This is a genomic window from Streptomyces sp. NPDC045998 (genome assembly GCF_056430285.1).
Window position 1 is genome coordinate 328,269 of sequence record NZ_JBWKLJ010000001.1, and the last position, 112,917, is coordinate 441,185.

The following is a 112,917-nucleotide window of genomic DNA, read 5'->3' on the forward strand; positions in this document are numbered from 1 at the left end:
CCCACAGCGCTCTTCCCCCTCCCTCCCCTTCCCCCCCATTCCCCCCTCCCCCCCCCCCCCCCCCCCCCCCCCCCCCCCCCCCCCCCCTGCGGCACGTACGGCCTACTCGGCGCTCGCGCGCAGCATGCCCTCGCGCTCGACGATCTTCACGCGCTCGCGGCCCTCGGCCTCGCCCAGCGCGCGCTCGGCGGCGTCCAGCCGGTACCAGCCCTCCCACGTCGTGTACTCGATGCCCTTGCCGCGCAGGAAGTCCACGACGGCGTCCTCGCCCGGCGCCTCCGGGGTGAGCAGGCGGCCCTCGCGGTGGTCCTCCAGCAGGTTGGCGACCGTTTCGTTGGCGTCACCCTTGGTGTGGCCGATGAGGCCGATGGGGCCGCGGCGGATCCAGCCGGTGACGTACGTCGACGGCATCGGCGCGTCGCCCTGGACGACGCGGCCGCCCTCGTCCGGGACGGTGCCGGAGACGGCGTCCCACGGCAGCTTGGGCAGCTCGTCGGAGAGGTAGCCGACCGCGCGGTAGACCGCCTGGACGTCCCAGGTGGTGAACTCGCCCGTGCCCTTCACATTGCCCGTGCCGTCCAGCTCCGTGCGCTCGGTGCGCAGGCCGGTGACCTTGCCGTCCTCGCCGACGATCTCGGTCGGTGACTCGAAGAAGTGCAGGAACAGCTTGTGCGGCCGGTCGCCGATGTCGCGGATCGCCCAGTTCTCCAGCGTCTTGGCGACCATGTCGACCTGCTTGTTGGAGCGCCGGGCCTCGATCGAGCCGCCGTCGTAGTCGATGTCCTCGGGGTTGACGATGACCTCGATGTTCGGGGAGTGGTCCAGCTCCCGCAGCTCCATGGGGCTGAACTTCGCCTGCGCCGGGCCGCGGCGCCCGAAGACGTGGATCTCCTTGGCGCGGTTGGCCTTGAGGCCGTCGTAGACGTTCGGCGGGATCTCGGTCGGGAGCAGCTCGTCGGCGGTCTTGGCGAGGATGCGCGCCACGTCCAGCGCCACGTTGCCCACGCCGAGGACCGCGACCTTCTCGGCCTCCAGCGACCAGGTGCGCGGCACGTCCGGGTGGCCGTCGTACCAGGAGACGAAGTCTGCGGCGCCGTACGAGCCGTCGAGCCCGACGCCCGGGATGGCCAGCTCGCGGTCCGCCGTGGCGCCGGTCGAGAAGACCACCGCGTCGTAGAAGGCCCGCAGGTCGTCCAGGGTGATGTCGGAGGGGTAGTCGACGTTGCCGAAGAGACGTATCTGCGGCTTGTCGAGCACCTGGTGGAGGGCGGTGATGATGCCCTTGATCCGCGGGTGGTCCGGGGCGACGCCGTACCGGATCAGGCCGAACGGCGCCGGCATCCGCTCGAAGAGGTCGATGGAGACGCCCGGATCGGTGGCGGCCTCGGACTTCAGCAGCGCGTCCGCGGCGTAGATTCCGGCGGGGCCGGCGCCGACGATCGCGACCCGCAGGGGGCGAGGCATGAGGATTCCCTTCGAGCGGTGGGTGGTCTGAGCTGTGGCTTTCGTGACACCACTGCTCACCGCACTCTAAGTAAGGCTCACCTCACCTCGGTACCCGCCCCCCGCCTATGACCCCATAAGGCGGCCTTATGGGGTCTCTCGCCTCCGTGCATGAATCGCGCCACGCTGGAGGTATGAACGGTGGAGCGGGCTGGGGCGCCAGGCTGATGAACAGCTCCATCACCGGGATGTCCCCGTGGATGCTCTTCTCGCTGCTGGCGGGCCCCGGCCGGTACGTCCTGGCCGCCGCGCTCGCCGCCGCGGTGGCGCTCGCGCTCGTCCTCGTACGGCAACGGCCCGCCTTTCTCGAAGTGGCCGGGCTCGTCCTCTTCGCCGCCCTCACGGTCATCGGCATGATCGTCCTGCCGCCCACGCTGCGCTGGCTGGAGACGTACGCGGACGAGCTCGCCAACCTCACCCTCGTCGCCCTCGCGGCCGGCTCGCTCGCGGTGCGGGCGCCGCTGACGACTCCGTACGCGCGCCGGAAGGTGCCCCGGGAGTTCTGGCGCACACCGGACTTCCTGCGCACCAACGTCGTCATCACGGCGGCGTGGGGCCTCGCCTTCCTCGCCGCGGCCCTCGCGGGCGGGGTCGGCGACCTGCTGCTGCGCAACCCCGAGAACCTGTGGACCGGCTGGATCGTCCAGGTCTCGGCGCTCGTCACCGCCGCGCGCTTCACCGAGTGGTACCCCGCGGTGGTGCGCGCCCGCCTCGCCCCCGCGACCGAGCCGAGGCCGCGCGTGTCCAGCCTGCTGATGCCCTTCGTGGGGCTGCTGATCCCGATGGGCGTGCTCGTGCTGGTCTTCGGCGCGGCGCCGAGGTGGTTCGCGGTCGCGCTGATGGTGATCGGGGTGGTGCTGGCGCGGGCGCTCAGGGCGGAGGTCGTGATCGAGGAGCGGGAGGGCGAGCGGCACGAGCTGAAGTAGCGCGGGCGAACGCGCGCGCGGCGAGCGCGGTCAGGCCGAGAGCGCCTGCCGCTCGTCGCCCTCGCCCTCGTCGCCGTACGCGCACGCCACCACCAGCTCGTCCAGGGACAGCCCGAGCGCTTCCGCAAGCGCCGCCACCGTGAAGAAGGAGGGTGTCGGCGCCCGGCCCGTCTCGATCTTCCGCAGCGTCTCCGCGGACACCCCGGCCGCCGCCGCGATCTCCACCATGCTGCGGTCGCCGCGCGCTTCGCGCAGCAGCGCGCCGAACCGCTCTCCGCGCTGCCGTTCCCACGGGGTCAAGGGAGTTCTCACCATGTCCGTGATACTAATACCGGTATAAGAATGGGGAGAGGGGACACCGGAACATGGTCGAGATCAAGAGCGACGCGGCCCTGGACGCGATGCGGGAGGCCGGGCGCGTCGTGGCGCACGCCCTCGCCGCCGTACGGGAAGCGGCGGACATCGGGGTGTCCCTGCGGGAACTGGACGAGGCGGCCCGCGCGGTCCTCGCCGAGGCCGGCGCCCGCTCGCCCTTCCTCGGCTACCAGCCGTCCTTCGCGCCCACGCCGTTCCCGGCGGTCATCTGTACGTCGGTCAACGACGCCGTCGTCCACGGCGTGCCCACCGACTACCGCCTGCGCGACGGCGACCTCGTCAGCGTCGACTGCGGCGCGGTCCTCGACGGCTGGACCGGCGACGCCGCGATCAGCTTCACCGTCGGCACGCCCCGCCCCGCCGACGTGGCCCTCATCGACGCCACCCGGCGCGCCCTCGACGCCGGCATCGCCGCGGCCGTCCCGGGCAACCGCGTCGGCGACATCGGCCACGCCATCGGCGCCGTCGCCCGCGCGGCCCGCTGCGGCATGCCCGCGGACTTCGGCGGCCACGGCATCGGCCGCACCATGCACGAGGACCCGCACGTCCCCAACCGGGGCCGCCCGGGCCGCGGCTTCCCGCTGCGCCACGGCCTGGTCCTCGCCATCGAGCCGATGCTCATGGCCGGAGGCGGCGACGACTACCGCACCGGCGAGGACGGCTGGACCCTCCACACGACGGACGGCAGCCGCGCGGCGCACATCGAACACACGGTCGCCATCACGGACGCGGGACCGCGTGTCCTGACCCTGCCCTAGGGAGTGTCCGCAAAGTAGCGTCGTCCGCCCGCCGCGCAGGCGGGACTTTGCGGACATTCCCCAGGTCGCGTACTGCCGCGAACTACTCGATCAAAGCGGTGAAGGTCCCGGTTCGGGCAGCCAGTCGCGCGCCGGGTCGTACTCCAGCCATCGGCTTCGTCCGGCTTGCGCCGCGCAGGCGGCGGTGAGGTCGCGCAGCCCCGGGTGCCCGTCGCCGGTGCGCCACAGTAGCGACCAGGCGTACAGCGGCGTGGGGCTCACCAGGGGGACGGAGCGCACCCCGGGGACGTCCGGCAGGGGCACGTCGGCGGGCAGCAGCGAGAAGCGCCGCGGCCCTTCCGCCACCTCGGCGAGGAAGTGGGCGAGGCCCAGGTTGACGCTCGTGGCGCTGGTCCGGATGCCGAACCGGTTGGCGAACCGGCGGAGGAAGTCGAGCCGGTCCAGCTCCCCGGGTGCCCACAGCACGCTGCCGCTCAGCTGGTCGGGCCGCAGCGCTGGTTCGGCCGCGAGCGGATGGTCCGCGCCGAGTACGGCGTCCACCGGCTCGAGGCGGACGAGGCGGTGCGCCAGTCCGGGGTGCAGCGGGGGGTGGACCCGGCCGAAGGCCGCGTCGATGTCGCCGTGCAGCAGTGCCGCCGTCACCGACCGCAGATCCCGCCCGTGCCCCAACACCAGCTCTCCGGCCCGTCCGGCGACCTGGGCCAGCGTCCGCATCGGCGCGTAGAGGTGCCCCCAGACGTCCACATGCAGCGGACGGTCCGTCCCGACCGCCGCCGCGACCGCGGCGTCGGCCGCGGCCAAGGCCTGCCGGGCCGGTGAGAGGAAACGCCGTCCGGCATCGGTGAGGCGTACCCCGGTGCCGCCGCGCAGGAACAGCGCGGTGCCGAGCAGGGACTCCAGGCGCGCGACCCTCTTGGACAGCGCCTGCTGCGAGAGGGCGAGCGTCCCCGCCGCCCGCCCGAAATGCAGTTCCTCGGCGGCGCGCACGAAGGCACGTACCTGCGCCAGGTCGAGATCCATGGCCCTCACCATAGGCGACAACCGGAAGTTGTCGGCCTCGCCTGGTCGTTGTTGGATCGCGGGGCAGCCGCGGAGGTTGCATGCTCGGCATGCAGAGACTGATTGCCACGGGGGAAGCGGCGCGTCCGGTCGCCTTCGCCCAGGTCCCCCAGCCCATCCCGGAGCCCGGTGAGGCACTGGTCAAGGTGGAGGCGTTCGCACCGAACCGGGGCGAGACGTTCCTCCTCGAACGCCCTCGGCCGGGGCTGCTGCCCGGCAAGGACATCGCGGGACTCGTCGTCCAGGCGGCAGCCGACGGCTCGGGCCCCGGCATCGGCACCCGCGTGGTCGGGCATCCGGCGCAGGGCGGCTGGGCCGAGTACGCGGCCGTGCCCACGCACTCCCTCGCGGTGCTCCCGGACGGCATCGAAAGCTCGCGCGCGGCAGCCCTGCCCCTCGCCGGGATCACCGCTCTGCGGCTGCTGCGTACGGCCGGTTCGCTGGCCGGCAAGCGCGTGCTGCTGACCGGCGCCTCGGGCGGGGTCGGCCACTACGTCACCGAACTGGCCGTCGGGGCCGGAGCCGAGCTGACCGCGGTGACGGCCACGCCGGTGCGCGGCGAACGACTCGTGGAGCTGGGCGCGGAGGTGGTGCACGGGGTGGCGGCGGCACAAGGGCCGTTCGACGTGGTGCTGGAGTCCACGGGCGGGCCGGATCTCCCGGTGGCCCTCGCGAAGGTGCGCCCGGGCGGCACGCTCGTCTGGTTCGGCCAGGCGAGCCGTACCCCGGTGACCCTCGACTTCTTCCAGCTGCTCGGCGGGCCCGAACGCGTCACGATCCAGCACTTCCACTACGCCGGCGCTCCCTACGCCCCCGACCTCGCGGCACTGGTGCGCCTGGTGGAGCGCGACCGGCTGCACCCGGAGATCGGCCGGATCGCGGACTGGACGGAGACCGCCGACGTCCTGGTCGACCTGCGGGAGCGCCGGATACGCGGCAAGGCCGTCCTGCTGACGGGAGGAACACGGTGAAGGCCCCCGAGTTCGCCGCCGCCCAGTGGTCACGTGCCACCGGCGCGGGCGTCGACCCCCACGAGTACCGGCGCGTCACCGACGGCCTCGGCTCCGTCGCCGACTGGGGGCCGGCCTTCGTCCGCACCGGACACGCCTACCTCCGGCGCGCCGAGAACGCCGGATCACCCGCCTCCGCGGGGGAGCACCTCCTGACGGCGGCCCGCTGGTTCCACCTGGCCACGCTGGCACCGTACGCGGAGGCGGGCCGTGCCGCCGCCGAGGCGGACCGGGCCCTGAGCCGGGCGCTCGACGCGCTGGAGCCCACCGCGCGGCGCGTGAGCGGTGAGGGGTTCACCGGGTGGTTGCGCGGGCCCTCCGACGCCCCCGGCACCGTGGTCGTCGTCCCCGGCCTGGACTCGGCCAAGGAGGAGTTCCTCGGGCTGGTGTCCGCGCTGCTGGCCAGGGGCCTGGCGGTGTTCGCGATGGACGGCCCCGGGCAGGGCGTGCTCGCGGCCACCACCACCCTCAGGCCGGACTACGAGCAGGTCGTCGGCCGGGTCATCGACGCCCTCGGCGTCGCACGCATCGGACTCGTCGGCCTCAGCCTGGGCGGCTACTTCGCGGCCCGGACCTCGGCGCTGGAGCCGCGCGTTGCGGCGGTCGCGACCGTCAGCGGCCCCTTCCGGCTGGACTGGGAGCAACTGCCCCCGCCGGTGCGGGACATCATGGCCCGGCGCGCCGGAGGAGCCGATGCCGCCCGCGACTTCGCCCGCCAGGTCGCCCTCGCCGCCCTGGCGCCGCGCATCGCGGCCCCGCTCCTCGTCGTGGACGGAGGCGAGGATGTCATTCCCGGCGTGACGAACGGCGAGGCCCTGGCCCGCCTGGCGCCGCGCGGTAGATACCTGTCCGTCCCCCACGGTGACCACCTCCTCGGCAACGCACGGCCCGACTGGCTGCCGCGCCTCACGGACCACCTCGCCGACCACCTCACGCACACCCTGAGGGGAGCACCGGCATGAACCGCTTCACCGGGAAGACCGTCCTCATCACCGGTGGCACCAGCGGCATGGGCCTGGCGACCGCACACCGCCTCCTCGCCGAAGGCGCCCACGTCGTCGTCACCGGCCGCACCCGCGCCCGGGTGGACGCCGCCGTCCGGCAGCTCGGCCCCCGCGCCTCGGGGGTCGTCGCCGACACTGCGGACCTGGGCGCGGTGGACGCGCTGATGGAGACGGTCCGCGCCGGTCCCGGCCGCCTGGACTGCCTCTTCGCGAACGCGGGAACCGGCACCTTCCTGCCGTTCGAGGACATCACCGAGCCGGACTTCGACCACGGCGTCGACGTCAACCTCAAAGGGGTGTTCTTCACCGTCCAGAAGGCGCTGCCGCTCCTGGCGGACGGAGGCTCCATCGTCCTCAACGCCTCCTGGACCCTCCACCGGGGCAATGGCGTCCTCACCCTGTACTCGGCGACCAAGGCCGCCGTGCACAACCTGGCCCGGACCCTCGCCGCCGCGCTCGCCCCACGCGGCATCCGCGTCAACTCCATCAGCCCCGGGTACATCGACACCCCGATGTACCCCTACGCCGCACTGAGCGCGACGGAGGCAGCGGCGCTGACGGGCAGGATCGTCGCGGGCCGCTTCGGACGTCCGGAGGAGGTCGCGGCGGCCGTGGCCTTCCTCGCCTCGACCGACGCGTCCTACGTCAACGGCCAGGACCTGGTCGTCGACGGCGGCCTGGTCGGCGCCGTACCCGCCTGACGCCCTGGCGTTGGCCATGGATTAACTCCCTTGGAGTGGTGGGCCTTTGCCTCGGGGCCGCTTCTGCCGATGTAACGGATGGGCTGTCACCGCGAGGGCAGGAAGCGGGAAATAGACGGGGAAAGGACGGGGTTGGCGATGGAAGAAGTGAAGCGGCCGTCGATGGCGGGAACCGAGACCGCCGGGGCCATGGGACCGGCCATGGAAACGGCCATGGAAGCGGTGGTCGAATCGCGCGCGGCGCGAGGCGGCGCGTCGGCGGACCGCCGCGACGTCGGGGGAAGGGATCCGGGAATGAGCGTGCCCGTGGGGTCGTACGTCGTCGAGATCAGTACGGGGCGTGTGGGGCGCGTGATGGGGCACGAGGGCCCGTGCCTCCAGCTGAGACCGTACGGGGGCGGACGGGAGTGGGAGTGTCCCCCGGAGGAGGTGCGGCCCGCGACGGACGCGGAGCGGCTCAGCGCCGCGACCGCGTACGCGAACGCCCGCAGCCGCGGCGAGGTGCCGTGACCCCGCCGGTGTGACCGGCCGCCCATGAGACCCGGCCCCCGGGCCCCGGCCCGGGTCCGGCCCCGGGCCCGGCGCCCCGCCGCGTACGGGACAATGGCTCCATGACCCTGTTCCGCGACGACGGCATCGTGCTGCGCACCCAGAAGCTGGGCGAGGCGGATCGCATCATCACGATCCTCACGCGCGGCCACGGGCGCGTGCGCGCCGTCGCGCGCGGCGTACGGCGGACGAAGTCCAAGTTCGGGGCGCGGCTGGAGCCCTTCAGCCACGTGGACGTGCAGTTCTTCTCGCGAGGTAGCGAGCTCGTCGGGCGCGGGCTGCCGCTGTGCACGCAGAGCGAGACGATCGCCCCGTACGGCAGCGGCATCGTCACCGACTACGCCCGCTACACCGCCGGGACGGCCATGCTGGAGACCGCCGAGCGGTTCACGGACCACGAGGGCGAGCCCGCCGTGCAGCAGTACCTGCTGCTCATCGGCGGGCTGCGGACCCTCTCGCGCGGCGAGCACGCGCCGAACCTGATCCTCGACGCCTTCCTGCTCCGCTCCCTCGCCGTCAACGGCTACGCGCCGTCGTTCGAGGACTGCGCCCGGTGCGGACTCCCCGGGCCGAACCGATTCTTCTCGGTCGCCGCGGGCGGGGTCATCTGCGGCGACTGCCGGGTCCCCGGCAGCGTCGTACCCTCTGCGGAGGCCGTGGGCCTGCTCAGCGCGCTGCTGACCGGCGACTGGGAGACGGCGGACGCGTGCGAGCCGCGCCACGTCAGGGAGGGGAGCGGACTGGTGTCCGCGTATCTGCACTGGCATCTGGAGCGGGGGCTGCGCTCCCTCCGGTACGTGGAGAAGTGACAAGAGGAAGTAGGAGATGGAGCGCATGGCACGACGCGGATTCCTGGGCCGGTCCCGCCGCGACTACAAGGACCCCGAGCCGCACCCGTCGGGCGCGCGCCCGCCGAAGTTCCCCGGCGAGCTGGTGCCCAAGCACGTGGCGATCGTCATGGACGGCAACGGGCGCTGGGCGAAGGACCGCGGCCTGCCGCGCACCGAGGGCCACAAGGTCGGGGCCGAGCGGGTGCTGGACGTGCTCCAGGGGGCCATCGAGATGGGCGTCGACGCCATCTCCCTGTACGCCTTCTCCACCGAGAACTGGAAGCGCTCCCCGGACGAGGTGCGCTTCCTGATGAACTTCAACCGGGACTTCATCCGCAAGACCCGCGACCAGCTCGACGAGCTCGGCATCCGGGTCCGCTGGGTGGGCCGGATGCCCAAGCTGTGGAAGTCGGTGGCCCATGAGCTCCAGATCGCCCAGGAGCAGACCAAGGGCAACGACCGCCTCACGCTGTACTTCTGCATGAACTACGGCGGCCGCGCCGAGATCGCGGACGCGGCGCAGCGGATCGCCGAGGACGTCAAGGCGGGCAGGCTCGACCCGTCGAAGGTCAGCGAGAAGACGATCCAGAAGTACCTGTACTACCCGGACATGCCGGACGTGGACCTGTTCCTGCGGCCCAGCGGCGAGCAGCGCACCTCCAACTACCTGATCTGGCAGAGCGCGTACGCCGAGATGGTCTTCCAGGACGTGCTGTGGCCCGACTTCGACCGCCGCGACCTGTGGCGGGCCTGCCTGGAGTACGCCCAGCGCGACCGCCGCTTCGGCGGGGCCATCCCCAACGAGGAGCTGCTGGCGATGCAGGGCCGGCAGGACGAGGGCGACGAGCGGGGCCCGCAGGCGTGACCTGGGTGCACAGGATCGTCGCGCTCGCGCTGTACCTGTTCGCCCTGGTGGTGATGAGCTTCAGCTTCATGGGGACCGTCGAGATGGAGTCGTTCCCCGGGCTGCGGCAGAACGACACGTTCGCCGTGATCATCATGGGCGTCTTCGCGGTCGTGGTGGCCGGCGCCGCACTGGTGCTGGCGGGGTACCGCTCCCGCCTGGCCCAGGCCGCGACCGCCTGCGTGGTCCTGCTGCTGGCGTGGCGGGTGTACACGCTGGGGCCGGTGCTGCACTGCTGGAACCACAACAGCGTGGGACGCGGTGACGACGGGACGTACACCTGCTACGACCTCTGACCGGAACACGGCTGTGGCCCGCACCCCCGACTCGCGGGGTGCGGGCCACAGCCGTGTGCCTGGTCGTGTGCCGTGCTCAGTCGTTCTTCAGCGACGCCGCGCACTCCGTGCACGTGCCGAAGATCTCCACCGTGTGCGCCACGTTCACGAAGCCGTGCTCCGCCGCGATCGTCTCCGCCCACTGCTCGACCGCCGGGCCCTCGACCTCGACCGCCTTGCCGCAGACGCGGCACACCAGGTGGTGGTGGTGCTCGCCCGAGGAGCAGCGGCGGTAGACGGCCTCGCCGTCGCTGGTGCGCAGCACGTCCACCTCCCCCGCGTCGGCGAGTGACTGCAGGGTGCGGTAGACCGTCGTCAGGCCCACGGAGTCGCCGCGGTGCTTGAGCATGTCGTGCAGCTCCTGCGCGCTGCGGAACTCGTCCACCTCGTTCAGCGCCGCCGAAACGGCGGCTCGCTGTCGGGTCGACCGGCCGCGTACGCCGGTAGGTCCAGCCGTCGCCACAGGTGCCTCCTTAGCCTCGGCCCGCTCGGAAAGTCGTGAAGTCCGTCGGGCCATTCTGCCAGGCCGTCCCGCGGGGCCCGGCAGACCGTACTCAGCCCTTCGCCGCCTTGACGTCGTCCGCGGCGTCCGCGGGGGCGACGTCGAGGTCGCAGACCTCCGGCTCGGGGCGCTCCGCCGCCCGGGCGCGGCGCCTGGCCAGCGGGGCGGCCAGGGCGGTCAGGACCACGAACACCGCGATGGCCATCAGGACGATGGTCGCTCCCGGCGGCACGTCGTTGTAGTACGTCGTGACCGTGCCGGCCAGCGTCACGCCCGTACCGATGAGCACCGCCACCGCGAACGTCGTACGGAAGCTGCGCGACAGCTGCTGCGCCGCCGCCACGGGGACCACCATCAGCGCGCTGACCAGCAGCAGGCCGACCACCCGCATGGCGACCGTCACGGTCACGGCGGCGGTGATCGCGACCAGCAGGTTCAGCGTGCGCACCGGCAGGCCGGTGACCCGCGCGAACTCCTCGTCCTGGCTGATCGCGAACAGCTGGCGCCGCAGGCCCAGCGTGACCAGCAGCACGAAGGCCGCCAGCACGCACATCGCGACGACGTCCTCGTCCGAGACGGTCGACAGGGAGCCGAAGAGGTACGAGACGAGGTTGGCGTTCGAGCCGGTCGGGGAGAGGTTGATCAGCATGACGCCGCCGGCCATGCCGCCGTAGAAGAGCAGCGCCAGCGCGATGTCGCCGCGCGTGCGCCCGTACGTCCGGATCAGCTCCATCGTGACGGCGCCGGCGACCGCCACCAGCGTGGCCATCCACACCGGGTTCGCGGACATCAGGAAGCCGAGGCCGACGCCGGTCATGGCGACGTGGCCGATGCCGTCGCCCATCAGGGCCTGGCGGCGCTGCACCAGGTGGATGCCGACGGCGGGCGCGGTGATGCCGACCAGGACGGCCGCGAGGAGCGCCCGTTGCATGAAGGTGTCGTGCAGGAGGTCCATGATCAGGTCAGCAGTCCCGTGCGGAGCGGCTCGTCGGCCGCGTGCGGATGTACGTGGTCGTGGCCGGGCAGCGCGTGCTGGCCGACGGCCCGCGGCGGCGGTCCGTCGTGGACGACGCACCCGTCGCGCAGCACGACCGCGCGGTCGATCAGCGGCTCCAGCGGGCCCAGCTCGTGCAGCACGAGCAGCACGGTCGTACCGGCCGCGACCTGCTCGCGCAGGGTCGAGGCGAGCACCTCCTGGCTGGTCAGGTCGACGCCCGCCATCGGCTCGTCCATGATCAGCAGGTCGGGCTCGGAGGCGAGCGCCCGGGCGATCAGCACCCGCTGGTGCTGGCCGCCGGAGAGGGCGCCGACGGAGTCCTTGGCGCGGTCGGCGAGGCCCACGAGCGCGATGGCCCGCTCCACGGCCGCCTTGTCGGCCCTGGACGGCCACCTCAGCCTCGTACGCGACAGGCGGCCGGAGGAGACCACCTCGCGGACGGTGGCGGGCACACCGCTCGCGGCGGTCGTGCGCTGCGGTACGTAGCCGACGCGCGCCCAGTCGCGGAAGCGCTTCAGCTCCGTACCGAAGAGGGCGACGGACCCGCCGGTGAGCGGGACCTGGCCGATGACCGAGCGGACGGCGGTCGACTTGCCGGAGCCGTTCGCGCCGAGCAGGGCGACGACCTCACCGCGGTGGACGGTGAGGTCGACGCCGCGCAGCACGGGGCGGGCGCCCAGCGTGGCGGTGGCCGCGCGGACGGATATGACGGGCTCGGATATGACGGGCTCGGATATGACCGGGTCTACGACCGGCTCGGATACGGCGGGCTCGCTGCTCACGTCGCTGCCTCCGTTGCGTGCTTGACGTGCGGGGATGTCACTTGCTGCCGAGGGCCTTCCGCAGCGCGGCGAGGTTGGACTCCATCACCTCGATGTAGTCAGCGCCCTTGGACTTGTCCGTGATTCCCTCCAGCGGGTCCAGGACGTCCGTCGTGAGGCCGGCGTCCTTCGCGAGGGTCTTCGCGGTCTTGTCGCTGGCGAGCGTCTCGAAGAAGACGGTCGTGACCTTCTCCGCCTTCGCGACCTCGCGCAGCTCCTTGATCCGGGCGGGGCTCGGCTCGGACTCGGGGTCCATGCCGGAGATGCCCTCCTGGTCCAGCTTGTACCGCTCGGCGAGGTAGCCGAAGGCGGAGTGGGTGGTGATGAAGGTGCGGGTGGAGGTGTTCTTCAGGCCCTCGTCGAACTTCTTGTGCAGGGCGTCGAGCTTCTTCACCAGCTCGGCGGTGTTCTTCTTGTAGTCGGCGGCGTGAGCCGGGTCGGCCTTCTCCAGGGAGGCGCCGACGCCCTTGGCGACCTCGGCGTACTTCACCGGGTCCAGCCAGATGTGCGGGTCGGCTCCGGCCTCCTCGCCGTGGTGCTCTTCCTCGCCGTGGTGCTCTTCTTCGCCTTCGTGGCCGTGGTCGTGGCCGCCGGTGGAGGTGGAGTGCTCCTCCAGCTTGGTGAGGGTGGCCGCGTCGACCGTGTTCTCGACGCCCGCCTGCTGGATCGCGTCGTCGACCGCGGGCTGGATGCCCTTGAGGTACAGGATGTAGTCGGCCTGGCCGAGCTCGCGGACCTGGCTCGCCTTGAGCTCCAGGTCGTGCGGCTCGACGCCCGGCTTGGTGAGCGTGTTGACGGTGACGTGGTCGCCGCCTATCTGCTCGGCCAGGAACTGCATGGGGTAGAAGGACGCCACCACGTCCAGCTTGCCGCCCTTCTCCTTGCCCGCGGCGCCCGACGCGTCCGAGCAGGCGGACAGCGTGACCAGGCCCAGGATCACGGCTCCGGTGACGGCGGTGGTGGGTATGAGGCGGCGTCGTACGTTCATGGGATTCATTTTCATCAAAAGTGGAAACGATTGTCAACAAACGTGGTATGTGGCCCAGCCCACCCCCGATTTGATCCAAGGCCCCCGCGCGCCGCTAATCTGAAGCATTCGCCCTTCCTCATCGTCGTACTGAAGAGAGCACCGTGGCCGCCGACAAGATCGACACCATCGTCAGCCTGAGCAAGCGCCGTGGCTTCGTATACCCCTGCAGCGAGATCTACGGCGGTCAGCGGGCCGCCTGGGACTACGGGCCGCTGGGTGTCGAGCTGAAGGAGAACATCAAGCGCCAGTGGTGGCGTTACATGGTCACCTCGCGTGAGGACGTCGTCGGTCTCGACTCGTCGGTGATCCTGGCCCCCGAGGTCTGGGAGGCCTCCGGCCACGTCGCCACCTTCACCGACCCGCTCACCGAGTGCACCTCCTGCCACAAGCGCTTCCGCGCCGACCACCTGGAGGAGGCGTACGAGGAGAAGCACGGCCGCCTCCCCGAGAACGGCCTCGCCGGCCTCAACTGCCCCAACTGCGGCAACAAGGGCACCTTCACCGAGCCCAAGCAGTTCTCCGGCCTGCTCTCCACGCACCTCGGCCCGACCCAGGACTCCGGCTCCGTCGCCTACCTGCGCCCCGAGACGGCGCAGGGCATCTTCACCAACTTCGGGCAGGTGCTGCAGACCTCGCGCAAGAAGCCGCCGTTCGGCATCGCGCAGATGGGCAAGTCCTTCCGGAACGAGATCACTCCGGGCAACTTCATCTTCCGCACCCGCGAGTTCGAGCAGATGGAGATGGAGTTCTTCGTCAAGCCGGGCGAGGACGAGCAGTGGCACGAGTACTGGATGGAGCAGCGCTGGAACTGGTACACGGGCCTGGGTCTCCGTGAGGAGAACATGCGCTGGTACGAGCACCCCAAGGAGAAGCTCTCCCACTACTCCAAGCGCACCGCCGACATCGAGTACCGCTTCCAGTTCGGCGGCAGCGAGTGGGGCGAGCTGGAGGGCGTCGCCAACCGCACCGACTACGACCTGAAGGCCCACTCCAAGGCGTCCGGCAACGACCTGCTCTACTTCGACCAGGAGGCCCAGGAGCGCTGGACCCCGTACGTCATCGAGCCCGCCGCCGGTGTCGGCCGCACCATGCTGGCCTTCCTGCTCGACGCGTACATCGAGGACGAGGCCCCGAACGCCAAGGGCGTCATGGAGAAGCGCACCGTGATGCGCCTCGACCACCGCATCGCGCCGGTCAAGGTCGCCGTGCTGCCGCTGTCCCGCAACGCGCAGCTCTCCCCGAAGGCCAAGGGCCTCGCGGCGGACCTGCGCCAGAACTGGAACATCGACTTCGACGACGCCGGCGCCATCGGCCGCCGTTACCGCCGCCAGGACGAGATCGGCACCCCGTTCTGCGTCACCGTCGACTTCGACACCCTCGACGACAACGCGGTGACCGTGCGCGAGCGCGACACGATGAAGCAGGAGCGCGTCTCCCTGGACCAGATCCAGGGCTACCTCGCGAGCCGCCTCATCGGCTGCTGACGCACCCGCCGTACACGGCCTCGGGCGTCCGCTCCCTCACGGGGGCGGGCGCCCGTCGCGTACGCAGGCGTCAGCGGGACCGGTTCACGGATGGATCTTGCCGTCACCTAAGCTCGGGACACAGGGCGGCAGCAGGGCTGTGCAGGGGGGAGCGGAACACGTGACCAACATTCCGGAGACCGGGCGCACTCCGCGCGTGCGGATACGACTCGTCGTCCTCCAGGTGCTGGTGTTCTCCCTGCTCCTGACCCTCGGCGGCCGCCTCTGGTACATGCAGATCCGCAACGGCCAGGAGTACGCCGAGGAGGCGTCCCGCAACCGCGTGCAGCAGGTCGTCCAGCCCGCCGTGCGCGGCTCGATACTCGACGCGCGCGGCGTACCGCTCGCCGACAACGAGACGCGGCTGGTGGTGTCGGCCTCGCGTACCGAGCTGATGAAGATGAAGGACGACGGCAAGGGCGTCCTCACGCGGCTCGCGGGGGTGCTGGGCATGGCACCGAAGGACGTCATGGACAAGGTCCGCCTCTGTGACGCCGACACCCCGCAGCCGTGCTGGAACGGCTCCCCGTACCAGCCGATCCCCGTCACCGACGAGGCCACCCCGAAGCAGGCGCTGCAGATCCGCGAGCGCGCCGAGGACTTCCCGGGCATCACCGCCGAGCCCACCGCCGTACGCCGCTACACCGCGCCCGGCGGAGCCCGTACCGCCCAGGTCCTCGGCTACCTCTCGCCCGTCACGGACGCGGAGATCGAGAAGGCGAAGCACACCGACTCGCCGTTCCTCCGCTCCGACCAGGTCGGCCGCTCCGGCCTGGAGCGCACGTACGACGAGGCGCTGCGCGGCAAGGCCGGCATCACCCGGTACGAGGTCGACCACCTGGGCCGCGTCCTCGGCGAGGCCCGGCGCGACCCGGCCCGCCCCGGCTCCAACGTCGTCACCTCCATCGACGCGCGCGTGCAGGCGGTCGCCGAGTACGAGCTGAACGAGGCGATGAAGGCGGCCCGCAAGGAGTTCGACCGCAACACCAAGCGGAAGTACGAGGCCGACTCCGGCGCCGTCGTCGTCATGGAGGCCAAGACCGGCCGCATCGTGGCCATGGCCTCCCTTCCGGACTACGACCCCAACGCCTGGGTCGGCGGCATATCCGCGAAGGACTACGCCAAGCTCACCGGCGAGAAGTCCAACTTCCCGCTGCTCAACCGGGCCATCCAGGGCCAGTCGGCGCCCGGCTCCGTCTTCAAGGTCATCCCGACCACCGCCGCCGTCAACGCCGGATACCCGTTCAACGGCCGCTACGACTGCTCCAGTTCGTACTCCATCGGCGACCGGTCCTTCTCGAACTTCGAGTCCAAGGGCTACGGGATGATCGACCTCGGCCGCGCCCTCGAAGTCTCCTGCGACACCGTGTACTACCGGCTGGCGCACGAGGAGTGGCGCAAGGACGGCGGCACCAAGCCGAAGAAGAACGCCAAGGACATCCTCTACACCACCGCCCGCCAGTACGGGCTCGGCAAGGAGACCGGCATCGACCTGCCCAACGAGGTCAAGGGCCGGGTCCCGGACCGCCGGTGGAAGCAGGACTACTGGGAGGCCAACAAGGACGCCTGGTGCAAGCAGGGCAAGAGGAACGGCTCGTACACGCAGCGGATCGCGTACGAGAACTGCGTCTCCTTCAAGGACCTGCGCGCCGGCGACTCCGTGAACTACTCCATCGGACAGGGCGACACCCTCGTCACGCCGATCCAGATGGCCACCATCTACGCCGCACTCTCCAACGGCGGCACCCTCTACACCCCGAGCGTCGGCAAGGCGATCGTCAGCCCCGACGGCCGCGCGGTCCAGGAGATCAAGCCCAAGGCGCACGGCAGGCTGCCCGTCGACAAGAAGCTGCTGGAGCAGATGGGCGACGCCCTCGCCGGAGTCGCCACGCGCGGCACCGCCGCCTGGCGGTTCGGCGGCTGGCCGCAGGACAAGATCCCGATGCACGCCAAGACGGGTACGGCCGAGGTCTACGGCAAGCAGACGACGTCGTGGTTCGCCACGTACACCAAGGACTACTCGATCGTCATGACGATCTCCCAGGGCGGTACGGGCTCCGGCGCGTCCGGACCCGCCGTGCGCAACATCTACGACGCGCTGTACGGCCTCGACAAGCAGGGCAACCAGGACCTCAAGCGTGCCCTGCTGCCCCAGCCGCAGACGACGCTGCCGAAGATCCAGCCGGACGGCACGATCGACGCGCCGCCCGTCCAGCCGTACAGGCCGGCCCGGCCGTCCGGGGCGGCGGCCACGCCGAAAAGCTGATGCGCGGCGGGGTGCCGGGGGCTACCGTCGACGGCATGTGGTTCTTCCAGATCTACGAGTGAGATCCCCCAGGTACGACGTTCCGATCACTTCTCACCACGTTGGGAGACACCGTGGCCAAGAGCCGTAACAACCTTCTCGGCGTCGGCGGACAGCGCAAGAAGCTGTCCCGTGCCGACCAGCAGGGCTCCGCGCCGGCGCGCGCCGCCGACCGCAGGGCGGCCGCCGACCAGAAGCAGGAGCTGCTGCGCAAGATGCGCGAGCGGGCGGAGGGCAAGCCGCAGCAGGAGAGCTGACGCCCGCGGCCCCGCGCGTACGGGGGACTGAGCGTCCGGGGGACGGAAGGGCTCGGGCGGATCGTCGCCCGGGCCCTTCCGTGTGCCGCCCTCCAGGGGGCCGGGCTCCGGGCGTCCGGCGGGGCGTGTGCGCGGGTGGGTGACAATGGGGGGCATGACCGCGTTCAGTCCTCTCTCCATCGGGCCGCACGTCGTGCAGCCGCCGGTGGTGCTCGCGCCGATGGCCGGCATCACGAATGCTCCGTTCCGCACCCTGTGCCGCGAGTTCAGCGGCGGGAAGGGGCTGTTCGTGAGCGAGATGATCACCACGCGGGCGCTGGTCGAGCGCAACGAGAAGACCATGCAGCTGATCCACTTCGACGCGAGCGAGACGCCCCGGTCGATCCAGCTGTACGGAGTCGACCCGGTGACGGTCGGCAAGGCGGTCCGGATGATCGTCGACGAGGACCTCGCCGATCACATCGACCTGAACTTCGGCTGCCCGGTCCCGAAGGTCACCCGCAAGGGCGGCGGCTCCGCCCTCCCCTACAAGCGCCCGCTGCTGCGGGCGATCCTGAACGAGGCCGTCTCCAACGCCGGAGACCTGCCGGTCACCATGAAGATGCGCAAGGGCATCGACGACGACCACATCACGTACCTGGACGCGGGGCGCATAGCCGTCGAGGAGGGCGTCACCGCGATCGCCCTGCACGGCCGCACGGCCGCCCAGCACTACGGCGGCACGGCGGACTGGGACGCCATCGCCCGGCTGAAGGAGCACGTGCCGGAGATCCCCGTGCTCGGCAACGGCGACATCTGGTGCGCCGAGGACGCGCTGCGCATGATGCGCGAGACCGGCTGCGACGGCGTCGTGGTCGGGCGCGGCTGCCTGGGCCGCCCGTGGCTCTTCGGCGACCTGGTCGGCGCCTTCGAGGGTACGGGGGCCTCGGCGGCGCCCACGCTGCGCGAGGTCGCGGACGTCATGGTGCGGCACGCGCAGCTGCTGGGTGAGTGGATCGGGGACGAGACGCGGGGCGTCATCGACTTCCGCAAGCACGTGGCCTGGTACCTGAAGGGCTTCGCGGTGGGCTCGGAGATGCGCAAGCGGCTGGCGGTGACGTCGTCGCTGGACGAGCTGCGCGCTCAGTTGAGCGAGCTGGACCTGGAGCAGGCGTGGCCGCTGGGCGCGGACGGGCCGCGCGGGCGGACGTCCGGCAACAACCGGGTCGTCCTGCCGGACGGCTGGCTCAAGGACCCGTACGACTGCTCGGCGGTCGTGGGCGCGGAAGCCGAACTGGACACCTCGGGGGGCTGAGCGGCCGTCGACGCCGCCGTCGCCGCTCTGGCGCCGCTGTCGCCGGCCGTATCCCAGCCCTGCCTGCGCTGTCGCCGGCCGTACCCCCGCCCACCTGCGCTGTTCGGCTGCGGGCCGGGCGGGGTGCGCCCGGCCCGCAGCCGGGCCTGTGTTTCCCGCCGGTGCCAACCGGCCCCACCCCGCTCCCCACCCGCGCCCACCCCGCACCCCCGTGCCAGCCGTGCCGGCGGCGCCGCGTGCGCCGGGACGCTCCCGCGCGAGGAGGTGCCTGCGCCGGGAGGCGCCTCCACCTGTCCTACCGCGGTCCGGATGCTGGAATTTTCGGTGATCAGCGCGCGTGATTCTCGCCACCCCTGATAGGGGTTGCGCTCAGATGAGCGCACGCGATGCGACTGTACTTTTCAAAGGGTGGCACCCAGTGCCACCCTTCTTGTGTTCAAGAGTTGAACTCACTTGGCTCACTGCTCGCTCATGTGAGCACTTGAGCTCAGCTTTTGGTCAACCGGCATTCAGGTGTTGAAGGAATAGCTGCCCGCTTTGTTACTGGCGAGTTGCCTGCGATCTGGTGGCGGACGGGTGGTTAAGGCCGCATGACGGGTAAGTGGACGTACCCAGAAGCCTTCGATCTGGGTATGTTCCTCGCCGTCAGGGCAGCCACCGAGTCCTCGAGGAGTCGAGACCCGTGTCGGAAATCAAAGATCAGAAGTTCGTGTACGACTTCACCGAGGGCAACAAGGACCTCAAGGACCTGCTCGGCGGAAAAGGTGCCAACCTCGCCGAGATGACCAACCTTGGTCTCCCCGTCCCTCCCGGCTTCACCATCACCACCGAAGCCTGCAAGGTGTACCTCGAGAGCGGCGACGAGCCGGTCGAGCTGAGGGACGAGGTCACCGCGCACCTCGACGCGCTCGAGAAGAAGATGGGCAAGAAGCTCGGCCAGGCCGACAACCCCCTCCTCGTCTCGGTCCGCTCGGGCGCGAAGTTCTCGATGCCCGGCATGATGGACACCGTCCTCAACATCGGACTCTCCGACAAGTCCGTCGAGGGCCTCGCCAAGCAGGCCGGCGACGAGCGCTTCGCGTGGGACTCGTACCGCCGTCTGATCCAGATGTTCGGCAAGACCGTCCTCGGCGTGGACGGCGAGCTCTTCGAGGAGGCCCTCGAAGAGGCCAAGGCCGCCAAGAAGATCACCGTCGACACCGACCTCGACGCGGGCGACCTGAAGAAGCTGGTCAAGCAGTTCAAGAAGATCGTCAAGGCCGAGGCCGGGCGCGACTTCCCGCAGGACCCGCGCGAGCAGATGGACCTCGCCATCAAGGCCGTCTTCGACTCCTGGAACGGCGACCGCGCGAAGCTGTACCGCCGCCAGGAGCGCATCCCGCACGACCTCGGCACCGCGGTCAACGTCTGCTCCATGGTCTTCGGCAACCTCGGCCCCGACTCCGGCACCGGCGTCGCCTTCACCCGCGACCCCGCCTCCGGCCACCAGGGCGTCTACGGCGACTACCTCCAGAACGCCCAGGGCGAGGACGTCGTCGCCGGCATCCGCAACACCGTGCCGCTGGCCGACCTCGAGTCGATCGACAAGAAGTCGTACGACCAGCTGATGCAGATCATGGAGACGCTGGAGAACCACTACAAGGATCTCTGCGACATCGAGTTCACCATCGAGCGCGGCCAGCTGTGGATGCTCCAGACCCGTGTCGGCAAGCGCACCGCCGGTGCCGCCTTCCGCATCGCGACGCAGCTCGTCGACCAGGGCCTCATCGACGAGGCCGAGGCGCTCCAGCGCGTCAACGGCGCCCAGCTCGCGCAGCTGATGTTCCCGCGCTTCGACGAGAAGGCCGAGGTCCAGCAGGTCGGCCGCGGCATCGCCGCCTCCCCGGGCGCGGCCGTCGGCAAGGCCGTCTTCGACTCGTACACCGCCGTCAAGTGGTCCCGGTCCGGCGAGAAGGTCATCCTGATCCGCCGTGAGACCAACCCGGACGACCTGGACGGCATGATCGCCGCCGAGGGCATCCTCACCTCGCGCGGCGGCAAGACCTCCCACGCGGCCGTCGTCGCGCGCGGCATGGGCAAGACCTGTGTCTGCGGCGCCGAGGAGCTCGAGGTCGACACCAAGCGCCGCCGCATGACCGTGCCCGGCGGGCACGTCGTCGAGGAGGGCGACGTCGTCTCCATCGACGGCTCCACCGGCAAGGTGTACCTCGGTGAGGTCCCGGTCGTGCCGTCGCCGGTCGTCGAGTACTTCGAGGGCCGCATGCACGCGGGCGCCGACGACGCCGACGAGCTGGTCCAGGCCGTCCACCGGATCATGGCCTACGCGGACCGGGTACGCCGGCTGCGCGTACGCGCCAACGCCGACAACGCCGAGGACGCGCTGCGCGCCCGCCGCTTCGGTGCGCAGGGCATCGGCCTGTGCCGCACCGAGCACATGTTCCTCGGCGAGCGCCGCGAGTACGTCGAGCGCCTGATCCTCGCCGACACGGACGCCGAGCGCGACGACGCCCTCAAGGCCCTGCTGCCGCTGCAGAAGCAGGACTTCGTCGAGCTGTTCGAGGCGATGGACGGCCTGCCGGTCACGGTCCGCCTCCTCGACCCGCCGCTGCACGAGTTCCTGCCCGACATCACCGAGCTGTCGGTGCGCGTCGCCCTCGCCGAGGCCCGCAAGGAGCCGCACGAGAACGAGCTGCGCCTGCTCCAGGCCGTGCACCGGCTGCACGAGCAGAACCCGATGCTGGGTCTGCGCGGCGTACGCCTCGGCCTGGTCATCCCCGGTCTGTTCACCATGCAGGTGCGGGCCATCGCCGAGGCCGCGGCCCAGCGCATCGAGGCGAAGGGCGACCCGCGCGCGGAGATCATGATCCCGCTCGTCGGCACCGTGCAGGAGCTGGAGCTCGTCCGCGACGAGGCCGAGCAGGTCATCGCCGAGGTGCAGGCCCAGACCGGCGTCGAGCTGAAGCTCGCGCTCGGCACGATGATCGAGCTGCCGCGCGCCGCGGTGACCGCCGGTCAGATCGCCGAGTGCGCGGAGTTCTTCTCCTTCGGTACGAACGACCTCACCCAGACCGTGTGGGGCTTCTCCCGCGACGACGTGGAAGCGAGCTTCTTCACGGCGTACCTGGAGAAGGGCATCTTCGGCGTCAGCCCGTTCGAGACCATCGACAAGGACGGCGTCGGCGCGCTCGTGCGCAGCGCGGTCGAGTCGGGCCGGGCCACCCGCCCCGACATCAAGCTCGGTGTCTGCGGTGAGCACGGCGGCGACCCCGAGTCGGTGCACTTCTTCCACGAGGTGGGTCTCGACTACGTCTCCTGCTCGCCCTTCCGGATCCCGGTGGCGCGCCTGGAGGCGGGCCGCGCGGCAGCGCAGTCGTCGGGCAGCGACAGCCGCTGAGCCGAGCCGTGCCCGGCCACTGAGGCCGGGCCCAGCCCGGCCCTGGCGCCGGGTCCGGTCCGGCCCTGACGCCGGGCCTCGCCCGGCCGCTGACGCCGGGTCCTGTCCGACCGTCCCCTGGCCCCGCCCGGCCCGGACGGTCGGGCTCCGAGTCACCGGAGCCGCCGTTGGTCCCCGACCCTCACCGATCGGCGGCGGCTCCGGGTCGCAAGAGAGACGGGGCGGACACCTTGTGCGGAGGTGTCCGCCCCGTCATATTTCGTCCGGGTATTTCGTTCGAGTGCCGCTGCCTATTCCCGCGGCGTTACGGGCGGTTGAATTCCGGGCTGTTGAAGAGCGGACTTCAGGTGCCCGCTCGAATTGCGCCATTCGCCCCGCAAACAATGGGCGGAGCGCGGCCACCGGATCCCCACCCGCCGACCGCGCCCCATTACCCCTGCCGGACAGGAGAGCCGCAACCTGTCAGGACCGCCGCCGGACGTGAGAAGCCCCCCACGGTCTTCACCACGTCACCTCGGTCCTGACGGTTTCCCGTCCGACGGCGTACAGCTTTTCGGTTTACACCCTGCCTCCGCGATGCGTTTCAACTGTGGCTGAAATGCCGTGGTGACGTCCTGTGATGGCGTGCATACTCAGTGGTGGGGGGTGATTGCGGATGCAACAGGTGGGGGTTCAGTGCTGCGTATACATTTCACCGGGGCCGACCTTGCCGGGGTTCGGATGGCGGCCCGGCCGGATGTGTTGTGGGAAACCGTCCTCAGCTTTCACCGATTGCGGGACCGGCGCGGTGCCCTCGTCTACGGAGAATGGCGCTCGGAAACCCGCACGCGGTTGAACGGTGAAACACGGTTGCTGGGGGCACTCGTCCCGCAGCGGGGCTATTTCCCGGACTTCCTGACGCCCCCCGAGGGGCTCGGCGGCCTCGACACGGCTCTGGAGGCCGTACGGGAGACCCCGCCCGCCCGGATCGGCACCGAGCTGGCCCTGCTCGCCGCCTCGCGGCCCGGCGCGGCGCCGCTGCCCGGTTGGGCCGCCGGACTCCGGGAGGGCCGTCCCGAGCCGTTCAGCCGGCTGCTGGGGGCGCTGCGCGGCTACCACCGCGCGGCCATCGAGCCCTACTGGACGTACATCCAGTCCCGTGTGGAGGCCGACCGCGCCGTGCGCGGCCGGGCGCTGCTCGACGGCGGCGCCGACGAACTGCTGGCCTCCCTGCCGCCGACGCTGCGCTGGCGCTCGCCCGTGCTGGAGGCGGACTACCCGGTCGACCGGGACCTGTACCTCGACGGGCGGGGACTGCTGCTGCAGCCGTCGTTCTTCTGCCGGGGCACCCCGGTCGTCTACCGCGACCCGGAGCTGCCGCCCGTGCTGGTGTACCCGGTGACGCACTCCGACGCCCCGGCGGCCGGCGAGCCGGCCGGCGGCGGCGCCGCGTCGTCCTCACTCGGCCGGCTCGTCGGGCACACCCGCTCCGCCGTCCTCAAGGCCATCGGCCACGGCGGCACGACCAGCGAACTGGCCCGCCGGGCCGGGGTGTCGCTCGCCTCCGCCAGCCAGCACGCGGGCGTGCTCCGCGAGGCGGGCCTGGTGGTCACGCTGCGCCAGGGCAGCTCCGTCCTGCACACGCTGACGCCGCTGGGCGCCGCCCTCCTGCACGGCGGCGCCCAGTACGGCCGGATCCCGCAGCAGCAGCGGCGGCGGAGTTACGCCCGGAACGGGCCCGTCACCTCGTAGGTGATGCCGCCCGACGAGCTGCCCGTCGTACCGCGCTGGCTGGAGAAGTACAGCCGCTTGCCGTCCGGCGAGAAGGCCGGCCCGCAGATCTCCGAACCGGACTGGCCCTCGATGCGCAGGAACGGCGCCACGACGTCGTCCGGCGTGACGATGCAGATGTCCATCGAGCCGCCGTCCTCCGCGATGTACAGGTCGCCGGAGGACGCGCCGGTGACGTTGTCCACGCCGGTCAGCGGGGCGGTGCCGCTGGTGACGAGCGAGTCGTCGTAGGCCAGCTCGTAGGTGCTGGTGGCGAGGTTCAGCTGCCAGAGGCGGCCGTCGCCCTTGGTGGTGAACCAGACGGTGTCGTTGGCGTAGTAGCAGCCCTCGCCGCCGTTGAACTTCTTCGCGCCGGAGACCTGGCTGCGGGTGGCGGTGGGGGAGCCGTCCGGGTCGGGGACGGTGGCCCAGGTGAAGCCGCCGGACGTGGCGGTGCCCGCCTTGAGCACCTGGAGCGTGCCCGTGGACAGGTCGCCCCAGGTGGAGGGGACGAAGCGGTAGAAGCAGCCGTCCGACTTGTCCTCGGTCAGGTAGATCACCCTGCGGACCGGGTCGGCGGCCGCGGCCTCGTGGTTGAAGCGGCCCATGGCGGGGTGGCGGACGGCCGCCTTCACGCCCCAGGGGTCGGTCTCGTAGACGTACCCCGTGTCCACCTCCTCGCAGGACAGCCAGGTGTTCCACGGCGTCGCGCCGCCCGCGCAGTTGCGGTTGGTGTTGGAGAGGATGCGGTAGGCGCCGGTGATGGCGCCGGTCGCGGAGAACTTGATCGCGCTCGCGCCGCCCGTGGAGGAGATCTCGGAGTTGGAGACGTAGATCCAGCCCGTGCCGTCCGCGAAACAGGCGCCGCCGTCCGGCGCGTTGTGCCAGGTGTACGAGGTGGAGCCGACCTTCTGGCCGGACCGGGCTATCACCCGGCTGGTGAAGCCGCTGGGCAGCCGGATGCCGTTGGCGTCCGCCGCGCCGAGCGCCCCGTACGGGCCCGGGCCCGGCTGTGCGGGCGCCGCGTAGGCCGCGCCGCGCATCAGGGTGAAGCCGAAGGCGGCGGCCGAGCCGCCGATGACCGCTCCGCGCAGGAAACTGCGACGTTCCACTTGTCACTCCAGGAGGGGGTGTGAGCCTGCCGCGCGGCCGGACGGCCGGCGGGGTCGCGCGCTTGGAGGAACCTAGAACTCCGGCATGGGTCCTGCATTGACGGTGCATCAACAACCGGTGAAGGGGAAGCGGCGAGAGGCCGGGCCGGTGGTCGAGTTCCGGCCTTTTGTGGTCGGGCTCGGTCCTGCTCGTGCGAACTCGATCGAAGTCGGTCGGACTTGGTCGGGGGAGGGGGGCGGTGGGGGCGAGACTCGGTCGGGGCTCGGCAGGTGCGCCCGGCCTCAGCCCTCCAGGAGTCGCTTCAGCTCCGTCAGCCGCTCCCGCCAGAAGCTCCGGTACGCGGCGACCGCGTCCGCGTCCGGCAGCTTCGTGTGGCCCAGGCCGATCTGCGTCCCGCCCTCGCCCTTCGGGGTCAGGCGGACCGCGACACGGCTCGTCGCGCCGCCCCAGTCGGCGGTCAGCGACCGGCCCGGGCGGTGCGTCCGCAGCGCGAAGTCCCCCTCCGGGACGTCCGGAAGCCAGCGCCGGCGCAGCTCCGGGTCGGCGAACGCCTCGGAGACCAGCTCCGGCGGGACGCTCACCGCCTTGCTGACGGACACCTGCCAGTCGCCCGCGCTGGACTGGCCGACCTGCCGCAGGCCCCGCTCCTGCTCGTACCCGACGGTGATCGACTGGGCGTGCCAGCCCGGCACCCCGTACGCCTCGACGAGGTGGCGGGCGATCTCGGTGTGGGAGCGCCCGGTCGCGGCGCCCCAGGCGTCGAGCAGGGCGAACCAGCCGTCCCAGTCCTTGCCGGTGGCGGCGGCCAGGGCGTCGCCCGACAGCTTCTGTGTGATCCGCCGGCCCGGGGAGCTCGCGGGGCTCATGAGGCCGACGCTAGGTGGGGGTGCGCGGGCCCGCAAGGTGAGGGAGATTTTTTTCGAGAGGTGTTCCGAGGGAGCGATGAGTTTCCGAAGAGTGCCGGGTCTACCCCTTCGACAGCACACGGCGCCACGGCACACGGCGCCACGGCACACGGCGCCACGCCACACGCCGCACGGCAACCGCACCGAACGGATGGATGACATGCCTCAGATGATCTTCGTGAACCTGCCCGTCAAGGACCTGGAGGTCTCCAAGGCCTTCTGGGGCAAGCTCGGCTACTCCTTCAACGAGCAGTTCACCGACGAGAACGCCGCCTGCCTGGTGTTCAGCGACACCATCTTCGCGATGCTCCTCACCGAGCAGCGCTTCAAGGACTTCACGAAGAAGGAGATCGCCGACGCGCGGACGTCGACGGAGGCGATCATCGCGCTGAGTGCCGACAGCCGGGAGAAGGTGGACGAGCTGGCCGACGCCGCCCTGGCGGCCGGTGGCTCCCCGGCCAACGACCCCCAGGACTACGGCATGATGTACGGCCGCTCCTTCCAGGACCCCGACCACCACCTGTGGGAGGTCATGTGGATGGACCCGTCGGCCGTCCAGGGCTGAGACCCGGGTCGGCCCCTTACGCCGCGGCGCCGCCGTCCACCACCAGATCGGTTCCGACGACCGCCCCGGCCGCCGGGGACGCCAGGTACAGCACGGCGGCGGCGACCTCTTCGGCGGAGGTCAGGCGCCCGAGGGGTGTGGTCAGCCGGGCCGCCCGCTCCTCATGGGTCTCGCCGGGCAGCAGCGACATCGGGGCCTCGGAGGCGCCGGGGCTGACCGCGTTGATCCGGATGCCGTCCGCGATGTGGTCGAGAGCGGCGATACGGGTCAGTACGGAGACGGCGGCCTTGCCGACCGCGTAGCCGGCGAGGCCCGGCACGCGGACGTGCGCACCGAGGTTGGAGCCGACGTTGACGATCGCGCCGCCGCCGTTCGCCCGCATGTGGGCGATCTCGGCCTGGAGCGCGTACAGCACTCCGGTGACGTTGATGTCGAGCATCGCCTGCCAGTCCGCCGGGTCGAGGTCGCCGACCGGGCTGCCCCCGCCGCGCAGTACGGCGGCGTTGTTGACCGCCACGTCCAGCCCGCCGAAGCGGTCGACGGTGCGCCGCACCAGGGCGTGTACGTCGTCGGCGCGGCTCACGTCGGCGGTGAAGGCGGCCGCCGTGCCGCCCTCCTTCTCGATCAGGGCGACGGTCTCGTCGAGGGTCGCGGCGGTGCGCCCGGCCACGGCGACCGAGGCGCCCTCGGCGGCGAAGGCGAGCGCGATGGCCCGGCCGAGGCCGGAGCCCGCGCCGGTGACGAGAGCGGTGGTGCCGGTGAAGCGTGCGGACATGATCGTCTCCTCCATTAATTTTTGACCGAACGTTCCAATTTGAGGGCGGAAAGCAGGGGTGCCCGTGCCTCGGGCACCCCTTGTCGAGCCGTTGTGGTCGGTCTGTTGTGGTCTGTTGTGGTCGGTGTGTCGTGGTCGGTGTGTGGTCAGTCCAGCAGTGCCAGGGCCTGCTCGGCCGCGTCCCGCACCCGTGCCGGATCGCCGGACGCCTTGCCCACGACGCGCAGACCCTGCATCAGCACCAGCAGCATCCGGGCCAGCGCGCGCGGATCGCGGTCGGCCGCCAGCTCCCCCTGGGCCCGTGCCCGCACCAGGGCGGAGTGCAGCATCGTCTCGATGTGCTCCCAGGCGATCTCCACGCGGCGGGTCGCGGCCCGGTCGCGCGGCGCCAGCTCGGCGGCGGTGTTGGTGAAGAAGCAGCCGGTCAGCCGCTCGTCGTCGTCGGACGCCTCGGCGGCGAACCGCCGCACCACCGCCCGTACGGCCGGAAGGGCCGGACCGGGCCGGGACAGCTCGTCCATCAGGTGCGGCTCGCGGGTCTCCGCGTACCGGTCCATGGCCTTCAGGTACAGCTCGTGCTTGTTGCCGAAGGTCGCGTAGATGCTGGCGCGGCCGATGCCGAGGCGGTCCACGAGGTCCGCCATCGACGTCGCCTCGTAGCCGCGCTCCCAGAACAGCTCGAGGGCCGACTGGAGCGCGGCGTCCGGATCGAATTCCTTGGTCCTGGCCACGGACAGGACTCTAGATCAAACTGGAACGTACGGTCAAGAAACCGTGGCCAGCTCCCGCGTACGCACCGGGAAGACCGCCACCGCGACCTCCTCGTCGTCCAGGCACCGTCCCGTCTCCAGGTCGAAGCGCTGCTTCAGCAGCGGCGACGCCACGAACGGCCGCCCGCCCGCCGAGCCGAGGAGCCCGCGCGCCAGCACCTGGGCGCCGGTGAAGGGGTCGCGGTTGTCGATCGCGTACCAGCGGCCCGCCCGGTCCTGGAACAGCGCCACCTGGCGTCCGTCGGGCAGCAGCGCCGCCATGCCGCGCCCCGGGGTCAGCGCCGAGGCCTCGCAGATCGGCAGCCAGGCGTCGTCGTGGGAGAGTTCGAGCATCATCGGGCGGAAGCTCCTTCCAGGGGTTCCAGCGTCAGGATCGTCAGGTCGGGCTTGATCTGGCCGCGCTCCGGTACGAACTTCACCGACGGGTCCGGCGCGTCCGGGGCGTTGACGAAGGAGACGAACCGGCGCAGCCGCTCGGGGTCGTTCAGGGTCTCGGCCCACTCGTCGTGGTAGCTCGCGACGTGCGCGGCCATCTGCGCCTCCAGCTCGTCGCAGAGGCCGAGCCTGTCGTGCACGATCACGTCGCGGAGGTGGTCGAGGCCGCCCTCCAGCCGCTCCAGCCAGGTCGCGGTGCGCTCCAGCCGGTCGGCGGTGCGGATGTAGAACATCAGGAACCGGTCGATCAGCCGGATCAGCTCCGCGTCCGACAGGTCCTGGGCGAGCAGGTCCGCGTGGCGGGGCGTGGCGCCGCCGTTGCCGCCGACGTACAGGTTCCAGCCGTTGGCGGTGGCGATCACGCCGAAGTCCTTCGACTGGGCCTCGGCGCACTCGCGCGCGCAGCCGGACACGGCGGACTTGAGCTTGTGCGGGGCGCGCAGGCCCCGGTAGCGCAGCTCCAGGTCGATGGCCATCTTCACCGAGTCCTGCACGCCGTAGCGGCACCAGGTCTGGCCCACGCACGACTTCACCGTGCGCAGCGACTTGCCGTACGCGTGCCCCGACTCGAAGCCCGCGTCCACCAGCCGCGCCCAGATCTGCGGCAGCTGGTCGACCCGGGCGCCGAACAGGTCGATCCGCTGACCACCCGTGATCTTGGTGTAGAGGCCGAAGTCGCGGGCCACCTCGCCGATCACGATCAGCTTCTCCGGGGTGATCTCCCCGCCGGGGATGCGCGGCACGATCGAGTACGAGCCGTTGCGCTGCATGTTCGCCAGGAAGTGGTCGTTGGTGTCCTGCAGCGCGGCCCGCTCGCCGTCGAGGATGTACTCGTTGTGCAGGCTCGCCAGGATCGACGCCACGGCCGGCTTGCAGATCTCGCAGCCCTCGCCGCCGCGCGCCTCCTCCCGCCCGTGCGAGTCGAGCAGCTGCCCGTACGACGTGAAGCGCATGGTCCGGACGATCTCGAACAGCTCGCTGCGGGTGTACGAGAAGCAGCCGCACATGCCGCTGTCGGCGGGCTTCGGCAGCAGCTGCTGGATCACCTTCACGCAGCTGCCGCAGCCCGTGCCCGCCTTGGTGCACTTCTTCACCTCGGGCAGCGAGGAACAGGCGCAGATGGCGCCCTTGGTGACGTTGTGGCAGGAGCAGATGATCGCGTCGTCGGGGAGGGCGGACGGGCCGAGCGTCACCGGCGCCCCCGCGCCCGCCGGCAGCACCAGCTGCTCGGGCGCGACGGGCGGCTTGGTGCCGGTCATCGGCCGCAGCATGCCGTACGACTCGGCGTCGCCGACGAGCACGCCGCCGAGGAGCACGCCGTCCGCGTCCACGACGAGCTTCTTGTAGACGCCGGCGCGCGAGTCGGAGTAGACGACGTCGAGGCAGCCCTCGGCCGTGCCGTGCGCGTCACCGAAGGAGGCCACGTCCACGCCGAGCAGCTTCAGCTTGGTGGAGGTGTCGGCGCCCGTGAAGGCCGCCTCGGCGGACTCGTCGGCGATCGCCGCGGCCGCCGTCAGCGCCATCTCGTAACCGGGCGCCACCAGCCCGTACACCCGGCCGTCGGCCGCGAGGGCGCACTCGCCGATCGCGTACACCGCCGGGTCCGACGTGCGGCACCGCTCGTCGACGGCGATGCCGCCGCGCTCGCCGACCGCCAGGCCGCAGTCGCGCGCCAGCTGGTCCCGGGGGCGTACGCCCGCCGAGAAGACCACCAGGTCGGTGCCGATCGTGGAGCCGTCCGACAGCGCCATGCCGGTCACCGAGCCGTCCTCCGTGAGGACCTCCTGCGTACCGGTTCCGGTGTGGACGATGAGGCCCATGTTCTCGATGGTGCGCAGCAGGGCCGCGCCGCCGCCCTCGTCCACCTGCACTGGCATCAGGCGCGGCGCGAACTCCACGATGTGCGTCTCCAGGCCCAGGCCCTTGAGCGCGCCCGCCGCCTCCAGGCCGAGCAGCCCGCCGCCGACCACCGCGCCGGTCCGTGCCGTTTTCGCGTACTCCTCGATGGCGAGGAGGTCCTCGATCGTGCGGTAGACGAAGCAGCCGGTCGCGTCCTTGCCCGGAACGGGCGGCACGAAGGGGTACGAGCCCGTCGCCAGGACCAGCGTGTCGTACGCGATCACGCGGCCGGCGCGGGAGGTGACCGTGCGCGCCTCGCGGTCGATGGTCTCGGCCGGGTCGTCCAGGTGCAGCTCGATGCCGTGCCGCGCCATGAAGCCGTCCTCGACCATGGAGAGGTCGTCGGGCGTCCTGCCGTCGAAGTACGAGGTGAGCCGGACCCGGTCGTACGCGGGGCGCGGCTCCTCGCAGAAGACGACGATCCGGGCCCGCTCGGTGACGCCCCGCTCGGCGAGGGCCTCCAGGAAGCGCTGGCCGACCATGCCGTGGCCGATGAGGACGATGGTGGGCTGGTGGGCCATGTTATGAGCCTCCGTCATGGGTGAGCAGGTGGAGCAGGGGCGCTTCCGGAAGGGCCTCATCGCCCTCCCAGGCCCGGGCGAGCGCCCCGACCGCGCCGAGATCGCCGAGCAGGACCCCGCCGACGAGCCGGTCGCCGCGGACGACGACCTTCCGGTACGCGCCGCTGGTCGCGTCGGCCAGCCGCACGGTGTCGTCACCGGGCAGCGGCGTCGCCTCGCCGAACGCCGCCAGTTCGAGGGCGTCCATGCTGAGCCGGGTCAGCGCGCGGGTGCCGCGATAGGCGCCGGTGCCGTGCAGGAGGACGTCCGCGAGGACGTCGGCCTGCTCCAGCGCGGCGCCGGCCAGGCCGTAGAGCCGGCCGTCGTGCTCGGCGCAGTCCCCGACGGCGTGGATGTACGGGTCGGAGGTGCGCAGCTGGTCGTCCACGACGATGCCGCGCCGCACGTCGAGACCCGCCTCCACGGCGAGCCCGACGCGCGGCCGTACGCCGCAGGCGATGACGACGACGTCCGCGTCGAGCACGAAGCCGTCGGCGAGTTCGACGGCCTCCACGGCGCCGTCCTCGCACCGCAGGCCGCGAACGCGGCACTCGGTGTGGACCTCCACGCCCAGGTCCGCCTCCAGATGGCGGCGCAGCAGCCGCGCCGCCTCCGCGTCCAGCTGGCGCTCCATCAGGTGCTCGCCCTGCTGGGCCAGCACCACCTCGGCGCCCCGGGCGGCCAGCGCGCGGGCCGCCGACACGCCCAGCAGGCCGCCGCCGATCACCACCGCCCGGACCCCGGGGCCGACCACCGCGTCCAGCGCCATGCAGTCGTCGAGGGTGCGGAAGGCGTGCACCCCGGAAGGCAGCCGGTCGCCGCCGAGGCCGCGCAGCGGCGGGAGCACCGGGTTCGAGCCGGTGGCCAGCACCAGCCGGTCGTACGCGAACGCCTCGCCGCCCGCGCAGTGCACCACCCGCGCGGCGCGGTCGATGGCGGTCACCCGCACTTCGTGCCGCGACCCCTCGTCGTGCGGCGTGGGCAGGGCGATGACCTCGGGCCCGTACCGCCCAGCGAGGACGTCCGCGAGCAGCACCCTGTTGTACGGGGCGTGCGGCTCCTCGCCGAGCAGGGTGACGGGCAGCCGCTCGGCGAGGCGTGCGCCCGCCGTGCCTCCGCCGACCACCACGATCCGTGAACTCATGCTCAGCAGCGTGCGTCGGCGGTGTTTCCCGGCCGCATCCCGTTTGTTTCGCGCGCGGAAAGCTGACCTCAGCGGGTGGGGGCGGGGGCGGTGAGGGGGTGCGCGCGGGGGCGGGGGCGGTGAGGGGGCGCGCGGGCGAGGGGGCGAGGGGGCGACCTCAGAGGTTCCTCAAGTCTCACCGGTTTCATGGGCGGTGCACCTATCCCGTCCCCTAGGGTCATGGTCATGCCCGACATATCGCTGACCACCCTGGTCTTTCTCTGTGCGGCCGCTCTCGTGGCGGGCTGGATCGACGCCGTGGTGGGCGGTGGTGGTCTGCTGCTCCTGCCCGCGCTGCTCCTCGGAGTCCCGCACGTACCGGCCCCCCAGGTCCTCGGCACGAACAAGGCGGTGGCCATCGTCGGCACGACGGGTGCGGCCGTGACGTACGTCCGCCGCGCGCCGGTGCGGGTGTCGGTACGGACGGCGGCGCGGGTCGGGCTGGCGGCCCTCGCCGGCTCCATGGTCGGGGCGTTCTTCGCGGACAGGATCGACGATGAGGCCCTGCGGCCGGTGATCATGGTGGTGCTGCTGGGGGTGGCGGCGTTTGTGATGCTGCGGCCGTCGTTCGGGACCGTCGGGGACAGGGGCCCGGTGACCCGCGCCCGCGTCGTGACGGCGATCGTGCTCGTCGGCGGCGGGATCGGCTTCTACGACGGGCTGTTCGGTCCGGGGACGGGGACGTTCCTGGTGCTGGCCCTCACCGCCGTGCTCCATCTGGACCTGGTGACCGCGTCCGCGACCGCGAAGATCGTCAACGTGTGCACCAACGCGGGCGCGCTGGCGATGTTCGCGTACCAGGGGAACGTGCTGTGGCGGCTGGCCGCCGTCATGGCGGTGTTCAACCTGGCGGGCGGCATGCTGGGCGCGCGGACGGCGCTGAGCAAGGGCGCGGGCTTCGTGCGCGGGGTGCTGCTGGTCGTCGTCTTCTCGTTGGTGGCCAAGCTCGCGTTCGATCAGTGGTACTGAGCCGGACGCTGGAGTTAAATTTACTTCCGTAGCAAATTTATATTGACGGGCCGTGTGCGGCTGATCTAAGTTTACGTCCGTCGCAATTTTGCGGCGGCGGGGGCGCGGCTCGCTCCTCCGTCCGCTTCGAGCAAAGGACCCACGTGCAGATCACCGCATCCACCGTCTCGCTCACCGTCGACGACGTCGCCGCATCCTCCGCCTTCTTCACCGCACACCTCGGATACGAGGAGCGGATGGCCGCCGACGGCTTCGCCTCGCTCGGCCGCCCCGACGCCGCGGCCGACGTCGTCCTGCTGCGTCGCGGCACCGAGGTCCTGCCGGCCGACCAGCGCGACCGGCACGCCGACGGGCTGATCCTCGCGTTCACCCTTGAGGGCGGCATCGCGGAGGAGGAGGCCAGGCTCCGGGCCGAGGGCGTCGAGATCACCATGCCGCTGCGCGAAGAACCGTGGGGCGAGCGGCTCTTCCAGATCACCGACCCCAACGGCGTGGTCGTCCAGTTCGTGGAGTGGGCCGCGGCAACTGAGGAAGGTGGCGTATGGGCAACTGAGGAAGGTGGCGTATGAGAGTGCTCCAGACCGTCGCCCTGACGACGTCCACGCTCGCGGCCGGGCTGATGGCAGGACTGTTCGCGGCTTTCGCCTACGCCGTGATGCCCGGTCTGGCGCGCTCGGACGACCACGCGTTCGTCCAGGGCATGCAGAACATCAACCGGGCCATCATCAACGTCTGGTTCCTGATCCCCTTCCTGCTGCCGCTGCCCCTGCTGCTCCTCGCGACCTTCCTCGCCGGGGGCGGGCCGAACGCCGGCGCCGTCCGCCTCTGGGTCATCGTGGCGCTCGTGCTGTACGCCGCCGCCTTCTTCGTCACCGGGACGCGGAACGTCCCGCTCAACGAGGCGCTCGACAAGGTGGCCGCCCTCGCCGCCGACCACGACCGACTCGCCGCCGCCCGCGCCGCGTTCGAGGAGGCGTGGGTCAGGTGGAACACCGTACGGGCCCTCCTGCACACGGCGGCCTTCGGCTGCACGGCCTGGGCCCTGCACCTGCACGGCTGACCGCACCGCCTCCTGCCGCCCCGGGCCCCGCGGCCGTCATCCGCTCCCCACCGCCGCCCGCACCGTCATCCGCTCCGCCGCTATCTGTTTCGTCGGCATCTGTTTCCTCGGCTCCTGCTTCGCCGGCTTCCGTTTCAGCGTCATCCGCTCCACCGCCGTCCGCTCCACGAAGGGTCTCCATGCGCAAGCTCGTCTACTACATCGCCTCCACCCTCGACGGCTTCATCGCCGGCCCCGACGGCACCGACCCCACGGGCCCCGACGGTTTCTGGCCGATCACGCCGGACTACATCCAGCACATGTCCGCCACCTACCCCGAGACCCTCCCCGGCCCGGCCCGCGAGGCGCTGGGCATCACGGACGAGGGCACGCACTTCGACACCGTCCTCGAAGGCCGCAAGAGTTACGAGATCGGCCTGGCGGCCGGAGTCCCGGACGCCTACCCGCACCTGCGCCACCTCGTCTTCTCCACCACCCTCACCGAGGTGCCGGCCCCGGCCGTGGAACTCGTCGCCGGCGACCCCGCCGCGAAGGTCCGGGAGCTGAAGCAGGAGAGCGGCGGCAAGGACATCTGGCTGATCGGCGGCGCGGGGTTGGCCGGTGCCCTCTACTCCGAGATCGACCGGCTGATCGTCAAGCTCAGCCCCCTCACCATCGGCAACGGCGTCCCGCTCTTCTCCCGCGACACCGCCTTCGACCCGCGGGGCTGGACGCTCACCGACCACACCGCACTGGAGAACGGCGCCTTCTTCCTCACCTACGACCGGTGAGGTGGGCGTACGCGACGACGTTGCCCTGGTAGCCGGTCCTCGCGTCGAACTCGCCCCCGCAGGTGATCAGGCGGAGTTCGGCGCGATGGGCGGCGCCGTAGACCTTGTGGTCGGGGAAGTCGTCGTTGTCGTACACCTCGACCGCGTCGACCGCGAAGACGGCGGTGCGGCCGTCGAGGCGGGTGACCTCCACGCGGTGGCCCTTCCTGAGCGCGCCCAGGGCGTAGAAGACGGCGGGGCCGTCGGCGTTGTCGACGTGACCGGCGATGATCGCGGTGCCCTTGGCCCCGGGCGGGGTGCCGTGCTGGAACCAGCCGGCGATGTTCGGGTCGCCGACGGGCGGGACCTCCAGGCCGCGGTCGGGGGCGAGGCCCAGGCGCATGACGGGTGCGTCGACGCCGATGTCGGGGATGCGGACGCGGACGGGTGCGGAGGGCGGCAGGGGCCCGGCGGCCGCCTCGGTGTGCTGGCGCGGGCCGCCGGCGGCGAAGGCTTCGGCGGCGGAGGGCGCGGGCGGCGTGACGTCGGCGGAGCCGTTCTGGACGAGCCACACGCCGACGACGGCGGCGATCACCACGGCCCATCCCTTGCCGCTGCGGCTCGCGCTGCCGGAGCCGTAGCCGTAGCCGTAGCCGGAGCCATAACTGCTGCCGCCGCCGCTGCCGCTGCCGCCTGCGCTCATGGGGCTTTCCCGCCTCCTGTGCCGTGCGTGCCCGTGGTGCTCCCCGCCCGCACCGCGGCCTCGGGGCGCGCGCGGCGGGGGCGGGGAGCGGAGCGGCGGGTCAGCGGCCCTGCGCGCCGCTCGCCCGGCGGCGCAGGAGCCAGACCCCGCCGACGGCGGCCGCGGCCAGGACGGCCGCACCCGCCGCGATCTGGGCGGTGTCGGGGCCGACGCTGCCCCCGACACCGGTCTTGACGGGTCCGCTCGGAACGTGGCCGACACCGCTGGCGTGCCCTTGTTCCTGCGCCTGCTCCCGCGGCTGTTCCGGCAGCTGCTGCAGCGGTTGCTCCTGCGCGTGGCCGCCGGTCTCCTTGCCACCGATGTCGGTCCCGCCCGTGCCGCCGGTGCCGCCGGTGGCGTGCGTGACGGTCAGGTCGCCGGTGGCCGTCTTGCCGTTCTGGCACGCCACGCTGATGGCGTACGTGCCCGGCTTGGCGTGCGCGGGCACCCGGAACTGCCCGATCACCACCTCTTGGTGGGTGCCGGGCGCCAGCTTGAACTCGCCTGCGCCCAGGGAGCCCGCGTCACCGACGCCCTTGCCGTTCTTGCCGCAGGCGGTGGTGTTGACGGTGACGGTCTGGCCCGGTGCGGCGCTCGACGGATAGACCTCCAGCCGCCCGAGGTCCCCGGCGTACGCGGTCGGCGAGGCCACGGCGATGCCGCCGAGCGAGGCGACCGCCAGCACGGTACCGGTCAGCGAGCGGATGGTGGTGCGCATGAGGGGTCCTCCGAGCGCGAGGGGCGGTGTCCTAGTCCCATGGGTAAGGCCGCGACCCCCGCGCCCGCATGCCGATGACCGCTCGGTTACCGGTCGCCGCGCCGACTTCGTACGGGCGTTTCCGCAGGTCGGGACGGCACCGGGGGGTCGGGAGGCGCGGCCCGCGCCGCGCGCACCGAACGGGTGACCCCGACCGGCGAAAGAGGGGCTTGACCTCAAGTTTGGTTGAGGTAGGAGGCTCCTCGGCATGGACATCACCAACGCCACGCCGCTGAAGCTCGCCGTCATCATCGCCAGCAACCGCGAGGGCCGCTTCGGGCCCGTCATCGCCGACTGGTTCCTCTCCCGGACCGCCGAGCGCGACGACTTCACCGTCGACGTCGTCGACCTCGCCGCCACCGACCTGCCCACCGCCCTCTCCCGCGAACCCGGCCCGGCGGCCCGCGCCGCACTCGCCGAGGTCAGCCCCAAGCTCGCCGACGCCGACGCGTTCGTCGTCCTCACCCCCGAGTACAACCACTCCTTCCCCGCCGCCCTCAAGAGCCTCATCGACTGGCACTTCACCGAGTGGCAGGCCAAGCCCGTCGGCTTCATCTCCTACGGCGGCATGTCCGGCGGCCTGCGCGCCGTCGAGCAACTGCGCCAGGTCTTCGCCGAGATGCACGCCGTCACCATCCGCGACACCGTCTCCTTCCACAACGCCCACGGCCACTTCGACGAGACCGGCCGGCACAAGGACCCCACCGGCCCCGACGCCGCCGCGAAGACGATGCTCGACCAGCTCGCCTGGTGGGCCCACGCCCTGCGCGACGCCAAGTCCGTCCGCCCGTACGCCGGCTGAGGCGCGACGCCCCCATGGTGCTGACCCGACTGCTGCGCGCCCGCCTGCGCCCGTACTGGCGCACGATCGCGCTGCTCGTCCTCCTCCAGCTGGCCCAGTCCCTCGCCGCCCTCTACCTGCCCACCCTCAACGCCGACATCGTCAACAACGGCGTCCTGCGCGGCGAGACCGACCGCATCCTGTCCACCGGCGGCGTCATGCTCGCCGTCACCCTGCTCCAGGTCGCGGCCGCGGCCGCCGCCGTGTACTGCGCCGCCCGCGTCGCCATGGGCGTCGGCCGCGACCTGCGGTCCGCCGTCTTCCGCCGCGTGCAGGACTTCTCCGTACGGGAGGTGGGGCGCTTCGGCGCCTCGTCCCTGATCACCCGCACCACCAACGACGTCACGCAGGTGCAGACGTTCACCGTCCTCGCCCTCACCCTGCTCGTCGCCGCGCCCCTGATGTGCCTCGGCGGCATCGCGATGGCCGTCGGCCAGGACGTACCGCTCGCGCTGCTCCTGCTCCTCTTCGTACCGCTGCTCGCCGGCACCGTCGGCCTCATCGTCCGCCGCCTGCCGCCGCTGTTCCGCACCCTGCAGGAACGGCTGGACACGGTGAACCGGGTGTTGCGCGAGCAGATCACCGGCATCCGCGTCATCCGCGCCTTCGTCCGCGACCGGCACGAGCAGTACCGCTTCGCCGGTGCCAACGCCGAGCTGATGAACGTCGCGCTGCGCGCCGGGCGGCTCATGGCGCTGATGTTCCCGACGGTGCTGCTGGTCTGGGAGGCGGCCACCGTGGCCGTCATCTGGTTCGGCGGGCTGCGGCTCGACTCCGGCTCGCTGCAGGCCGGTTCGCTGATCGCCTTCCTCGGCTATCTGATGCAGATCCTGATGGCCGTGATGATGACGATGTTCCTGATGATGCAGCTGCCGCGCGCCGAGGTCAGTGCCGAACGCATCCAGGAGGTGCTCGCCACCGCCCCGTCCGTCGCCCCGCCCCTCGCACCCGTCCACGCGCTGCGCGGCCCCGCCCATCTCGACATCCGCGCGGCCGACTTCAGCTACCCGGGCGCCGAGGAACCGGTGCTGCGCGGCGTGGACCTGGTCGCCCGGCCGGGCCGTACCACCGCCGTCATCGGCTCCACCGGCAGCGGCAAGAGCACCCTGCTCAACCTGGTGCCCCGGCTCTTCGACGCGACCGGCGGCGAAGTCCGCGTCGGCGGCGTCGACGTCCGCGACCTGGATCCCGAGGCGCTGGCGCGGACGGTCGGGCTCGTACCGCAGAAGCCGTACCTCTTCTCGGGGACGATCGCGACGAACCTGCGCTACGGCGATCCGGACGCGACGGACGAGGAGCTGTGGCACGCGCTGGAGGTGGCGCAGGCCGCCGACTTCGTACGGGAGCTGGGGGGAGGGCTGGACGCCCCGGTCTCCCAGGGCGGCACCAACCTCTCCGGCGGACAGCGCCAGCGCCTCGCCATCGCCCGCGTGCTGGTCGCCCGACCGGCCGTCTACCTCTTCGACGACTCGTTCTCGGCGCTGGACTACGCCACGGACGCGCGGCTGCGGGCGGCCCTAGCGGCCGAGACGGCGGACGCGACGGTGGTGATCGTCGCCCAGCGGGTGTCGACCATCCGCGACGCCGACCGGATCGTCGTCCTCGACGAGGGCCGCGTCGTCGGCACCGGCACGCACGAGGCGCTGTTCCGGGACAACCACACGTACCGGGAGATCGTGCTCTCCCAGCTGACCGAGGAGGAAGCCGCGTGAACGCGGAGGAGAAGCCGACCCCCGAGGGGCGGGCTGTGCGCGCGGGGCGGGCCGAGGGCACAAACCGCGGCACCGGGCGACGGTCTGTGCCCGAGGGGCGGGCCGCACCCGAGCGGCGGGGCCCCGTCGTGCAGCGGGGGCCCGGCATGGTGGCCACGCCGTCCCTCGAACGCTCGCTGGACTTCCGCCGCTCCGGGCTCCGGCTGCTGCGCACCCTCGCCCCCGAGCGCCGCCTCGTCCTCGGCGTCCTCGCCGCCGGCACCGCCGCCGTCGCGCTCGCCGTCACGGCGCCCAGGATCCTGGGCCACGCCACCGACCTGGTCGTGGCCGGCGCGGCGAGCCCCGCCGGGGTGGACTTCCGGGCTGTGGGCGAGGTCCTCGCCCTCGCCGTCGGCGTCATCGCCGCCTCCTCCGCCCTCACCTGGGTGCAGATGCGCCTCGCCATGACCGCCGTCCAGCGGACCGGCCACCGGCTGCGCGAGCTGGCCCAGGCGAAGCTGGCGCGGCTGCCGCTCGCGTACTTCGACAAGCAGCCGCGCGGCGAGATCCTCAGCCGGGCCACCAACGACATCGACAACATCACCCAGACCATGCAGCAGGCCTTCAGCCAGATGGTCCGCGCGCTGCTCACCCTCGTCGGCGTGCTGGCGATGATGTTCTGGATCTCGCCCCTGCTCGCGCTCATCGCACTCGCGACCGTTCCCGTCTCCGTGGTGGTCGCCACCCTCATCGGCAAGCGCGCCCAGCCGCAGTTCGTCCGCCAGTGGGCCGTCACCGGCAAGCTCAACGCCCACGTCGAGGAGGCGTACACCGGCCACGCCGAGGTGCTGCTCTTCGGCCGCAGACGGCAGGCCGTCGAGGCCTTCGACGAGCTCGGCGAGCAGCTGTACGCGTCGAGCTTCCGCGCCCAGTTCATGTCGGGGCTCATCCAGCCCGCCACCGCCTTCGTCGGCAACCTCAACTACGTCCTCATCGCGGTCGTCGGCGGACTGCGCGTGGCGTCCGGGACGCTCTCGATCGGCGACGTACAGGCCTTCGTGCAGTACTCGTACGAGTTCAACGGCCCGATCTCGCAGGTCGCGGCCATGGCCAACCTCCTCCAGTCCGGGGTGGCGTCGGCCGAGCGGGTCTTCGACCTGCTGGACGCGGAGGAGGAGCGCGACGACGAGGCGAGCGCGAGCGCCCCGACGTCGGCGGCCCCCACCCGCGAGCGCGGCAAGGCCGGGAGGGTCTCCTTCGAGAAGGTCGCCTTCCGGTACGAGCCGGGCAAGCCGCTCATCGAGGACCTGTCGCTGACCGTGGAGCCCGGCCAGACCGTCGCCATCGTCGGCCCGACCGGTGCCGGGAAGACCACGCTCGTCAACCTGCTCATGCGCTTCTACGAGACGACCGCCGGCCGCATCCTGCTCGACGGTGTCGACGTATCGACGACGTCCCGGCGCGAACTGCGGTCCGGTATCGGCATGGTGCTCCAGGACACCTGGCTCTTCGGCGGCACGATCGCCGACAACATCGCGTACGGCGTGCCGGGCGAGGTGCCGCGCGAGCGGATCGTCGAGGCGGCCATGGCCACCCACGCGGACCGCTTCATCCGGACCCTCCCCGACGGCTACGACACCGTCGTCGACGAGGAGGGCGCGAACCTCAGCGCCGGCGAGAAGCAGCTCCTCACCATCGCCCGGGCGTTCCTCACCGAGCCGTCCATCCTCGTCCTCGACGAGGCCACCAGCTCCGTCGACACCCGCACGGAGCTCCTCATCCAGCGCGCGATGGCGTCGCTGCGGGAGGGCCGGACGTCGTTCGTGATCGCGCACCGGCTCTCCACCATCCGGGACGCGGACGTGATCCTGGTGATGGAGGCGGGCCGCATCGTGGAGCAGGGCACGCACGAGGAGCTCCTCGCGTCCGGGGGTGCGTACGCTCGGCTGTACGCGGCGCAGTTCGCCGCCGCCGTATGACCACCGTGGAGGAGAGACGACCGTGACCCTGGCCCTGACCGTGCTCACCACGACCGACAGCGCCGAGAAGGCCGAGGAACTGGCCCGTGGCGCGGTGGAGGCGCGGCTCGCCGCCTGCGCGCAGATCTCCGGCCCGGTCACCTCCGTCTACCACTGGAAGAACGCCATCGAGACCAGCCAGGAGTGGCAGGTGCTCTTCAAGACGACGGAGGCGTCCTACGACGCGCTGGAGGCGCACCTCGTCGCGGCGCACGACTACGAGACGCCCGAGATCATCGCCATGCCGGTGGTCCAGGGCAGCACGGGCTACCTGGCGTGGCTGCGGCAGGAGACGTCGGCGCGATGACGAGGAACGAGCTGCCGTTCTTCGTGTACGGGACGCTGCGGCCGGGCGAGTACAACCACGACCTGTTCCTCCGCGGCCGCACGGCGGCCGAGGAGCCGGCCCGGCTGCCCGACGCGGTCCTGTACGACGGCCCCGGCTACCCGTACCTGGCGCGCGCCGAAGGGCGGAGCGAAGTGGCCGGCGAGATCGCGGGCGAGGTCACGGGCGAGGTCGCGGGCGAGCTGATCAGCGCGGCGCCCGGCGAGTACGACGCCCTGCTCTCCGTACTGGACGGCCTGGAGGAGTACCTGGGCCCCGGCCACCCGCTGAACCTGTACGAGCGCGAGGTCTGCGACGTACGGCGGACGCGGGACGGGCGGACGGTGCGGGCGTGGGTGTACGTCGCGGCACCGGCGGCGCGGCTCGGCCCGCCGATCGCGGGCGGCGACTGGCTCAGCCGTCCGCGGACGGAAGACCGTTCGGGGTGGCAGGGCCGGCCGCGGACGGAGGGGCAGCCGCGGACGGAGGGGTGGCCGCCGGTTCGAGACGTACCGCGCACACCTTGAACTCCGGCATGCGGGAGGTCGGGTCGAGGGCGGGGTTGGTGAGGGTGTTGGCCCGGCCCTCGCCCGCCCAGTGGAACGGCATGAAGACCGTGTCCGGCCGGATGCCGGTGGTGATGCGGGCCGGGGCCACCGCCCGCCCGCGCCGCGACACGACGGCCACCGGATCGCCCTCGGCGACGCCCAGCCGCTCGGCCAGCCGGGGGTGCAGCTCGACGAACGGGCCGGGCGCGGCGGCGTTCAGCTCCGCGACCCGCCGGGTCTGGGCGCCCGACTGGTACTGCGAGACCACACGCCCGGTCGTCAGCACCACCGGATACTCGTCGTCCGTCTCCTCACCGGCCGGGCGGTGCGTGACGGGTACGAAGCGGGCCCGCCCGTCCGGGGTGGCGAACCGCTCCAGGAAGAGGCGCGGCGTGCCGGGGTGCGCGGGCTCGGGGCAGGGCCAGAAGACCCCGTCCTCCTCGGCGATGCGGCGGTAGCTGATGCCCGCGTAGTCGGCGGGGCCGCCGGCCGAGGCGCGGCGCAGCTCCTCGAAGACCTCCTCGGGGTCGGCGGGGAAGCCCTTCTCCCAGCCGAGCAGCTCGGCGAGGGCGTTCATGACCTCCAGATCACTGCGTACGCCCTCCGGGGGGTCGATGGCCCGCCGACGGAGGATGACGCGGCCTTCGAGGTTGGTGAGGGTGCCGGTCTCCTCGGCCCACTGGGTGACGGGCAGGACGACGTCGGCGAGCGCGGCGGTCTCCGACAGCACCACATCAGCGACGGCGAGGAAGTCGAGGGACTCGAGCCGCTCCTGGATGTGCGCGGCACGCGGCGCGGAGACGACGGGGTTGGACCCCATGAGGAGGAGGGCCTTGATGTCGGTGCCGAGCGCGTCGAGGAGTTCGTAGGCGCTGCGGCCGGGACCGGGGAGGCTGTCGGGGTCGACACCCCAGACGCCGGCGACGTGGGCGCGGGCGGCGGGGTCGTCGAGCTTGCGGTAGCCGGGCAACTGGTCGGCCTTCTGACCGTGCTCGCGGCCGCCCTGCCCGTTGCCCTGCCCGGTCAAGCACCCGTAACCGGACAGGGGCCGGCCGGCGCGGCCGGTGGCCAGGCACAGGTTGATCCAGGCGCCGACGGTGTCGGTGCCCTTGGACTGCTGCTCGGGCCCGCGGGCGGTGAGGACCATGGAACTGTCGGCGTCGCAGAACATCGCGACGGCCTCCCGCAGCTGCGGCACCGGCACGCCGGTGATGCGCTCCACGAGCGCGGGCCAGTGGGACATCGCGGCGGCGCGGGCGTCGGCCCAGCCGGTCGTACGCTCCCGGATGAAGTCCTCGTCCGTGCGGCCCTCGGCCACGACGAGGTGCAGCAGCCCGAGCGCGAGCGCGAGATCGGTACCGGGGCGGGGAGCCAGGTGCAGGTCGGCCTGCTCGGCGGTACGGGTGCGGCGCGGGTCGACGACGATGAGACGGCCGCCGTTCTCCTTCAGTTCGGTGAGGTAGCGGAGGGCCGGCGGCATCGTCTCGGCGAGGTTCGACCCGACGAGGACCACGCAGCCGGTGCGCGGGATGTCCTCCAGGGGGAAGGGGAGTCCCCGGTCGAGCCCGAAGGCCCGCTGGTGCGCCGCGGCGGCGGAGGACATGCAGAAGCGGCCGTTGTAGTCGATCTGCGAGGTCCCGAGGACGAGGCGGGCGAACTTGCCGAGCGCGTACGCCTTCTCGTTGGTGAGCCCGCCGCCCCCGAAGACCCCGACGGCGTCGGCCCCGTGGCTCTCCCTGGTGCCGCGCAGCCCGTCGGCGACGGCACGCAGAGCCTCCTCCCAGGTGGCCGGCTCGAGCCTGCCTGTGGCGGGGCGTCGGACCAGCGGCCCGACCAGCCTGGCCTGGGAGGAGAGCACCGCGGGCGCGGTACGTCCCTTACCGCACAGGGCCCCCCGGTTCACGGGGAAGTCCGCGCGCTCCACCACCTCGACGCCTTGTCCGGCGCCCTGCCCGGTGGGCCGCAGGTTCATCCCGCACTGCAGGGAGCAGTACGGACAGTGCGTGGGGGTGGTGGCGGTGAGCATGCCCCCGAGCATGCGACGCCCGTGTTACGCCCACGCACCCGCCGCATTACGCCCCCGGTACGTCCCTCTCCATGTGGTGGGATCCGGCCGGTGAGCCGGGGGCTTCGGGGATCGTCGGGGGGAGGTCTCCGGGGGCGCTCCCGTGAGGGAAGGGGCGTGGCGGGGGAGACCCGGGGAGGGCCGGGGAGGGCCGGGGAGGGCCGGGGCGGGGGGAGGGGCCGCCGTCAAGGAGACGCCAACGCCTCCGCCACGCCCGGCTCCTCACGCCCCAAGAACCTCGGCTCCGGCTCGAACACCGCGTCCACCGCCGCCTTCCCGGCCGCCGCCAGCTCCCTCACCTCGCCGTAGTACCAGACCGAGTCGTGCGGCTCGGCCACGCCGACCCCGTACGAGTCGACGCCCGCCTCCCGGCACAGCGTCACGGCCCGCTGGATGTGGAAGCCCTGCGTCACCAGGACCGCGCGGTCGACGCCGAAGACCTTCTTCGCGCGCACGCACGAGTCCCAGGTGTCGAAACCGGCGTAGTCGCTGACGATCCGCCCGTCCGGAACGCCCCGCTCCCTCAGGTACGCGCGCATGGCGTCGGGCTCGTCGTACTCGACGCGGCTGTTGTCCCCGGTGACGAGGAGCACCTTCACCTTGCCGTCCCGGTACAGCTTGGCGGCCGTGTCGAGGCGATGGGCCAGGTACGGGGTCGGCCGGCCGTTCCACAGGCCCGCGCCGAAGACGACGGCGACGTCGTGGGCGGGGACGTCGTCGGCGGTGCGCAGCCGGCTGTCGGCGACGGCGTGCATCCAGGTCATGGGCGCGAGCGCGAGGACGCACCCGAGCATGACGGCCTGCACCACCCGCCGCTGTCCCCGCCGGCTCCGTGGCAGCAGCGGCAGCCGCGTGCGTCGCATGTACGAACCTCCGTCTGGTGTTCCCGCCCTGTCCACTCCGACGCGAAAGGCCCCGGCGCGGTTCACCCAACGCGGGGTTCACCCGACAACCGGCGCGCCTGCGCCCGGCTGGGCGACCGGCTCGCCCTACGCGTGGCTGGGTGGGCAACCGGCCCGTCGCACGCCGGGTTCAGCGGGCACACGGCTCGCCGTATGCCCGGCTCAGCAGGCAACCGCCCCGCCGGTGTACGGCTGGTCAGGCGACCGGCCCGCCGCGCGCCCAACCGGGCAGGTAACCGGCCGGGCGTAATGCCGGCCTCAGCCCGCGGCCGGCTCGGCCCCGGGCGGCCGCCTCCCGTACAGCAGGCTCGCCAGCCCCGCGCCGAGGAGCCCGCCGACGAGCTGCGCCGCGATGAAGCCCGGGAGCGAGGCCGGGGCGATCCCGGTGAACGAGTCGGTCAGAGACCGGCCGACCGTCGCCGCCGGGTTGGCGAACGACCCGGACGACGTGAACCAGATCGCCGCCGCGATGTACGCCGCCACCGCCACCGGCGCCAACCCGGCACGCCCGATCCGGTCCAAGCCCTGGATCAGCAGGACGAGGCCGGCCGTGGCGACCGTCTCGCCGAGCAGCAGGTGTCCGTCCGACCGCATCTGGGTGGACCAGCTGCCGGGCGCCCGCCCGAACATCGCCTCGGCGAGCAGCGCCCCGGCGACCGCTCCGGCCAGCTGCGCGCCGATGTACAGCGCCACCTCGCGCCCGAGCAGCCCGTCCCCGTCGCGTCGCCGGGTCCACCAGACGCAGAGGGTGACGACGGGGTTGAGATGTGCCCCGGAGACCGGCGCGAACAGTGCGATGAGCAGGCCGAGCCCGATCGCCGACGCCAGCGAGTTGGCGAGCAGCCGCACGCCGACGTCGTCGCTGAGCGCACTGGCCTGCAGGCCGGAGCCGATGATGACGGCGACCAGTGCCGCGCTGCCGACCAGCTCGGCGACTGCGCGGCGGGGCAGAGCCCGGTCCGTAGCCATGAGTACCCCCAAGTCCCGATTCAACGGAAAATATATTCCGTGTTTCGGAAAGTTCGATAGGGGGCAGGGTAGCGTCACCACACCTGTCACGATCGCCACATGAATCGCGAAGCAGCCGCCCGCAACAACGCCGAGTGGTGCGATGCGATGTGCAGGGCCCATGGACTCCCAGGTGGGACGTTCGGTGACCGCGTCTGGACGCACCCGCGCCGCACTCCGCCGTACTACCCGGACGCCGTCACCCTCGCCCCCGGCGCATCGGACACCGAGATACGCGCCATGTTGGACGCCGTCGACCGGAGCACGCCCGGCTGCTCGGTCAAGGACAGCTTCGCGGAGCTGGACCTGACGCCACACGGCTTCGAGGTGCTCTTCGAAGGACAGTGGATCCACCGTCCCTCTGCGCTCGCCGCCCCGGGACCGGTCACCAGAGCCTGGGAACCGGTCGAGACCGCCGCCGAGCTCGCCGCCTGGGAGAGGGCCTGGAACGGCGGCGACCGCATGGACCTCTTCCGCCCGGCGCTGCTCGCCGACCCGGCGACCACGGTCCTCGCCGGCCGCGCGAGGGACGGCCGTATCGTCGCGGGAGCCGTCGTCAGCCGCACCGCCACCGCCGCCGCGGCCCCCACCACCGCGGCCCCCACCGCCGCCGCAGCGGCCGCCACCGGCGTGGTCGGCGTCTCCAATCTGTTCGGCCCCGACGCTTGGCCCGGCTGCCTCGCCGCGATCGCCGACCGCTGGCCGGGCACGCCGGTCGTCGGGTACGAGCACGGCGACGACCTCGCAGCCGCCCTGCGTCACGGCTTCACGGCCACCGGCCCCCTACGGGTCTGGCTCTCGTCGTCAGCCATCTCCGTCCCCGTCCCCGGCCCCGGCCCCGTCTCAGACCCGTGCCCCGGCATCAGCCCCGATGCCGACCACGCCGCCGACACCAGCGAACGCGACGCTGCCGACGCGTAGACGGCCGCGGCCAGCCAGGCCCGGGCGAACGCGCCCGAGTCCGCGGGCAGCAGGCGCCCCAGTGCGTCCAGGCTCCGTGCCGTGGCCGCGTCCTCGAGCTCCTGCGCACACCGCGCCCCGGTCATGAGGCCCACGGCGCGCAGCCTGCGCGGCAGGTCACCGTCGGCCGCGGCCGCCGCTACGGGGCGGCCGCCCGCCACCGCACGGTCCACCGCGCGGCGCAGCAGGTCCAGCTCCAGCGGCAAGGTCTCCGGCGACGTCCCGGGCGGCGCTTCGGGCAACGCCTCCTGCTCCGGCGGCCCGGCGGCCGCGAGCGCCCCCGCGGCGGGTACGTCCGTACGGTTCAGCCTCCGCAGGCCCAGGTCCGCGCGGACCGGCTCACCGTCGTGACCTGCCCAGGCCGCCGCGAGCGCCCGCACCGCGCCGGCCGGATCAGCGGCGGCCCGGGCGATCAGCCTCAGCCGCAGGCCCGGGCGCGCGGCGAGCAGCCGCAGGTTCTCGGCGTACGGCAACTCGGTCCGTTCGTCCGGCGCGTACAGCGTGACGACCGGCCCGCCGTCGACGGCGAACCGGACGCGGCCGCCGTCGCCGGCGACCGCACCCGTGAGGAACAGCAGGTCGCCGCCCGCCGGACGTTCGTCGGCGGGCTGCGCCAGCCAGTCCAGGGCGGCATCCAGCTGGGCGGACGGCGGACGCCCCCAGAGCGTGGCGAGCGGCGGCTCGTGCCAGGCGCACCCCGCCGCCCGTACGGAACGCACCGACCCGCCGCCGCCGATCCGGCCGTCCGCCGAGACGGCCGGCGAGGTGAGGATGACCCCGCCGCCGTCGCCCAGCTCCCGCAGCGGCAGCGCGGAGCCACCCGGTACCAGAGCCGTGGCGGACGCTTGGACCGCCCGTTCCGGGCCGCCGGGCGCCACGTCCGACACGGTGTGGAAGGAACCGTCCGGCGTGACCGCGTACACCGTCGCGCCCGCGTACCCCGACGCCGTGACGACCGGCTCGGTGAACAGCCCGTACAGCCGCAGCGGCTGGGACGGCCGGTACTCGCGCCGCACCGGGCCGCCCAGCACCGCCGCATCCGGACGCTGTACGGAGTCGAGGAGCGCGGCCAGGTCGGCGGACAACTCGGGCAACTGGAAGGCCGGGTCCTCCGACCGCGCCTCTCCGAGGCGCCGCGCGACGCGTACGGCGACGGCGGCGGGCCGGTGCAGCCCGGCGAGCCGCGCGGAGTGCGCCGCCCGCAGTAGCTCGGCCCGCACCACGGCCCCCGCCCCGGCCACGCCCGCGACGAGGACCGCCACCGCGGCGTCCCCGAGCGCGTGCAGCGCCACCGCCTGCGCGGCGGTGAGCCCGCCGTCTCCGCAAGCCGTCCCCGGGCCGTCGCTCGCGCTCTCGCCCGTACCCGGCTCCGGCCCCTCCCCCCGCCCCCGCGCCTGCCGGGGACCGGGCTGCTCTGCCGGCACGGCCGCCGCCTCGGCGGGGCCCTCCTCCGCGACCGGCGCACGGGACAGGACCGCCGCACGGTGCAGGCAGGCCGGGGCCAGCAGACAACTGCACACCGCCGCCTCCGCCGACGCCACGACACCGGCGGCCGCCGTCGTCAGCGTCACCACCGTGTCGTCACCGGCGCGGACCAGCACACCGTCGGCCGTGCGCTCCAGCGGCCAGCCGGCCGCCTTCGCCACCGCGCCGTCCACGCGCTTGCGCAGCCGTGCGGGCAGCAGGTCGAGCGCGGTCGCCACCACCTCCGCGGCCACCGGAGGCAGACCAGGGGAAAGTTCCGTCACCGCTGCGTACCTCCTACGCGTTCGCCGACCCAGCGGGCCAGTTCCAAGGGGCTGAGCGCGGCGACCGGCATGCCCGCCGCCACCAACAGCCCCGCCACGCCCGCCGAATACCGCGGCCGCCCCTGGTCGTCGAGCGAGGCGCAGCCGAGGACGTGGCAGCCCGCGTCCACCAGCGCCCGCACCTCCGACAGGAGGGGACCGACCGGGCCGCCCTCCTCGAAGTCGCTGACCAGCACGACGAGCGTGCGCGACGGCACCGTGACCAGCTCGCGGGCGTGCCGCAGGCCCCGCGCGATGCTGGTGCCGCCGCCGACCCTGACTTCCAGCAGGAGGCTCAGCGGGTCGTCGACGTGGCCCGTCAGGTCCAGCACCTCGGTGGAGAAGGCGACGAAGTGCGTACTGAGCGCGGGCACTCCCGCGAGGACGGACGCGGTCAGCGCGGACCAGATGGTGGACGCCTCCATCGACCCGGACACGTCCACGACGAGCACCAGCCGCCAATCCGCCTGCCTGCGTGCCCGGCTACGGAACACGGGCCGCTCGGGCAGCACGGTCACCGCGCCCGTCACCGGGTCGCGGCGGGCCGACGCGAGGTTCGCGCGCAGGGTGCGCGGCAGATCCAGCGGCCCTCCGGGGCGGCGCGTGGGACGCGGATGCGCGAGCCCGGTCAGTGCGGGGCGCAGCCGGTTGGCGAGCGCCTGCGTCAACTCCCGTACGAGTCGGGCGACCAGCGGCCGCAAGCGGGCGAGCCGCTGTTCCGACAGGCCACCCGCGTACGACAGGACCGTACGCAGCAACTCCACCGAGGGGCGGGCCGCCTCGGGGTTGAGCTCCAGCGCGGCATCCAGCCGCCCCGCGTCGGCCGCAGCGGCCAGGACCTCCTCGCGTACGCCGGGCCCGAACAGCGCGGCCAGCTCCTCCGACCAGGACCGTACGTCCGGGAACGGCGCCCCGTCGCCGGCTCCGGCCCCGTAACCGGCGGCCTCTTCGCCTCGCGAGCCCTCTCCGCGGCCCCGCCCGTACAGTTCGTCGAGCGCCCGGGCCAGCCGCCCGGCGACCCCGGTCAACTCCCGCGCCCGCCCGAGCAGCAGGCGCCACCGCTCTCCGGCGGTGAGCGCCCGCGCCTCGGGCATGCCCGAGCGCACCCCGACGGGCGCAGCCGGGCCCATACCGGCCGGACCCACGCCGGCCGAGGCGACCCGGTCGGCGGGGGCCGCCCTGCCAGGGGCCGCGCGGTCGGGGATCGCGCCGAAGCCCCGTGCCGCCAGCGCCTCCCGGCCCGCCAGGTCCGCCCGGGCAAGGAGCGCGAGCGTCGCCGGATCGCGTATCTCGGCCGGCAGGGAGCCGGATGAGGCGCAACCTGTGCGGTCCTCGACTACGGTCAGCAGCCGTGAACGGGCCGCGGGCGACAGCGTGTCGGACCCGGCTCGCAGCGCGGGCAGGCGGTCCAGGAAGGCGCGGTCCGGCCAAGTCTCCACCCGTTCGAGCAACGGGTCGAGGGCGCGGCCCGCCTCCAGGAGCGGGCCCGCCGCCAGCAGGGCGCCGCGGAGCAGACCGGTCAGTTCCGCCCGTAGCTCGGGCGTCGTGGCGCTGTCCGCCCGCGAGGCCAGCCGCATCCCGAACTCCCCGGCGTCCCGCTGCGTCAGCAGCACGCGCGCCGCGCCGGCCGCCCCCCGGATCAGGGGCGTGGCTCCGGCGTCGAGCCGGGCGAGGGCGTCGGCCAGCCGCAGGCCGCCGCCCGACGCGGTGTCGGCCTGCGCCGCGAGGGCGACGAGCGCGCGGGCGTCCTCCGGGTCTGCGGAGCCGGTCAGCCCGTCCAGCGCACGGACCCCGGCCGCCGCAAGCTCCTCGTACGCCGCGTCCACCGCGTCCCGCTGCCACCCCTGGGGCAGGCCCGGCACATGACCGGACCGGATGCGGTCCAGCAGTGCAAGGCCGTCGAGGAGTTGCGGCAGCGTGCCCGATGCGGGCAGCGCGACGGCCACCTCCGCGAGCCGCTCGGCCGCCAGACCGGACAGCGCGCACCGTGCCGCTTCCCGCAGGCTGTCCAGGACCTCGACCGCCGTCGGACCGCCTTCCCGCGCCTGCACCGCGTGCCGCTGCCGCAGCATCCCGGTGGCCGCCTGCTCAAGGGTCACTCCATGCACACCCGCCACATCGAGCATCGCCGCGGTGGACGGCGACCAGGCGACCGTCCACCGCGTGGTGAGCGCGTCGGCCCCGCCTACGCCCGCGACCTCGGCCTCATGCCCGTACGGCACTCCGCACACCGCGAGCCGCCGCAGGCAGACCTCCCGATCCCGGTCCAGCTCCCCGCGCAAGGCATCCAGCCGCAGCTCACGCGCGGCGGGCGCGTCCGGCGTCGGCAGCGACAACCGCGACAACAGCGCCTCCACCGCCGGTCCCAGACCGGAGCGCGGCGTGCCGGGCGCGAGCCGCCCGCGCCGGTCGCCGACCAGGACCTTCTCCATCGCCGCGGCCACGACCCGGCCTCGCCCGAAGAGCCGGCCCTGCGTCAGCACGGACTGCGCGGCCTCCGCGAGCTCCCCGCGCCCGGCGGCGGGCAGTCCCCGCAGTGTGGCCAGATCCCTGGCCAGTCGCACTACTTCACGCGCGTCGGCAGGCCCGCACGGGTGGCCCGCGTCTCGTACTGCGGCACAGATCCGCACCGCCGTCGACAGCAGGAGTTCGTCCATCAGCGCCGGGTCGCCCGCGGCGGCGTGGACGCCGTGCTGCCACTCCGGGTCACGGATCCCGGCGGGATAGCCGGAGCGCTCGTCCAGCAGCCCGTACGCGTACGGCACGAGCGACGTGACGACCCCATCGGGAGCCACCCCGCCGGGAGCCACCTCACCGGGAGCCACCTCACCGGGAGCCACCTCACCGGGAGCCACCCCACCGGGAGCCGAGTCGCCTGGTGCCGCCTCACCGGAGCGGGTCTCCTCGGAGGCACCCTCCCGCGTGACCGCCGGCAGCAGCGCAGGCGCGTGGAACGCGCCGACGACGGCCGCCGTGCGCCGGCCCGCGTATGCGGCCAGCCGACGGCGCATGTGCGCTTCCCTCCGGAGGTCGTACGGATCGACCGCCTCCTGGTCCGCCCTCAGCGCCCAGCCCACCACCAGCGCCGCCCGCCGCAATGCCTCGGGCGTCGCACCCGGAGCGGCGGCCTCGACGAGCCGGTCCCACAGGTCGTCCCCGGCCCGGCCCCCGACCCGCGCCCGCAGAGCACCAACGATTCCCCGCTCGCCAGAAGGGAGAACGAGAGCGGGTGCGGAAGCGGAAGCCGCAACGGACGCCAACGCCGGCGTCGCCGACGGCCGAGCCGGCCCCGGCACCTGCACCGGCCCCGGCGCCGAAGCCCCCCGGCCCTGACCCCGAGCCCCCAACGGCAGATCGAACGGCACCACCTCGACACCCGCCTCCCGCGCCCAGCGGATCGCCGCCAGCTCCGGCGAGAACTCCGCGAACGGCAGGAACACCAGTCCACCGTCACTACCACCGCTGCCGGCCAGCGCCACCGGCGGCACCGTCGCCGGGTCCGCCAGCCACACCAGCCACGGCGCGAACTCCTCCGGCAGCTCCACCAGCAGCACCTCCGGTGCCGCCTCGGCCAACATCGCCGGCACAGACGCCGCCAGCGCGGGGGAGTGGTGCCGTACCCCGATCAGGAACGGGTCACGGCACCCAGCCAGCTCCTCCACCGCCTCCGCAGGCCCGTCAGGTGAGCTCATCGCGCAGCTCCCACAGCGTCCGCCACAGCGGAGCCCCGCCCTCCGCACGGCGCCGCACCGGCCCGTCCCAGTACCCCAGCAGCCGCCCGTGGTCCGCCGGGTCGTCCTTGCGGACCGTGCCGAGGAGATGGCCGGGCAGCGTACGCACCACATCGCGGCCGTTGCCCAGGTACGCCGCGCCGAGCCCCATGGAGGTGGCGACCTGTACGGCCTCCGCCGTCGACATCACCGTGGACGGCCGCTCCACCTCCCAGCCCTCCGCGCTGCGCCCGGTGCGCAGGTCCCGGAACGCCGTGACCAGCGCCTCCAGCACCGCCTCATCCAGCGCGAACGCCGCCCCGCCGCGTGCGAGCGCCGCCGTGGCCTGCGCCCGCACCAGCTCCGTCTCGGCCGCCACGTCGTCGATGGGGCCGACGGTCTCGAAGTTGAAGCGCCGCTTGAGCGCGGCGGACATCTCCGAAACGCCCCTGTCGCGCAGGTTGGCCGTGGCGATCAGGGTGAAGCCGGGCGCCGCGTGCACCGTCCCGTCCTCGCCCTCCCGGCCCGCCTCACCCGTCCCCGCCAGCTCCGGCACGGACATGCGCCGCTCCGACAGGAGCGACACCAACGAGTCCTGCACCTCCGGCAGACAACGGGTCACCTCCTCGACCCGGGCGACCGCACCCCGCACCATCGCCGTCAGCACCGGCGAGGGCACCAGAGCCTCCCGGCTGGGCCCCTTGGCCAGCAGCATCGCGTAGTTCCAGCCGTACCGCAGCTGGTCCTCCGTCGTACCGGCGGTGCCCTGCACCGTGAGGGTGCTGGTGCCGCACACGGCGGCGGCCAGCAGCTCCGACAGCATCGACTTCGCGGTGCCCGGCTCGCCGACGAGCAGCAGTCCGCGCTCGCCGGCCAGTGTCACCACGCACCGCTCCACCAGCGCCCGGTCACCCACGAACTTCCGCGACACGACCAGACGCCGGCCGTCACCCGACTCCAGCGCCTCCCCACCGGAACCGCACACGAAGACCACCACCGCGCGCGGGGTCAACCGCCACCCCGGCGGCCGCGGGCCGTCGTCGTACGCCGCCAGGAACGCCAGCTCCTCGGCGTACCGGTCCTCCGGCAGCTCCACCTGCCGTCGAACCCCCTGGGTCCCGCCTGATCCCTCAGCCCGCACGCTCACACTCATCGCCTTCCTCCCCGGCCGTCGCCCGTGCCACGGCCCGTGCCGCGCCCACGGGCCCGGCTCTCGAACTCCTCGTATCCGGGCACGTCACCGTCGACGACCCGGCGCCACGCCGCCGTGTACACCTCGGCCACCGGGCGGTCCGGTACCAGGAAGGCGTATCCCTCCACCGAGAACAGCTCAGCCTTCCAGCTCTCCAGCGGCAGTCGCGGCGCCGTCCGCTCCAGCCAGCCGCCGGGCAGGAACAACGACCGTCCCGCGCGGGGCCGCTTGGCCTCCACCACCAGGTCGGTAGCGGCCAGTTCGGCCCGGGCCTTCTTCAGCCGGGCCGGCTTCCACCCCGTCCACTCCGCCTGCTTGCGGTCCGTCGGGTCCGGAAGCGCGAGCAGCATCAGGTACAGCGCGGCCGCGTCCTGCGACAGCCCGTAGAGCTCCGCCGCCTGCTCCACCAGCTCGGGCACGCTGTTCACCGGGTGCTGCGGCGCGCCCGCCGTGCCGCCCGCCGGACAGTCCGCCGTCACCAGCGCCTCGAACTCGTCGCTCAGCAGCGTGCGGAACGCATCCAGCAGTCCCGACGGCCTGGACACGGCCGCCAGCAGCGTCAGTGCCGGGTGGTCGGGGCCACCGTGCTCGCCCGCGCCCGGCAGTACCGCCGCCGACCGGAGCCACGCCTCCTCCCACTCCGGCCTGTACTGCATCGGCGTGAGCACCAGGGCGTCCCCCACTTCTACGAGGCCCTGCCGGTCACCCCCGCCCTGAGCGGGCAGCCCGTACGCCTCCCGGATACGCGGCGCGCTGCAGCTGCCCTCGGTGTCCCAGCTGACACCCAGGTCCAGCAGCAGCCCCGGGTCCGCCAGCCGCTCGCGCAGCAACCGCAGCGTGACGGGCAGCACCGCGCGCAGCGGGTCACCGAACGGCAGCCGGTACGCCAGCCAGCGCAGCATGTCCACGTACAACCTGATGCGGTTCCCCGTGAGCAGCTGCTCCGGCTCGGTGGCGGCGAGTCGGCCCGAGTCGGATTCGACGCGCTGTTCGGTACGGCCCGTCAGCTCCGGCTGCGCATCGGGATTGAGCACGGCGTCGAGCATGCCGTTCTGCCGGGTCTCGGTGACGGCGCGGGCGACCAGCTCGGGCGGTAGCACGCGCCGCCTGCCCCGCGCGCGTACCCAAGCGTCGGTCAACGGCTCCAGGTCGAAGCCGGAGTCCCACAGACCGGTGACGGCATCGGCGTCACGGGGAAGCAACAGGGCGGTGTAGCGCTGCCGGTCGATGTTGGCCAGTGTCCTGAGGGTCGTCCTGGCCGCCTCCGCCTGTGCGGTCTTGGCCCCCAGCGGAGCCAGGATCTCCGTGGGCAGCAGGCTCTGCCGGTCCCAGTCGTCCACGCCCGGCATGCCGAGCAGCACCAGGGCCGCCGTAGGAGCGCTGATCCCCACCTGCTCCGCGAAGTGGAGCACCTGATCCGGCCGGTACGGCAGCGGGCCCCGCTCCCGCACCAGTTCCACCACGCGCCGCAGCGCCGCGGCCTGCGGTGCGTCGTCCCGCTCCCCGAGCACCGTGGAATCGACCAGGGCGAAACCGTCCCACGCCCCGAACGCGCCCGACGGGTCGTACTCGACCCCGGTGTAGAAGGAGTGCTGTTCGTCCTGCCGCGTCATGGCGAACAGCACCATGCGCCGGGCCGCCGACCGGTGCACCTCACCCAGTCGCTGCGTGCCGCCCGGCCGGGCGACCTTCAGCCCCACGAGCCGCAACCGCCCCCGCGGGTCCACCAGTACCGGCTCGCCGTCCACCATCACGGCACCCGCCAACTCCAGGAACTCCAGGAGCGCGGCCCGATGCGCCTCCTCGGTCACCGGCGACGCGGCGCGCATCGCCAGCGCCGCGAGACCGCGCCCCGCGAACGACAGCCACGGCACCCCCGACGCGGGCAGCTTCACCTTCTTCGCTCCACCGTCCTCCGGAGCGCCGTCCGCCGGTCCGCCATCCTCAGGCGCGCCGAAAACGGCCGCCACCTGCCGCAGTTGGTCGACGGCGGTGTGCGTGCCGGGGCCGCGACCCCAGTAGCCGTACATGTTCGCCCCGGGGCCCAGGCCGACCATCGCACCGGCCAACGCCTCATCCCGCGCGAACCGCACCAACGGCTCCGCCTCAACAGGCGCCCGACGCCCCTGCTTCGCCTTCTCGGCGAGCTCCGTCAGCCGCTTGCCGCACCGGGCCGCCTCCTCCACGAGCCCGGCGACACCGGCGACCAGCCCCGGGTGCGTCACCTCGGGCAGCACCCGTGCCACCGCCTCGGCGGGAGCCGCTTCCCCGGCCACGGCCGCCAGCAGCGCGGCGGCGTCCGCGTCCGTCACGGTACGCAGGCGGGCCGATCCGCGCTCGTCGCGCGGCCGCAGCGCGTGCCAGTACGCCAGCGGCGGCACCAGCGGCGTACCGGCCGCGTACCTGCCACCCCGGTCGCACAGCTGGACCTGCGCGATCCGCACGCCTTCCGCGTCGTACAGGTCGACGACGGTGTCGAAGCGCTGGGTCTCCCGCGGATGCAGCACCGCCCCGCCCGGCAGGCGCAGCGGCGGCAGCGGAACACCCCCGGCGATCTGCTCGCCGTACGCCCCCGGCAGCGCCGGGACCGCCGGACTGCGGCTGCCGTCCACCGAACACGCCGTCATCGTCCGCGTCTTCGGGTTGTACAGCACCCACCAGCCCAGCAGCCCGTCCTTGCTGCCGAACGGCGACGCCTCCAGGCCGGGCTGCACGGGCATGAGCCGGCAGTACCCCTCCAGCAGCCGCTCGCCATCGGCCGCCCCGGCCAGGGCCGAGTCGAAGAAGGCGGGGGCCGCCGCACGGCCGCGCCGCGCGGTCACCGGGTCGTACTCCCACCAGCCGTCGTCGTGCAGCACCCACACCGAGACGCCGTCGGAAGCGACGTTCCTCCGCTCCTCGGCGAACGACGTGTCTCCCGCGTGTACCGGCCGCCCGCCGTAGCAGCGTCCTCCTCCGGGCAGCGGCAAGGACGCCATGTGTGCCGTCAGCCAGTGGTCGTCCAGTCGGCCGGCCGGCACGAAGACGTCGGCGGGTCTCCCGGACCACACCGCGCGCCGGTCAGGGCCATGGCCGTTCGCCACCAGCCACTGCCCGTCCACATACCGCACGGTGGGCTGGTCCCAGCCGCTGGTCTTCGCCGCGGGCAGTGTCAGCGGGCGTACGTCGAGAGCCTCGTCCGGGCCCACCACCGCGGCCTCGTTGCCGTTGCGCACGATCAGCGCCGGCCAGGCGTCCGCGAGCCGGTACCACTGCTCGGCGAGGAACGCGCGCCGCTGCCCCGCCGCCATCGGGTTGACCTTGCCGAGCTTCGGCAGCGTCTCCTCCAGGGCGGGCCAGCCCAGCTCGTCCAGCACACCCGCGCGCAGGGTCCGCGCCAGCGCGGCGGTCGGCGTGACGGCGGCGATCCGCTCCATCGCGGCGGGCGCCGCGGCCAGCACGGAGGGGCTCGAGAACTTCGCCAGCCGGCTCAGCTGCTCGCGCAGCTCCGGCAGGCCGCCCGCCCGCGACAGGTCGTCCGCGCGGTCCGCGATCCAGCCCGCCAGCACCCCGCGCAGCGCGGGGTGTTCCACCACCCGGCGCAGCCGAGCCGGGGCCTCGCCGTCACCGGCCAGCTGCTCCACGGAACGGCGCAACATCCCCGTGAAACGCTCGTCCGCGGCCAGGGCCACCAGATCCCGGCGCCCCTCCGCCTCATCCCGCAGCCAGCCCGCCAGATCCAGGTAGCCGGTGGTGCTTTCCGCAGGCGGTTCCACCGGAACACCCAGCGACAGGCACAGGTCCAGCAGATCCAGGTCGGCGTCCACGCGCCAACTGCCGCCCGAGATCAGCCGTACCGGCACGCCATCCCGTACGAGCCGGTCCGCGAGCCGTTCCACCAGGGCCAGCTCGGCCGCCAGCCGCGTCGCCCGCCCGTACCCGCGTCGGCGGTACGCCGCCCAGGCCGACAGCCATCCGGCGGCCGGTACCGTCCCGTCCAGCAGCATGTCCGTCGCGCCGCAGTCGTCCAGCAGCGCCAGCCAGGACGTCTCGAACTCCGCCCGGTGGTCGCCGCTCCCCGTCGGCATCAGCTGCAGCAGCCGCTCCCGCACCACCCGGTCCTCGGCCGCGACCGCCTCCAGGGCAGGCAGCGCCGACTTCCAGAAGCCCGCCGCCGCCCGGCTCACCGCGCCGGTGTGGATGATCTCCGCCAGCAGCGACCGCTCCTCGGCGGCCACGTCGAGCCGCGCCGCCTTCGCCAGGCGCCGCAGGTCCTCCAGCATGCCCGCGTACGGTGCGAGACCGGCCGCGCACCGCTCCAGCGACACCGCCCTGAACTGCTCGTACGCCGTCGGCGCGGGCAGCCTGGCGGCCAGGCCCTTGGCGTGCTCGCGCAGCGCCTTGCCGCTCAGCGCGCCCGCCCCCGCGAACTCCAGGAACACCTCGCGCAGCCGCTCCTCGTCCACGGCGAGCGCGTGCCGCTGCTCGGCTGCCCGCGCCTTGCCGAAGAACAGCGACGCGTACGAGCGCGACTCGGCGGCCAGGAAGAGCCGCGCCACCTGTTCGTAGTAGGTGGGAAGGAAATGCGGTACGGAACGGTCGAGGCGCTCTCCGATGCCCTCGAAGCCCTCCTTCGCCAACCCGGGCTTGGTGGCGACGAGCCGGGACAGGCGCTCCATCTCCTTGACGACCGCCAGGGCGTGGTGGCCGTTGTCCGGGTCGTGCACCAGTGCCCAGGCCGGGAAGCCGAGCGCCTTCCGCCGCACGCGCCCCACCGGCTCGGGGTCCTGCTCACCGGTGAACCCCAGGTACTCCAGGGACAGGTCCTCGGCGGGCCCGATCGCCTGCGGCACCAGCCGCACCACCGTGCGTCCCTCCAGCGCCGGGTGCGCGTACGCCCGCGCGGTCAGTACGTCCACATCCCCGGCAACGCCTCGGCCCACTCCTTGCGGGTCGGCGCCTGCCTGCCCGGCGCCTGCCTGCCCGGAGCCGGCCCGGCCGGCGCCCGTCAGGTCCGCACCCGCACCTGCGGGGGATGCACCCGTTCCGAGCGTGCCGGTCGACCCCGGACCGGTCTCCGTAGCCGATGCTGCGCCGGCCCCTATGACTCCGCCGACTGCACTACCGGTGACCGTGTCACCGCCGGCGGCGACACCGTCGCTCACACCAGCCGGGCCGCCGGCCAGCGGCAGCACCGCGCCCGCGTCCAACAGGCCGTCCAGCAGCCGGTTCAGCATCGCGTCCGACAGGGCCGCCAGGCCGGCCAGGAGCCCTTGCGGCGCCCTCCCGTCGGCAGCCGCCGCCGACACTCCGTCAGCCGCCTCCTCCGACACCCCGTTCAGCACCCCGCTCATCGCGCGTCCCCCTCTTCGTCCACCAGACGCCCCGCGTACACCAGCGCGGCCATCCGCTCGCCCTCCGACCAGGCGACCGGCCCCACCTCCGCGAGCGGCAGCCGCCGCCCCGCCCGGTCGCGCCACTCCAGCGCGCCGGTCTCCGTCTCCGCCTCCGGGTATTCGTCACCGAGCCAATACGCCGCCTCCAGTGGTCGGCCGCCCTCGACCAGCGGGCACACCGCGAACCCGCCGCGCACCCGGTATCCCAGCGTGGCCGCCCGCGCCGTGGCGTGCCGCAGCTCCGCGAACCGCCCCCGCGCGTACGCGTCCCAGGACGTCTTCGGGCCCGCGCTCGCGCCTGCGTCCGGGAACTCGTCCGGCCGCCTCCACACCTCGCGGAACAACTGCTCGGTACCCTGCTCGACCCCCAGCTCGACCGCGAACTCCCGCAACTCCTCCAGGTCCTCCAGCAGCACCGGGTGGGGTATCAGCACCGCCTCGACGCCCTGCTCCGAGCCAAGCCGCACCGAGTCGCCGTCCAGGTCGACTATGCCCAGTCCACGCGCCGGATCCGGATCCGCGTCCCGGAGGAACCCGGCCCGCTCCACCTCGGCCGACCCGTCAGCGCCCACCGGCGCCACCACCAGGTCCCGCAGCACCCCCTGCCACGCCGCGTCCTGCCACACCCGGGCGAGCAACGGCACCGGAACCGGCAGCGAACGCACCAGCCAGGCGTCCACCTGCGCGCGGCACTCCGACTCGTGCCGCTCCAACCACTCCGCCAGCTGCCGCAGCCGCACCACCTCGGCGTCGTCCCGCAGCTTCGCCGGCACCTGCTTCAGCGTGCGCCCCGCGGCGTTGCGGCACACCACCCGTGTGCCGTCCAGCGTGACGGCGTACCCGCCACTCTTCGTATCGATCCAGCCCATGGCGCGACCGCCTCCCCGACCTTCCGGTTCCGATGCCGATCACAGTAGGTGACGGGTCTGACAGCGCCCCTGCGAGCCCGTGAGCCTGTGGAAAACTTCCGTCACGCCCGCGCAACGGCCCCGCAACGTCCGCCCGTGACCATCGGTTCATGACGGAGCCGACAGATCCCCGCACCTGCAGCGCATGCACCTTCGACTCCACCGCCCACCTGCTCAGCCGCATCACCGAGCAACTCGGTGCGCAGCTGAACCACCCGCAGCTGCGGCACCACCTCCACCGCAACGGAACGCGCAGGCCCATGACCACACCCGACCGCCCCACCCTCGTCGCCGTCGCGCACGGCAGCCGCGACCCGCGAGCGCTGCCGGCCGTGTCGGCCCTGCTCGACCGGGTGCGCGAGCTGCGGCCCGGCCTGCGCGTCCGCCTCGGGCACATCGAACTGAACGCGCCGCTGCTCAGCGACACCCTGCGCGACCTGGGCGGTGGTGACGCCGTCCTCGTACCGCTGCTGCTCAGCCGGGGCTATCACGTCAAGCACGACCTCCCCGGCGCGGCAGCCGCCGCCGAGCCGGGCCTGCGCGTACGCGTCGCCGGCCCCCTCGGGCCGCACCCGCTGCTCGTCGAGGCGCTCTATGCCCGGCTCACTGACGCGGGGTGGCGCTCCGACCACGGCATCAGCCGCAGCACCGGCGTGGTGCTCGCCGCCGCCGGCTCGCGCGACCCCGAATCGGCTGCGGACACCCGCCGCACGGCCCGGCTGCTCAGCGAACGGCTCGGCGGCGTGCCCGTCGTCCCCGCGTACGCCTCCGCCGCCTCGCCGACCGTCCCGCAGGCGATCCGCGCGCTCACCGCCCGTGGCCGCCACCGCATAGCCGTCGCGTCCTGCTTCACCGCTCCCGGCCTGTTCGCGACGCGCGCGGCCGACGCCGCGCCCTGGATCGCCTCCGCCCCGCTCGGCCCACATCCGGCCATGGCCCGTCTCGTCCTGCACCGCTATGACCAGGCCGTCGAGCGGGCCGAGACCACCCGCGGGGCCACCGACTTCCCGCTCTCTCTGGAACTCGCTTCCGCTTGACGGGTTCGCTGTCAGTGCCTGCGGTTACCTTCAGTGCATGGAAGGTCCTGACGAGAAGGCTGGCGAGACGGCGTACAACACGACGCACCACGGCAACGCGGCGAAGCACCATGACAGCGCGGCGATCCACCACGACGACGCGGCGACGTACCACGACGCCTACGACGCCTACGACACCTATGACGCCGCGGCGACCGAGCGCTGGGCCGCCGAGCCCGACAAGCGGCCCGGCCGCACCGCCTTCCAGCGCGACCGCGCGCGCGTGCTGCACTCCTCGGCGCTACGCCGTCTGGCCGGCAAGACGCAGGTCGTCACCCCCGGTACCCGCAGCCCGGCCTGGGACGCCAGCCCCCGCACGCGGCTCACCCACTCCCTGGAGTGCGCCCAGGTCGGCCGGGAGCTGGGCGCCGCACTCGGCTGCGACCCCGACCTCGTCGAGGCCGCCTGCCTCGCCCACGACATGGGGCACCCGCCCTTCGGGCACAACGGCGAACAGGCGCTCAACGACTTCGCCAAGGACTGCGGCGGCTTCGAGGGCAACGCCCAGTCGCTGCGCCTGCTCACCCGCATCGAACCCAAGCGGTTCGTGCCCAGCGCGGCGACCGGAGACCTCGTCAGCGTTGGCCTCAACCTCACGCGCGCCACCCTGGACGCCGCCACCAAGTACCCGTGGCCGCGCGGCGCCCACCCCACCGAGCCGGGCTCCCCGAAGTTCGGCGTGTACGAGGACGACCTGCCGGTCTTCGAGTGGGTGAGGCAGGGCGCGCCACGCCACCGCAAGTGCTTCGAGGCCCAGGTCATGGACTGGTCCGACGACGTCGCGTACTCGGTGCACGACTTCGAGGACGGCCTGCACGCGGGCCACATCGACCCCAACATGCTGCTCGCCGAGCCGGAGCGTGCCGACATCTGGCGGGTGGCCATCGGCAGGTACGTACAGGAGGACACCGATCCGCAGGAGCTCGCCGACGCCCTCGACCGGCTCATCGAGCAGGAGTGGTGGCCGCACGGCTACGACGGGACGGCCGTCGCCCAGGCCCGCCTCAAGGACGCCACCAGCCAGCTGATCGGCCGCTTCTGCCTGGCCGCCGAGGGCGCCACGCGGCAGGCGTACGGTTCGGGCCGCCTCACCCGGTACGGCGCCGCGCTCGTCGTGCCCCGGGAGACCCGCAACGAGTGCGCGGTGCTCAAGGCCGTCGCCGACCGTTACGTCATGCAACGCGCCGAGCAGGAGGCGCTGCGCGCCGACCAGCGCATCGTGCTCGCCGAGCTCGCCGAGGCGCTGACCATACGGGCGCCCGAGGGCCTGGACCCGCAGTTTCGCGCGCTGTTCGACGCGGCGCCGGACGACCGCGCCCGCAAGCGGGTCATCGTCGACCAGATCGCCTCGCTCACCGACGCCTCGGCCCGTACCCTGCACGCCCGCCTGGCGACGCATCGCTGAGCGGCCGTGGCCCCACCGCCGCGGCCGAGCCGCCATGCCTCGGACGCCCATGCCCGGGCCGCCGCCGCCGAGCGGCTGGAGTCGACCGGCCGCACCCGATCGCCGTAGCCAAGCGGGAGCATCACGGCGGCGTAGCGTGGAAAACGCCCTGAACCGCAAGGAGGTACCCAGTGGTCGACGCACCGCGCACCTTCGTCATCGTCGGGGGGGGACTGGCCGGCGCCAAGGCGGCGGAGACTCTCCGTTCCGAAGGCTTCACCGGCCGCGTCATCCTCGTCGGTGGCGAGCACGACCACCCCTACGAACGCCCGCCGCTCTCCAAGGGCTACCTCACCGGCAAGGAGGAGCGCGACAGCGCCTTCGTCCACGAACCGAGCTGGTACACCGGCGCCGGGATCGAGCTCCACCTCGGGCAGCCCGTCACAGCGATCGACCGCGCCCAGAAAGCCGTGCACCTCAGTGACGGCACCACGATCCGGTACGACAAGCTGCTCCTCGCCACCGGTGCGGAGCCGCGCCGTCTCGACATCCCCGGTACCGGCCTGGCGGACGTGCACCAGCTGCGCCGGCTCGTCGACGCGGACCGCCTGCGGTCCACCCTCGCCTCGCTCGGCCGCGACAACGGCCATCTGGTCATCGCCGGGGCCGGCTGGATCGGCCTGGAGGTCGCCGCCGCGGCCCGCGGGTACGGCGCGGAGGTCACCGTCGTCGAACCGGAACCGACGCCGCTCCACCGGGTCATCGGCCCCGAGCTCGGCCAGTTCTTCAGGGAACTCCACGCCGACCGGGGCGTCCGCTTCCGCTTCGGTACCCGCCTTACCGAGATCACCGGGCAGGACGGCCTGGTGCTGGCCGCCCGCACCGACGACGGCGACGAGCACCCGGCGCACGCCGTCCTCATCGCCATCGGCGCCGCCCCGAACACCGCCCTCGCCGAGGCCGCCGGACTCGACCTGGCGGACCGATCCGAGGGCGGAGGCATCGCCGTCGACGCCTCCCTGCGCACCTCCGACCCCGACATCCACGCCGTCGGCGACGTGGCCGGCGCCCTGCATCCCCTGCTCGGCTTCCGGCTGCGCGTCGAGCACTGGGCCAACGCCCTCAACGGCGGCCCCGCCGCCGCCCGCGCCATGCTCGGCCAGGACGTCTCCTACGACCGGATCCCGTACTTCTACTCCGACCAGTACGACCTGGGCATGGAGTACTCGGGCTGGGCCCCGCCCGGCTCGTACGACCAGGTCGTCCTGCGCGGCGACGCGGGCAAGCGGCAGTTCATCGCCTTCTGGCTGAAGGAGCGCCGCGTGCTGGCGGGGATGAACGTCAATGTGTGGGACGTCACAGAGACCGTTCAGCAGCTCGTCCGTTCCGGCGCCCCCGTGGACCCCGAGGCCCTCGCGGACCCCGCGACGCCGCTCGACGCCGTCGTGCCAGGCCCGTAGGCCGTCGTGCGCCACCCGTGGAACCGTAGAATTCGTGCGTGGCAGGCGGCAGGATCAACGATGACGACGTGAAGGCGGTACGGGACGCGGTCCCGATCGACGCCGTCGTGTCCGAGTACCTCCAGCTGCGCAACGCCGGCGGCGGCAACCTCAAGGGCCTGTGCCCCTTCCACGACGAGAAGTCCCCCTCCTTCCAGGTCAGCCCCAGCAAGGGCCTCTTCCACTGCTTCGGCTGCCAGGAGGGCGGCGACACCATCGCCTTCGTGATGAAGATCGACCACCTCTCCTTCTCGGAGACGGTCGAGCGCCTCGCCGCCAAGGCGGGCATCACCCTGCGGTACGAGGAGGGCGGGTACACCCCCGGCCACCAGCGCGGCGAGCGGATCCGCCTGATCGAGGCCCACAAGGCCGCCGCCCAGTTCTACGTCGAGCAGCTCGACAGCGCCGAGGCCGAGATCGGCCGGAAGTTCCTCGCCGAGCGCGGATTCGACCAGGCTGCCGCCCAGCACTTCGCCGTCGGCTACAGCCCCGCCGGCTGGGACCACCTCACCCGCTATCTGCGCGGCAGGGGCTTCTCCGACAAGGAGCTCATCCTCTCCGGCCTCTCGCAGGACGGCCGCCGCGGCCCCATCGACCGCTTCCGCGGACGCCTGATGTGGCCGATCAGGGACGTCGGCGGCGACGTCGTCGGCTTCGGCGCGCGCAAGCTCCGCGACGACGACAACGGACCCAAGTACCTCAACACCCCCGAGACGCCGATCTACAAGAAGTCCCAGGTCCTGTACGGCATCGACCTGGCCAAGAAGGACATCGCCAAGTCCAGCCGGGCCGTGGTCGTCGAGGGGTACACCGACGTGATGGCCTGCCACCTCGCCGGAGTCACCACCGCCATCGCCACCTGCGGCACCGCCTTCGGCGGCGACCACATCAAGATCCTTCGCCGGCTGCTGATGGACAACGGCTCCGCCCGCGTGATCTTCACCTTCGACGGCGACGCCGCGGGCCAGAAGGCCGCCCTGCGCGCCTTCGAGGACGACCAGAAGTTCGCCGCCGAGACCTACATCGCCATCGCCCCCGACGGCATGGACCCCTGCGAGCTGCGTCTCGCCAAGGGCGACGAGGCCGTCCAGGAGCTCGTCGAGCCGCGCACCCCGCTCTTCGAGTTCGCGCTGCGCCAGATCGTCGGCCGGTACGACCTGGAGACCCCGGCCGGCCGCGCCGCCGCGCTCGACGAGGCCGCGCCGATCGTCGCCCGCATCAAGAACGTCGCCTCGCAGCACGAGGTCGCCGTGCAACTCGCCGGCATGCTCGGCATCCTCGACACCCAGTTCGTCGTCCGGCGCGTCGCCCAGCTGGCCCGCTGGGCCCGGGACCGCGGCGGCCGGGGCCCGGCGCCCGCGAACCGCCCGGCACCCGCACCCCAGGCGCACACCCACGCCCCCACCGCTCCCTCTGGGCCCGCGCTCAACCTGCGCAACCCCGTCCATCAGACCGAGCGCGAGCTGCTCAAGCTCGCCCTCCAGTACCCGGCCCTGGTCTCGCCGGCCTTCGACGCGTACGGCGTCGACGAGTTCACCGCCCCGCCGTACGCCGCCGTGCGCCAGACCATCGCCGACGCGGGCGGCGCCGAGCAGGGCATCGACGGCAGCACCGACTACCTGACGCGAGTCCGGGACGCCGCACCCAACGACACGGTGCGCGCTCTGGTCACGGAGCTCGCCGTGGAGGCGATCCACGGGCGCGTGGTCGACGAGACGTACGCGGGTATGCAGCTCGTCGCCGTCCGCCTCCGTGCCGTGGACCGCCGCATCCGCGACGTCCAGGGCACCCTCACCCGCCTCGGCGCCCACGGCGAGCCGGAGCGTCTGGCGGCCGTTCAGAACGAGCTGTGGGTGCTCCAGCAGTACGCCCAGTCGCTCCGCAACCGCGGTTCCGACGCGCTCTGACCGCGTAACCGCCCGGTCACGCACCGCCCGCAAAAAGTGCTCGCACGCCCCTCGTGGCGGCGATGTGTCGTACCCCACACTAAGGGGCGGTGCCTGAGTCCTCGGAGCGCGGCCGGTCCATAGACGGTGGACCACTCATCCCCGCGGATCCGCTCATCGTGTACGGGACGGAACAAAGCGGCACGGCCGCCGCAGCCGTCCCGCTGCCGCACGCCCCCGAACCGGCAGCGATCACCCTGGAGGTCGCCCCCGTGCAGACCCAGACCCTGACCGACATCGACTCCGCCACGGCCGCAGCCACGGGTCCCTCCGCAGCAGCAGCAGCCGCAGCCGCTGCCACTGCCCTGGCCGTACCCGTGCAGGCCCTGTCGCCCCACCATCCGGAAGCACTCCTCGACGTCGCGGCCACGGAGGACGCCTCCGACCTCCCGGAGATCACCGACATCGCCGACGTACCCCACATCGCCGAAGCCGCCGAAGCCGCCGACGCCGCCGAAGCCGCCGACGCCGCCGACGTGGTCGAAGCCGTCGAGCCACCCGCGGGCCGCCCCGCCGCCACGGCCGGGACCGGCGGCAGCGGGCCCTCCGCCGACCTCTTCCGCCAGTACCTGCGCGAGATAGGCCGGATACCGCTCCTCACCGCCGCCGAGGAGGTGGAACTGGCCCGCCGCGTCGAAGCCGGCCTCTTCGCCGAGGAGAAGCTCGCCGGCACTCCGGACCTGGACTCACAGCTCGCCCTCGACCTCGACCGGCTCGTCGTCATGGGCCGCATGGCCAAGCGCCGCCTCATCGAGGCGAACCTGCGCCTCGTCGTCTCCGTGGCCAAGCGCTACGTCGGCCGCGGCCTGACCATGCTCGACCTCGTCCAGGAGGGAAACCTGGGCCTGATCAGGGCCGTGGAGAAGTTCGACTACGCGCGCGGCTACAAGTTCTCGACGTACGCGACCTGGTGGATACGCCAGGCCATGTCCCGCGCCCTCGCCGATCAAGCCCGCACCATCCGGGTCCCGGTCCATGTCGTCGAGCTGATCAACCGGGTCGTACGGGTCCAGCGCCGCATGCTCCAGGAGCGCGGCTACGAACCGACCCACGACGAGGTCGCCGCCCACCTGGATCTGCCGCCCGAGCGGGTCGGCGAGGTGCTGCGCCTCGCCCAGGAGCCGGTCTCTCTGCACGCACCGGTCGGTGAGGAGGACGACGTCGCGCTCGGCGACCTCATCGAGGACGGCGACGCCACGTCCCCCGTCGAGTCCGCGGCCTTCATGCTGCTGCGCGAGCACCTGGACGCGGTGCTCTCCACCCTCGGCGAACGCGAGCGCAAGGTCGTCCAGCTCCGTTACGGACTGGTCGACGGCAGGCCCCGCACCCTGGAGGAGATCGGACAGATCTTCGGCGTGACGCGCGAACGCATCCGCCAGATCGAGTCCAAGACCCTCGGCAAGCTACGGGACCACGCCTTCGCGGACCAGCTGCGCGGCTACCTCGACTGACCGGTCAGAAACCCGCCAGAAAGAGGCAGGCTTCAGGCGCAGGCGATCAGAAGTGACCGCACCTAGTCACGAGTGGTCGGCGGAGCCTTGCTTGCGGCGTGAGGCGTCCACCCCGGCGCCGACCGCCGCCCCCAGGCTCAGCCCCAAGGCGATGCCCAGCCCCAGGTTGTCGCTCAGCTGGCCCAGGCTGATTCCCAGCGCCACCCCGATCGGCATCCACAGCGCCAGCCCCGTCCCCGCCCGGCTGCCGTCCGGCCGCGCGCCCTCGCCCGTTTCCGCCGTGTCCCCTGTTTCCCCCACGTCCCCCATGTCCCCCATCTCCCGTTGCTGTGCTTCGCCGTCACGCGGCCGGTCAGTCCACCTCGGCGACCGCTTGCGCGAACTGCGCCGCGTACAGGCGTGCGTACGCGCCCTCCGCCGCCAATAGCTCCGCATGCGTCCCCTGTTCGACGATCGCACCATTCTCCATCACCAAGATCACGTCCGCGTCGCGGATCGTCGACAGCCGGTGAGCGATCACGAAACTCGTCCGCCCGTGCGCCAGCCGCGCCATCGCCTTCTGGATCAGCACCTCGGTCCGCGTGTCCACGGAGCTCGTCGCCTCGTCCAGGATCAGGATGACCGGGTCCGACAGGAACGCCCGCGCGATCGTGATCAGCTGCTTCTCACCCGCGCTCACCCCCGCGCCCTCGTCGTCGATGACGGTGTCGTACCCGTCCGGGAGCGTCCGGATGAACCGGTCCGCGTGCGCCGCCCGCGCCGCCGCCTCGATCTCCTCCCGCGAGACCTCGCGCGAGCGCGGCGCGCCGTACGCGATGTTGTCGGCGATCGTGCCGCCGAACAGCCAGGTGTCCTGGAGCACCATGCCGATGCGCGACCGCAACTCCTCGCGCGACAGCGTGGTCGCGTCCACCCCGTCGAAGAGGATCCGGCCGCCCGTCACCTCGTAGAACCGCATCAGCAGGTTCACGAGCGTCGTCTTGCCCGCGCCCGTCGGGCCGACGATGGCGACCGTCTGCCCCGGCTCGACCGTCAGCGACAGGTCCTCGATGAGCGGCTTGTCCGGCTCGTAGCGGAACGACACCTTCTCCAGTGACACCCGCCCCGCCGGCTCGAAGACCCGCCCGGCCACCGGCGCGGCGTCCGGAGCCTGCTCCTCCGCATCCAGCAGCTCGAAGATCCGCTCGGCGGACGCGACCCCCGACTGCACCAGGTTCGCCATCGACGCCACCTGCGTCAGCGGCATCGAGAACTGCCGCGAGTACTGGATGAACGCCTGCACGTCCCCGATGGACAGCGTCCCCGACGCGACCCGCAGCCCGCCCACCACGGCCACCAGCACGTAGTTGAGGTTCGACACGAAGAACATCAGCGGCTGCATGAGCCCGCTGTTGAACTGCGCCTTGAACCCGGCCTCGTACAGCGCCTCGTTCTGCTCCCGGAAGCCCTCGGCAGCCTCCTCCTGCCGCCCGAAGACCTTCACCAGCGCGTGCCCGCTGTACATCTCCTCGATATGGGCGTTGAGCCGGCCCGTCGACTGCCACTGCCGTACGAAATGCGGCTGCGACCGCTTGCCCACCCTCGTCGCCACCACCACCGACAACGGCACGGTCACCAGCGCGACCAGAGCCAGCAGCGGCGAGATCCAGAACATCATCGCCAGCACACCCACGATGGTCAGCGCCGAGTTGATCAGCTGGCCCATGGTCTGCTGCATGGTCTGCGAGATGTTGTCGATGTCGTTCGTTACACGGCTCAGCACCTCGCCGCGCTTGGCCCTGTCGAAGTACGACAGCGGCAACCGCTCCAGCTTCGCCTGGACGTCCTCGCGCATCCGGTACACGGTCCGGTTGATGACCTTGATCGACAGGCGTGTCGACACCAGCATCGTCACACCGGCGCCCACGTACACCCCCAGCACCACCAGCAACACCGCACCCACGGCGCCGAAGTCGATCCCGTGCCCGGGCGTGAAGGCCACCCCGGACAGCATGTCCGCGAGCCCGTCGTCACCCTTCGCCCGCAGCGCCTCCAGCGTCTGCTCCTTGGAGGCGCCCTCCGGCATCCCGCGCCCCACCACCCCCGCGAAGATCAGGTCCGTGGCCTTGCCGAGGATCATCGGCCCGACCACCGACAGCGCCACGCTCACCACACCGGCCACCAGCATCAGCCACAGCGTGGCCTTCTCCGGCGCCAGCTGCCGCAGCAGCCGCCTGCCCGACCCCTTGAAGTCCATCGACCTCTGGTCGGGGCCGCCGCCGGCCATCATCCGTCCCGCCGGCCCCGCCATCAGGCTGCCTCCGCTTCCGTCAGCTGGGAGAGCACGATCTCCCGGTACGTCTCATTCGCCGCCATCAGCTCCTGATGGCGTCCCGCCCCCACGACCCGGCCCTCGTCGAGGACCACGATCCGGTCGGCGTCGCGGATGGTCGACACCCGCTGCGCCACGATCACCACCGTCGCGTCCGCCGTCTCGGCCGCCAGCGCCGCGCGCAGCCGCGCGTCCGTGGCGTAGTCCAGCGCCGAGAAGGAGTCGTCGAAGAGGTAGATCTCCGGCCGCTGCACCAGCGTCCGCGCGATCGCCAGCCGCTGCCGCTGCCCGCCCGACACGTTCGTCCCGCCCTGCGCGATCGGCGCCTCGAGACCGTGTTCCAGCTCCCGTACGAAGTCGGCGGCCTGCGCCACCTCCAGCGCGTGCCACAGTTCCTCGTCCGTGGCGTCGGGGTTCCCGTACCGCAGGTTCGTCGCGATCGTCCCGGAGAAGAGGTACGGCTTCTGCGGTACGAGCCCGACCGTGCGCGCCATCAGCGCCGGGTGGAGCGCGCGCACGTCGACCCCGTCGACCAGCACCTCCCCGCCCGTCGCGTCGAACAGCCGCGGCACCAGCCCCAGCAGCGTCGACTTGCCGCTGCCCGTCGAGCCGATGACCGCCGTCACCTCGCCGGGCCGGGCGACCAGATCCACCCCACGCAGCACCGGCTCCTCGGCGCCCGGATAGCGGAAGTCTGCGTTCCGTATCTCCAAGTGCCCGTGGCGGACCAGCTCCCGTACCGGCGATGCCGGCGGCACGACGCTCGACTCGGTCCGCAGCACCTCCTCGATGCGCTCCGCGCACACCTCGGCGCGCGGCACCATCATGAACATGAAGGTGGCCATCATCACAGCCATCACGATCTGCATCAGGTACGCGAGGAAGGCCGTCAGCGCCCCGATCCGCATCTCGTCACCGTCGATCCGGTGCGCGCCGAACCACACCACCGCGACGCTCGACACGTTCACCACGGTCATCACCGTCGGGAACATCAGCGCCATCAGCCGCCCTGTAGCCATGGACACGTCGGTCAGAGCGCCGTTCGCCGCCCCGAACCGCTCCCGCTCGTAGGCGTCCCGCACGAAGGCCCGGATGACCCGGTTGCCGGTGATCTGCTCGCGCAGCACCCGGTTCACGGCGTCGAGCCGCTCCTGCATCGTGCGGAACAGCGGCCGCATCCGCTTCACGATGAGCGAGACGGAGACGCCGAGCACCGGCACCACGGCCAGCAACACCGCCGACAGCGGCACGTCCTGCCCGAGCGCCATGACGATGCCGCCCACGCACATGATCGGCGCCGACACCATCAGCGTGAACGACATCAGCACCAGCATCTGGACCTGCTGGACGTCATTGGTGGTACGCGTGATGAGCGACGGCGCCCCGAACTGCCCGACCTCCCGGGCCGAGAACGACTGCACCCGGTCGAAGACCGCCGCCCGCACGTCCCGGCCGAGCGCGGCCGCCGTGCGCGCCCCGTAGTAGACGGCGCCGATGTTGCAGACCACCTGCACCACCGAGACGGCGATCATCACGGCGCCGAACCGCAGGATGTAGCCCGTGTCGCCGGTGACGACACCGTTGTCGATGATGTCGGCGTTCAGGCTGGGGAGGTAGAGGGAAGCGCAGGTTTGCAGGAACTGAAGGACCACCAACACGACGATGGGCCGCTTGTACGGCCCTAGGTGGCGTCGAAGAAGTTGTCTGAGCACACCATCAACTATCCCCACCGCCCGGGCCGGTTACGAGCCGATTTCCCAGAACAAGGGGCGGCGACGAGCCCCGGGCCGCCCGTGCCGCGAAAACCCGGGCCGCCCGTGCCGCGAAAACCCGGGCGGGCGCTCAGGCGTCGAACGCGCCCGGGTGCAGCTGGTCCCGCGTCGCCCCGTACTGCTGCCGCACCGCCTGCCCCACGGCCAGCTCCTCGCCCGGCTCGAAGACCTGCATCGCGGCCGCCTGCCAGGCCGGCGGCGCCTGCGGGGACAGCACGCCGTGCGACGCCCCCAGCGCCCACGCCGCCTGCCGCGCCGCGCCGAGCGCCGCGTAATCCGCCGGCTGCGGTACGACGACCTGGGCGCCGAAGATCGCCGGCGCGGCGGCCTGCACGGCGGGCAGCTCGGCGGCCGCCCCCAGCAGGAACACCCGCCGCACCTCCACACCGCGTCCGCGCAGTACGTCCATCGCGTCCGCGAGCGAGCACAGCATGCCCTCGAAGGCGGCCCGCGCCAGGTGCTCCGGCTTCATCGACTCGCGCCGCAGGCCGCTCAGGGTCCCCGCCGTGTGGGGCAGCTGCGGCGTCCGCTCGCCTTCCAGATACGGCAGGAGTACGAGCCCGGACGCGCCCGGCGTCGACTTCAGCGCCAGCGCCGACAGCTCCTCCAGGCTGTCCACGCCCAGCATCTCCGCGGTGCCGCGCAGCGCCCGTACGGCGTTCGAGGTGTGCACGACCGGCAGGTGCATCCCCGCCGCGTCCGCGAACGCCGTGATCATGCCGCGCGGATCGGCCAGTGCCTCGTGGTGCACGGCCATCACCGACCCCGACGCGCCGAGGGACACCACGGCGTCACCGAGCCCGAGTCCGAGCCCCAGCGCGGCGGCCATGGTCTCGCCCGTCCCGGCGGAGATCAGCAGCCCCTCGGGCGTGATCCCCGCGGCCTCGGCGGGCCCCAGCACCTCCGGCAGCGCGGCCTGGTGCCCCAGCGCCAGCTCCACCAGATCGGGCCGGTACGCACCGGTGCCGGCCGACCAGTAACCCGTACCGGAAGCCGCCCCCCGGTCCGTCGTACGGCGCGCCGGCCGCCCCAGCAGCTGCCACACCAGCCAGTCGTGCGGCTGCATCACCATCGCCACACGCGCCGCCGCCTCCGGCTCGGTACGCGCCAGCCAGCGCAGCTTCGCCACCGGCTGCGCCGCCTGCGGTACGCAACCGACGGCCTCGGCCCATGCCTGACGGCCGCCGAACGCCTCGATCAGGTCCGCGGCGGCCACCTGCGCGCGCTTGTCATTGCCGACCAGGGCCGGCCGTACCAGCGCCCCCTGCGGGTCCAGCGGCAGCAGCCCGTGCTGCTGCGCGGAGACGCCGATGGCCTGCACGCCCTCGAGCAGGCCGCCGGAAGCGGCCTCTCCGAGGGAGAGAAGCCACGCCTGCGGGTCCACCTCGGTGGCCTTCGGCTCGACGGGATGCGGCGCGTAGCCCTGTCGCAGTACGGCGCCCGTGTCCGTGTCACAGACGACGATGCGCGTGAAACCCGACGAACTGTCCAACCCGGCGACTATCCCCATGGGCATAGATTCTGCCGCACTCGGGACACACGCCGACCCGCCAGGCACCGCGGCCGGTCGCCACCCGTCGGGGTGCCACCGACCGGGGTGTTACCGACCGGGGTGTCACCGGTCCGTCGATCCACTGGCGCAACGGCCCAACGGCCCAACGGCCCAACGGCTGAGCGGCCCAACGGCACCACGGCCGAGCGGCCCGCCGGGCTCACGGGCCACCCGGACAGGCCGCCGGCTCAGGTGTTAGTGGTCCCCCACTCGTCCTCACCACCCTGGCCGCGCTCCCGCAACGATCGCACCCGCTCGGCGACCGACTCGGGCACCCGGTCCCCGACCTTGTCGCTCACGGCGTGGAGCGCTTTCTCGGCCACCTCCCGCCCGGTGTGCGCGGCGGACTCGGCGGCGTTGCGCACAGCCGGGTTCTGGGAGATGTCTCGCGCGGACTTCCGCAACTGTTCGTACCGCTCCCGGCCTGCCCGGGTGCCGAGCACGTACCCGACGGCCAGTCCAACGACGAACGCGAGCTTGTACCGCATGGCTGCCACCCTTCCGAAGGCGTTGGTGCTGGCCGCCTACCCGCGTGGCCGGAGATCACCCCGGGAACCGATTGGCGGAGCACCCCCCTGCTTGCGCTAATGTATGTGTCGCAGCGAGCGAGCGCCGCCCGGGAAGCCCCGGGTGGGTGCGTTCGGTGCAACGCAGCAATCCCCTGTAGCTCAATTGGCAGAGCAGCCGGCTGTTAACCGGCAGGTTACTGGTTCGAGTCCAGTCGGGGGAGCGCGATCCCCTGTAGCTCAATTGGCAGAGCATTCGGCTGTTAACCGGAGGGTTACTGGTTCGAGTCCAGTCGGGGGAGCGGTGCTGGAAGAGGACCCCTGGGAGGGGGTCCTCTTTCGCGTTTCCGGTGGGGAGCGAGGCTTCCCGGGCTGATCCGGCCGCGACGGGAACCACGCAGCGCCCAGCGCAGTCTTCATGGACGTGCGTATGCCGACCATCCGGAGCAGGAGATCGTATGAGCGGCTATGCTGCGGCAGACGGCGCGCACAAATGTGCGCGACGCGCCGTAAGGGGCGGTAGCTCAGCCGGTTAGAGCAGCGGACTCATAATCCGTCGGCCGTGGGTTCGAGTCCCACCCGCCCCACCACAGCAGTGGTCAGCAGAAACGTTTCTGTCCACGGAGACGTACGAGCGGGCACCGCCGCTCCCGGCGGTGCCGCCGCTGAACCGTCACGCGTCCGCCATGACCCCTCGTATGCCCCTCGCATGCCCCGCTACGAATGTGCACGGGGCGTACGGGCACGGTGCGGCTGCCGCGCGGTGAGGCTACGCCGCCGAGGCGACGTCCCCCTGCTGCGCGGCAGCCCACAGGACGACGAGGCGCTGATAGATCCGGTGCTCATCCGGGGACAGCTGCCCGCCGGCGCGCGCCCACAGCTCTCGGATCGCCGAATTCAGGGCTTCGGCATCCGGCTGGACAGGAGAACGCAGGGTCTGGGACATGCCATCCAGCGTAGGGCGAGGATCCGATAATCCGGGCACTCGGCGGACGTGCGATCCGCCACGAATGCCGGCATACCGGTGACGCAGGCCACTCTACTGTTCGCGGCCCACCCTCCTCCCGCGCACCGGTCGTTCCGCTCCGGCCGGCTGCGCCGTGACCACACCGCGCCAGGCGTACGCGACGAGGAGCGCGAGCAGGGTGAGGAGGCCGCTCGCCCAGAGCGGCCCGAGGGTTCGGGCGCCGGTGGTGAGGGTGGCCGCGGCGAAAAGGGGCCCGGCGGCGGCGCCGATGTTGAGGGCCGCGGTCGCGTAGGAGCCGGCCATGGTGGGGGCTCCCGCCGCCTCGTAGAGGACGCGCGTGATCAGTGTGCCGCCCAGCGCGAAGGACAGCGCGCCCTGAGTGAAGACGAGGACGAACAGGGCGATCGGCCTGTCCGCCAGCAGCGCCAGAGCCGGCCAGCCGGCGAGTAGGAGCGGCCCCCCGGAGGCGATCACCAGGCCGGGCCGCCGGTCGGACAGGCGTCCGGCGAGAGTGACACCGGCGAAGGAGCCGGCGCCGAAGAGCATCAGGGCGACGGGGACCCACAGCTCGCCGAGCCCCGCGACGTCGGTCACGACGGGGGTTAGGAAGGTGAAGCCGGCGAAGGTCGCCGCATTGACCAGCGCGCCGACTGCCATGACGAGGACCAGCCGCGGCCTTCGGAGCTCTGCCAGTTCCGAACGCAGGGCCGGGCCGCCGGTGAGGTGCTCCATCGGGGCCCGCGCCGGGAGGCCCATGAGGATGCCGAACGCCGCCGGAAGGCAGAGCACGGCGACGGCCCAGAAGGTGGCACGCCAGCCGAGCAGTGTGCCGAGTGCCGATCCCGCCGGGACACCGGCGACGGTGGCCACCGTCGTGCCGGACAGCAGCACGGCCAACGCGCGTCCCTTCTTACGGGGCGGGACGAGTGCGGCGGCGGTGGTCAGAGCTACGGCGAGGAACCCGGCATTCGCGAGGGCCGCGACCACCCGCGTCGCGCACAGCACCGTGAAGTTCGTGGTGGCGGCGCCCACGACATGGGCTGCCAGGAACACGAGGACGAACCCGAGGTGACTCCGCCGCCCTGGCCAGGTGCGGGCGAGCGCCGCCATGAGCGGGGCGCCGACGGCCATGCCGAAGGCGAAGGCCGAGGTGAGCGTTCCGGTCGCCGCGACGGTGACGCCGAAGTCCGAGGCGATGTACGGCACCAGGCCGACGAGCATGAACTCGGAGGTGCCCATGGCGAAGACCGCCATGGCGAGCAGATACAGGGAGAGGGGCATCGAGGGGCTCCGGGTGAGGAGAAGCGGGGGAAGGGCATCTCGTCACCGCGGTCAGCACCCGAAGGCACGCGCGTCCGACCCGGCCGCGCACGCGCGCGGGAGGCACGCGGCGGGAGGGCAGGGGCGGCAGGGCTCAGTGGTTCAGGGGCTGACGGCGTGACCGAAAGCCCCCACCTCGTCCGACTCGGGGCTCGACATGGCCCACACGTTATGCGCCCACGCGCCTCGTCGCACCCCGGTTTTCCGGCTGACCGCGGGGAGTAGGCGAAGGCGGGAGCTGCGAGAGTGCGAGTCGGCATATCGACATGTCTGGATGTTCACCCTTGCTCTGTGTCGATATATGTGATGAACCCTCAGAGGTGTTGTGCTACTGGAATTCTATTAATCCCAAAGGGTGGCTCGAATTAAGATTTTCGGCGGCAGCGCACCAGAATGGCGGAACCCCCCGCCGCTGGAGGTCCCGTTGTCCCGTGCATCCTCGTCCCCGTCGACCATCACGACCATCGGCCTGGCCCTGTTCGCCACCCGCTGGCTCCAAGCCCCGCTGTACTTCGGCCTCGTGGCCGCACAGGGGGTGTACGTCTACAAGTTCTTCAACGAGCTCTGGCACCTCGTCGACCACGTCGTCAGCGGCCAGGCGGACGAGACCTACGTCATGCTCGCGGTCCTCAAGCTGGTCGATGTCGTGATGATCGCCAACCTGCTGATCATGGTCATCGTGGGCGGGTACGAGACGTTCGTCTCGCGTATCGGACTTCAAGGGCACCGCGATCAGCCGGAGTGGCTGTCGCACGTCAATTCCAATGTGCTGAAGGTGAAGCTGGCGACGGCGATCGTCGGAATTTCGTCCGTGCACCTGCTCCAAATGTTCGTGGACGTCCATCACACGCCCCGGCACGACCTGTTGTGGGGCACCGTCATCCACATGGCGTTCATCGTCTCCGCGGCGATCCTCGCGTACATGTCCGGGCCGATGGCCGCGCACGACCCCAAAGGCCATGGGGTGAAGGAGTCGCCGCACTTCGTCGTCCTGCCGCGCCAGCGTGACGGGCGGAAGGCGGACGAGAGGGACGTGAGTGACGGAAGCGACGACCTGGGTAGCCGTGGTGACGGAGTCGCCCGAGCCGACGCGCCGGGGCGCGGAGGCGGCGGCGGGCGTGAGCGCGACGATGAGCGCTCCAAGGCGGAGGAGCTGATCCAGGCCGCCGGCTTTCCGGCCCGCAAGCTCCTGGAGATGTTCGACGACGGGCACCTCCGGGCGCCCGACCCGCAGACGCTCGTTCGGCTCGGGAAGGTCGACTTCGTCACGCGCCGGGCCAACGTGGTACTCCTCGGCCCGCCCGGTACCGGCAAGACGCATCTCGCCATCGCGCTGGGGGTGCGGGCCTGCCAGGCGGGTCACCGGGTGCTGTTCGCCACCGCAGCCGACTGGGCCGACCGGCTCCGGGAGGCCAAGGCCGCGGGCCGACTCGGAAAGCTGCTCGCGGAGCTCGACACGTATCCGCTGCTGATCGTGGACGAGGTCGGGTACGTGCCGTTCGAGGACGACGTCGCCCATCTCTTCTTCCGGCTGGTGTCGCACCGCTACGAGCGCGCCTCGCTGATCGTCACCAGCGACCGGCCCTTCGGTCGCTGGGACGAGGTCTTCGGCGACAGCGGTATCGCCTCGGCGACGGTCGACCGCCTCGTCCACCACGCGGACGTCCTCACCCTCGACGGCGAGAGCTACCGTTCGCGACGGCTGGAGCCGACGGCGGTCAAGGGGTGGGGCGGGCAGGGCTACTGACCGCTCCCGCCCGCGCCCCCGTCCCAGCTGCCGCCGCCGTGGTCGCCGTTGTGGTCGTTGTCGTGGTCGGAGTCGTGGTCGTACGGGTCACTCGATGACGAGCTCCACCGGGATGTTGCCGCGCGTCGCCTTGGAGTACGGGCAGTACGCGTGCGTCTTCTCCAGCAGCTCGCGGCCCGCCTCGCCCTGGAGGTGGTCCGGGAGCTCGACGCGCATCACCACGGCGAGCCCGAAGCCGCCGTCGCCGTCCTTGCCGATGCTCACCTCGGCGGTGACCGAGGCGTCCTTGACGTCGATCTTCTCCTGGCGCCCGATCGCGCCCATCGCGCTGGCGAAGCACGCGGCGTAACCGGCGGCGAAGAGCTGCTCCGGGTTGGTGCCCTGTCCGTTGCCGCCCAGCGGCTTGGGGTGGGCGAGCGGCAGGTCTATGTGGCCGTCGGAGCTGATGGTGCGGCCTTCGCGGCCGTTGGCGGTGGCGACGGCGGTGTACAGGGCGTTCATGGAGGGGGTCGTCCTCTCGTGTGCGGGACTGATGAGACTGATGACAGACCTCTTTGTAGCGCACTATTTAGTTGTGCACAACTCAATGGTGCGCGGAGTATCATGGCTCCATGGACATGCCCGGGACCGTGCGCGACGAGGACTTCCTCCGCCTCGACCACCAGATCTGCTTCTCGCTCCACGCCGCCACCCGCGCCTTCAACGGCGTGTACCGCACCGCGCTGAAGGACCTCGGCCTCACCTACCCCCAGTACCTCGTCATGCTGGTGCTCTGGGAACACGGCGAACTGCCCGTGAAGCGCATCGGCGCACACCTGCGCCTCGACTCCGGCACCCTCTCGCCTCTGCTCAAGCGCCTGGAGGGTGCCGGCTACGTCGAGCGCCGCCGCAGCCCCGAGGACGAGCGGTCCGTGACCGTGCGTCCCACCGAGGCCGGGACGGCCCTGCGTGAGCGCGCCCTCGGGGTGCCGCGACGGATCGCCGCCGCGACCGGCATGTCACTGGACGAAGTCCGCGCCCTGCGTGCCCGCCTCAATGAACTGACCGCCGCGCTCGACCTCGCCGAGGTGGACCTGGCACAGGGCGACTGCCTGGAGGAGACGCCCTGATGCGCGGCGGCGTCACGTCACACGGTGCCGCCCACGATGCCGCGCACGATGCCCAGCTCCACGAGGTCCTGCGGGCGCAGCCGTAGCTGCTCGGCCGTCCGCGGGGCTTCCTCGGGAGGTCGTTTGAGTATCGCGGCCGCCAGCTCCGGTGCGATCACCGAGAAGTAGCTGTCGGGCGTCGCCCAGGTGTGGCCCGGGGCCGCGAGGGCCAGCGCCCCGCCCGAGCCGCCCTCGCCGATCAGCAGCGTCGTCACCGGCACCCTCGCCCCGGCGACCGCCGCGAACGCGTCCGCGATCGCCGCGCCCGCGCCCGTATGCTCCGCCTCGGCGTCGTTCGCGGCGCCCGGCGTGTCGACGAGGGTCAGTACGGGCAGGCCGAGCCGGTCCGCGAGGCGGATCACGCGGGCGGCCGTGCGGTACCCGGCCGGCCGGGTCGCGGTGCCGCACTGGGCGACGTACGCGACCGCCCGCCCGTCGGGGCGTATCCCCACGCCGGACAGCAGCCCCGGGTCCGTACCGCCGCAGCGGTCGCCCACCAACGGCAGCCGGTACGTGAAGTACCCGTCCAGGTATGCCGCGGCGCGCGGCCTGGCCGGGTCGCGCGCTTGGCGCACCGCGTCCCAGCCGCTGGCGGGGAGGGCGGCCGCATCCGACAGGGCGGAGGGCGGCTCCACGGGCCCCGGTGCAGGAGTCGTCAGCGCCGTCAGCCAGCGCGTGACCGTCTCGCGGAGTTCCTCCGGGCGCACGACGGCGTCGATGTGCCCGGCCGCCAGCTGGCCCTCGGCCGTGTACGCCGACGGGTCCGCGTCCGGCGGCCGTACGCGCGAGCCGGCGAAACCGATCTGCGCACCGGGCAGGGCCAGGATCACATCGGCGCCGGCACCGACCGTCGCCCAGCCGCCGCCGGTGGACGGATCCCGCAACACGGTGATGTGGGGCACCCCCGCCTCCCGGAGCAGCACCGTCGCACGCGCCACCCGCTGGAGCTGGGTCAGCGCGACCATGCCCTCCTGCATACGGCTGCCGCCCGTCGCAACGAGCGAGACCAGCGGAACGCGCTGCTCGCGTGCCAGGCGGTAAGCGTCCTCCAGGCGGTCGCCGGCCCGTTGGCCCAGGGAGCCGCCGAGGAAGCCGAACTCGAAGGCGAGCAGCGCGCAGTGGCGGCCGCCGATGGTCGCCGTGCCGTACAGGATGGACTCGTCCTCGCCCGTACGGTCGGCGGCACGCGCGCGTGAGGCGTCGTAACCCTGCCAGGACAGTGGCCCGTCGGGGACGGTGTGCCGGGCGGGGGGCTTGTGCTCGACGAAGTCGTCGGTGAGGAGGGCGATCGCGCGGCGGGCCGGCAGGCGCGAGTCCTCAGGCCGGCAGTCCTCAGGCTGGGAGTTCTCAGGCTGGGAGTTCTCAGGCCGGGAGTTCACAGGCCCAGGGTTCTCAGACATGGAGGGCCCGCTTCATGACCTTGCCCATGTCGTTGCGGGGCAGCGCGTCGAGGTAGTGGACGGTACGGGGACGCTTGTGGGGGGCGAGCTGGGCCGCCACATGGTCGGTCAGCTCGCGCGCGGCGGGTGGGTTTCCGGGGTCCGCGGGGACGATCCAGGCCACGATCCGTTCCCCCAGGTCGGCGTCCGGTTCGCCGGTGACGGCGGCTTCGCGTACGCCCGGGTGGTCCAGGAGCGTGTTCTCGATCTCACCAGCGCCGATCTTGTAGCCACCGCTCTTGATGAGGTCGGTGGTCTTGCGCCCCACCAGCCGTACCGAACCGTCCGCGTCCCGTACCGCCATGTCGCCGGTACGGAACCACGGGCCGTCGAAAGCCGCGGCGGTGGCGTCCGGGCGGTTGAGGTACTCCGTGAACAGGTTCGGCCCGCGCACCTGGATCTCGCCGACCGTCTCCCCGTCGTACGCGGTGATCTCCGAGCCGTCCTCCTCGACCAGGCGCAGCTCGACGCCGCGCAGGGGCACGCCGACCGAGCCGGGGCGGGGCTCGCCGTCGACGCGGATGCCGGTGTTCATCAGAGTCTCGGTCATGCCGTACCGCTCGATGACGCGCCGTCCCGTCGCGGCGGCGATCCGTTCGTGGTCGTGGACGGGTAGTGCCGCCGAGCCGGAGACCAGCAGACGTGCGCCGGCCAGTGCCTTGGTCAGCTCCGGGTCGGAGGGGAGGGCCTCGGCGAGGCGGTGGTACATCGTCGGTACGCCGAACAGCATGGTTCCGCCCGACGCCAGCTCGCGCGTGACCCCGTCCGTGGTGAACGAGCCGAGGTGGCGTACGGACCCGCCGCGCCGGAGGGGGCCGAGGATTCCGAGGATCAGCCCGTGGACGTGGAAGAGGGGCAGGGCGTGTACGAGGACGTCGTCGGACGTCCACGCCCACGCCTCCTCCAACGCGTCCAGCGACGCCGCGATCGCGCGGCGGGGGAGGACCGCGCCCTTGGGCGGGCCCGTCGTGCCGGAGGTGTAGACGATGAGGGCGGGGGCTTCGGGGTCCTGCGGCTCGGACGGAAGCAGGCCCTCCGGGAGCCCGGCCCCGTCCGTGGCGAGGGTGGCGAGGGTGACGTCCACGCGCGCCACGTCTGCGAGCGGTGCCGGCAGATCGTCGCCAGGCGCGGCGAGCACCAGGTCGGGCGCGCTGTCGGTGACGATGTGCGTCAGCTCGCGCTCGCCTGTCTTCGGGTTGAGCGGTACGGCCGGTACGCCGGCGAGCAGGGCGGCGACCACCGCGACGGCGGTCTCCGCGGTGGGCGTGGCCCACACGGCGATCCGCCCCGGTTGCCGGGTTTCCGGCCGGTGAGCGCCCGCCTCCTGAGTGCCCGGCTGGTGGGTGCCCGCCTTGTGGGTGCCCGGCTGGTGGGTCGACGGGCGGAGTCGCGCGGCCAAAGCGCCTGCCGCCGCGCTCAGTTCGCCGTACGTGAGCGTGTTCCGCTCGCCGAAACGCAGCGCGGGCCGGTCCGGCCGGGTGGCCAGTGCCGGAAACAGGGTGGTCACTCGTCGTCTCCTCGCTGTCGGTGGCCCCACCATTCTCTCCGCGCGGCGCCGCGGGGGAAGCGGGGTCAGGGCAGCGGCAGGGCCAGTTTCACCGCGTACGCCGCCACCAGGCCGTACCCGATGCGGAAGGTCCATGTCCGTACGCGGGCGGAGGCACGGGCTCCGGCGGCGCCGCTCCCCGCCACGAGCACCTGCTGCCACGCCAGCGACGCGACGAACACCCCGGCCACGAACACCGTCCCGGCCGCCGCGCCGCGCAGCGCGGTGCCCTGGGCCGTGGTGAGCGCCGCGAAGTAGAGGGCGGTGGTGGGGTTGATGAAGGTCAGCGCCGTGAACCGCAGAAACGTCCGCCCCGCGGTCTGGGGCGGCTGCGGAAGGGCGGCGGACTCCGCTGATCCGGTCGGCTCCGCTGATCCGGCCGGCTCCGCCGTGTGCCACGAGGCCCGCAGGCCGTGTGCGGCGATGCCCAGCAGCACGGCGGCGGAGACGAGCCGCACCCACGCCTCGACGCCGGACAGCGCCGCTGCGACGAGCGGCCCCAGCGCGGTGGCCACCGCCGCGTAGACCATGTCGACGACGGCGACCGCCGACGCGGCGGCCCTGGCTCCGCGCCGGTCGCGCATGGCCTGCTGAACGAGCAGTACGCCGACGGCGCCCAGAGGCATGGCGACCCCGAGCCCGGCGGCCGCGCCCGCGAGGGCAGGGGTCCACATCTCGGTCATCGCGTCACTGTGGCGGCGTGGGCGGTGAGGGCGCGAGCGATTTTCGGCGGTCCCTGCCGTGGCGAGTTGTCGCCAAGGTGCCAGGTGCCCCGCATAGGTGGTGAATACGCAGCGTAACAATGATGTCGCGGCGTGCTCCTGCGCCGACGCTCGACCGGAGGTGTACATGCGGTATTTCGCCACCAAGCTGGCCACGCTCATCTCAGTTCTGATGCTGGCCCTCACCCTGGCTCAGCCGGCCCAGGGGGCCGGGGCCGTGAGCGCTCCGTCACGGGCCGCGGCGGCCGAGGCGGCGTACTTCGAATTCGACTATCCGCCCATGCGGGAGAAGTTCGTCTTCCAGCTCACCGACCCCGCGAGGATCCAGGAGGCCAGGGACATCCTGAGCGGCAAGGAGAAGGAGAAGGTCCATGTCTTGGGCCGGATCATCAAGCGACCGGCGCCGTACAACCCCGGCTGGAGCTTCCACCTCGACCCCGGCACCATCAACTTCTTCGAGGTCGCCATCGAGGTGTGCGACGCGTCCGTGATGTATGTCGAGGATCACCTCGACGAGGCGGGCGGCGCCTTCCTGCCCGGCCTGTACTGGTGCCCCTGGGGTTCGCGCCTGCTGAGGGAGGTTCCCGCCGCGTAACGGCCGTCAGCGGGGCGACTGCCACGTCAAGGCGGCACTCCGACTGCCGTCGTCCGCCGTGCCGTCGTCCCTGACCACCAGGCGGACACCCGGGCGGCCGTCCGGCAGGACGGCCGTCGCGTCCACCTCGACGTCCACGGACGACACGTCGGTGCGGCGGTGGGCCTCGGCGAGCGCGGTGCGCAGGGTGGAGAGGAGCTCATCGGCCACCGGACCGCTGACCAGCGTGTCCACCGCGCCGGTGAAGTGGACCGAGGGCTGGAAGCCGAGGAGCGCGGCCGCGCCGCCCGTCTCGCGCAGCACGCGGCCGCGGAAGGAGCGGGGGACCTCAGCCGGGGGCTGCTGGAGCGCGAAGATGGCGGTCCTGACCTCCTGGATCGTCGAGTCCAGCTCGTCCACGGCCCGGTCCAGCAGGTCGGCATCCGGTGACCCGGGCTCCGCCCGCCGCCGGGTGGACTCCAGCATCATCTCGGTGGCGAACAGCCGCTGGACCACCAGATCGTGCAGGTCGCGGGCGATGCGGTCGCGGTCCTCGTACACCGCCAAGCGCTCCCGGTTCCGCCGAGCGTCCGCGAGTACGAGCGCGAGGGCGGCCTGGGAGGCGAACTGCGAGGCGAGTAGCCGCTCCAGCGCCGTGTAGGGGCGGCCGCCGCGGCGGCGCGGTAGCGCGAGGGTGCCGATCAGCTTCCCGCCGCTCTGCAACGGCAGCATCATCGAGGGCCCGAAGCGCGTGCGTACGTGGGTCGTCATGCGGGGGTCGGTCGCGGAGTCCTCGACGAAGACCGGTTCGCCGCCCAGCAGGTGCGCCAGCACGGGCGAGCCCGGCGCGATCGTCGTACCGATCAGGTCACCCGGGTCGTGCGGGGTGGACGCGGCGACGATCTCCATGCCGCCCTCCTCGGTCGGCTGGAGGACGACACCCGCCGACGCGTCGGCCAGCACACGGGCCCGCTCGGCGACCGTCGTCAGCGCGTCTCCCGTGGAGTCGCCCATGGGGTCAACCGCGGAGTCGCCTGCGGAGTCGTCTGTGGCGCCGCCCGTGGGGTGGCCCGCCGGCTCGCCCGTCAGCAGCGCGGTCGTCACGGCGGCAGCGCCCTCGATCCAGCGTTCGCGCTGCCGTGCCGTCTCGTACAGCCGGGCGTTGCCGATCGCGATGCCGGCCTGCGAGGCCAGCACGCGCAGCATGGCGAGGTCCTCTTCGGTGAAGGTGCCGGCACGCTTCTCGGTGAGGTAGAGGTTGCCGAACACCTCGGTGTCGACGCGGATCGGTACGCCGAGGAAGGTCCGCATCCGCGGATGGCCGGGCGGTACGCCGCACGAGCGCGGATCGGCCGTCAGGTCGTCCAGCCTCAGCGGCTCGCCGTCCCGGATCAGCGCGCCCAGCACCCCGCGACGCCCGTCGGGCAGCGGGCCGACGCGCTGCCGCTCGTCCTCCGTCATCCCGTACGTGTAGAGGTCGGTGATCCGTCCCCGCTCCGGGTCGACGACGCCGAGCGCGCCGTACCGCGCGCCGGTCAGCTCGGCGGCGGAGTCCACGATCCGCTGGAGCGTGGTGCGCAGGTCGAGGTCGGTGCCGAGGCTCAGTACCGCCTGGAGCAATGACGGAAGCCTGCTCCCGCTTCCAGCCCCAGTCCCGGTTTCGCGCCCGCCCCCAGTCCCGGTCCCGCTCCCGGTTCCGCCGCCAGTCCCGCTTCCGGTCACTCCGCTTCGGTGAGCGGGTTCATCGTCAGCGGCTGGATGCGGCCCTCCAGCATCGCGCCGAGTCCCAGAACGGCGCAGATGTCGGGCCGTTCCGCGATGTGCACCGGCATGCCGGTCGCGTCGCGCAGCATCTGGTCCAGGCCCGGCAGCAGCGCGCTGCCGCCGACCATCATGATGCCGCGGTCGACGAGGTCGGCCACGAGGTCGGGCGGGCAGTCGCGCAGCACCTTGCCGATGCCGTCGAGTACGGCCGTCAGCGGGGTGTGCAGAGCCTGGCGTACGGCGGCGGTGTCGACGAGCACCGAACGGGCCAGGCCCGTGGCCACGTCACGCCCGTGGATCTCGGTGGACGCGGGCCCTGCGGGGGTCAGGCCGTTGCCGTGCAGGGCGAGCTGGAGGGGGCGTACGGACTGGCTCGGCAGCATCAGCTCGTGCTGGTGGCGCAGGTACTGGATGACCGCGTGGTCGATGGCGTTCCCGCCGACCGGGATGCGCTCGGCGGTGACGATCGCGCCGAGCGAGAGCACCGCCACCTGGGTGGTGGCCGCCCCGCACACCAGGATCATCGTGGCGGTGGGTTCCTCCACTGGCAGGCCGCAGCCGACGGCCGCCGCGATGAGGGTGTCGACGAGTTCGACGCGCCGGGCGCCGAGGCCGACGAGCGTCTCGACGGTGGCGCGCTGCGCGAGCGGATCGCTGTCGTGCGGCGTACAGGCGGCGGCGCGCAGCAGCGGCTTGCGGCGCAGCTGGCGGCGGAGCTTCTCGCCCAGCAGGTGACGCAGCATCCGCTGGGCCATCTCGATGTCGACGACGGTGCCGCCGGAGACGGGGCGGACGACCCGGATGTAGTCGGGGGTACGGCCGGTCATCTTCTCCGCGAACTCGCCGACGGCGATCAGCGCTCCGGTGCGGGTGTTGACGGCGGCGACGCTCGGCTCGTCGACGACGAGCCCGACGCCCTTGACGAAGACCCGGGTCCTGGCGGCTCCCAGATCGACGGCGACATGGCAGCGGCGCAACTGCTCAAGACTGACGGTCACGGTGACGATCCTCCCGAGAGCGGTACGTCTTCGCATCGTCCGGTCACCGGGCGCGCGGCGCGCGCTGGGGGAGCTGACGGGGTGACAGGACCCGGGACCGTACGGGGCGCGCCTCAGGTGCCGGGACGGCGGACTGCTCCGGGACCCCCCGTCACAGGAGCCGCTGCAGCAACCCCCACGTGAACTCCGCCACGCACGCCTCTCCCTCCGGCAGCGTGAACGCCAGTCGCCACCTGGTCGGCGCGCTGCCCTCCTGTGGGCGCGCCGGTGGGAAGGCGCGGGCCACCTCGTCGACCGTGCAGCTCCACGGGCGCAGGTCGGCGGCCGTGCGCAGCTCCGGGCCGCGCGCGCCGGGGGCGCGTACGAGCCACTCGTTCCACACGCCCCGGCCTCCCGGTGCGGTCAGCACCTCGAAGCGCAGGTCCGGCCAGAGCGGCAGGCGCCACAGCAGCGCGTCGCACTCCAGGTCGCCGATGCCGCGCCGGGCCCGCGACTCCGGCTCGCCCAGTACGGAGCGGTAGCGGGAAAGGGCGCCGCGCCCGCCGGGCGCCCGCACCATGGCCTGCCAGCGGCGGTTCGCCTCGCGCATGTCGGCGATCGAGGCCCCGAGCTCCCGCCTGGCCTCCTCCACGAGCCCCGGCTGGAAGTCGGCCATCCGGCGCAGGAGCACCAGCTGGAAATGGACCGGCCCGAACGAGTCGGCGGAGGGTACGGAATCGGAGGGTCCCTTGTCCACCATGCGGACATCCTGCCCTGTTCCGTCCCCTAAAGGGTGAACGGAACGGACACGCCGAGACTTGGCCGGTTCCTCACAGGATCCTCACAACACCGGCTATCTCCGGTGTTGTGTCCCCGCATACTCTGCGGGCGCCATGGATTTCTGCCACCAGTGTCAGCGGCACCTCAACGGCGCCCTGGCCTGTGCCGGCTGCGGGACGCCCGCCGAGGAGCTCCGGCACGACGACCCGCACATGCCCGCGGCGGACGACCTCGTCATCGAGCTGAGCCGTGACGAGGAACCGCCCGCGGGCCCTCGCCGTGCGCGTACCCAGGCCAACCGCCGCCGGGGCCGCACGGCCGGCCGCCGCGCCCGCAAGCGGCGAGGCCGCAAGGTCCTGATCGGCCTCGGCGCCCTGCTGCTGGCGGCCGGCGCGCTGAGCCTGGCCGAGCTGGCGATCGAGCATCCCGGCGAGGACGGCGCCGCCACCGCCGTACGGCAGGACGACATGGCCGAAACGGCACAGCCGGCGCCGAACGAGCCGTCCGGTGACAGCGAGCGCCCCGACGGCCCCAGCCCGATCACCGCGTCGGCCTCCACGGTCTCCGACGGGCCGTCCGGCGACGCCGAACCCGGCGAGGGCGACGGGGAGGGCGAGGGAGCCCAGGCGTCCGGCGCACCCGGCGCCTCGGCGTCTCCCGGGGCCCCGAGCCCCGGAGCGTCTGCTTCCGGCGCGCCCGACGACCCGGCGGCGTCCGAGGCTCCGGGGGAGCCCGGCGCTCCCGCGCCGCAGGACCCGGCTCCGGGCGAGCCCGACCCCGGTACCGACCCGGACCCCGGCCCCGGCCCGGGCGACGATGACCCGCCCTCCGACCCGGCCCCGGAGCAGCCCCCGTCCCAGCCGTCCCCGGACCCGACGCCGACGGAGAGCTGTGACTGGTTCCTCTGGTGGTGCGTGTAGGGACCCTGAGCGGAGACCCCTGAGCCGGGGCCGCGCCCCCTGAGTCAGGGCCCCGAGTCGGACCCTGCGTCGGGATCGCCCATTGAGTGGGCCCCCGAGTCGGGGTCGCCCACAGGGCCCCTGGCTCTACGCGGGACCGAGCCCCGCCCCCGGCCCGGGCTGCGTGCCCGGCCCCGGCCCCGCCCCCGGCCATGGCTCGCCCAGCATCCGCCGCAGCAGGTCCCGCAGCACCGTGCGCTCCTCCTCCGAGAGCGCCGCCAGCGGCTCGTTCGCGAAGTCCAGCGCGTCCCGCAGGCGCCGCGCCGTCGCGCGGCCCTCCTCCGTCGCGGCGGCCACCTTCACCCGGCGGTCCGCCGGATCGGGCCGGCGCTCCACCAGCCCGCGTGACTCCAGGCGGTCCACGATGCCGGTGACGTTCGACGGCTCGCACCGCAGGGACGTCGCGATACGGCGCATGGGGAGCGGCTGGAGCGTCAGCAGCCTCAGGACCCGCGCCTGCGCGCCGGTCAGGGAGTGCTGCGCCGCGGCCTGCTCGTACTCCTCGTGGTAGCGGGCCACGATCGTGCCGATGAGCTCCACCACCTCGAGGGTGAGCGGATCCGTACGCGGACTGTGCGTGGGTCTGTCCGTGCGCGGTCTGTCCGGACTACCGGTGCTGCTGCTGGCCATGGACATCAGAATACCCATTTACTTGACAACCTGAAATATCCGGTCGCATGGTTGTTTCAGGTAGTGAAGCAATTTGAAGGATTGCTGAAGCACGTCTCAGGAGGCAACGCAGATGTCCGCTCTTCCCGCGTCCGGCCGTGAATGGCACCTCGTCGCCCGCCCGCACGGCTGGCCGAAGCCGGAGGACTTCGCGCTGCGCGAGGCGCCGGTCACCGAGCCCGGTGAGGGCCGCATCCTCGTCCGCAACCTGCACTTCTCGGTCGACCCGTACATGCGCGGCCGCATGAACGACGTGAAGTCGTACGTCCCGCCCTTCCAGCTGGACCGGCCCATGGACGGCGGCGCGGTCGGTGAGGTCATCGCCTCCCGTGTCGAGGGCTTCGCCGTCGGTGACCACGTCCTCCACGGCCTCGGCTGGCGCGAGTACGCCGAGCTCGACCCCAAGCACGCCACCAAGGTCGACGGCTCGATCGCCCCGCTCTCCGCGTACCTCGGCGTCCTCGGCATGACGGGCCTCACCGCGTACGCCGGCCTCTTCGAGACCGCCTCCTTCAAGGAGGGCGACGCCGTCTTCGTCTCCGGCGCGGCCGGCGCCGTCGGCAGCCAGGTCGGCCAGCTGGCCAAGCTCCGGGGCGCCTCGCGCGTCATCGGCTCGGCGGGCTCCGACGAGAAGGTCAAGCTCCTCGTCGAGGAGTACGGCTTCGACGCCGCCTTCAACTACAAGAACGGCCCCGTCGCCGAGCAGCTCAAGGCGGCAGCCCCCGACGGCATCGACGTCTACTTCGACAACGTCGGCGGTGACCACCTGGAAGCCGCCATAGCCCGGCTCAACGTCCACGGGCGCGTCACCATCTGCGGCATGATCGCCGGCTACAACGACACCGAGCCGACCCCCGGCCCGCGCAACATGGCCATGGTCATCGGCAAGCGGCTGCGCCTCCAGGGCATGCTGGTCAGCGACCACGCCAAGCTCCAGCCGCAGTTCGTGAAGGACGTCGCCGGCTGGCTGGCGTCCGGCGAGCTCAAGTACAAGGAGACCGTCGTCGAGGGCATGGAGAACGGCGTCGAGGCCTTCCTCGGCATGCTTCGGGGCGAGAACACCGGGAAGATGATCGTTTCGCTCACCCGTTAGGCTCACCCCAGGCCGCCGCGATCGTGGGCGCGAGTCGCGGCGCAACACAGGAGGAAACCTCTTACATGTCCATCACGCAGTCCGACGTTCTGTACACCGCTGTCGCCACCGCCGAGAACGGCCGTGACGGTCGCGTCGCCACCAACGACGGCAAGCTCGACGTGGTCGTCAACCCGCCGAAGGAGATGGGCGGCTCCGGCGAGGGCACCAACCCGGAGCAGCTGTTCGCCGCCGGTTACAGCGCCTGCTTCCAGGGCGCGCTCGGCGTGGTCGCCCGCCAGGAGGGCGCCGACATCTCCGGCTCGACGGTCACCGCGGAGGTCGGCATCGGCAAGAACGCCGAGGGCTTCGGGATCATCGTCAAGATCTCGGCGAACATCCCGAACGTGAGCGAGGCCACCGCCAAGGACCTCATCGAGAAGGCCCACCAGGTCTGCCCGTACTCCAAGGCGACCCGCGGCAACATCACGGTCGAGCTCGCGGTCTGATCGCACCCCGTGCCAAGGGCCGCACCCCACACGAGGGGTGCGGCCCTTCACGTTGCCCGCCCGGACCCCGGGCCCCCCCCGGACCCCGGCCCCGTGACACGGCCGCCTCGCGCCCCGATCGGGTGACGCCATAGGGTGACCCCATGCGTGATCTCGGGGCGGGCTTCGGCTACGTGATGAAGGGCCAGCGATGGGTCGGCCGGCACGGCCGGTGGTTCGGGTTCGGGCTGCTGCCCGGCCTGGTCACCCTCGTGCTGTACGCGGGGGCGATGATCGGTCTGGTGTACGGCGCCGACGACCTGACCGCGTGGGTGACGCCCTTCGCGGACGACTGGTCCTCGCCCTGGCAGGGCCTGCTGCGCGGCTTCCTGACCGCGCTGGTCTTCGCCTTCGGCCTGTTCCTCGCCGTCATCACCTTCACCGCCGTGACGCTCCTCGTGGGCCAGCCCTTCTACGAGTCGCTCTCCGAGCAGGTCGACCGCACCGAGGGCGGCGACGTACCGGAATCCGGTCTGCCGCTCTGGCGTGAGCTGTGGATCTCCGCCCGCGACAGCCTGCGCGTCCTCGTGCGGGTCGCGCTGTACGGCATCCTCCTCTTCGCTCTCGGCTTCGTCCCGGTCGTCGGCCAGACCGTCGTCCCGGTGCTGGGCTTCTGCGTCTCCGGTTACTTCCTCGCCGAGGAGCTCACGGCGGTGGCGCTCCAGCGCCGCGGCGTCGAGCTCAAGGAGCGCCTCGCCCTCCTGCGCGGACGCCGCATGCTCACCCTCGGCTTCGGCGTGCCGCTGGCGCTCGCGTTCCTGGTCCCCTTCGTCGCGGTGTTCCTGATGCCCGGCGCGGTGGCGGGCGCGACGCTGATGGCCCGCGACCTGAGGGGCGAGACGAACCCGGACCAGACGAACCCGGACCAGCCGAACGCGGACCAGGCGAACACGGCGTACCCGGGCGAGGCGCACCCGCACGGCGCGTACCCGGGCCAGGCGAGCCCGTACGCGGCGTACCCGGGCCAGGCGCACCCGCATGCCACGCACCCGGATCAGGCGAACCCGTACGCGGCCCACCCGCCCGCGGGCCCCGACCCGCGGACCGCGACGCCGCCCAACCCGGACCCGCTCCGCAAGGGCTGACGCCATGGCCGAGCTGATCGCCGTCGCCGTCATCACGGTCCTCGCCGTCATCAGCCCGGGCGCCGACTTCGCCATGGTCGTCCGCAACAGCTACCTGTACGGCCGCACGACGGGCCTCTTAGCCGCGGTGGGTGTCGCGGCGGGCGTCCTCGTCCACGTCACGTACACGATGCTGGGCGTCGGCCTGCTGATCGCCGCCAACGCCGCGCTGTTCACGGTCATCAAGCTCGTGGGCGCCGCGTATCTCGTCTACATCGGCCTGCGCACCTTCTTCGCCCGCGCCGACCTGGAGGTCGACCTCGGGAACAAGGCGTCCCTGTCCCGCTGGGGCGCCCTGCGCACCGGCTTCCTGACGAACGTCCTGAACCCGAAGACCACGCTCTTCGTGGTGTCGACCTTCACCCAGGTCGTCGGCCCGGACACGCCGCTGTGGCGGCAGGCGGGCTACGGCCTCTTCATGTCGCTGGCCCACCTGGCCTGGTTCGCCCTGGTCGCGCTGTTCTTCTCCCACACCCGCCTGCGCACCGCCATGCTGCGGGCGCAGAAGGTCCTGAACCGCACCATCGGCGGCACGCTGGTGGGCCTCGGCATCGCCTTGGGCGTCACCAGTTCGCCTTGACCGCGCGTCCGGTCAGCCCTTCGCCCCCGCGCCGGCCCCTGCCGCCACCGCGATGATCGACCGCACCTGGGCGGTGATGTCCGCGCGATCGCGCAGGAACTCCGGGTCCGTCACCGCGTCCGTGTTGCCCGCGCCGAACCGCAGCACCGGCGTGTGGACGTGGCCGCCCGGCAGGGCGGACAGCCCCAGCCGGTCGCGCAGCAGGGTCGCGCGGTAGGCGATCTCGTTCGAGAGGTAGTCGCCGCCCCCGCCCGCGCGGGCCGTGGAGCCGGGTGTCGGACCGCCGGGGCGGACCACCGGGTCCGTCGCGCCGGCGGGGACCTCGGTCACCGAGGTGTTGTCGTACACCGGGAAGCGACCGGTGTCCGCCGCCGTGATGGCCCCGTACGGCAGGGTCGTCGTGGTCCACTGCGGCTGGAAGGCCGGGTCGGCGACGGGCACGGTCCCCGTCGACGAGGCGTTCTCGTTGTCGGGGAAACCGCCCCGCCATGCTCCGTTGAAGCGTTCGATGTCGAAGCGGCCGACCCGCCCCTGGCTCACCGTCGTGAAGAGGTCCACGCGCGGCAGGTGCGGGCGCAGGGCGCGCTCGACCGTGCCGTCGGCGAAGTCGCGCCAGCGTACGGGGAAGACCGCCGTCTCGACGCGGGCCCAGGAGCCGTCCGCCGTGCGGATCAGCGTGCCGTCCAGGGCGAGGGCGGCCGCGCCCGACGGGTTGCCGATGCGGATGTCGCGGTCCAGCGTGAACGGGTCGAAGCCCGTCATCAGGACGCGCTTCACGCCCCTCGCGGCCGGGAAGCGGATCGTGTCCTGCCCGCGCGAGGCGACCTCCAGCCGGTCCAGCAGCCGGGCCCGCCGCGCGTCGGAGAGCGCGAAGTCCGCCTCCCAGGTGCGCAGCTCGCGGACCATGCCCAACCGCGCCCAGTACAGCGGCCGGTCGTCGTCCCGGCTCAGATCGCCGCCTGCGGGACCGCGCCCCTGTGCCCGGTCCACCGCGCGCCGCCACAACCGCGCCCCGTGCCGTACGACGGCACGCTCGGCCGCCTCGTACGAACCGGCCTCCTCGAGCGCGGAGGCGAAGTCCCCGGCCGCGGTGTCGAACCCGCTCCGCCGCAGGATCTCCCGCGGTACGGCCCTGTCGAGGCGCGCCTCCTCGGCGGTGGGAACAGCGGCGGCCGGTTCCGCCGCCTGCACGGGCGCGGAGGACACGGCGAGGCCGAGGGCCAGCAGCGACGCCAACAGGACCGTACGTAAACGGGGCACAGGGGACACGGGACGCCTTCCTTCCGTCGGGTCCCGGAACGCTACCGCGCCCCCAACAGCCTCAGGAAGTCCCGGAAGGCGGTCGGCATGTCCACCGACTCCGGGTCCAGCAGCCACTGGTACTGCAGCCCGTCCATCACCGCCGTGAGCAGCGGCGCCGCCTGTTCCGGCGTCAGCCCGCCCGGCAGGCGGTCCCCGTACTCGGCGCGCAGCACCTTCGCCATCTCCCCGCGCACCTGGGCGTAGCGCCGGGTGAAGAAGTCCCGCGCCGGGTGATCCTCCGTCACGCTCTCGCCGAGCAGCGCCGAGAACGTCTGCACGATGCCGGGCCGCATCGCGTTGTACTCGACGAGGGAGCCGAGCAGGTCGAGCCGCCAGCCCTCCCGGGCGGCGCCGCCGGTGTCCCACTGGTCGCGCTCCTCCAGGACCGCGACGAGCAGGGCCTCCTTGGTGGGGAAGTAGTGCAGGAGTCCCTGCTGGGTGAGGCCGACGCGCTCGGCGACCGCGCCGAGGGTCGCGCCCCGGTAGCCGCGCTCGGCGATCACTTCGAGGGCCGCGCGCACGATCTCCGCCCGCCGTTCCTCGCTCTTGGCCCTCGCCGCTGCCATCGCCCGTGGCCCTTCCCTTCGTCGTGTCGCATGTCCCCGCGGGACCGACCGTACCGGCCCACGAAATATCACGGAGCCATAACGAAACCTACCGATCTACAAGTAGGTGACTCACCATGGGCAGCACACGTCCATGGCGGTACGCCACCGCGCCAACGAGGAGGTACGACGGTGACGAGAGACCACACCCCGGAGCAAGCCGCCGCGCAGGCCGCCGTGCAGGCCGCCGCGCAAGCCGCCGAGCAAGCCGCGCAGGCCGCCGAGCAAGCCCGCGAACAAGTGGTGGAAGCCGCGCTCCGCAAGCTCGGCCTGGAGGCCAAGACCCGGCTGCTGGCCGGCCAGGACATGTGGTCGCTCCCGGCCCTCCCCGAGGTCGGCCTCGCCTCCCTCGTCATGTCCGACGGCCCCATCGGCGTACGCGGCGTCCGCTGGACCGCCGACGACCCCTCCGTCGCCCTGCCGTCCCCCACCGCCCTGGCGGCCACCTGGGACCCGGCCCTCGCCCGCCGCGCCGGGCGCCTCCTCGCCCAGGAGGCCCGCCGCAAGGGCGTCCACGTCCTCCTCGCGCCCACCGTCAACCTGCACCGCTCGCCGCTCGGCGGCCGCCACTTCGAGGCGTACAGCGAGGACCCGTACCTCACCGGCGAGATCGGCACCGGCTACGTCCTCGGCGTCCAGGACGGCGGCGTCGGCACCACCGTCAAGCACTTCGTCGCCAACGACGCAGAGACCGACCGCTTCACCGTCGACAACATCGTGGCCGCGCGCCCGCTCCGCGAGCTCTACCTCGCCCCCTTCGAAGCGATCGTCAAGAACGCCCGCCCCTGGGGCGTCATGGCCGCCTACAACCGGGTCAACGGCGTCACCATGACCGAGCACGCCCACCTCCAGAACGACGTCCTGCGCGGCGAGTGGGGCTTCGACGGCTTCATCGTCTCCGACTGGATGGCCGCCCGCTCCACCAAGGGCGCCATCGAGGGCGGCCTCGACGTCGCCATGCCCGGTCCCCACACCGTCTACGGCGAGGCGCTGGCCGCCGCCGTCCGCGCCGGCGAGGTCGCGGAGGAGACGGTCGACCACGCCGTACGCCGCGTACTGCGCCTCGCCGCCCGCGTCGGCGCGCTGGACGGCGCGGAACCGGCCGTTCCGGTGACGGAGCTGCCGGAGCCCGTCGACGGCGACGCCCTCGCCCGCGAGATCGCCCACCGCTCCTTCGTCCTCGTACGCAACGAACGCGGCGCGCTGCCCCTCCCCGGAGGCGGCACCGTCGCCCTCATCGGCGCCGCCGCCCGCGACGCCCGCGTCCTCGGCGGCGGCTCCGCGCAGGTGTTCCCCGAACACACCGTCTCCCCGCTCGACGGCCTCACCGCCGCGCTCCCGCCGGACACCCTCACGTACGCGATCGGCGCCGACCCCAGCGACGAACTCGCCCCCGCCGGCACCGGCTTCACCCTGCGCGCCGTCTGCCGGGACGCCGACGGCCGCGTCCTCGGCGAGGGCTCGCTGCCCAGCGGCCAGGTGCAGTGGATCGGCGACGACCTGCCCGACGGCGTCACCTACGACACCCTCCACAGCGTCGAGGTCACCGGCACCTTCACGCCCCGCGAGAGCGGCGAACACGCCTTCGGCACGCGTGGCCTCGGCGCCTTCACGCTCACCGTCGCGGGCCAGACGCTCTACGACGGCGTCCAGGAGATGGGCGACGAGTCCGACCCCTTCGAGGCGTTCTTCGGCGCGCCCACCGAGCGCGGCCGCGTCACCCTCACCGAGGGCGTCCCGGTCGAGGTGTCCCTCCTCCATCCGCTCGACCGCGAGCACGCGGCCCCGCTGCCGGGCGTGCTGTTCTCCTTCGTCCACCTCGGTCCGCGCCGCGACCCCGACGAGCTGATCGCGGAGGCCGCCCGGGCCGCCCGCGCCGCCGACACCGCGGTCGTCGTGGTCGCCACCACCGAACGCGTCGAGTCCGAGGGCTTCGACCGCCGCGACCTGAAGCTGCCGGGCCGTCAGGACGACCTCGTACGCGCCGTGGCCGCCGCCAATCCGAACACCGTCGTGGTCGTCAACGCCGGCTCCCCGGTGGAGATGGAGTGGCGCGACGACGTCGCCGCGATCCTGCTCAGCTGGTTCCCCGGCCAGGAGGGCGGCGCCGCGCTCGCCGACGTCCTCCTCGGCGCCGAGGAACCGGGCGGCCGTCTGCCCACCACCTGGCCGGCCCGCCTCACCGACGCACCCGTCACCGAGGTCACCCCGACCGACGGCCGCCTGCCTTACGCCGAGGGCGTCTTCATCGGCTACCGCGCCTGGGAGCGGTCGGGCACCACGCCCGCGTACCCCTTCGGGCACGGCCTCGGCTACACCACCTGGGAGTACGAGTCCCTCGACGTGACCCCGGGCCCCGCCGCCGCCCGGGCCACGGTCAGGATCCGCAACACCGGCACCCGCCCCGGCCGCGAGGTCGTCCAGGTCTACGCGGCCGCCGCCGCCCCGGCGACCGGGGGCGCCGAGGGCCCGGCGCGCCGGCTGGCGGGCTTCGGATGCGTCGAGGCGGCCCCCGGCGAGGCCGTCGACGTGGACGTCCCGCTGCCGCGCCGCATCTTCGAGATCTGGGACGAGGCGGCGGGGAGGTGGACCGTGGTCCCGGGGACGTACGCGATCGAGGCCGGCCGCTCGGTCACGGACCGGCGCCTGACCGCCTCACTGGTGGTGTGACGGAGGACGCTCGGCCGTGACCGTGCGGTACGCGATCTCGGCCAGCAGCCGCTGCCCGTCCCTGTTGGGGTGGAACCAGTCCGGGCTCAGCTGCTCGGCGGAGAAGCGGTACGCGAACACCGCACCGCCGTCGTACCGGCAGCGCGGGTCCTCGGCACAGACGTCCCGCAGGACCGTGTTGTACGCCACCACCCGCTCGTGCACCCGGGCCCGCCGCTGCTCGGCCGCCGCCGACAGGTCGTGTGCGTCGCCGAGCATCGAGCGGCACAGGCCCAGCTCCCAGACGCGGGCGCCGATCGCGTTGCCGCGCCCGGTCGACCAGAGGCGCTTGAGGTCGGGCACGCTCGACACGTACACCCGTGCCGTGGGCGCGGTCGCCCGCAGCCGCCGCATCGCCTCCTCGAAGGAGGCACGGAAGTCGGCGACCGGGGTCATCAGATCGGTGGTGTCCCGGCAGGCGTCGTTGGCGCCCGCCATCACCGCCACCAGCTCCGGCCGCTGCGCCGCGGCCCGGGCCATCTGCTCGGGCAGGTCCGCCATCCGGGAGCCCGAGCGGGCGAAGTTCCAGCGGTGGGTGACGCCGAACCGCGAGGCGAGGCTGTTCACCCGCTCGTCGGTACCGGTCGCCCAGGAGGCCTCGGGGCAGTCGGCGAGGAGGGCGCAGGCGTCGAAACCGCGCGTGATCGAGTCGCCCACGGCGGCGAGGGACGCCGGGCTGCGGTCCCACGCGTCCGGCCGGGACGGGGACGGGAAGGCGGACGAGGAGGCGGACGGGGAACCGGAGGGGGAGGAGCGCGGGGCCGCCGTCCCCGTACCGGCCGGGGCGGGCGGGCCGCCGCACCCGGCGAGGGCGCACGCGGCCATCACGAGGACCGCCGCCCCCCAGCGGGCGGCGGCGGAACGCTTGTTCACGGCGGGCATCCCCCTGGCCCTTTCGTCGGCGTCCTGGCGAGTGAAAGCTTGGTGTCGACGGCCACCGGGACCGACCGTACGTCATACCGAGCCGCCCGGCGCACGGTAGCTTTTCCCCGTCGAACCTGAGGCGCCTTTGCCGACCGGCTCCGGTAAATTACATCACGTCACATGCTGTCCCTTTTGCGGAGTTTCGCTCCCGATGCTGTTTACTGAGGCCGCTGGGAAAGGCGAACCTCGTCCCACACTGGAGGTCCCGGTGACGACACGTGGAGTCCTGTACGTACACTCCGCACCGCGCGCGCTGTGCCCGCACGTCGAATGGGCGGTCGCGGGTGTGCTCGGCGGGCGGGTCCAGCTGGACTGGATCCGGCAGCCGGCCTCTCCGGGCACCTGGCGGGCCGAATTCTCCTGGCGCGGCGAACCGGGCACCGCCTCCAAGCTGGCCTCCGCGCTGCGCGGCTGGCAGATGCTCCGCTTCGAGGTCACCGCCGAGCCGTGTCCGACGGCGGAGGGCGAGCGGTACAGCGCCACGCCCGAGCTGGGCATCTTCCACGCCGTCACCGGCATCCACGGCGACATCCTCGTCCCCGAGGACCGGCTCCGCGCCGCCCTGGCCCGCTCCGCCCAGGGCGAGACCCAGCTGGAGGCGGAGATCGCCAAGCTGCTCGGCAAGCCGTGGGACGACGAGCTCGAACCCTTCCGCTACGCGGGCGAGGGCGCCCCGGTCCGCTGGCTCCACCAGGTGGTCTGACCTCCCGCACTCCCATACGGCTGTACGCGGTACGCGACCGGGCCCGCCCCCTCGCAGGGGACGGGCCCGGTCGCGTACCGCTGTTGTTGTCAGACCGTGTCAGACGTGTCAGACCGTGCGGAAGGCGAGCACCACGTTGTGGCCGCCGAAGCCGAAGGAGTTGTTGATCGCGGCGATCGTGCCCTCCGGCAGCGTGCGCGGCTCGTCGCGGACGATGTCGGCGTCGACCTCCTCGTCCAGCTCGTCGACGTTGATCGTCGGCGGGGCGACGCGGTGGTGCAGCGCCAGGACCGTCGCGACGGTCTCGATACCGCCCGCGCCACCCAGCAGGTGGCCGGTCATCGACTTGGTGGCGGAGATCGCCACGTGGCTCAGGTCGTCGCCCAGAACCTTGCGCAGCGCCTTCACCTCGGCGACGTCACCCTGCGGGGTGGACGTCGCGTGCGCGTTCAGGTGCACGACCTCGGCCGGCTTCAGGTCCGTCGTGTCCAGGAGGTTCTGCAGCGCGGCGGCGATGCCGCGGCCCGTCGGCTCGGGCTGCGCGATGTGGTGGCTGTCGGCCGACAGGCCCTGCCCCAGCACCTCGCAGTAGACCCGGGCGCCGCGCGCGGCGGCGTGCTCGGCGGACTCGAGGATGACGACACCCGCGCCCTCGCCGAGGACGAAGCCGTCACGGCCCTTGTCGTACGGGCGCGACGCCTTCTCGGGCTCGTCGTTGTTCTTGGACATCGCCATCATGTTGGCGAACGCGGCGACCGGCAGCGGGTGGATCGCCGCCTCGGTGCCGCCCGCGACGACCACGTCGGCGCGGCCGGTGCGGATCATCTCGACCGCGTAGCCGATCGCCTCGGCACCCGACGCGCAGGCCGAGACCGGGGTGTGGACGCCCGCCTGGGCGTTCACCTCCAGGCCGACGTTGGCGGAGGGGCTGTTGGGCATCAGCATCGGCACGGTGTGCGGGGAGACGCGGCGTACGCCCTTCTCCTTCAGCACGTCGTACTGGTCGAGCAGGGTGGTCACACCGCCGATGCCGGAGGCGATGACGGAGCCCAGCCGCTCGGGCCGGACCTTCTCGTCCTCGCCGGCGGGTGCGGTGTAACCGGCGTCCGCCCACGCCTCGCGGGCCGCGATCAGCGCGAACTGCGCCGAGCGGTCCAGCTTGCGGGCGAGCGGACGGGGCAGGACCTCGCCCGGGTCGACGGCCGCGGGGGCCGCGATACGGACGGGCATGTCGGCGAAGCGGTCGCCCTCCAGGGGCTTCACGCCGGAGCGACCCGCCAGCAGACCTTCCCAGGTCGAGGCGGCGTCGCCACCCAGCGGTGTGGTTGCGCCGATACCGGTGACGACCACGGTGCGATTGGTCGGGCTCACAGGAATTCTTTCTCCACGTGTATGAGGTATGCGTGAATACGGCGCCACCGCCGGGTGGCGGACCGATCAGCCCTGGTGCTTCAGGATGTAGTCGGCAGCATCGCCGACCGTCTTGAGGTTCTTGACGTCCTCGTCCGGGATCTTGACGTCGAAGCGCTCTTCGGCGGCGACGACGACCTCGACCATGGACAGCGAGTCGACGTCCAGGTCGTCGGTGAAGGACTTGTCCAGCTGGACGTCCTCGACCGGGATGCCGGCGATCTCGTTCACGATTTCGGCGAGACCGGCGACGATCTCTTCCTGAGTGGCGGCCATGTGGCGCTCCTTCGGTGTGTTCCTCAGAGGGTGTTTCTCAGAGGGTGTTTCTCAGAGGGGGTGGGCTGTTCGTCCGAGTTCGTCCGGATGTCTCCGGGGAAAGCTCCGAACAGTGCCTAGGGGAGGGTAACGACCGTCGCGGCGTACACGAGACCCGCCCCGAAGCCGATGACGAGCGCGGTGTCGCCGCTCTTCGCCTGACCGGTCGCCAGGAGCCGCTCCATCGCGAGCGGGATCGAGGCGGCCGAGGTGTTGCCGGTGGTCTCCACGTCACGGGCGACCGTGACGTGCTCCGGCAGCTTCAGGGTCTTCACCATCGAGTCGATGATCCGCATGTTGGCCTGGTGCGGGATGAAGACGTCCAGGTCGGCCGCCGTGATGCCGGCGGCGTCCAGCGCCTGCTGGGCGACCTTCGCCATCTCGAAGACGGCCCAGCGGAACACCGCCTGGCCCTCCTGCGTGATGGCCGGGAACTTCTCGACCGTGCCGTCGCGGTAGTCGGTCCAGGCGACGGTCTGCTTGATGGTCTCGGACTTGTCGCCCTCGGAACCCCACACGGTCGGGCCGATCGCGGGCTCCTTGGCGGGGCCGACGACGACCGCGCCCGCGCCGTCACCGAAGAGGAAGGCCGTCGCGCGGTCCTCCAGGTCGGTCAGGTCGCTGAGCCGCTCCACGCCGATGACCAGCACGTACTCGGCGGAACCTTCCACCACCATGCCCTTGGCGAGGGTCAGGGCGTAGCCGAAGCCGGCGCAGCCGGCCGAGATGTCGAACGCAGCCGGCTTCACCGCGCCGATCTTGTCGGCGATCTCGGTGGCGACGGCCGGCGTCTGCTTGAAGTGCGAGACGGTGGAGACGATGACGCCGCCGATCTGCTCCGGGGTGACCCCGGCGTCCGCGATGGCCTTGCCGGCCGCCTCGACCGACATCGCCGTCACGGTCTCCTCCGGGGAGGCCCAGTGGCGGGTGGTGATGCCGGAGCGCGAGCGGATCCACTCGTCGGACGAGTCGATCGTCTCGAGGATCACCTCGTTGGGCACGACCCGGGTCGGGCGGTAGCCGCCGACGCCCATGATCCGTGCGTACGGGGCGCCCTGGCTGGGCTTGATCTTCGCCATGCTCTATGGCTCCTTGTCAGGCGGGCGTCGTCGTCGGGGCGTGCGTCACGCGGCCGGGCGTCACGCGGCCGGGCCGGCGTGCTCGGCGATGAGCGCGCGCGCCGCGTCGAGGTCGTCCGGCGTCTTCAGCGCGAGGGTCGCGACACCCGGCAGGGCGCGCTTGGCGATGCCGGTCAGGGTGCCACCGGGGCACACCTCCACCAGCGCGGTCGCGCCGAGCTGCTGGAACGTTTCCATGCACAGGTCCCAGCGGACCGGGTTGGCGACCTGCCCCACCAGGCGGGCGACGACGTCGGCGCCCGTGGCAACGGTACGCCCGTCCTTGTTCGACACGTACGGCACCACCGGGTCGGCCGGGTCGAGACCGTCCGCCGCCTGCTGGAGCGCCGTGACCGCGGGCGCCATGTGGTGCGTGTGGAACGCGCCGGCGACCTTGAGCGCCACCACGCGGCGTACGCCCTCGGGCTTGTCCGCCTCCAGCGCCGCGAGCTGCTCCATCGTGCCGGCGGCGACGATCTGGCCCGCGCCGTTGACGTTCGCCGGGGTCAGACCCAGCTTCTCCAGGTGCGGAACGGTGACCTCCGGGTCGCCGCCGAGCAGCGCCGACATGCCCGTCTCGGTGACGGCGGCGGCCTCGGCCATCGCCAGGCCACGCGTCCGGACGAAGCGGAGCGCGGCGGTCTCGTCGAGGACCCGCGCGAACGCCGCCGCGGTGATCTCGCCGACGCTGTGGCCGGCCACGGCGCCCGGCGTCATGTCACCGAGGGCGGAGGCCGACAGCAGACCGGCCGCCACCAGCAGCGGCTGGGCCACGGCCGTGTCGCGGATCTCGTCCGCGTCCGCCTTCGTGCCGTAGTGGACGAGGTCGAGCCCGATGGCCTCGGACCACGCGCCGACACGGTCGGTGGCGCCGGGGAGGTCGAGCCAGGGAGTCAGGAAGCCGGGCGTCTGAGCGCCTTGGCCGGGAGCGACGAGTACGAGCACCCTCACACTCTCTCTTGTGGACGGCTCCCACCGCCCGTGGGGACTGGGACGAAGAACCGTCGGGTGAATTGTTGGTGTTCGACAAAGTCTAGGTGCGGTTCACGCCTGCGTGTCCGCCTCGGCAAGCCGCCCGAGGATCAGGGCGATCCGCAGGGTGAACGCCGAGCGGACATCGGACGGTGACCAGCCGGTGACGTCCGTCACACGTCGGAGCCGGTAGCGCACGGTGTTGGGGTGCACGAACAGCATCCTGGCCGCGCCCTCCAGACTGCTCGCCTGCTCCAGATAGACACTGAGCGTCTCCAGGAGCGCGGAGCCCGCCTCCTCCAGCGGTCTGTAGATCTCCTCCACCAGCTGCTCGCGCGCCGACGGGTCGCCGGCCATCGCGCGCTCCGGCAGCAGGTCGTCCGCCAGCACCGGCCGCGGCGCGTCCTGCCACGCCGAGCAGGCCTTCAGTCCGGCCGCCGCGGCCTGCGCGGACCGGGTCGCCGCCAGCAGGTCGGGCACGATCGGCCCCGCGACGACCGGGCCCGCGGCGTACGGGCCGATCAGCGCCTTCGCCACGTGGAGCGGGTTGTCGCTGCCGCCCGCGATGACCACGAGCCGGGTGCCGAGCACCCCGGTGAGGACCTGGAGCTTGGCGTGGCGGGCCGCCCGGCGGATCGCCTCCACCGTCAGCTCGCTGTCGCCGTCCGGCGCGGTGCCGAGGATCACGCACACGTGCTCCGGCGAGTTCCAGCCGAGGGCGGCCGCCCGCGACACCGCGCCCTCGTCCGCCTCGCCCGACAGCACGGCGTTGACGACCAGCGACTCCAGCCGCGCGTCCCACGCACCCCGCGCCTCCGCCGCCTGTGCGTACACCTGCGCCGTCGCGAAGGCGATCTCCCGGGCGTAGACGAGCAGCGCCTCGCGCAGCACCGACTCGTCACCGGGGGCGGCGACCTCCTCGATCGCCGACTCCATGACCTCGATCGTCGTACGCACCATCTCGACGGTCTGGCGCAGCGTGATCGCCCGGGTCAGCTCGCGCGGCGCCGTGCCGAAGACGTCGGTGGAGATGGCCTGCGGGGTCTCCGGGTGCCGGAACCACTCCGTGAACGCGGCGATACCCGCCTGGGCGACCAGCCCGATCCAGGACCGGTTCTCCGGCGGCATCGCCCGGTACCACGGCAGCGTCTCGTCCATACGGGCGATGGCGTTCGCCGCGAGCCGCCCGGAGGACTGCTCCAGGCGCTTGAGGGTCGCGGAGTGCGGGTGGGCGTCGTTCGCAGCGGGTTCAGGCACGGGACAAGACTGCCTTATCGGGACGGGGGAGTGACCAGCCGGTCTACCGTTGGCCTTGTGATTTCCGTTCAGCGCGCTGACGAGAGGTACGCCGGCGGCGACCCGGCGGCCGGCATAGCCACCCTGCACGCCTTCTCCTTCGGGCGCTTCTACGACCCCGACAACCTGCGCTTCGGCGCCCTCCTCGCCTGCAACGAGGAGCGGCTCGCCCCCGGCGCCGGATTCGCCGAGCACCCGCACAGCCACACCGAGATCGTCACCTGGGTCGTCGAGGGCGAGCTGACGCACCGCGACTCCGCCGGGCACGCGTCGGTGGTGCGCCCCGGCGACGTCCAGCACCTCAGTGCGGCGAGCGGGGTGCGGCACGAGGAGCGCAACGACGGTGACGTACCCCTCACCTTCGTACAGATGTGGCTCGCGCCACTCGAGCCCGGCGGGGAACCGTCGTACGAGACGGTGCCCGGCATCGCCGACTCGACGCCGTACGCGGTGCCGGCGGCCGGCGCCCTGCTGCACGTGCGGCGCCTGGGCGCGGAGGGCGAGCTTACGGCGGTCCCGGACGCGCCCTTCGTGTACGCGCATGTCGTACGGGGACGGGTACGGCTGGCCGGCGAGGAACTCGGCCCCGGCGACGCCGCCCGGGTCACCGGCGCGGAGGGCCTGGAGCTGGTGGCGCTGGAGGCGTGCGAGGTGCTGGTGTGGGAGATGTCGGGCTGAGGGACGGCGCGGGGCGCGTGAGACGCCCGGTGCGTGAGGGCACGCGCGGGGCGCTCAGACCGAGGCGCCCGCAGCATGAGGACGCGGGGCGCTCAGGTCGGCGCGCTCGGAGCGTGAGGAGGCGGGGTGCTCAGGCCGGGGCGCCCGGCTCGGGAGGACGCGTGGCGCTCAGGCCGAGGCGCGCAGCTCCGCCAGCACCGCGTCCGTGAACGGGGGCCAGGCCTCGATCGCCCACGGCCCGAAGGCCCGATCGGTCAGCGCCACGCACGCCGCGCCTGTGCCGTTCCCGCCCGCCCACCCGGCGTCCGGGTCGATCCACAGGAAGGTCCCCGACTGCCCGAAGTGCCCGAAGGTCCGCGGCGACGACGAAGCCCCCGTCCAGTGCGGCGACTTGGCGCCCCGGATCTCGAAGCCGAGGCCCCAGTCGTTGGGCTTCTGGTGGCCGTACCCCGGCAGGATGCCGGTCAGCCCCGGGTGGACGACCGACATCGCCTCCAGCACGGTCCGCGGGTCCAGCAGCCGCGGCGCCTGCACCTCGGCGGCGAACCGCACCAGGTCGTCGACGGTCGAGACGCCGTCCTTCGCGGGCGAGCCCTCCAGGGCCGTGTCCTTCATGCCGAGCGGCTCCAGCACCGCCTGGCGCAGGTACTCCGCGAACGGGATGTCCGTGGCCTTGGCCACATGGTCGCCCAGCACCTCGAACCCGGCGTTCGAGTAGATCCGCCGTGTGCCCGGCGCCGCCATCACGCGGTGCTCGTCGAACGCCAGCCCCGACGTGTGCGCGAGCAGGTGCCGCACCGTGGACCCCTCGGGCCCCGCCGGCTCGTCGAGTTCGACGGCCCCCTCCTCGTACGCGACGAGCACGGCGTACGCGGCGAGCGGCTTGGTGACCGAGGCCAGGGGGAAGCGCCGCCCCGTGGGGCCGTGCGCTCCGGCCGTCGTGCCGTCGGCGCGTACGACGGCGGCGGCAGCGGTGGGGACGGGCCAGTTCTCGATCATCGCCAGGCTCTGCATGCGTACGAGCGTATCGTCGGCGCCGCCTCGTTCGAATGCGCCCGCGGTTCCGTCTTGGATCTTGCCCGGGAATCTCCTTGCTTCGAGTGCACTCCAACCTCCTAGCGTGGGGGCATGACGGTGATCGCAAGCACCCCCGTACGGACGCCGAACATCGAGGTCTGCGTCTCCGCGCCGCCGCCGCCGCACCCGCGCCCCGACGGCCGGGACCGCTACACGATCAGCGAAGTCGCGGAGTGGACCGGGCTCACCGCCCACACGCTGCGTTGGTACGAGCGGATCGGGTTGATGCCGCACATCGATCGTTCGCACACCGGACAGCGCCGGTTCACCAACCGGGACCTGGACTGGCTCACGTTCGTCGGCAAGCTGCGGCTGACCGGCATGCCGGTCGCCGACATGGTGCGGTACGCCGAGCTGGTGCGCGAGGGCGAGCACACCGTCGAGCAGCGGCAGGAGCTGCTGGAGCGGACGCGCCGGGACGTGCGGGCGCGGATCGCGGAGCTCCGGGACACCCTCGCCGTACTCGACCACAAGATCAACTATTACGCGGGCGTCCACGACAGGACGCCGGAGAGGGCCTGACAGCCTGATGAGCAGCACCGGTAGCACCAACAACAGCGCCAGCAAGAGCAATAGCGACAGCAGCATCGAGAAGATCGCCACCGTACGGTTGGGTGGCGCGGACGGCCCCGAGATCGGTGTCCAGGGGTTCGGTGCCATGGGCATCAGCGAGTTCTACGGCGCCACCGACGAGGCGGCCGCCCGTGACACCCTGGACGCCGCGCTGGAGGCGGGCGTCACCCTCATCGACACCGCCGACGTCTACGGGCGGGGTGCGAACGAGGAGTTCCTCGCGCCGTTCGTCGCCGCGCACCGCGACGAGATCACGCTGGCCACGAAGTTCGGCATCGTACGCACCGACGACCCGACGTACCGGGGCATCCGCAACGACCCCGCGTACATCAGGTCGTCCGTCGAGGGCAGCCTGCGCCGCCTGGGCGTCGACGTCATCGACCTCTACTACATGCACCGCCGCGACCCCGCCGTGCCGCTCGCCGAGACCGTCGGCGCCATGGCCGAACTGGTCAAGGAGGGCAAGGTCAAGTACCTGGGCCTGAGCGAGGTGACCGGCGCCGAGCTGCGCGAGGCGCACGCCGTGCACCCGATCGCCGCGGTGCAGTCGGAGTGGTCGCTGTTCAGCCGCGACGTGGAGCGCAGCGCGGTGGGCGCGGCCGCCGAGCTGGGCGTGGCGTTCGTGCCGTACTCGCCGCTCGGCCGGGGCTTCCTGGCCGGGGTGTTCGTCGACGCGGTCAAGGACCTGTCGAGCGACGACTTCCGCAAGAGCCACCCGCGCTTCTCCGGCGAGAACGCCCAGCGGAACGCCGATCTGCTGGCCCCGGTACGGAAGGTGGCCGAGGCGCACGGGGTGACGCCGGCTCAGGTCGCGCTCGCGTGGGTGCAGCACCGGGCGTCCGTGCACGGCCTCACCGTCGTGCCCATCCCCGGCACGCGCAAGCGGGCCCGCCTGCTGGAGAACGCCGCGGCCACCCGGATCACACTCGGCGCCGAGGAGCTGGAGCTGCTGGAGCCGATCGCCGAGCGGGTGGCGGGGGACCGCTACGCCGACATGACGTTCACGTCGGCCGCCCGCGAGGGCTAGCCGTCCGAGGGCGCTGGTCGGCCGAGAGGGCTGGTCGGCCGAGAGGACCGATCGGCTGAGAGGGCTGGTCGGCCGGGGCAGGCGGCCGGGGCGCGCGGTCAGTTCAGTGCGAACACCGCGAACCCGGCCGCGAGCAGCGCCGCCGCCGTACGGAGGGTTGTGCCGGCCCTCGTCCACGGCGACTCGAAGCCGCGCGCGTACCGCCCGATGACGACGAGCAGCCCGGCGAAGAGCGGCAGCCAGGCGAGCCGCGCCCCGACCCAGCCGAGGGTGTCGGGCGCGGCCGTCAGGCCCGGCAGCGTGCCCGCGGTGAGGGACACCGGTACGGCCGCGGCGAGCATCGCCGTCTGGTGCCAGCACAGGATCGTCATCGCCGAGAGGTTGACGACCACGACCGGCGCCCACAGGGCGGGCCGCCGCAGAAACCCGTCCAGCCGGTCGCGCAGCAGGATCGCCGCGCCGCTCTGCGCGGCGGCGAGGGCGAGGACGAGCAGCGACGGCGGGTGCGAGTTGGTACGGGCCTCGCCCGGCACGCCGACCATCGAGGCCGGGTAGTCGAAGAAGGCGAGCAGCACCGCGAAGAGCCCCGCCCCGCCGAGGAGCAGCCCCCACGCGTGCCGCCGGACGAGCCGCTGCTCGCCCCACGAGACGCCCAGTTGATACGCGAAGAGCCAGCCGGGGAGGATCGTGAGCATGCCGAGCCAGGACGCCACGGCGTCGGCGTCGGCATCGGCGTACGGCCCGTAGCGCAGGAGGTCGACGGCGGCGACCCAGCCGAGCAGCGGCGCCGCCGCCCAGGCGCCGAGGCGGCGCGCGGCCCGCACGCAGAAGGGCGTGAGGGCGGTGACGACCGCGTACACCCCCACGAACCACAGCGGCTGGACGACCAGCGTCGATGCCGTGCGCAGCGTGGCGGCGGGCACGCCGACGGAGTACAGCACCGGCAGCAGCACCGCCCACACGGCGGCGACCCCGAGCACCGGCCGGCCGAGCCGGGCGAGCCGCCCCCGCAGCCACGCGGCCGCCGAGCCGGTGCGCCTGCGGTACGACAGGACGGACGCGTAGCCGCCCACCAGGAAGAAGATGCCGAGCATCTGCAGCACCCAGCTAACGGGCGCGAAGAACCCGAAGGCGGTGAGGGGACTGGCGTTGTGCAGGCCCCCGTCACCGTCGAGGGTGAAGCCGCCGAGGAGCCAGTGCCCGAGGGGTACGGCGAGGAGGGCGAGGGCGCGCAACCCGTCGATGGCGCGGTCGCGATGCGCGGGCGTGCGCGCTTCGATGCGCGCGGCGAGGTCGAGGAGCCTGCTCATCGCGCGCGCCCCCCGTCCCCTTTCACGTCCGCGTCCGTGATGGCGTCCGTGTCCGTGTTGGTGTCCGCGTCCGCGTCCGCTTCGGCGATGGCGGCGAAGGCCTGCAGCGACCGCGTCCCGGGCGCGAAGTAACCGGTGTGGCCGTCCGCGTCGGCGGCGGGCACGGCTCGGGCGCCGAAGGCGGGGTCGGCCGGATCGGGGCCGTGGCCGACCCCGAGGACCTGGACGTTCGGGACGTCGTCGATCCAGTCCGACGGATCCTTGGCGGCCCAGACGCGGGCCGTGGTGTGGAGGTCGGCGACGTTCTCGGCGCGCATGCCGGGGGAGCCGAGCACGACGAGGTCCTTCGCCGTGAGCCGCTCGGCGGCCAGGCCGCACGCGACGGAGCCGTAACTGTGGCAGAACACGGCGGGCTCGGGAGCGCCGATGGCCGCGAGTCCGTCGGTCAGCCGGACCAGCCGCTCGGCCCCGGCCTCGGCGAGGTCGCCGGTGGCGGCGTCCAGCCCGACGCCGACGGGCGTGGTGTACCCGGTCCAGGCGATGACGGCCGTGTCCGTGGTCGCCCCGCGCAGCTGCTTGCCCATCCCGGCGGGCGTGCCGTACGGGTCGGTGGCCCGGTCGTACGTCCCCGCGTCGATGTCCGAGCCGGGCACGATGACCGCGACGTGCCGGCTGCGCGCCAGGTCCCCGTACACCTCGGCGACCTGGCCGCGGCCGCGCGGGTCGAACGCCAGGATCTGCCGCCCGGCGAGGCGGGCGTACCTCGCGTCACGGCGTACGGAGAGGGCGTTCGCCTCGTACCGCAGGGCCACGGGCGCACCGTCCAGGTTGCCCACCACGCCCGGGTGGCGCCGCGCGAGGTCGTGCCGCTGCGCGGCGCCGAGCCCGCCGAAGAAGGCGGCCACCTGCGCGGGGGTCGCCGTGGCCGGGTCGGGCAGCTCCCGCCCCAGCGACGTATCCGCTCGCCACGCGGCCGTACCCGGCGGTGGCCCGGTCACGGCCTGCTGTCCGCCGCCGGCCCCTCCGGTGGCCCACCCGGTGGTCCCGGCCACGGCGGCCAGCACCAGCACGGCGGTGATCGCGGCCCTCTTGTACGCCTTCCCGTGCGTCTTCCGGTGCGTCTTCGCGCGCTTCTTCGTGCGGGTCTTCGTGCGCGTCTTCGCGTACGTCTTCGTGTACCGGCGCATCGCGCCCCCCCTCTGTTTCCTTCGCCCTGTCCGGCGGGAGGAAGCTAGGGGCGCGGGACCGACCGGAGCGTCACCCCGCAGAGCCAACCGCGGGGTGATACCGGGGTACGGGGTGCCGGCGTCGGCAGTGGGTGCTGGGTGCTGGGTGCTGGGTGGTCAGCGGTGCGCGTCGCCGGGGGTCACCAGCCCGGACTCGTACGCGAAGATCACGGCCTGCGCCCGGTCCCGCAGGTCGAGCTTGGACAGCACCCGGCCGATGTGCGTCTTCACCGTCTGTTCGGCGAGGAGGAGGTGGCCCGCGATCTCCTGATTCGACAGGCCCCGGGCGATCAGCTCCAGGACCTCCGTCTCACGGGGCGTCAGACCGTTCAGGCGGAGGGAGTGGTTCCGGCGCGGGACGGGCCGGGTCGCGGCGAAGTCGGCGATCAGACGGCGCGTCACCGAGGGCGCGAGCAGCGCCTCGCCCGCCGCCACCACCCGTACCGCCGCGATCAGGTCCGCCGGCGGGGCGTCCTTCAGCAGGAAGCCGGACGCCCCGGCGCGCAGCGCCTCGTACACGTAGTCGTCCACGTCGAAGGTGGTGAGCATCAGCACCCTCGGGCGGTGGACGTCCACGCCGGGCGGCGGGTTCAGCACCTCGCGTGCCGCCGCCAGCCCGTCCATCTCCGGCATCCGCACGTCCATCAGGACGACGTCGGGGTGCGTGGAACGGGCCACGGAGACGCCCGCCCGCCCGTCGGCCGCCTCGCCGACGACGTCGATGTCCGGCTGTGCCGACAGCAGGGCGGCGAACCCCGCCCGCACCATGGCCTGGTCGTCGACGATGATCACGCGGATGGTCACACATGCTCCTTCACGCTCAGGGGCATGCGGGCCGCCACCCGGTACCCCCCGTCCGGCAGCGGCCCGGTGTCCAGCGTGCCGCCCGTCAACCGTACGCGCTCGCGCATGCCGACCAGTCCGTGCCCGGTGCCGCTCCCGGGCGCTTCCACGGGACCCCGCCGACCCTGCGCCGACGACATCGGGTCCCCGGGCGGGCCGTTGACCACCAGTACCGTCAGCCAGCCGTCCGCCGACGTCACCGACACCCGCGTCGGCGCCCCGGGCGCGTGCCGCACCACATTGGCGAGCGCCTCCTGCACGATCCGGTACGCGGAAAGGTCCACCGCCTGCGGTACGGGGCCGAGCGCCGAGGCCGCCGGCAGCGACAACTCGGCCGGCACCCCGGCCCGTACGGTCGCCTCGACGAGCTGCTGGAGCCGGTTCAGCCCGGGCTGCGGAGCCCGTTCGACCCCCGCGCCCGCGCCCGTACCCTCCGTACCGTCCCCTCCCTCCCGGCCGTCGCTGCGCAGCACCGCCAGCAGCCTCCGCATCTCCGTCAGCGACTCGCGCGCGGACGCCGCGATCGTCGTGAACTCCTCGCGCGCCGCCTCGGGGAGCCCCTCGATCCGGTACGGCGCCGAGTCCGCCTGCACCGTGATCACCGACATGTGGTGGGCCACCACGTCGTGCAGCTCGCGCGCGATCCGGGCCCGCTCCTCCAGCAGCGTGCGCCGGGCGCGCTCGGCCTCGCTGATCGTCTCCTGCTCGGCCAGCCGCCGCTGCGCGTCGCGGCGTTCCCGCAGCGTCCCCGTCAGCAGCAGGACCACCCCGGTCAGGATGAACAGCAGCAGGTGGACGGCGTCGGCCCGCTGTTCCGACACCAGCTCGAAGGCCAATCCGGCCGCGCCCGTCACCAGCCACACGCCGAGGAGCGTGCGCCGCGACTCGCGCAACCCCACGGCCACCATGAGCACCAGGTAGCCGACCACGACCATCGGCGTCCACGGCCAGAGCCGCCCCGTCGCCTGGCCCGCGCCGAGCACCAGCAGCGCGCCGGCCACGTCGGCGGCGCCGATGATCCACCAGGCCTGCAGCGGCCGGCCCACGGCGAGCAGCAGCGGGGCGGTCTGGGCGGTGGCGAGGGCTCCGGCGAGCGCGCCGTTCAGCTCGTAGTTCTGGGCGAGGACGGTGGCCGTCACGGGCAGCAGCACCGCGACGAACACGAGGGCGACGGCGTACGGGAGTCGGCGGAGCCACGACGCCCCGGCTTGTGCGAACAGCGGCGCGCCGGGCCGGGTGGGGGTGATGAGCGCGGTCCCGAGCGCATGCAGCGACGCGCGCGCGGCGTCGCGCAGCCGGGGTGGGGGCGGGGGTGGGGGCTTGGGCGCGGATGAGGGAGGGGGAGAGGGGGAGGGGGAGGGCGTCGGGAGGGTGGGCATGACGGATCAGCCTAGGCAGCGGTGTGTGCGGCCGCGTCATACCGGGGTATCAGGCGGCGCGCCCACCGGAGTATCGAGTGGTCGTGCCCATGCCTGACGCCTGTGTGTCCAGGCCCGGCGGTGCAGCTCCGCCATGCCTCACAGCTCCGCCGTGCCTCAGAACCCCTCGCCATGCCGCAGAGCTTCGCCATGCTTCAGAGCCCCGCCGTGCCTCACAGCTCCGCCAGCAGCTCCGCCTTCTTCGCCGTGAACTCCTCGTCGGTCACCAGCCCCGCCTGGTAGAGCTCCCCCAGGTGCCGGATGCGTTCCGCGATGTCCGCCGGGTCGCGCCGCCCGGCTCCCACGGTCACCGGCACGGGCACGGGCACGGTCGCCGGGCCCACGGCCGCGGAACCGTCCCTGCTCCCGTCCCGACCTCCGTCGCGTACCGCCGCGAGCACCGCCGCCGCGAAGGGCAGCGACTCGTGCACGGGTCCGTACCCGAGGCCGAAGACGACGGCGGCGGGGTCCTGGTCCGCCTGGGGCTCCGGGGTGTGGCCGCGCCGCAGCAGCCGGAGGTAACCGTCCAGGACATCGGGCGAGCGCCACTCGACGCCGGAGAGCTCCCGTACAGAGAAGGACTGGTCGCCGGCCTTCCACTTGGCCGAGGAGGCCCCGGTCCAGAACCACCGGAACGCCACCTGGCTCCCGTCGAAGGACGCCTTCCCGTCGTACGCCTTGAACTGGAGCGGCGCCTCGGGGGCCGCCACCAGGAACCGCTCGGCGGGTTCGCCCGCGCGCGGCCCGAGCTGGGCGCGCAGTTCGTCGGCGTAGTACTCGGCGAGGGTCTCGCGGTCGGCGGGCAGGACGAGCCGATAGGGGTCGATGCCCTCCTTCAGCTGGCCGGCGGCCGCCTCCATCAGCGGATCGGCGCCCGGTCTCGGTACCGCGTGCAGCACGACGGTGCCGCGTTTGCCCGGGGAGAGGGTCACCGACGCCAACGCCTCGTGGGGAATGCGTCGTTCGCGCAGCGTCTGGAAGAGCTTCGGTGCGCGTATCCCCCGTTCGAAGCGGATGAGCACGGCGTCGGTTTCGAACTCCCAGGAAGCATGAATTCCGGCCAGCACATCACCCATGCGCCTCATCGTATGCGGCGTGCGCCCGCGCGTCGCCCCTCGAAAGTTCCGATGTGCGCCACACTGCGCGCGCCTCTACGCGCGTCAGGCGGCGCTCGAACCGGAGATTCCACTGCGGCAGGCGTCGTCGGCGCCACGTCCGCCGCGTCCGCCACCGCTGTCGCCGTCGTCTCGCGCGTCGCTGGCGTCGCTGCCGTCACTGTGGCTGTTCTCGCCACTGCCACTGCCGCTGCCGCCGCCCGCGCAGCTGACGCTGTCGTACGCGCCGACGCCTATCGCCGCGAAGTTCTCGAGGCTCTCGGTGCCCGGCTCGAAGTACCCGGCGTGGCCCACGGCACCGGACGCCGACAACACGCGCGCGCCGAACTCCGGCGCCACCGGGTCGGCCCCGTGGCCCAGCCCGCCGACGTCCAGGTACGGCACGTCGGCGATCCAGTCGTCGGCGTCGCGCATGGCCCACACGCGGGCGCGGGTGCCGAGGGCGGCGGCGCTCTCGGCACGCATGCCGGGGCTGCCCGCGACGGCGACGTCGGAGACGCGCGCGGGCAGGCGGCGCGCGGCGACACCGCAGACGACGGAGCCGTAGCTGTGGCAGAAGAGCGAGACCCGCGAGTCCCCGGGCAGCGCGCCGGTCATCGACACCAGCCGCACCGCGCCGTCGGCGGCGAGCCGACCGGTGGCGGCGTCCATGCCGACCCCGACGGGCGAGGTGTAGTCGGCCCAGGCGATGACGGCGGTACGGGTGGTGGGGGAGGCGGCGCGTTCGGCGGCGTACAGCGACTGGGCCATCCCGACGGGGGCGGTGTACTTGCGGGCGCTCTTCTGGAAGGTGATCAGGTTGGTGTCGACCCCGGGCACGATCACCGAGACGCGTTCGGCGCGGTCGAGGTCACCGAAGACCTCGGCCACGCGGCCCTTGCCGGACGGGTCGAAGGAGAGGATCTGGCGCCCGTCGCCCATGAGGGAGGTGAACCGGTGCGCGCGGCGCAGGGCTTCCTGATGCCCGGCGGCGGACAGGCGGCTGTCCGCCGCCCGCTTGCGCTCGACGTCGAGGGCCCGGCCGAGGGCGTAGCGGTTGGCGCGGTAGCGCAGCGTGACGGGGGCGCCGTCGAGGTTGCCCACGACGAGGGGGTGCTCGGCGGCGAGCTGGTCGCGCTGCGGGGCCTTGAGCGCCCGGAAGAACGCCGCGATCACGCCCGGCGGCGCCTCGGGGTCGGGCAGCTCAAGGGTACCGATCCGGCCATTCCGCCATGCGGCGAGCGCG

At 72.7% G+C, this 112,917-nt stretch carries 97 protein-coding genes and 3 tRNA genes (1 of these 100 cut by a window edge); 47 read left to right on the forward strand and 53 right to left on the reverse strand.

Annotation, left to right across the window (positions count from 1 at the left end):
• Window positions 1-102: 102 nt before the first annotated feature.
• Entirely contained in the window at window positions 103-1,464 is a 1,362-nt protein-coding gene (locus tag AC07FJ_RS01425) for an FAD-dependent oxidoreductase (protein ID WP_479044081.1), read from the reverse strand.
• Between the two features lie 173 nt (window positions 1,465-1,637).
• On the opposite strand from AC07FJ_RS01425, the gene AC07FJ_RS01430 reads away from it, so the two are divergent.
• Window positions 1,638-2,429: a hypothetical protein gene (locus tag AC07FJ_RS01430; protein WP_479044083.1), complete on the forward strand. Its 792-nt coding sequence runs from the start codon at window positions 1,638-1,640 to the stop codon at window positions 2,427-2,429.
• Between the two features lie 30 nt (window positions 2,430-2,459).
• On the opposite strand, the gene AC07FJ_RS01435 is transcribed toward AC07FJ_RS01430, so the two are convergent.
• The gene (locus AC07FJ_RS01435; RefSeq protein WP_479044085.1) at window positions 2,460-2,744 is read right to left on the reverse strand and encodes a helix-turn-helix domain-containing protein; all 285 of its coding nucleotides are present in this window, start codon (window positions 2,742-2,744) and stop codon (window positions 2,460-2,462) included.
• Window positions 2,745-2,794: 50 nt separating this feature from the next.
• Here AC07FJ_RS01435 and map point away from each other — a divergent pair, with 50 nt between their 5' ends.
• Entirely contained in the window at window positions 2,795-3,562 is a 768-nt protein-coding gene (gene map, locus AC07FJ_RS01440; RefSeq protein ID WP_479044088.1) for a type I methionyl aminopeptidase, read from the forward strand.
• A gap of 90 nt (window positions 3,563-3,652) precedes the next feature.
• Here map and AC07FJ_RS01445 read toward each other — a convergent pair whose 3' ends face one another.
• Window positions 3,653-4,582 carry a LysR family transcriptional regulator gene (locus AC07FJ_RS01445; protein WP_479044090.1) on the reverse strand — a complete coding sequence of 310 codons (930 nt, stop codon included), beginning with the start codon at window positions 4,580-4,582 and terminating at the stop codon, window positions 3,653-3,655.
• Between the two features lie 89 nt (window positions 4,583-4,671).
• Here AC07FJ_RS01445 and AC07FJ_RS01450 point away from each other — a divergent pair, with 89 nt between their 5' ends.
• From AC07FJ_RS01450 to AC07FJ_RS01480, 7 genes are all read left to right on the forward strand, one after another.
• The gene (locus AC07FJ_RS01450) at window positions 4,672-5,592 is read left to right on the forward strand and encodes a zinc-binding dehydrogenase (protein WP_479044092.1); all 921 of its coding nucleotides are present in this window, start codon (window positions 4,672-4,674) and stop codon (window positions 5,590-5,592) included.
• Window positions 5,589-6,593 carry an alpha/beta hydrolase family protein gene (locus AC07FJ_RS01455; RefSeq protein ID WP_479044094.1) on the forward strand — a complete coding sequence of 335 codons (1,005 nt, stop codon included), beginning with the start codon at window positions 5,589-5,591 and terminating at the stop codon, window positions 6,591-6,593. The genes AC07FJ_RS01450 and AC07FJ_RS01455 overlap by 4 nt, the downstream gene beginning before the upstream one ends.
• A complete protein-coding gene (locus AC07FJ_RS01460) occupies window positions 6,590-7,336 on the forward strand; it encodes an SDR family NAD(P)-dependent oxidoreductase (protein ID WP_479044095.1) in 747 nt (248 codons plus the stop codon). Before AC07FJ_RS01455 ends, AC07FJ_RS01460 begins: the two co-directional genes overlap by 4 nt.
• Window positions 7,337-7,630: 294 nt before the next feature.
• A complete protein-coding gene (locus tag AC07FJ_RS01465; RefSeq protein WP_479044098.1) occupies window positions 7,631-7,846 on the forward strand; it encodes a hypothetical protein in 216 nt (71 codons plus the stop codon).
• A 101-nt stretch (window positions 7,847-7,947) separates the two neighbouring features.
• On the forward strand, window positions 7,948-8,694 hold the full coding sequence (recO, locus tag AC07FJ_RS01470; RefSeq protein WP_468295901.1) for a DNA repair protein RecO: 747 nt from the start codon (window positions 7,948-7,950) through the stop codon (window positions 8,692-8,694).
• A gap of 25 nt (window positions 8,695-8,719) precedes the next feature.
• Entirely contained in the window at window positions 8,720-9,580 is an 861-nt protein-coding gene (locus AC07FJ_RS01475) for an isoprenyl transferase (RefSeq protein ID WP_479044100.1), read from the forward strand.
• Window positions 9,577-9,915, forward strand: coding sequence for a hypothetical protein (locus AC07FJ_RS01480; RefSeq protein ID WP_479044103.1), 339 nt, complete (start codon window positions 9,577-9,579; stop codon window positions 9,913-9,915). The genes AC07FJ_RS01475 and AC07FJ_RS01480 overlap by 4 nt, the downstream gene beginning before the upstream one ends.
• A 76-nt stretch (window positions 9,916-9,991) precedes the next feature.
• Here AC07FJ_RS01480 and AC07FJ_RS01485 read toward each other — a convergent pair whose 3' ends face one another.
• The 4 genes from AC07FJ_RS01485 to AC07FJ_RS01500 all read right to left on the reverse strand — a co-directional run bounded on the left by AC07FJ_RS01485 (window position 9,992) and on the right by AC07FJ_RS01500 (window position 13,262).
• Complete coding sequence (locus AC07FJ_RS01485; RefSeq protein ID WP_468295895.1) at window positions 9,992-10,417, reverse strand: Fur family transcriptional regulator; 426 nt, start codon at window positions 10,415-10,417, stop codon at window positions 9,992-9,994.
• Window positions 10,418-10,508: 91 nt separating this feature from the next.
• Complete coding sequence (locus AC07FJ_RS01490) at window positions 10,509-11,411, reverse strand: metal ABC transporter permease (RefSeq protein ID WP_479044106.1); 903 nt, start codon at window positions 11,409-11,411, stop codon at window positions 10,509-10,511.
• A gap of 2 nt (window positions 11,412-11,413) precedes the next feature.
• On the reverse strand, window positions 11,414-12,190 hold the full coding sequence (locus AC07FJ_RS01495) for a metal ABC transporter ATP-binding protein (RefSeq protein WP_479045221.1): 777 nt from the start codon (window positions 12,188-12,190) through the stop codon (window positions 11,414-11,416).
• 82 nt (window positions 12,191-12,272) lie between these two features.
• Window positions 12,273-13,262 carry a metal ABC transporter substrate-binding protein gene (locus AC07FJ_RS01500; protein WP_479044107.1) on the reverse strand — a complete coding sequence of 330 codons (990 nt, stop codon included), beginning with the start codon at window positions 13,260-13,262 and terminating at the stop codon, window positions 12,273-12,275.
• 143 nt (window positions 13,263-13,405) lie between these two features.
• Between AC07FJ_RS01500 and AC07FJ_RS01505 the strand changes: the two genes are divergently transcribed.
• The 6 genes from AC07FJ_RS01505 (at window position 13,406) to AC07FJ_RS01530 (ending at window position 23,808) form a co-directional block, all read left to right on the forward strand.
• Entirely contained in the window at window positions 13,406-14,788 is a 1,383-nt protein-coding gene (locus AC07FJ_RS01505; protein ID WP_361413774.1) for a glycine--tRNA ligase, read from the forward strand.
• Between the two features lie 160 nt (window positions 14,789-14,948).
• Complete coding sequence (gene mrdA / locus AC07FJ_RS01510; protein WP_479044110.1) at window positions 14,949-17,093, forward strand: penicillin-binding protein 2; 2,145 nt, start codon at window positions 14,949-14,951, stop codon at window positions 17,091-17,093.
• A 113-nt stretch (window positions 17,094-17,206) separates the two neighbouring features.
• Window positions 17,207-17,389: a DUF6243 family protein gene (locus AC07FJ_RS01515; protein WP_479044112.1), complete on the forward strand. Its 183-nt coding sequence runs from the start codon at window positions 17,207-17,209 to the stop codon at window positions 17,387-17,389.
• A gap of 154 nt (window positions 17,390-17,543) precedes the next feature.
• On the forward strand, window positions 17,544-18,683 hold the full coding sequence (dusB, locus tag AC07FJ_RS01520; protein WP_468295873.1) for a tRNA dihydrouridine synthase DusB: 1,140 nt from the start codon (window positions 17,544-17,546) through the stop codon (window positions 18,681-18,683).
• 682 nt (window positions 18,684-19,365) lie between these two features.
• Window positions 19,366-22,077 carry a pyruvate, phosphate dikinase gene (gene ppdK / locus AC07FJ_RS01525; protein WP_361413784.1) on the forward strand — a complete coding sequence of 904 codons (2,712 nt, stop codon included), beginning with the start codon at window positions 19,366-19,368 and terminating at the stop codon, window positions 22,075-22,077.
• A gap of 675 nt (window positions 22,078-22,752) precedes the next feature.
• Window positions 22,753-23,808, forward strand: a complete 1,056-nt coding sequence (locus AC07FJ_RS01530) for an ArsR/SmtB family transcription factor (RefSeq protein WP_479044114.1) — start codon at window positions 22,753-22,755, stop codon at window positions 23,806-23,808.
• On the opposite strand, the gene AC07FJ_RS01535 is transcribed toward AC07FJ_RS01530, so the two are convergent.
• Together AC07FJ_RS01535 and AC07FJ_RS01540 are read right to left on the reverse strand one after the other, a co-directional pair.
• Window positions 23,778-24,938: an alkaline phosphatase PhoX gene (locus tag AC07FJ_RS01535; protein WP_479044118.1), complete on the reverse strand. Its 1,161-nt coding sequence runs from the start codon at window positions 24,936-24,938 to the stop codon at window positions 23,778-23,780. The genes AC07FJ_RS01530 and AC07FJ_RS01535 overlap by 31 nt on opposite strands.
• A 282-nt stretch (window positions 24,939-25,220) precedes the next feature.
• Entirely contained in the window at window positions 25,221-25,805 is a 585-nt protein-coding gene (locus AC07FJ_RS01540; protein WP_479044120.1) for a hypothetical protein, read from the reverse strand.
• 199 nt (window positions 25,806-26,004) lie between these two features.
• On the opposite strand from AC07FJ_RS01540, the gene AC07FJ_RS01545 reads away from it, so the two are divergent.
• Window positions 26,005-26,409, forward strand: a complete 405-nt coding sequence (locus AC07FJ_RS01545) for a VOC family protein (RefSeq protein WP_361413796.1) — start codon at window positions 26,005-26,007, stop codon at window positions 26,407-26,409.
• Between the two features lie 16 nt (window positions 26,410-26,425).
• On the opposite strand, the gene AC07FJ_RS01550 is transcribed toward AC07FJ_RS01545, so the two are convergent.
• The 5 genes from AC07FJ_RS01550 to AC07FJ_RS01570 all read right to left on the reverse strand — a co-directional run bounded on the left by AC07FJ_RS01550 (window position 26,426) and on the right by AC07FJ_RS01570 (window position 31,992).
• Entirely contained in the window at window positions 26,426-27,184 is a 759-nt protein-coding gene (locus AC07FJ_RS01550) for an SDR family NAD(P)-dependent oxidoreductase (protein ID WP_479044123.1), read from the reverse strand.
• A 146-nt stretch (window positions 27,185-27,330) separates the two neighbouring features.
• Entirely contained in the window at window positions 27,331-27,915 is a 585-nt protein-coding gene (locus AC07FJ_RS01555; protein WP_479044126.1) for a TetR/AcrR family transcriptional regulator, read from the reverse strand.
• A 33-nt stretch (window positions 27,916-27,948) separates the two neighbouring features.
• Window positions 27,949-28,290: a nitrite reductase small subunit NirD gene (nirD, locus tag AC07FJ_RS01560; protein ID WP_479044129.1), complete on the reverse strand. Its 342-nt coding sequence runs from the start codon at window positions 28,288-28,290 to the stop codon at window positions 27,949-27,951.
• Window positions 28,287-30,809, reverse strand: a complete 2,523-nt coding sequence (gene nirB / locus AC07FJ_RS01565; protein WP_479044131.1) for a nitrite reductase large subunit NirB — start codon at window positions 30,807-30,809, stop codon at window positions 28,287-28,289. The genes nirD and nirB overlap by 4 nt, the downstream gene beginning before the upstream one ends.
• Window position 30,810: 1 nt before the next feature.
• Entirely contained in the window at window positions 30,811-31,992 is a 1,182-nt protein-coding gene (locus AC07FJ_RS01570) for an NAD(P)/FAD-dependent oxidoreductase (RefSeq protein ID WP_479044132.1), read from the reverse strand.
• A 225-nt stretch (window positions 31,993-32,217) separates the two neighbouring features.
• Between AC07FJ_RS01570 and AC07FJ_RS01575 the strand changes: the two genes are divergently transcribed.
• The 4 genes from AC07FJ_RS01575 to AC07FJ_RS01590 all read left to right on the forward strand — a co-directional run bounded on the left by AC07FJ_RS01575 (window position 32,218) and on the right by AC07FJ_RS01590 (window position 34,830).
• The gene (locus tag AC07FJ_RS01575; RefSeq protein ID WP_479044135.1) at window positions 32,218-33,000 is read left to right on the forward strand and encodes a sulfite exporter TauE/SafE family protein; all 783 of its coding nucleotides are present in this window, start codon (window positions 32,218-32,220) and stop codon (window positions 32,998-33,000) included.
• 143 nt (window positions 33,001-33,143) lie between these two features.
• On the forward strand, window positions 33,144-33,569 hold the full coding sequence (locus AC07FJ_RS01580) for a VOC family protein (protein ID WP_479044137.1): 426 nt from the start codon (window positions 33,144-33,146) through the stop codon (window positions 33,567-33,569).
• Window positions 33,566-34,060, forward strand: coding sequence for an anthrone oxygenase family protein (locus tag AC07FJ_RS01585; protein ID WP_479044139.1), 495 nt, complete (start codon window positions 33,566-33,568; stop codon window positions 34,058-34,060). Before AC07FJ_RS01580 ends, AC07FJ_RS01585 begins: the two co-directional genes overlap by 4 nt.
• 179 nt (window positions 34,061-34,239) lie before the next feature.
• The gene (locus AC07FJ_RS01590; protein WP_479044141.1) at window positions 34,240-34,830 is read left to right on the forward strand and encodes a dihydrofolate reductase family protein; all 591 of its coding nucleotides are present in this window, start codon (window positions 34,240-34,242) and stop codon (window positions 34,828-34,830) included.
• Here AC07FJ_RS01590 and AC07FJ_RS01595 read toward each other — a convergent pair.
• Both AC07FJ_RS01595 and AC07FJ_RS01600 read right to left on the reverse strand, forming a co-directional pair.
• Window positions 34,814-35,512 (reverse strand): class F sortase, encoded by a 699-nt coding sequence (locus AC07FJ_RS01595; RefSeq protein WP_479044143.1) that lies wholly within the window; start codon window positions 35,510-35,512, stop codon window positions 34,814-34,816. The genes AC07FJ_RS01590 and AC07FJ_RS01595 overlap by 17 nt on opposite strands.
• Window positions 35,513-35,612: 100 nt before the next feature.
• Window positions 35,613-36,269, reverse strand: a complete 657-nt coding sequence (locus tag AC07FJ_RS01600; protein ID WP_479044145.1) for a hypothetical protein — start codon at window positions 36,267-36,269, stop codon at window positions 35,613-35,615.
• 247 nt (window positions 36,270-36,516) lie between these two features.
• On the opposite strand from AC07FJ_RS01600, the gene AC07FJ_RS01605 reads away from it, so the two are divergent.
• The 5 genes from AC07FJ_RS01605 (at window position 36,517) to AC07FJ_RS01625 (ending at window position 41,710) form a co-directional block, all read left to right on the forward strand.
• The gene (locus AC07FJ_RS01605; protein ID WP_361413831.1) at window positions 36,517-37,110 is read left to right on the forward strand and encodes an NADPH-dependent FMN reductase; all 594 of its coding nucleotides are present in this window, start codon (window positions 36,517-36,519) and stop codon (window positions 37,108-37,110) included.
• Between the two features lie 17 nt (window positions 37,111-37,127).
• A complete protein-coding gene (locus AC07FJ_RS01610; RefSeq protein WP_479045225.1) occupies window positions 37,128-38,861 on the forward strand; it encodes an ABC transporter ATP-binding protein in 1,734 nt (577 codons plus the stop codon).
• Between the two features lie 146 nt (window positions 38,862-39,007).
• Window positions 39,008-40,819: an ABC transporter ATP-binding protein gene (locus AC07FJ_RS01615; protein ID WP_479045228.1), complete on the forward strand. Its 1,812-nt coding sequence runs from the start codon at window positions 39,008-39,010 to the stop codon at window positions 40,817-40,819.
• 22 nt (window positions 40,820-40,841) lie between these two features.
• A complete protein-coding gene (gene cutA, locus AC07FJ_RS01620) occupies window positions 40,842-41,165 on the forward strand; it encodes a divalent-cation tolerance protein CutA (protein WP_468295829.1) in 324 nt (107 codons plus the stop codon).
• The gene (locus AC07FJ_RS01625; protein ID WP_479044147.1) at window positions 41,162-41,710 is read left to right on the forward strand and encodes a gamma-glutamylcyclotransferase family protein; all 549 of its coding nucleotides are present in this window, start codon (window positions 41,162-41,164) and stop codon (window positions 41,708-41,710) included. Before cutA ends, AC07FJ_RS01625 begins: the two co-directional genes overlap by 4 nt.
• Here AC07FJ_RS01625 and AC07FJ_RS01630 read toward each other — a convergent pair.
• The 3 genes from AC07FJ_RS01630 to AC07FJ_RS01640 all read right to left on the reverse strand — a co-directional run bounded on the left by AC07FJ_RS01630 (window position 41,598) and on the right by AC07FJ_RS01640 (window position 45,667).
• Window positions 41,598-43,757 (reverse strand): molybdopterin oxidoreductase family protein, encoded by a 2,160-nt coding sequence (locus tag AC07FJ_RS01630; protein ID WP_479044150.1) that lies wholly within the window; start codon window positions 43,755-43,757, stop codon window positions 41,598-41,600. The two genes, AC07FJ_RS01625 and AC07FJ_RS01630, sit on opposite strands and share 113 nt — an antisense overlap.
• Before the next feature lie 224 nt (window positions 43,758-43,981).
• Window positions 43,982-44,659 carry a SanA/YdcF family protein gene (locus tag AC07FJ_RS01635; RefSeq protein ID WP_479044153.1) on the reverse strand — a complete coding sequence of 226 codons (678 nt, stop codon included), beginning with the start codon at window positions 44,657-44,659 and terminating at the stop codon, window positions 43,982-43,984.
• Between the two features lie 297 nt (window positions 44,660-44,956).
• Window positions 44,957-45,667: an aquaporin gene (locus tag AC07FJ_RS01640; RefSeq protein WP_361413846.1), complete on the reverse strand. Its 711-nt coding sequence runs from the start codon at window positions 45,665-45,667 to the stop codon at window positions 44,957-44,959.
• Window positions 45,668-45,766: 99 nt separating this feature from the next.
• On the opposite strand from AC07FJ_RS01640, the gene AC07FJ_RS01645 reads away from it, so the two are divergent.
• Window positions 45,767-46,627, forward strand: a complete 861-nt coding sequence (locus tag AC07FJ_RS01645; RefSeq protein WP_479044156.1) for a hypothetical protein — start codon at window positions 45,767-45,769, stop codon at window positions 46,625-46,627.
• A 1,783-nt stretch (window positions 46,628-48,410) separates the two neighbouring features.
• On the opposite strand, the gene AC07FJ_RS01650 is transcribed toward AC07FJ_RS01645, so the two are convergent.
• From AC07FJ_RS01650 to AC07FJ_RS01665, 4 genes are read right to left on the reverse strand one after another with little or no spacing between them, the layout of a single operon-like run.
• A complete protein-coding gene (locus AC07FJ_RS01650; RefSeq protein WP_479044159.1) occupies window positions 48,411-52,145 on the reverse strand; it encodes a DUF5682 family protein in 3,735 nt (1,244 codons plus the stop codon).
• The gene (locus AC07FJ_RS01655; RefSeq protein ID WP_479044162.1) at window positions 52,132-53,316 is read right to left on the reverse strand and encodes an ATP-binding protein; all 1,185 of its coding nucleotides are present in this window, start codon (window positions 53,314-53,316) and stop codon (window positions 52,132-52,134) included. Before AC07FJ_RS01655 ends, AC07FJ_RS01650 begins: the two co-directional genes overlap by 14 nt.
• Window positions 53,313-58,688 carry a hypothetical protein gene (locus tag AC07FJ_RS01660; protein ID WP_479044165.1) on the reverse strand — a complete coding sequence of 1,792 codons (5,376 nt, stop codon included), beginning with the start codon at window positions 58,686-58,688 and terminating at the stop codon, window positions 53,313-53,315. The genes AC07FJ_RS01655 and AC07FJ_RS01660 overlap by 4 nt, the downstream gene beginning before the upstream one ends.
• Window positions 58,685-59,599 carry a DUF4132 domain-containing protein gene (locus AC07FJ_RS01665; RefSeq protein WP_479044168.1) on the reverse strand — a complete coding sequence of 305 codons (915 nt, stop codon included), beginning with the start codon at window positions 59,597-59,599 and terminating at the stop codon, window positions 58,685-58,687. The genes AC07FJ_RS01660 and AC07FJ_RS01665 overlap by 4 nt, the downstream gene beginning before the upstream one ends.
• A gap of 149 nt (window positions 59,600-59,748) precedes the next feature.
• On the opposite strand from AC07FJ_RS01665, the gene AC07FJ_RS01670 reads away from it, so the two are divergent.
• From AC07FJ_RS01670 to AC07FJ_RS01690, 5 genes are all read left to right on the forward strand, one after another.
• Entirely contained in the window at window positions 59,749-60,675 is a 927-nt protein-coding gene (locus AC07FJ_RS01670) for a sirohydrochlorin chelatase (RefSeq protein WP_479044171.1), read from the forward strand.
• 37 nt (window positions 60,676-60,712) lie between these two features.
• Window positions 60,713-62,119 (forward strand): deoxyguanosinetriphosphate triphosphohydrolase, encoded by a 1,407-nt coding sequence (locus tag AC07FJ_RS01675; RefSeq protein ID WP_479044173.1) that lies wholly within the window; start codon window positions 60,713-60,715, stop codon window positions 62,117-62,119.
• A gap of 170 nt (window positions 62,120-62,289) precedes the next feature.
• Complete coding sequence (locus tag AC07FJ_RS01680) at window positions 62,290-63,558, forward strand: NAD(P)/FAD-dependent oxidoreductase (RefSeq protein WP_479044176.1); 1,269 nt, start codon at window positions 62,290-62,292, stop codon at window positions 63,556-63,558.
• A gap of 38 nt (window positions 63,559-63,596) precedes the next feature.
• Window positions 63,597-65,504: a DNA primase gene (dnaG, locus tag AC07FJ_RS01685; protein WP_479044178.1), complete on the forward strand. Its 1,908-nt coding sequence runs from the start codon at window positions 63,597-63,599 to the stop codon at window positions 65,502-65,504.
• Between the two features lie 89 nt (window positions 65,505-65,593).
• Window positions 65,594-66,994 carry an RNA polymerase sigma factor gene (locus tag AC07FJ_RS01690; protein WP_479044181.1) on the forward strand — a complete coding sequence of 467 codons (1,401 nt, stop codon included), beginning with the start codon at window positions 65,594-65,596 and terminating at the stop codon, window positions 66,992-66,994.
• Between the two features lie 66 nt (window positions 66,995-67,060).
• On the opposite strand, the gene AC07FJ_RS01695 is transcribed toward AC07FJ_RS01690, so the two are convergent.
• The 5 genes from AC07FJ_RS01695 to AC07FJ_RS01715 all read right to left on the reverse strand — a co-directional run bounded on the left by AC07FJ_RS01695 (window position 67,061) and on the right by AC07FJ_RS01715 (window position 73,117).
• A complete protein-coding gene (locus AC07FJ_RS01695; RefSeq protein ID WP_479044183.1) occupies window positions 67,061-67,303 on the reverse strand; it encodes a hypothetical protein in 243 nt (80 codons plus the stop codon).
• Between the two features lie 43 nt (window positions 67,304-67,346).
• The gene (locus AC07FJ_RS01700; protein WP_479044185.1) at window positions 67,347-69,284 is read right to left on the reverse strand and encodes an ABC transporter ATP-binding protein; all 1,938 of its coding nucleotides are present in this window, start codon (window positions 69,282-69,284) and stop codon (window positions 67,347-67,349) included.
• Complete coding sequence (locus tag AC07FJ_RS01705; protein ID WP_479044186.1) at window positions 69,284-71,017, reverse strand: ABC transporter ATP-binding protein; 1,734 nt, start codon at window positions 71,015-71,017, stop codon at window positions 69,284-69,286. The genes AC07FJ_RS01700 and AC07FJ_RS01705 overlap by 1 nt, the downstream gene beginning before the upstream one ends.
• Window positions 71,018-71,147: 130 nt before the next feature.
• Window positions 71,148-72,587, reverse strand: coding sequence for an FGGY family carbohydrate kinase (locus AC07FJ_RS01710; RefSeq protein WP_479044188.1), 1,440 nt, complete (start codon window positions 72,585-72,587; stop codon window positions 71,148-71,150).
• A 230-nt stretch (window positions 72,588-72,817) separates the two neighbouring features.
• A complete protein-coding gene (locus AC07FJ_RS01715; protein WP_468295783.1) occupies window positions 72,818-73,117 on the reverse strand; it encodes a YtxH domain-containing protein in 300 nt (99 codons plus the stop codon).
• 169 nt (window positions 73,118-73,286) lie between these two features.
• On the opposite strand from AC07FJ_RS01715, the gene AC07FJ_RS01720 reads away from it, so the two are divergent.
• The 3 genes from AC07FJ_RS01720 to AC07FJ_RS01730 all read left to right on the forward strand — a co-directional run bounded on the left by AC07FJ_RS01720 (window position 73,287) and on the right by AC07FJ_RS01730 (window position 73,725).
• Window positions 73,287-73,359, forward strand: a tRNA-Asn gene (locus AC07FJ_RS01720).
• Window positions 73,360-73,364: 5 nt separating this feature from the next.
• A tRNA-Asn gene (locus tag AC07FJ_RS01725) sits at window positions 73,365-73,437 on the forward strand.
• A 211-nt stretch (window positions 73,438-73,648) separates the two neighbouring features.
• Window positions 73,649-73,725: transfer RNA gene (locus AC07FJ_RS01730), tRNA-Ile, on the forward strand.
• Between the two features lie 179 nt (window positions 73,726-73,904).
• On the opposite strand, the gene AC07FJ_RS01735 is transcribed toward AC07FJ_RS01730, so the two are convergent.
• Both AC07FJ_RS01735 and AC07FJ_RS01740 read right to left on the reverse strand, forming a co-directional pair.
• A complete protein-coding gene (locus AC07FJ_RS01735; protein ID WP_361413897.1) occupies window positions 73,905-74,081 on the reverse strand; it encodes a hypothetical protein in 177 nt (58 codons plus the stop codon).
• Between the two features lie 93 nt (window positions 74,082-74,174).
• Complete coding sequence (locus tag AC07FJ_RS01740; RefSeq protein WP_479044191.1) at window positions 74,175-75,383, reverse strand: Cmx/CmrA family chloramphenicol efflux MFS transporter; 1,209 nt, start codon at window positions 75,381-75,383, stop codon at window positions 74,175-74,177.
• Between the two features lie 463 nt (window positions 75,384-75,846).
• Between AC07FJ_RS01740 and istB the strand changes: the two genes are divergently transcribed.
• Window positions 75,847-77,169, forward strand: coding sequence for an IS21-like element helper ATPase IstB (gene istB / locus AC07FJ_RS01745; protein ID WP_479044193.1), 1,323 nt, complete (start codon window positions 75,847-75,849; stop codon window positions 77,167-77,169).
• A gap of 87 nt (window positions 77,170-77,256) precedes the next feature.
• Here the strand turns inward: istB and AC07FJ_RS01750 are convergent, their stop codons facing one another.
• The gene (locus AC07FJ_RS01750; protein WP_479044196.1) at window positions 77,257-77,670 is read right to left on the reverse strand and encodes an organic hydroperoxide resistance protein; all 414 of its coding nucleotides are present in this window, start codon (window positions 77,668-77,670) and stop codon (window positions 77,257-77,259) included.
• A 110-nt stretch (window positions 77,671-77,780) separates the two neighbouring features.
• On the opposite strand from AC07FJ_RS01750, the gene AC07FJ_RS01755 reads away from it, so the two are divergent.
• Complete coding sequence (locus tag AC07FJ_RS01755; RefSeq protein WP_479044199.1) at window positions 77,781-78,278, forward strand: MarR family winged helix-turn-helix transcriptional regulator; 498 nt, start codon at window positions 77,781-77,783, stop codon at window positions 78,276-78,278.
• 17 nt (window positions 78,279-78,295) lie between these two features.
• Here the strand turns inward: AC07FJ_RS01755 and AC07FJ_RS01760 are convergent, their stop codons facing one another.
• The 3 genes from AC07FJ_RS01760 to AC07FJ_RS01770 all read right to left on the reverse strand — a co-directional run bounded on the left by AC07FJ_RS01760 (window position 78,296) and on the right by AC07FJ_RS01770 (window position 81,985).
• Entirely contained in the window at window positions 78,296-79,624 is a 1,329-nt protein-coding gene (locus AC07FJ_RS01760) for a carboxyl transferase domain-containing protein (protein ID WP_479045231.1), read from the reverse strand.
• A gap of 85 nt (window positions 79,625-79,709) precedes the next feature.
• A complete protein-coding gene (locus AC07FJ_RS01765) occupies window positions 79,710-81,263 on the reverse strand; it encodes an acyl-CoA synthetase (protein ID WP_479044200.1) in 1,554 nt (517 codons plus the stop codon).
• A gap of 65 nt (window positions 81,264-81,328) precedes the next feature.
• Entirely contained in the window at window positions 81,329-81,985 is a 657-nt protein-coding gene (locus tag AC07FJ_RS01770) for a LysE family transporter (RefSeq protein ID WP_479044202.1), read from the reverse strand.
• A gap of 166 nt (window positions 81,986-82,151) precedes the next feature.
• On the opposite strand from AC07FJ_RS01770, the gene AC07FJ_RS01775 reads away from it, so the two are divergent.
• Window positions 82,152-82,619: a BP74-related protein gene (locus tag AC07FJ_RS01775; RefSeq protein ID WP_479044204.1), complete on the forward strand. Its 468-nt coding sequence runs from the start codon at window positions 82,152-82,154 to the stop codon at window positions 82,617-82,619.
• A 6-nt stretch (window positions 82,620-82,625) separates the two neighbouring features.
• Here the strand turns inward: AC07FJ_RS01775 and AC07FJ_RS01780 are convergent, their stop codons facing one another.
• The 3 genes from AC07FJ_RS01780 to AC07FJ_RS01790 form a co-directional block, all read right to left on the reverse strand.
• Window positions 82,626-84,218 (reverse strand): sensor histidine kinase, encoded by a 1,593-nt coding sequence (locus AC07FJ_RS01780; RefSeq protein WP_479044205.1) that lies wholly within the window; start codon window positions 84,216-84,218, stop codon window positions 82,626-82,628.
• Between the two features lie 98 nt (window positions 84,219-84,316).
• A complete protein-coding gene (gene mreB / locus AC07FJ_RS01785) occupies window positions 84,317-85,360 on the reverse strand; it encodes a rod shape-determining protein (protein WP_361413924.1) in 1,044 nt (347 codons plus the stop codon).
• 151 nt (window positions 85,361-85,511) lie between these two features.
• Window positions 85,512-86,099: a hypothetical protein gene (locus AC07FJ_RS01790; RefSeq protein WP_479044208.1), complete on the reverse strand. Its 588-nt coding sequence runs from the start codon at window positions 86,097-86,099 to the stop codon at window positions 85,512-85,514.
• A gap of 133 nt (window positions 86,100-86,232) precedes the next feature.
• Here AC07FJ_RS01790 and AC07FJ_RS01795 point away from each other — a divergent pair, with 133 nt between their 5' ends.
• Window positions 86,233-87,039, forward strand: coding sequence for an SCO2400 family protein (locus tag AC07FJ_RS01795; RefSeq protein WP_479044210.1), 807 nt, complete (start codon window positions 86,233-86,235; stop codon window positions 87,037-87,039).
• A gap of 126 nt (window positions 87,040-87,165) precedes the next feature.
• Here AC07FJ_RS01795 and AC07FJ_RS01800 read toward each other — a convergent pair whose 3' ends face one another.
• Complete coding sequence (locus AC07FJ_RS01800; RefSeq protein ID WP_479044213.1) at window positions 87,166-87,708, reverse strand: MarR family winged helix-turn-helix transcriptional regulator; 543 nt, start codon at window positions 87,706-87,708, stop codon at window positions 87,166-87,168.
• A 112-nt stretch (window positions 87,709-87,820) separates the two neighbouring features.
• Between AC07FJ_RS01800 and AC07FJ_RS01805 the strand changes: the two genes are divergently transcribed.
• The 4 genes from AC07FJ_RS01805 (at window position 87,821) to AC07FJ_RS01820 (ending at window position 91,071) form a co-directional block, all read left to right on the forward strand.
• Window positions 87,821-88,840: an NADP-dependent oxidoreductase gene (locus tag AC07FJ_RS01805; RefSeq protein WP_479044215.1), complete on the forward strand. Its 1,020-nt coding sequence runs from the start codon at window positions 87,821-87,823 to the stop codon at window positions 88,838-88,840.
• A 65-nt stretch (window positions 88,841-88,905) separates the two neighbouring features.
• Window positions 88,906-89,328, forward strand: a complete 423-nt coding sequence (locus AC07FJ_RS01810; RefSeq protein ID WP_355355750.1) for an organic hydroperoxide resistance protein — start codon at window positions 88,906-88,908, stop codon at window positions 89,326-89,328.
• Between the two features lie 143 nt (window positions 89,329-89,471).
• On the forward strand, window positions 89,472-90,452 hold the full coding sequence (locus tag AC07FJ_RS01815; RefSeq protein ID WP_479044218.1) for an EI24 domain-containing protein: 981 nt from the start codon (window positions 89,472-89,474) through the stop codon (window positions 90,450-90,452).
• Between the two features lie 4 nt (window positions 90,453-90,456).
• A complete protein-coding gene (locus AC07FJ_RS01820) occupies window positions 90,457-91,071 on the forward strand; it encodes a LysE family transporter (RefSeq protein WP_479044220.1) in 615 nt (204 codons plus the stop codon).
• A 12-nt stretch (window positions 91,072-91,083) separates the two neighbouring features.
• Here the strand turns inward: AC07FJ_RS01820 and AC07FJ_RS01825 are convergent, their stop codons facing one another.
• Complete coding sequence (locus tag AC07FJ_RS01825; protein ID WP_479044222.1) at window positions 91,084-92,340, reverse strand: pyroglutamyl-peptidase I; 1,257 nt, start codon at window positions 92,338-92,340, stop codon at window positions 91,084-91,086.
• 32 nt (window positions 92,341-92,372) lie between these two features.
• Window positions 92,373-92,939, reverse strand: a complete 567-nt coding sequence (locus AC07FJ_RS01830) for a TetR/AcrR family transcriptional regulator (RefSeq protein WP_479044225.1) — start codon at window positions 92,937-92,939, stop codon at window positions 92,373-92,375.
• Between the two features lie 216 nt (window positions 92,940-93,155).
• On the opposite strand from AC07FJ_RS01830, the gene AC07FJ_RS01835 reads away from it, so the two are divergent.
• Window positions 93,156-95,648, forward strand: a complete 2,493-nt coding sequence (locus tag AC07FJ_RS01835; protein ID WP_479045234.1) for a beta-glucosidase — start codon at window positions 93,156-93,158, stop codon at window positions 95,646-95,648.
• Here AC07FJ_RS01835 and AC07FJ_RS01840 read toward each other — a convergent pair.
• Window positions 95,634-96,569 (reverse strand): SGNH/GDSL hydrolase family protein, encoded by a 936-nt coding sequence (locus AC07FJ_RS01840; protein WP_479044228.1) that lies wholly within the window; start codon window positions 96,567-96,569, stop codon window positions 95,634-95,636. The genes AC07FJ_RS01835 and AC07FJ_RS01840 overlap by 15 nt on opposite strands.
• Window positions 96,570-96,819: 250 nt before the next feature.
• Here AC07FJ_RS01840 and AC07FJ_RS01845 point away from each other — a divergent pair, with 250 nt between their 5' ends.
• Window positions 96,820-97,314, forward strand: a complete 495-nt coding sequence (locus tag AC07FJ_RS01845) for a DUF3145 domain-containing protein (RefSeq protein WP_355355736.1) — start codon at window positions 96,820-96,822, stop codon at window positions 97,312-97,314.
• Window positions 97,315-97,422: 108 nt separating this feature from the next.
• On the opposite strand, the gene fabF is transcribed toward AC07FJ_RS01845, so the two are convergent.
• From fabF to AC07FJ_RS01870, 5 genes are all read right to left on the reverse strand, one after another.
• A complete protein-coding gene (fabF, locus tag AC07FJ_RS01850) occupies window positions 97,423-98,685 on the reverse strand; it encodes a beta-ketoacyl-ACP synthase II (protein WP_479044230.1) in 1,263 nt (420 codons plus the stop codon).
• A gap of 66 nt (window positions 98,686-98,751) precedes the next feature.
• Window positions 98,752-99,000: an acyl carrier protein gene (locus AC07FJ_RS01855; RefSeq protein WP_018486956.1), complete on the reverse strand. Its 249-nt coding sequence runs from the start codon at window positions 98,998-99,000 to the stop codon at window positions 98,752-98,754.
• Between the two features lie 116 nt (window positions 99,001-99,116).
• Window positions 99,117-100,118 carry a ketoacyl-ACP synthase III gene (locus AC07FJ_RS01860; RefSeq protein ID WP_361413956.1) on the reverse strand — a complete coding sequence of 334 codons (1,002 nt, stop codon included), beginning with the start codon at window positions 100,116-100,118 and terminating at the stop codon, window positions 99,117-99,119.
• Between the two features lie 60 nt (window positions 100,119-100,178).
• A complete protein-coding gene (locus tag AC07FJ_RS01865; RefSeq protein WP_479044233.1) occupies window positions 100,179-101,102 on the reverse strand; it encodes an ACP S-malonyltransferase in 924 nt (307 codons plus the stop codon).
• Window positions 101,103-101,201: 99 nt separating this feature from the next.
• A complete protein-coding gene (locus AC07FJ_RS01870) occupies window positions 101,202-102,404 on the reverse strand; it encodes a PucR family transcriptional regulator (RefSeq protein ID WP_479045238.1) in 1,203 nt (400 codons plus the stop codon).
• A 39-nt stretch (window positions 102,405-102,443) separates the two neighbouring features.
• Between AC07FJ_RS01870 and AC07FJ_RS01875 the strand changes: the two genes are divergently transcribed.
• A complete protein-coding gene (locus AC07FJ_RS01875) occupies window positions 102,444-103,103 on the forward strand; it encodes a pirin family protein (RefSeq protein ID WP_479044235.1) in 660 nt (219 codons plus the stop codon).
• 168 nt (window positions 103,104-103,271) lie between these two features.
• Here AC07FJ_RS01875 and AC07FJ_RS01880 read toward each other — a convergent pair whose 3' ends face one another.
• Window positions 103,272-104,117 (reverse strand): serine hydrolase domain-containing protein, encoded by an 846-nt coding sequence (locus tag AC07FJ_RS01880; protein ID WP_479044238.1) that lies wholly within the window; start codon window positions 104,115-104,117, stop codon window positions 103,272-103,274.
• 114 nt (window positions 104,118-104,231) lie between these two features.
• On the opposite strand from AC07FJ_RS01880, the gene AC07FJ_RS01885 reads away from it, so the two are divergent.
• Together AC07FJ_RS01885 and AC07FJ_RS01890 are read left to right on the forward strand one after the other, a co-directional pair.
• Window positions 104,232-104,702, forward strand: a complete 471-nt coding sequence (locus AC07FJ_RS01885; protein ID WP_479044241.1) for a MerR family transcriptional regulator — start codon at window positions 104,232-104,234, stop codon at window positions 104,700-104,702.
• 7 nt (window positions 104,703-104,709) lie between these two features.
• Window positions 104,710-105,780: an aldo/keto reductase gene (locus AC07FJ_RS01890; protein WP_479044244.1), complete on the forward strand. Its 1,071-nt coding sequence runs from the start codon at window positions 104,710-104,712 to the stop codon at window positions 105,778-105,780.
• A 98-nt stretch (window positions 105,781-105,878) separates the two neighbouring features.
• On the opposite strand, the gene AC07FJ_RS01895 is transcribed toward AC07FJ_RS01890, so the two are convergent.
• From AC07FJ_RS01895 to AC07FJ_RS01920, 6 genes are all read right to left on the reverse strand, one after another.
• The gene (locus AC07FJ_RS01895; protein WP_479044247.1) at window positions 105,879-107,090 is read right to left on the reverse strand and encodes an acyltransferase family protein; all 1,212 of its coding nucleotides are present in this window, start codon (window positions 107,088-107,090) and stop codon (window positions 105,879-105,881) included.
• Window positions 107,087-108,277, reverse strand: a complete 1,191-nt coding sequence (locus tag AC07FJ_RS01900; RefSeq protein WP_479044249.1) for an alpha/beta hydrolase — start codon at window positions 108,275-108,277, stop codon at window positions 107,087-107,089. Before AC07FJ_RS01900 ends, AC07FJ_RS01895 begins: the two co-directional genes overlap by 4 nt.
• A gap of 156 nt (window positions 108,278-108,433) precedes the next feature.
• Window positions 108,434-109,120, reverse strand: a complete 687-nt coding sequence (locus AC07FJ_RS01905; protein WP_479044251.1) for a response regulator — start codon at window positions 109,118-109,120, stop codon at window positions 108,434-108,436.
• Complete coding sequence (locus AC07FJ_RS01910) at window positions 109,117-110,538, reverse strand: sensor histidine kinase (RefSeq protein ID WP_479044253.1); 1,422 nt, start codon at window positions 110,536-110,538, stop codon at window positions 109,117-109,119. The genes AC07FJ_RS01905 and AC07FJ_RS01910 overlap by 4 nt, the downstream gene beginning before the upstream one ends.
• 212 nt (window positions 110,539-110,750) lie before the next feature.
• Window positions 110,751-111,653, reverse strand: a complete 903-nt coding sequence (locus AC07FJ_RS01915; protein WP_479044255.1) for a DUF4429 domain-containing protein — start codon at window positions 111,651-111,653, stop codon at window positions 110,751-110,753.
• Window positions 111,654-111,737: 84 nt separating this feature from the next.
• Window positions 111,738-112,917 carry the 3' portion of an alpha/beta hydrolase gene (locus tag AC07FJ_RS01920; RefSeq protein ID WP_479044258.1) on the reverse strand. Its footprint extends 137 nt past the window's final position, so only the last 1,180 of its 1,317 coding nucleotides appear in the window; its start codon lies off the right edge, out of view; it ends in the stop codon at window positions 111,738-111,740.

Excerpts from the sequence above, each read along its gene's own strand:
- AC07FJ_RS01425 (WP_479044081.1), bottom strand. The coding sequence starts at position 1,464 with ATGCCTCGCCCCCTGCGGGTCGCGATCGTCGGCGCCGGCCCCGCCGGA.
- AC07FJ_RS01430 (WP_479044083.1), top strand. The coding sequence starts at position 1,638 with ATGAACGGTGGAGCGGGCTGGGGCGCCAGGCTGATGAACAGCTCCATC.
- AC07FJ_RS01435 (WP_479044085.1), bottom strand. The coding sequence starts at position 2,744 with ATGGTGAGAACTCCCTTGACCCCGTGGGAACGGCAGCGCGGAGAGCGG.
- map (WP_479044088.1), top strand. The coding sequence starts at position 2,795 with ATGGTCGAGATCAAGAGCGACGCGGCCCTGGACGCGATGCGGGAGGCC.
- AC07FJ_RS01445 (WP_479044090.1), bottom strand. The coding sequence starts at position 4,582 with ATGGATCTCGACCTGGCGCAGGTACGTGCCTTCGTGCGCGCCGCCGAG.
- AC07FJ_RS01450 (WP_479044092.1), top strand. The coding sequence starts at position 4,672 with ATGCAGAGACTGATTGCCACGGGGGAAGCGGCGCGTCCGGTCGCCTTC.
- AC07FJ_RS01460 (WP_479044095.1), top strand. The coding sequence starts at position 6,590 with ATGAACCGCTTCACCGGGAAGACCGTCCTCATCACCGGTGGCACCAGC.
- AC07FJ_RS01465 (WP_479044098.1), top strand. The coding sequence starts at position 7,631 with ATGAGCGTGCCCGTGGGGTCGTACGTCGTCGAGATCAGTACGGGGCGT.
- recO (WP_468295901.1), top strand. The coding sequence starts at position 7,948 with ATGACCCTGTTCCGCGACGACGGCATCGTGCTGCGCACCCAGAAGCTG.
- AC07FJ_RS01475 (WP_479044100.1), top strand. The coding sequence starts at position 8,720 with ATGGCACGACGCGGATTCCTGGGCCGGTCCCGCCGCGACTACAAGGAC.
- AC07FJ_RS01490 (WP_479044106.1), bottom strand. The coding sequence starts at position 11,411 with ATGGACCTCCTGCACGACACCTTCATGCAACGGGCGCTCCTCGCGGCC.
- AC07FJ_RS01500 (WP_479044107.1), bottom strand. The coding sequence starts at position 13,262 with ATGAACGTACGACGCCGCCTCATACCCACCACCGCCGTCACCGGAGCC.
- dusB (WP_468295873.1), top strand. The coding sequence starts at position 17,544 with ATGACCGCGTTCAGTCCTCTCTCCATCGGGCCGCACGTCGTGCAGCCG.
- AC07FJ_RS01540 (WP_479044120.1), bottom strand. The coding sequence starts at position 25,805 with ATGAGCCCCGCGAGCTCCCCGGGCCGGCGGATCACACAGAAGCTGTCG.
- AC07FJ_RS01545 (WP_361413796.1), top strand. The coding sequence starts at position 26,005 with ATGCCTCAGATGATCTTCGTGAACCTGCCCGTCAAGGACCTGGAGGTC.
- AC07FJ_RS01550 (WP_479044123.1), bottom strand. The coding sequence starts at position 27,184 with ATGTCCGCACGCTTCACCGGCACCACCGCTCTCGTCACCGGCGCGGGC.
- nirD (WP_479044129.1), bottom strand. The coding sequence starts at position 28,290 with ATGATGCTCGAACTCTCCCACGACGACGCCTGGCTGCCGATCTGCGAG.
- nirB (WP_479044131.1), bottom strand. The coding sequence starts at position 30,809 with ATGGCCCACCAGCCCACCATCGTCCTCATCGGCCACGGCATGGTCGGC.
- AC07FJ_RS01570 (WP_479044132.1), bottom strand. The coding sequence starts at position 31,992 with ATGAGTTCACGGATCGTGGTGGTCGGCGGAGGCACGGCGGGCGCACGC.
- AC07FJ_RS01575 (WP_479044135.1), top strand. The coding sequence starts at position 32,218 with ATGCCCGACATATCGCTGACCACCCTGGTCTTTCTCTGTGCGGCCGCT.
- AC07FJ_RS01585 (WP_479044139.1), top strand. The coding sequence starts at position 33,566 with ATGAGAGTGCTCCAGACCGTCGCCCTGACGACGTCCACGCTCGCGGCC.
- AC07FJ_RS01590 (WP_479044141.1), top strand. The coding sequence starts at position 34,240 with ATGCGCAAGCTCGTCTACTACATCGCCTCCACCCTCGACGGCTTCATC.
- AC07FJ_RS01595 (WP_479044143.1), bottom strand. The coding sequence starts at position 35,512 with ATGAGCGCAGGCGGCAGCGGCAGCGGCGGCGGCAGCAGTTATGGCTCC.
- AC07FJ_RS01600 (WP_479044145.1), bottom strand. The coding sequence starts at position 36,269 with ATGCGCACCACCATCCGCTCGCTGACCGGTACCGTGCTGGCGGTCGCC.
- AC07FJ_RS01605 (WP_361413831.1), top strand. The coding sequence starts at position 36,517 with ATGGACATCACCAACGCCACGCCGCTGAAGCTCGCCGTCATCATCGCC.
- AC07FJ_RS01615 (WP_479045228.1), top strand. The coding sequence starts at position 39,008 with ATGGTGGCCACGCCGTCCCTCGAACGCTCGCTGGACTTCCGCCGCTCC.
- AC07FJ_RS01625 (WP_479044147.1), top strand. The coding sequence starts at position 41,162 with ATGACGAGGAACGAGCTGCCGTTCTTCGTGTACGGGACGCTGCGGCCG.
- AC07FJ_RS01630 (WP_479044150.1), bottom strand. The coding sequence starts at position 43,757 with ATGCTCACCGCCACCACCCCCACGCACTGTCCGTACTGCTCCCTGCAG.
- AC07FJ_RS01635 (WP_479044153.1), bottom strand. The coding sequence starts at position 44,659 with ATGCGACGCACGCGGCTGCCGCTGCTGCCACGGAGCCGGCGGGGACAG.
- AC07FJ_RS01640 (WP_361413846.1), bottom strand. The coding sequence starts at position 45,667 with ATGGCTACGGACCGGGCTCTGCCCCGCCGCGCAGTCGCCGAGCTGGTC.
- AC07FJ_RS01645 (WP_479044156.1), top strand. The coding sequence starts at position 45,767 with ATGAATCGCGAAGCAGCCGCCCGCAACAACGCCGAGTGGTGCGATGCG.
- AC07FJ_RS01650 (WP_479044159.1), bottom strand. The coding sequence starts at position 52,145 with ATGAGCTCACCTGACGGGCCTGCGGAGGCGGTGGAGGAGCTGGCTGGG.
- AC07FJ_RS01655 (WP_479044162.1), bottom strand. The coding sequence starts at position 53,316 with ATGAGTGTGAGCGTGCGGGCTGAGGGATCAGGCGGGACCCAGGGGGTT.
- AC07FJ_RS01660 (WP_479044165.1), bottom strand. The coding sequence starts at position 58,688 with ATGAGCGGGGTGCTGAACGGGGTGTCGGAGGAGGCGGCTGACGGAGTG.
- AC07FJ_RS01665 (WP_479044168.1), bottom strand. The coding sequence starts at position 59,599 with ATGGGCTGGATCGATACGAAGAGTGGCGGGTACGCCGTCACGCTGGAC.
- AC07FJ_RS01670 (WP_479044171.1), top strand. The coding sequence starts at position 59,749 with ATGACGGAGCCGACAGATCCCCGCACCTGCAGCGCATGCACCTTCGAC.
- AC07FJ_RS01675 (WP_479044173.1), top strand. The coding sequence starts at position 60,713 with ATGGAAGGTCCTGACGAGAAGGCTGGCGAGACGGCGTACAACACGACG.
- AC07FJ_RS01695 (WP_479044183.1), bottom strand. The coding sequence starts at position 67,303 with ATGGGGGACGTGGGGGAAACAGGGGACACGGCGGAAACGGGCGAGGGC.
- AC07FJ_RS01700 (WP_479044185.1), bottom strand. The coding sequence starts at position 69,284 with ATGGCGGGGCCGGCGGGACGGATGATGGCCGGCGGCGGCCCCGACCAG.
- AC07FJ_RS01710 (WP_479044188.1), bottom strand. The coding sequence starts at position 72,587 with ATGGGGATAGTCGCCGGGTTGGACAGTTCGTCGGGTTTCACGCGCATC.
- AC07FJ_RS01715 (WP_468295783.1), bottom strand. The coding sequence starts at position 73,117 with ATGCGGTACAAGCTCGCGTTCGTCGTTGGACTGGCCGTCGGGTACGTG.
- AC07FJ_RS01735 (WP_361413897.1), bottom strand. The coding sequence starts at position 74,081 with ATGTCCCAGACCCTGCGTTCTCCTGTCCAGCCGGATGCCGAAGCCCTG.
- AC07FJ_RS01740 (WP_479044191.1), bottom strand. The coding sequence starts at position 75,383 with ATGCCCCTCTCCCTGTATCTGCTCGCCATGGCGGTCTTCGCCATGGGC.
- AC07FJ_RS01750 (WP_479044196.1), bottom strand. The coding sequence starts at position 77,670 with ATGAACGCCCTGTACACCGCCGTCGCCACCGCCAACGGCCGCGAAGGC.
- AC07FJ_RS01755 (WP_479044199.1), top strand. The coding sequence starts at position 77,781 with ATGGACATGCCCGGGACCGTGCGCGACGAGGACTTCCTCCGCCTCGAC.
- AC07FJ_RS01770 (WP_479044202.1), bottom strand. The coding sequence starts at position 81,985 with ATGACCGAGATGTGGACCCCTGCCCTCGCGGGCGCGGCCGCCGGGCTC.
- AC07FJ_RS01775 (WP_479044204.1), top strand. The coding sequence starts at position 82,152 with ATGCGGTATTTCGCCACCAAGCTGGCCACGCTCATCTCAGTTCTGATG.
- AC07FJ_RS01790 (WP_479044208.1), bottom strand. The coding sequence starts at position 86,099 with ATGGTGGACAAGGGACCCTCCGATTCCGTACCCTCCGCCGACTCGTTC.
- AC07FJ_RS01795 (WP_479044210.1), top strand. The coding sequence starts at position 86,233 with ATGGATTTCTGCCACCAGTGTCAGCGGCACCTCAACGGCGCCCTGGCC.
- AC07FJ_RS01800 (WP_479044213.1), bottom strand. The coding sequence starts at position 87,708 with ATGGCCAGCAGCAGCACCGGTAGTCCGGACAGACCGCGCACGGACAGA.
- AC07FJ_RS01805 (WP_479044215.1), top strand. The coding sequence starts at position 87,821 with ATGTCCGCTCTTCCCGCGTCCGGCCGTGAATGGCACCTCGTCGCCCGC.
- AC07FJ_RS01810 (WP_355355750.1), top strand. The coding sequence starts at position 88,906 with ATGTCCATCACGCAGTCCGACGTTCTGTACACCGCTGTCGCCACCGCC.
- AC07FJ_RS01815 (WP_479044218.1), top strand. The coding sequence starts at position 89,472 with ATGCGTGATCTCGGGGCGGGCTTCGGCTACGTGATGAAGGGCCAGCGA.
- AC07FJ_RS01820 (WP_479044220.1), top strand. The coding sequence starts at position 90,457 with ATGGCCGAGCTGATCGCCGTCGCCGTCATCACGGTCCTCGCCGTCATC.
- AC07FJ_RS01830 (WP_479044225.1), bottom strand. The coding sequence starts at position 92,939 with ATGGCAGCGGCGAGGGCCAAGAGCGAGGAACGGCGGGCGGAGATCGTG.
- AC07FJ_RS01840 (WP_479044228.1), bottom strand. The coding sequence starts at position 96,569 with ATGCCCGCCGTGAACAAGCGTTCCGCCGCCGCCCGCTGGGGGGCGGCG.
- AC07FJ_RS01855 (WP_018486956.1), bottom strand. The coding sequence starts at position 99,000 with ATGGCCGCCACTCAGGAAGAGATCGTCGCCGGTCTCGCCGAAATCGTG.
- AC07FJ_RS01860 (WP_361413956.1), bottom strand. The coding sequence starts at position 100,118 with ATGGCGAAGATCAAGCCCAGCCAGGGCGCCCCGTACGCACGGATCATG.
- AC07FJ_RS01880 (WP_479044238.1), bottom strand. The coding sequence starts at position 104,117 with ATGCAGAGCCTGGCGATGATCGAGAACTGGCCCGTCCCCACCGCTGCC.
- AC07FJ_RS01885 (WP_479044241.1), top strand. The coding sequence starts at position 104,232 with ATGACGGTGATCGCAAGCACCCCCGTACGGACGCCGAACATCGAGGTC.
- AC07FJ_RS01890 (WP_479044244.1), top strand. The coding sequence starts at position 104,710 with ATGAGCAGCACCGGTAGCACCAACAACAGCGCCAGCAAGAGCAATAGC.
- AC07FJ_RS01895 (WP_479044247.1), bottom strand. The coding sequence starts at position 107,090 with ATGAGCAGGCTCCTCGACCTCGCCGCGCGCATCGAAGCGCGCACGCCC.
- AC07FJ_RS01900 (WP_479044249.1), bottom strand. The coding sequence starts at position 108,277 with ATGCGCCGGTACACGAAGACGTACGCGAAGACGCGCACGAAGACCCGC.
- AC07FJ_RS01910 (WP_479044253.1), bottom strand. The coding sequence starts at position 110,538 with ATGCCCACCCTCCCGACGCCCTCCCCCTCCCCCTCTCCCCCTCCCTCA.
- AC07FJ_RS01915 (WP_479044255.1), bottom strand. The coding sequence starts at position 111,653 with ATGGGTGATGTGCTGGCCGGAATTCATGCTTCCTGGGAGTTCGAAACC.